101 protein-coding genes and 1 tRNA gene (1 of these 102 running past the window's edge) are annotated in these 115,343 nt (G+C 66.7%); 55 read left to right on the top strand and 47 right to left on the bottom strand.

The genetic code is table 11. From position 1 onward, the window contains the following. Window positions 1-366 carry the 5' end (the start) of a 5'-methylthioadenosine/adenosylhomocysteine nucleosidase gene (locus RT697_RS00510; protein ID WP_313696500.1) on the bottom strand. The gene continues 381 nt to the left of window position 1, outside the view, so the window shows 366 of its 747 coding nt (coding positions 1-366); it begins with the start codon at window positions 364-366; its stop codon lies off the left edge, out of view. Between the two features lie 239 nt (window positions 367-605). Here RT697_RS00510 and RT697_RS00505 point away from each other — a divergent pair, with 239 nt between their 5' ends. Both RT697_RS00505 and RT697_RS00500 read left to right on the top strand, forming a co-directional pair. After that, a complete protein-coding gene (locus RT697_RS00505; protein ID WP_313696499.1) occupies window positions 606-1,031 on the top strand; it encodes an organic hydroperoxide resistance protein in 426 nt (141 codons plus the stop codon). Between the two features lie 316 nt (window positions 1,032-1,347). Then, window positions 1,348-2,385, top strand: coding sequence for a DUF2235 domain-containing protein (locus RT697_RS00500; protein WP_313696498.1), 1,038 nt, complete (start codon window positions 1,348-1,350; stop codon window positions 2,383-2,385). A 37-nt stretch (window positions 2,386-2,422) separates the two neighbouring features. On the opposite strand, the gene RT697_RS00495 is transcribed toward RT697_RS00500, so the two are convergent. Beyond that, on the bottom strand, window positions 2,423-3,265 hold the full coding sequence (locus RT697_RS00495; RefSeq protein WP_313696497.1) for an IclR family transcriptional regulator: 843 nt from the start codon (window positions 3,263-3,265) through the stop codon (window positions 2,423-2,425). Between the two features lie 161 nt (window positions 3,266-3,426). Between RT697_RS00495 and RT697_RS00490 the strand changes: the two genes are divergently transcribed. After that, window positions 3,427-4,416 carry a tripartite tricarboxylate transporter substrate binding protein gene (locus RT697_RS00490; RefSeq protein ID WP_313696496.1) on the top strand — a complete coding sequence of 330 codons (990 nt, stop codon included), beginning with the start codon at window positions 3,427-3,429 and terminating at the stop codon, window positions 4,414-4,416. A gap of 130 nt (window positions 4,417-4,546) precedes the next feature. Beyond that, window positions 4,547-6,898, top strand: coding sequence for a cytochrome P450/oxidoreductase (locus tag RT697_RS00485; protein WP_313696495.1), 2,352 nt, complete (start codon window positions 4,547-4,549; stop codon window positions 6,896-6,898). A gap of 395 nt (window positions 6,899-7,293) precedes the next feature. Here RT697_RS00485 and RT697_RS00480 read toward each other — a convergent pair whose 3' ends face one another. The 13 genes from RT697_RS00480 to RT697_RS00420 all read right to left on the bottom strand — a co-directional run bounded on the left by RT697_RS00480 (window position 7,294) and on the right by RT697_RS00420 (window position 20,169). Then, window positions 7,294-8,598 (bottom strand): ABC transporter substrate-binding protein, encoded by a 1,305-nt coding sequence (locus RT697_RS00480; RefSeq protein ID WP_313696494.1) that lies wholly within the window; start codon window positions 8,596-8,598, stop codon window positions 7,294-7,296. Between the two features lie 37 nt (window positions 8,599-8,635). Continuing rightward, on the bottom strand, window positions 8,636-9,760 hold the full coding sequence (locus RT697_RS00475) for a zinc-dependent alcohol dehydrogenase family protein (protein ID WP_313696493.1): 1,125 nt from the start codon (window positions 9,758-9,760) through the stop codon (window positions 8,636-8,638). Window positions 9,761-9,846: 86 nt separating this feature from the next. Beyond that, window positions 9,847-10,599 carry a glucose 1-dehydrogenase gene (locus RT697_RS00470; protein ID WP_175137849.1) on the bottom strand — a complete coding sequence of 251 codons (753 nt, stop codon included), beginning with the start codon at window positions 10,597-10,599 and terminating at the stop codon, window positions 9,847-9,849. A gap of 27 nt (window positions 10,600-10,626) precedes the next feature. Continuing rightward, complete coding sequence (locus RT697_RS00465; protein ID WP_313696492.1) at window positions 10,627-12,063, bottom strand: aldehyde dehydrogenase family protein; 1,437 nt, start codon at window positions 12,061-12,063, stop codon at window positions 10,627-10,629. A gap of 20 nt (window positions 12,064-12,083) precedes the next feature. Beyond that, on the bottom strand, window positions 12,084-12,740 hold the full coding sequence (locus RT697_RS00460) for an ATP-binding cassette domain-containing protein (protein WP_313696491.1): 657 nt from the start codon (window positions 12,738-12,740) through the stop codon (window positions 12,084-12,086). 3 nt (window positions 12,741-12,743) lie between these two features. Next, the gene (locus tag RT697_RS00455) at window positions 12,744-13,484 is read right to left on the bottom strand and encodes an ABC transporter ATP-binding protein (RefSeq protein WP_175122438.1); all 741 of its coding nucleotides are present in this window, start codon (window positions 13,482-13,484) and stop codon (window positions 12,744-12,746) included. A 2-nt stretch (window positions 13,485-13,486) separates the two neighbouring features. Beyond that, a complete protein-coding gene (locus tag RT697_RS00450) occupies window positions 13,487-14,467 on the bottom strand; it encodes a branched-chain amino acid ABC transporter permease (protein ID WP_313696490.1) in 981 nt (326 codons plus the stop codon). Continuing rightward, window positions 14,467-15,372 carry a branched-chain amino acid ABC transporter permease gene (locus RT697_RS00445; RefSeq protein WP_313696489.1) on the bottom strand — a complete coding sequence of 302 codons (906 nt, stop codon included), beginning with the start codon at window positions 15,370-15,372 and terminating at the stop codon, window positions 14,467-14,469. The genes RT697_RS00450 and RT697_RS00445 overlap by 1 nt, the downstream gene beginning before the upstream one ends. Window positions 15,373-15,618: 246 nt before the next feature. Beyond that, window positions 15,619-16,197: a DUF4340 domain-containing protein gene (locus tag RT697_RS00440; RefSeq protein WP_313696488.1), complete on the bottom strand. Its 579-nt coding sequence runs from the start codon at window positions 16,195-16,197 to the stop codon at window positions 15,619-15,621. Continuing rightward, the gene (locus RT697_RS00435) at window positions 16,194-17,573 is read right to left on the bottom strand and encodes a GldG family protein (RefSeq protein ID WP_313696487.1); all 1,380 of its coding nucleotides are present in this window, start codon (window positions 17,571-17,573) and stop codon (window positions 16,194-16,196) included. The genes RT697_RS00440 and RT697_RS00435 overlap by 4 nt, the downstream gene beginning before the upstream one ends. Continuing rightward, a complete protein-coding gene (locus tag RT697_RS00430) occupies window positions 17,570-18,283 on the bottom strand; it encodes an ABC transporter permease subunit (protein WP_313696486.1) in 714 nt (237 codons plus the stop codon). Before RT697_RS00430 ends, RT697_RS00435 begins: the two co-directional genes overlap by 4 nt. After that, complete coding sequence (locus tag RT697_RS00425) at window positions 18,280-19,299, bottom strand: ABC transporter ATP-binding protein (protein ID WP_313696485.1); 1,020 nt, start codon at window positions 19,297-19,299, stop codon at window positions 18,280-18,282. Before RT697_RS00425 ends, RT697_RS00430 begins: the two co-directional genes overlap by 4 nt. A gap of 9 nt (window positions 19,300-19,308) precedes the next feature. Continuing rightward, window positions 19,309-20,169, bottom strand: a complete 861-nt coding sequence (locus tag RT697_RS00420; protein ID WP_056559238.1) for an N-acyl homoserine lactonase family protein — start codon at window positions 20,167-20,169, stop codon at window positions 19,309-19,311. A gap of 302 nt (window positions 20,170-20,471) precedes the next feature. Here RT697_RS00420 and rraA point away from each other — a divergent pair, with 302 nt between their 5' ends. After that, the gene (rraA, locus tag RT697_RS00415) at window positions 20,472-21,026 is read left to right on the top strand and encodes a ribonuclease E activity regulator RraA (RefSeq protein WP_313696484.1); all 555 of its coding nucleotides are present in this window, start codon (window positions 20,472-20,474) and stop codon (window positions 21,024-21,026) included. 18 nt (window positions 21,027-21,044) lie between these two features. Here the strand turns inward: rraA and RT697_RS00410 are convergent, their stop codons facing one another. The 4 genes from RT697_RS00410 to RT697_RS00395 form a co-directional block, all read right to left on the bottom strand. Further along, a complete protein-coding gene (locus RT697_RS00410; RefSeq protein WP_313696483.1) occupies window positions 21,045-23,084 on the bottom strand; it encodes an aconitase family protein in 2,040 nt (679 codons plus the stop codon). Between the two features lie 10 nt (window positions 23,085-23,094). After that, window positions 23,095-24,069 carry a tripartite tricarboxylate transporter substrate binding protein gene (locus tag RT697_RS00405; RefSeq protein WP_313696482.1) on the bottom strand — a complete coding sequence of 325 codons (975 nt, stop codon included), beginning with the start codon at window positions 24,067-24,069 and terminating at the stop codon, window positions 23,095-23,097. A gap of 226 nt (window positions 24,070-24,295) precedes the next feature. Beyond that, window positions 24,296-25,198: a LysR substrate-binding domain-containing protein gene (locus tag RT697_RS00400; RefSeq protein WP_313696481.1), complete on the bottom strand. Its 903-nt coding sequence runs from the start codon at window positions 25,196-25,198 to the stop codon at window positions 24,296-24,298. A 69-nt stretch (window positions 25,199-25,267) separates the two neighbouring features. Then, entirely contained in the window at window positions 25,268-28,807 is a 3,540-nt protein-coding gene (locus tag RT697_RS00395; protein WP_313696480.1) for an indolepyruvate ferredoxin oxidoreductase family protein, read from the bottom strand. Between the two features lie 113 nt (window positions 28,808-28,920). Here RT697_RS00395 and RT697_RS00390 point away from each other — a divergent pair, with 113 nt between their 5' ends. Then, window positions 28,921-29,826 (top strand): LysR family transcriptional regulator, encoded by a 906-nt coding sequence (locus tag RT697_RS00390; protein WP_313696479.1) that lies wholly within the window; start codon window positions 28,921-28,923, stop codon window positions 29,824-29,826. Between the two features lie 33 nt (window positions 29,827-29,859). Here the strand turns inward: RT697_RS00390 and RT697_RS00385 are convergent, their stop codons facing one another. After that, complete coding sequence (locus RT697_RS00385; protein ID WP_313696478.1) at window positions 29,860-30,768, bottom strand: LysR substrate-binding domain-containing protein; 909 nt, start codon at window positions 30,766-30,768, stop codon at window positions 29,860-29,862. 122 nt (window positions 30,769-30,890) lie between these two features. Between RT697_RS00385 and RT697_RS00380 the strand changes: the two genes are divergently transcribed. The 8 genes from RT697_RS00380 to RT697_RS00345 all read left to right on the top strand — a co-directional run bounded on the left by RT697_RS00380 (window position 30,891) and on the right by RT697_RS00345 (window position 41,199). After that, window positions 30,891-31,493 carry an amino acid synthesis family protein gene (locus RT697_RS00380; protein WP_313696477.1) on the top strand — a complete coding sequence of 201 codons (603 nt, stop codon included), beginning with the start codon at window positions 30,891-30,893 and terminating at the stop codon, window positions 31,491-31,493. Further along, the gene (locus RT697_RS00375; RefSeq protein WP_313696476.1) at window positions 31,490-32,344 is read left to right on the top strand and encodes an alpha/beta fold hydrolase; all 855 of its coding nucleotides are present in this window, start codon (window positions 31,490-31,492) and stop codon (window positions 32,342-32,344) included. Before RT697_RS00380 ends, RT697_RS00375 begins: the two co-directional genes overlap by 4 nt. A gap of 104 nt (window positions 32,345-32,448) precedes the next feature. Then, window positions 32,449-33,420 carry a tripartite tricarboxylate transporter substrate-binding protein gene (locus RT697_RS00370; RefSeq protein WP_313696475.1) on the top strand — a complete coding sequence of 324 codons (972 nt, stop codon included), beginning with the start codon at window positions 32,449-32,451 and terminating at the stop codon, window positions 33,418-33,420. 99 nt (window positions 33,421-33,519) lie between these two features. Next, complete coding sequence (locus RT697_RS00365; RefSeq protein ID WP_313696474.1) at window positions 33,520-34,356, top strand: hypothetical protein; 837 nt, start codon at window positions 33,520-33,522, stop codon at window positions 34,354-34,356. Window positions 34,357-34,532: 176 nt separating this feature from the next. Beyond that, the gene (locus tag RT697_RS00360) at window positions 34,533-35,243 is read left to right on the top strand and encodes a GntR family transcriptional regulator (RefSeq protein WP_313369908.1); all 711 of its coding nucleotides are present in this window, start codon (window positions 34,533-34,535) and stop codon (window positions 35,241-35,243) included. Next, window positions 35,243-37,858: a Fe/S-dependent 2-methylisocitrate dehydratase AcnD gene (gene acnD, locus RT697_RS00355; RefSeq protein WP_313696568.1), complete on the top strand. Its 2,616-nt coding sequence runs from the start codon at window positions 35,243-35,245 to the stop codon at window positions 37,856-37,858. Before RT697_RS00360 ends, acnD begins: the two co-directional genes overlap by 1 nt. 84 nt (window positions 37,859-37,942) lie before the next feature. Further along, entirely contained in the window at window positions 37,943-39,127 is a 1,185-nt protein-coding gene (prpF, locus tag RT697_RS00350) for a 2-methylaconitate cis-trans isomerase PrpF (protein WP_313696473.1), read from the top strand. 224 nt (window positions 39,128-39,351) lie between these two features. Continuing rightward, window positions 39,352-41,199: a methyl-accepting chemotaxis protein gene (locus RT697_RS00345; RefSeq protein WP_313696472.1), complete on the top strand. Its 1,848-nt coding sequence runs from the start codon at window positions 39,352-39,354 to the stop codon at window positions 41,197-41,199. A gap of 21 nt (window positions 41,200-41,220) precedes the next feature. Here the strand turns inward: RT697_RS00345 and RT697_RS00340 are convergent, their stop codons facing one another. Together RT697_RS00340 and RT697_RS00335 are read right to left on the bottom strand one after the other, a co-directional pair. Beyond that, the gene (locus RT697_RS00340; protein WP_313696471.1) at window positions 41,221-41,715 is read right to left on the bottom strand and encodes a PaaI family thioesterase; all 495 of its coding nucleotides are present in this window, start codon (window positions 41,713-41,715) and stop codon (window positions 41,221-41,223) included. 4 nt (window positions 41,716-41,719) lie between these two features. Next, on the bottom strand, window positions 41,720-42,517 hold the full coding sequence (locus RT697_RS00335) for an IclR family transcriptional regulator (RefSeq protein ID WP_313696470.1): 798 nt from the start codon (window positions 42,515-42,517) through the stop codon (window positions 41,720-41,722). A 168-nt stretch (window positions 42,518-42,685) separates the two neighbouring features. Here RT697_RS00335 and RT697_RS00330 point away from each other — a divergent pair, with 168 nt between their 5' ends. The 4 genes from RT697_RS00330 to RT697_RS00315 are packed head-to-tail and all read left to right on the top strand — an operon-like array spanning window position 42,686 to window position 47,733. Continuing rightward, entirely contained in the window at window positions 42,686-44,263 is a 1,578-nt protein-coding gene (locus RT697_RS00330) for an acyl-CoA synthetase (RefSeq protein WP_313696469.1), read from the top strand. Window positions 44,264-44,304: 41 nt separating this feature from the next. Further along, window positions 44,305-45,450, top strand: coding sequence for a MaoC family dehydratase N-terminal domain-containing protein (locus RT697_RS00325; protein WP_175122412.1), 1,146 nt, complete (start codon window positions 44,305-44,307; stop codon window positions 45,448-45,450). Between the two features lie 30 nt (window positions 45,451-45,480). Next, complete coding sequence (locus tag RT697_RS00320; RefSeq protein WP_313696468.1) at window positions 45,481-46,725, top strand: CoA transferase; 1,245 nt, start codon at window positions 45,481-45,483, stop codon at window positions 46,723-46,725. A 42-nt stretch (window positions 46,726-46,767) separates the two neighbouring features. After that, window positions 46,768-47,733 (top strand): tripartite tricarboxylate transporter substrate binding protein, encoded by a 966-nt coding sequence (locus RT697_RS00315; protein WP_313696467.1) that lies wholly within the window; start codon window positions 46,768-46,770, stop codon window positions 47,731-47,733. Window positions 47,734-47,827: 94 nt separating this feature from the next. On the opposite strand, the gene RT697_RS00310 is transcribed toward RT697_RS00315, so the two are convergent. Further along, window positions 47,828-49,246, bottom strand: coding sequence for an MFS transporter (locus tag RT697_RS00310; protein WP_313696466.1), 1,419 nt, complete (start codon window positions 49,244-49,246; stop codon window positions 47,828-47,830). 145 nt (window positions 49,247-49,391) lie between these two features. On the opposite strand from RT697_RS00310, the gene RT697_RS00305 reads away from it, so the two are divergent. Beyond that, window positions 49,392-50,294, top strand: a complete 903-nt coding sequence (locus RT697_RS00305; protein WP_313696465.1) for a LysR family transcriptional regulator — start codon at window positions 49,392-49,394, stop codon at window positions 50,292-50,294. Between the two features lie 54 nt (window positions 50,295-50,348). Here the strand turns inward: RT697_RS00305 and RT697_RS00300 are convergent, their stop codons facing one another. The 4 genes from RT697_RS00300 to RT697_RS00285 form a co-directional block, all read right to left on the bottom strand. Then, window positions 50,349-51,863 (bottom strand): argininosuccinate lyase, encoded by a 1,515-nt coding sequence (locus RT697_RS00300; RefSeq protein WP_313696464.1) that lies wholly within the window; start codon window positions 51,861-51,863, stop codon window positions 50,349-50,351. A 483-nt stretch (window positions 51,864-52,346) separates the two neighbouring features. Beyond that, window positions 52,347-54,992 (bottom strand): autotransporter domain-containing protein, encoded by a 2,646-nt coding sequence (locus RT697_RS00295; protein ID WP_313696463.1) that lies wholly within the window; start codon window positions 54,990-54,992, stop codon window positions 52,347-52,349. 81 nt (window positions 54,993-55,073) lie between these two features. Then, window positions 55,074-57,551 carry an autotransporter domain-containing protein gene (locus RT697_RS00290; protein ID WP_313696462.1) on the bottom strand — a complete coding sequence of 826 codons (2,478 nt, stop codon included), beginning with the start codon at window positions 57,549-57,551 and terminating at the stop codon, window positions 55,074-55,076. A 243-nt stretch (window positions 57,552-57,794) separates the two neighbouring features. Next, the gene (locus RT697_RS00285; protein ID WP_313696461.1) at window positions 57,795-59,834 is read right to left on the bottom strand and encodes a sensor histidine kinase; all 2,040 of its coding nucleotides are present in this window, start codon (window positions 59,832-59,834) and stop codon (window positions 57,795-57,797) included. Window positions 59,835-59,912: 78 nt separating this feature from the next. On the opposite strand from RT697_RS00285, the gene RT697_RS00280 reads away from it, so the two are divergent. Beyond that, the gene (locus RT697_RS00280; protein WP_313696460.1) at window positions 59,913-60,611 is read left to right on the top strand and encodes a response regulator transcription factor; all 699 of its coding nucleotides are present in this window, start codon (window positions 59,913-59,915) and stop codon (window positions 60,609-60,611) included. 18 nt (window positions 60,612-60,629) lie between these two features. Here the strand turns inward: RT697_RS00280 and RT697_RS00275 are convergent, their stop codons facing one another. Then, window positions 60,630-61,364 (bottom strand): DUF1971 domain-containing protein, encoded by a 735-nt coding sequence (locus RT697_RS00275; protein WP_313696459.1) that lies wholly within the window; start codon window positions 61,362-61,364, stop codon window positions 60,630-60,632. A 96-nt stretch (window positions 61,365-61,460) separates the two neighbouring features. Continuing rightward, complete coding sequence (locus RT697_RS00270) at window positions 61,461-62,174, bottom strand: Crp/Fnr family transcriptional regulator (protein ID WP_313696458.1); 714 nt, start codon at window positions 62,172-62,174, stop codon at window positions 61,461-61,463. Window positions 62,175-62,231: 57 nt separating this feature from the next. On the opposite strand from RT697_RS00270, the gene RT697_RS00265 reads away from it, so the two are divergent. From RT697_RS00265 to RT697_RS00245, 5 genes are read left to right on the top strand one after another with little or no spacing between them, the layout of a single operon-like run. Further along, window positions 62,232-63,236, top strand: a complete 1,005-nt coding sequence (locus RT697_RS00265; RefSeq protein WP_313696457.1) for an ABC transporter substrate-binding protein — start codon at window positions 62,232-62,234, stop codon at window positions 63,234-63,236. Continuing rightward, window positions 63,233-64,012 carry an ABC transporter permease subunit gene (locus RT697_RS00260; RefSeq protein ID WP_313696456.1) on the top strand — a complete coding sequence of 260 codons (780 nt, stop codon included), beginning with the start codon at window positions 63,233-63,235 and terminating at the stop codon, window positions 64,010-64,012. Before RT697_RS00265 ends, RT697_RS00260 begins: the two co-directional genes overlap by 4 nt. Next, window positions 64,005-64,703, top strand: a complete 699-nt coding sequence (locus RT697_RS00255; protein ID WP_313696455.1) for an ATP-binding cassette domain-containing protein — start codon at window positions 64,005-64,007, stop codon at window positions 64,701-64,703. The genes RT697_RS00260 and RT697_RS00255 overlap by 8 nt, the downstream gene beginning before the upstream one ends. Beyond that, entirely contained in the window at window positions 64,700-65,140 is a 441-nt protein-coding gene (locus RT697_RS00250) for a hypothetical protein (RefSeq protein WP_313696454.1), read from the top strand. Before RT697_RS00255 ends, RT697_RS00250 begins: the two co-directional genes overlap by 4 nt. A gap of 32 nt (window positions 65,141-65,172) precedes the next feature. Next, on the top strand, window positions 65,173-67,275 hold the full coding sequence (locus tag RT697_RS00245) for a TonB-dependent receptor domain-containing protein (RefSeq protein ID WP_313696453.1): 2,103 nt from the start codon (window positions 65,173-65,175) through the stop codon (window positions 67,273-67,275). Between the two features lie 16 nt (window positions 67,276-67,291). On the opposite strand, the gene RT697_RS00240 is transcribed toward RT697_RS00245, so the two are convergent. The 3 genes from RT697_RS00240 to RT697_RS00230 form a co-directional block, all read right to left on the bottom strand. After that, a complete protein-coding gene (locus tag RT697_RS00240; protein WP_313696452.1) occupies window positions 67,292-69,760 on the bottom strand; it encodes a TonB-dependent receptor in 2,469 nt (822 codons plus the stop codon). A gap of 140 nt (window positions 69,761-69,900) precedes the next feature. After that, on the bottom strand, window positions 69,901-70,893 hold the full coding sequence (locus RT697_RS00235; protein WP_313696451.1) for a FecR family protein: 993 nt from the start codon (window positions 70,891-70,893) through the stop codon (window positions 69,901-69,903). Continuing rightward, a complete protein-coding gene (locus RT697_RS00230; RefSeq protein WP_409517381.1) occupies window positions 70,890-71,453 on the bottom strand; it encodes a sigma-70 family RNA polymerase sigma factor in 564 nt (187 codons plus the stop codon). The genes RT697_RS00235 and RT697_RS00230 overlap by 4 nt, the downstream gene beginning before the upstream one ends. A gap of 171 nt (window positions 71,454-71,624) precedes the next feature. On the opposite strand from RT697_RS00230, the gene RT697_RS00225 reads away from it, so the two are divergent. After that, window positions 71,625-72,500, top strand: coding sequence for a LysR family transcriptional regulator (locus RT697_RS00225; RefSeq protein WP_313696449.1), 876 nt, complete (start codon window positions 71,625-71,627; stop codon window positions 72,498-72,500). 173 nt (window positions 72,501-72,673) lie between these two features. Continuing rightward, complete coding sequence (locus RT697_RS00220; RefSeq protein ID WP_409517380.1) at window positions 72,674-73,978, top strand: YbfB/YjiJ family MFS transporter; 1,305 nt, start codon at window positions 72,674-72,676, stop codon at window positions 73,976-73,978. On the opposite strand, the gene RT697_RS00215 is transcribed toward RT697_RS00220, so the two are convergent. The 3 genes from RT697_RS00215 to RT697_RS00205 all read right to left on the bottom strand — a co-directional run bounded on the left by RT697_RS00215 (window position 73,929) and on the right by RT697_RS00205 (window position 76,911). Next, window positions 73,929-74,705 carry an SDR family oxidoreductase gene (locus RT697_RS00215; protein ID WP_313696447.1) on the bottom strand — a complete coding sequence of 259 codons (777 nt, stop codon included), beginning with the start codon at window positions 74,703-74,705 and terminating at the stop codon, window positions 73,929-73,931. The genes RT697_RS00220 and RT697_RS00215 overlap by 50 nt on opposite strands. 63 nt (window positions 74,706-74,768) lie before the next feature. Further along, the gene (locus RT697_RS00210) at window positions 74,769-75,683 is read right to left on the bottom strand and encodes a 3-keto-5-aminohexanoate cleavage protein (RefSeq protein ID WP_313696446.1); all 915 of its coding nucleotides are present in this window, start codon (window positions 75,681-75,683) and stop codon (window positions 74,769-74,771) included. Between the two features lie 10 nt (window positions 75,684-75,693). Next, complete coding sequence (locus RT697_RS00205) at window positions 75,694-76,911, bottom strand: ABC transporter substrate-binding protein (RefSeq protein WP_313696567.1); 1,218 nt, start codon at window positions 76,909-76,911, stop codon at window positions 75,694-75,696. A gap of 147 nt (window positions 76,912-77,058) precedes the next feature. Here RT697_RS00205 and RT697_RS00200 point away from each other — a divergent pair, with 147 nt between their 5' ends. Beyond that, a complete protein-coding gene (locus RT697_RS00200) occupies window positions 77,059-77,847 on the top strand; it encodes a Crp/Fnr family transcriptional regulator (protein WP_313696445.1) in 789 nt (262 codons plus the stop codon). A 13-nt stretch (window positions 77,848-77,860) separates the two neighbouring features. Here the strand turns inward: RT697_RS00200 and RT697_RS00195 are convergent, their stop codons facing one another. Next, window positions 77,861-79,270, bottom strand: a complete 1,410-nt coding sequence (locus RT697_RS00195) for an amidase family protein (protein WP_313696444.1) — start codon at window positions 79,268-79,270, stop codon at window positions 77,861-77,863. A gap of 83 nt (window positions 79,271-79,353) precedes the next feature. After that, window positions 79,354-80,331, bottom strand: coding sequence for a tripartite tricarboxylate transporter substrate binding protein (locus RT697_RS00190; RefSeq protein ID WP_313696443.1), 978 nt, complete (start codon window positions 80,329-80,331; stop codon window positions 79,354-79,356). 145 nt (window positions 80,332-80,476) lie between these two features. Here RT697_RS00190 and RT697_RS00185 point away from each other — a divergent pair, with 145 nt between their 5' ends. The 10 genes from RT697_RS00185 (at window position 80,477) to RT697_RS00140 (ending at window position 90,418) form a co-directional block, all read left to right on the top strand. Then, window positions 80,477-81,376 carry a LysR substrate-binding domain-containing protein gene (locus RT697_RS00185; RefSeq protein ID WP_313696442.1) on the top strand — a complete coding sequence of 300 codons (900 nt, stop codon included), beginning with the start codon at window positions 80,477-80,479 and terminating at the stop codon, window positions 81,374-81,376. A gap of 88 nt (window positions 81,377-81,464) precedes the next feature. Further along, entirely contained in the window at window positions 81,465-82,097 is a 633-nt protein-coding gene (locus RT697_RS00180) for a GntR family transcriptional regulator (RefSeq protein WP_175122377.1), read from the top strand. Between the two features lie 27 nt (window positions 82,098-82,124). Next, window positions 82,125-83,114 (top strand): tripartite tricarboxylate transporter substrate binding protein, encoded by a 990-nt coding sequence (locus tag RT697_RS00175; RefSeq protein ID WP_313696441.1) that lies wholly within the window; start codon window positions 82,125-82,127, stop codon window positions 83,112-83,114. Window positions 83,115-83,155: 41 nt separating this feature from the next. Beyond that, window positions 83,156-84,157: a tripartite tricarboxylate transporter substrate binding protein gene (locus RT697_RS00170; RefSeq protein WP_313696440.1), complete on the top strand. Its 1,002-nt coding sequence runs from the start codon at window positions 83,156-83,158 to the stop codon at window positions 84,155-84,157. 33 nt (window positions 84,158-84,190) lie between these two features. Further along, window positions 84,191-85,252, top strand: a complete 1,062-nt coding sequence (locus tag RT697_RS00165) for an isocitrate/isopropylmalate family dehydrogenase (RefSeq protein WP_313696439.1) — start codon at window positions 84,191-84,193, stop codon at window positions 85,250-85,252. Between the two features lie 2 nt (window positions 85,253-85,254). Next, a complete protein-coding gene (locus RT697_RS00160) occupies window positions 85,255-86,127 on the top strand; it encodes an amidohydrolase family protein (RefSeq protein ID WP_313696438.1) in 873 nt (290 codons plus the stop codon). A gap of 25 nt (window positions 86,128-86,152) precedes the next feature. Further along, complete coding sequence (locus tag RT697_RS00155; protein WP_313696437.1) at window positions 86,153-87,067, top strand: LysR family transcriptional regulator; 915 nt, start codon at window positions 86,153-86,155, stop codon at window positions 87,065-87,067. 192 nt (window positions 87,068-87,259) lie between these two features. Beyond that, window positions 87,260-88,234, top strand: coding sequence for a tripartite tricarboxylate transporter substrate binding protein (locus RT697_RS00150; RefSeq protein WP_313696436.1), 975 nt, complete (start codon window positions 87,260-87,262; stop codon window positions 88,232-88,234). A 28-nt stretch (window positions 88,235-88,262) separates the two neighbouring features. Then, a complete protein-coding gene (locus tag RT697_RS00145) occupies window positions 88,263-89,411 on the top strand; it encodes a mandelate racemase/muconate lactonizing enzyme family protein (RefSeq protein WP_313696435.1) in 1,149 nt (382 codons plus the stop codon). After that, on the top strand, window positions 89,408-90,418 hold the full coding sequence (locus RT697_RS00140) for an NAD(P)-dependent oxidoreductase (protein WP_313696434.1): 1,011 nt from the start codon (window positions 89,408-89,410) through the stop codon (window positions 90,416-90,418). Before RT697_RS00145 ends, RT697_RS00140 begins: the two co-directional genes overlap by 4 nt. On the opposite strand, the gene RT697_RS00135 is transcribed toward RT697_RS00140, so the two are convergent. After that, window positions 90,382-91,626 (bottom strand): MFS transporter, encoded by a 1,245-nt coding sequence (locus RT697_RS00135; protein ID WP_313696566.1) that lies wholly within the window; start codon window positions 91,624-91,626, stop codon window positions 90,382-90,384. The two genes, RT697_RS00140 and RT697_RS00135, sit on opposite strands and share 37 nt — an antisense overlap. 25 nt (window positions 91,627-91,651) lie before the next feature. Next, window positions 91,652-92,809 carry an alpha/beta hydrolase gene (locus RT697_RS00130; protein WP_313696433.1) on the bottom strand — a complete coding sequence of 386 codons (1,158 nt, stop codon included), beginning with the start codon at window positions 92,807-92,809 and terminating at the stop codon, window positions 91,652-91,654. 101 nt (window positions 92,810-92,910) lie between these two features. Here RT697_RS00130 and RT697_RS00125 point away from each other — a divergent pair, with 101 nt between their 5' ends. The 4 genes from RT697_RS00125 (at window position 92,911) to RT697_RS00110 (ending at window position 96,650) form a co-directional block, all read left to right on the top strand. Then, window positions 92,911-93,801: a LysR family transcriptional regulator gene (locus RT697_RS00125; RefSeq protein WP_313696432.1), complete on the top strand. Its 891-nt coding sequence runs from the start codon at window positions 92,911-92,913 to the stop codon at window positions 93,799-93,801. Window positions 93,802-93,866: 65 nt separating this feature from the next. Further along, on the top strand, window positions 93,867-95,711 hold the full coding sequence (locus tag RT697_RS00120; RefSeq protein WP_313696431.1) for an ABC transporter ATP-binding protein: 1,845 nt from the start codon (window positions 93,867-93,869) through the stop codon (window positions 95,709-95,711). A gap of 53 nt (window positions 95,712-95,764) precedes the next feature. Continuing rightward, window positions 95,765-95,950: a hypothetical protein gene (locus RT697_RS00115; protein WP_313696430.1), complete on the top strand. Its 186-nt coding sequence runs from the start codon at window positions 95,765-95,767 to the stop codon at window positions 95,948-95,950. A 103-nt stretch (window positions 95,951-96,053) separates the two neighbouring features. Further along, window positions 96,054-96,650, top strand: a complete 597-nt coding sequence (locus tag RT697_RS00110) for a hypothetical protein (protein ID WP_313696429.1) — start codon at window positions 96,054-96,056, stop codon at window positions 96,648-96,650. A gap of 6 nt (window positions 96,651-96,656) precedes the next feature. On the opposite strand, the gene RT697_RS00105 is transcribed toward RT697_RS00110, so the two are convergent. Together RT697_RS00105 and RT697_RS00100 are read right to left on the bottom strand one after the other, a co-directional pair. Continuing rightward, window positions 96,657-97,895, bottom strand: a complete 1,239-nt coding sequence (locus tag RT697_RS00105) for a hypothetical protein (RefSeq protein ID WP_313696428.1) — start codon at window positions 97,893-97,895, stop codon at window positions 96,657-96,659. Between the two features lie 302 nt (window positions 97,896-98,197). After that, window positions 98,198-99,103 carry a LysR family transcriptional regulator gene (locus RT697_RS00100; RefSeq protein WP_313696427.1) on the bottom strand — a complete coding sequence of 302 codons (906 nt, stop codon included), beginning with the start codon at window positions 99,101-99,103 and terminating at the stop codon, window positions 98,198-98,200. A 319-nt stretch (window positions 99,104-99,422) separates the two neighbouring features. Here RT697_RS00100 and RT697_RS00095 point away from each other — a divergent pair, with 319 nt between their 5' ends. Then, window positions 99,423-99,971 (top strand): helix-turn-helix domain-containing protein, encoded by a 549-nt coding sequence (locus RT697_RS00095; RefSeq protein ID WP_313696426.1) that lies wholly within the window; start codon window positions 99,423-99,425, stop codon window positions 99,969-99,971. Next, window positions 99,968-101,239: a HipA domain-containing protein gene (locus tag RT697_RS00090; RefSeq protein ID WP_313696425.1), complete on the top strand. Its 1,272-nt coding sequence runs from the start codon at window positions 99,968-99,970 to the stop codon at window positions 101,237-101,239. Before RT697_RS00095 ends, RT697_RS00090 begins: the two co-directional genes overlap by 4 nt. A 115-nt stretch (window positions 101,240-101,354) precedes the next feature. Here the strand turns inward: RT697_RS00090 and RT697_RS00085 are convergent. The 5 genes from RT697_RS00085 to RT697_RS00065 all read right to left on the bottom strand — a co-directional run bounded on the left by RT697_RS00085 (window position 101,355) and on the right by RT697_RS00065 (window position 105,763). Beyond that, window positions 101,355-101,428, bottom strand: a tRNA-Gly gene (locus tag RT697_RS00085). A gap of 111 nt (window positions 101,429-101,539) precedes the next feature. After that, complete coding sequence (locus RT697_RS00080) at window positions 101,540-102,526, bottom strand: Bug family tripartite tricarboxylate transporter substrate binding protein (RefSeq protein WP_175184770.1); 987 nt, start codon at window positions 102,524-102,526, stop codon at window positions 101,540-101,542. A 75-nt stretch (window positions 102,527-102,601) separates the two neighbouring features. Continuing rightward, window positions 102,602-103,555, bottom strand: a complete 954-nt coding sequence (locus RT697_RS00075; RefSeq protein ID WP_313696424.1) for a hydroxymethylglutaryl-CoA lyase — start codon at window positions 103,553-103,555, stop codon at window positions 102,602-102,604. After that, window positions 103,552-104,745 (bottom strand): CoA transferase, encoded by a 1,194-nt coding sequence (locus RT697_RS00070; protein WP_313696423.1) that lies wholly within the window; start codon window positions 104,743-104,745, stop codon window positions 103,552-103,554. The genes RT697_RS00075 and RT697_RS00070 overlap by 4 nt, the downstream gene beginning before the upstream one ends. A gap of 121 nt (window positions 104,746-104,866) precedes the next feature. Beyond that, the gene (locus RT697_RS00065; protein WP_312436417.1) at window positions 104,867-105,763 is read right to left on the bottom strand and encodes a LysR substrate-binding domain-containing protein; all 897 of its coding nucleotides are present in this window, start codon (window positions 105,761-105,763) and stop codon (window positions 104,867-104,869) included. A 127-nt stretch (window positions 105,764-105,890) separates the two neighbouring features. Between RT697_RS00065 and trmB the strand changes: the two genes are divergently transcribed. The 4 genes from trmB to lysM all read left to right on the top strand — a co-directional run bounded on the left by trmB (window position 105,891) and on the right by lysM (window position 108,644). Next, window positions 105,891-106,742 (top strand): tRNA (guanosine(46)-N7)-methyltransferase TrmB, encoded by an 852-nt coding sequence (trmB, locus tag RT697_RS00060; protein WP_313696422.1) that lies wholly within the window; start codon window positions 105,891-105,893, stop codon window positions 106,740-106,742. Next, window positions 106,742-107,683 carry a prolyl aminopeptidase gene (gene pip, locus RT697_RS00055; protein ID WP_313696421.1) on the top strand — a complete coding sequence of 314 codons (942 nt, stop codon included), beginning with the start codon at window positions 106,742-106,744 and terminating at the stop codon, window positions 107,681-107,683. The genes trmB and pip overlap by 1 nt, the downstream gene beginning before the upstream one ends. A gap of 11 nt (window positions 107,684-107,694) precedes the next feature. Further along, the gene (gene thiS / locus RT697_RS00050; protein ID WP_056559414.1) at window positions 107,695-107,895 is read left to right on the top strand and encodes a sulfur carrier protein ThiS; all 201 of its coding nucleotides are present in this window, start codon (window positions 107,695-107,697) and stop codon (window positions 107,893-107,895) included. A 302-nt stretch (window positions 107,896-108,197) separates the two neighbouring features. After that, window positions 108,198-108,644, top strand: a complete 447-nt coding sequence (gene lysM / locus RT697_RS00045) for a peptidoglycan-binding protein LysM (protein WP_056559419.1) — start codon at window positions 108,198-108,200, stop codon at window positions 108,642-108,644. A 235-nt stretch (window positions 108,645-108,879) separates the two neighbouring features. Here the strand turns inward: lysM and ffh are convergent, their stop codons facing one another. Beyond that, complete coding sequence (ffh, locus tag RT697_RS00040; protein ID WP_056559422.1) at window positions 108,880-110,286, bottom strand: signal recognition particle protein; 1,407 nt, start codon at window positions 110,284-110,286, stop codon at window positions 108,880-108,882. 106 nt (window positions 110,287-110,392) lie between these two features. Here ffh and RT697_RS00035 point away from each other — a divergent pair, with 106 nt between their 5' ends. The 7 genes from RT697_RS00035 to tssI form a co-directional block, all read left to right on the top strand. Beyond that, on the top strand, window positions 110,393-111,235 hold the full coding sequence (locus RT697_RS00035; protein WP_313696420.1) for a cytochrome c biogenesis protein CcsA: 843 nt from the start codon (window positions 110,393-110,395) through the stop codon (window positions 111,233-111,235). Window position 111,236: 1 nt separating this feature from the next. Beyond that, a complete protein-coding gene (locus RT697_RS00030; RefSeq protein ID WP_313696419.1) occupies window positions 111,237-111,503 on the top strand; it encodes a PP0621 family protein in 267 nt (88 codons plus the stop codon). Between the two features lie 102 nt (window positions 111,504-111,605). Continuing rightward, a complete protein-coding gene (gene ampD, locus RT697_RS00025; RefSeq protein ID WP_313696418.1) occupies window positions 111,606-112,184 on the top strand; it encodes a 1,6-anhydro-N-acetylmuramyl-L-alanine amidase AmpD in 579 nt (192 codons plus the stop codon). Window positions 112,185-112,202: 18 nt separating this feature from the next. Then, window positions 112,203-112,826: a glutathione S-transferase gene (locus RT697_RS00020; protein WP_313696417.1), complete on the top strand. Its 624-nt coding sequence runs from the start codon at window positions 112,203-112,205 to the stop codon at window positions 112,824-112,826. A gap of 211 nt (window positions 112,827-113,037) precedes the next feature. Continuing rightward, a complete protein-coding gene (locus RT697_RS00015; RefSeq protein ID WP_313696416.1) occupies window positions 113,038-113,715 on the top strand; it encodes a hypothetical protein in 678 nt (225 codons plus the stop codon). Next, window positions 113,694-113,927: a hypothetical protein gene (locus RT697_RS00010; protein ID WP_313696415.1), complete on the top strand. Its 234-nt coding sequence runs from the start codon at window positions 113,694-113,696 to the stop codon at window positions 113,925-113,927. The genes RT697_RS00015 and RT697_RS00010 overlap by 22 nt, the downstream gene beginning before the upstream one ends. 266 nt (window positions 113,928-114,193) lie before the next feature. Further along, window positions 114,194-115,343 (top strand): type VI secretion system tip protein TssI/VgrG (gene tssI / locus RT697_RS00005; protein ID WP_313696414.1); only part of this gene is annotated, 1,150 nt, incomplete at its 3' end.

Genomic DNA, 115,343 nt, shown 5'->3' with positions numbered 1-115,343 from the left:
GTCGAAGCGCTCGCGACCCAGCAGGGGGATTTCGTGGCGGCCAAACAGCGGCCGCGCGTCCATGTCGTGCTGCATCAGGGCATCGGCCACGACCACGTCGCCCACGCGCACCTGCGGATGCAGCCCGCCCGCCAGGCCCGTGAACAGCACGCGGGACACGCCGAACTCCTGGATGACGATGGACGCCGTCGCGGCCGCGGCCACCTTGCCGATACGGCTGAGCGCAATCACGCAGGGCGTGCCCCACAGCGTGCCCACCTGAAAATCGCGCATGGCGATGCGGCGCGTTTCCGCGCCGGGATCCATGGCCGCCAACAGGTCGGCGATTTCTTCGTGCAGCGCGCCCAGAATGGCGAGACGTCCCATGTGTGTGCTTTCCGTGATCGTTGCTTGATGCGGCCTGTGCCGCCAGCGCGCAACATACTCCAATGGCTCCGTGTGCGCCAACGGCCGGGTTTTGTATCGCAGCGTATCCGGGCCGGTCCTGGATACGCGGGGATGCCAACCCGCCCTGACGCCGACACATGACCGATACAGCCGCTTGATGCAATGCAGGCTCTCAACCCCTGGCACGGCCCCGCCGCGCCGACCATCCTGGAGTCATCATGGCCAAGCAACTCGAGCAGGTTCTCTACACCGCCCACACCCACACCACCGCCGGCCGCGAAGGCGCGGGACGCAGCAGCGACGGCGCGCTGGACGTCACGCTGAGCACGCCCGGGTCCGGCAAGCCCGGCACCAATCCCGAACAGCTTTTTGGCGTGGGCTACTCGGCCTGCTTCATGGGCGCGATCAAGCGCGCCGGCGCCACCCACGGCATCACCGTGCCGCGCGACATCGCCATCGACGCCAGCGTGTCGCTGGGCAAGGTCGACAACGGCGCCAACTTCGCGCTTGGCGTCACGCTGGCCGTCGCGCTGCCGGGATTGACCGGCGAGCAGAAGCAATTGCTGGTCGAATCGGCGCACCAGCTCTGCCCGTATTCGCGCGCGATTCGCGACAACATCGATGTGCAATTCCAGATCGTGTGAACGGGGGATTGTCCCTGTTTGCAACGGCGGCCTTCGGGCCGCTTTTTTTCGCGTTCTGGATACCATCCACGCACGCTTTGGACGGCTCCTGATGCTGTAGTAAAGGCGTACTCTTGAAAGCGGTACGCCGCGCAAATGCCGCCAGCACGCAACGTCGCGCACGCGGGGCTAGGCACAAAGGTGGTGTACGAACATGCAGCAGGGAAACCCCGCGCCCTGCCTTCGACGCGCCGCGTGCTAGCTTGCCTCACGCAGGCGTTGTCCCAGCCGGCAGCATAGGTATCGCAAGCCTTTATCTGTGTGTGGGGAGACGATCATGGTGAAGAACCTCGCCGTATTCTTCGACGGCACGTGGAACGAACCCAACGACCGCACCAACGTCTACGAGCTCTACAAAGCCGCGCCCGAGACCAGCACGCAGGAAACGTTCTATATCGAGGGCGTGGGGACACAAGGCCAGGGTCTGTGGTCCGCCATCGACAAATTCATGGGCGGCGCGTTCGGCGCAGGCCTGTCGGCCAACATCCGCGAAGGCTACCGCTGGCTCTGTCAGCGCCACGAGCCCGGCGACCGCATCTTCCTCTTCGGTTTCAGCCGCGGCGCCTATTCCGCGCGCAGTCTGGCGGGCATGGTGCGCAAATGCGGTCTGCTCAAGGAACCCACCGACAACAACGTCTCCGAGGCCTACTCGCTGTACCGCGACGACTGTACCCCGTCATCCCTGGAAGCGGCCGCCTTCCGCGAGCGGTTTTCGCGCGACACCGACCTGCACTTCGTCGGCGTGTGGGACACCGTCGGCAGCCTCGGCATCCCCGTCGGCGGCGTCTCGTTTCCCGGCTTTTCCAGCTTCTACAACTTCCACGACACCGAACTGAGCAACCATGTCCTGAACGCCTTCCACGCCATCGCCACTAACGAATACCGCGAGCCGTACTTCCCCACGCTATGGACCCGCCGCGCAGGTTCCCCGCCACGGCCGGCGCATTTGCCCGTGGAACAGCGCTGGTTCATCGGCGCGCATTCGGACGTGGGCGGCGGGTATCAGGATGGGAGCTTGCAGACGCTGCCGGCGGCGTGGCTGCAGGAGAAGGCTCGGCAGGCGGGGCTGGAGACGGGGACGGTGCAGCGGATCTCGACCGATTATGAACAGTGCGAACCGCATGATTCGTACAAGGAGTTCACGGAGAAGGTGCCGATTCCGGTGAAGCGGCGGCCCAGGGTGTGGGATCGGGAGACGGTGTTGAATTTGACGATCGATGATCGGCTGCTCGGGAGGTTCGAGCGGAATCAGGCGTTCTTGAAGGAGTATCCGGATTTCAGGGATGCGTTGGAGAGGTTGGAGGTGGGGAGGTAGGTTTACTCGTCTGAATCAGCGACGGTCCTGCGGAGAATCACTCCGCCACGTACCCCAACGCCACACTGGCCGCCAGCGCCTCGCGCTTTACCGCGGCCACCACCGCCCCGCCCTCGGACACATCAAACCCGCCCGTCGCGCCCAGCGCGGTCAATACCGCGCAGACCCGGCCGGTATGGTCATACAGCGGCGCCGACACGGCGCTGATGCCGCGCAGATTGGTGTCTTTCACCGTGGCGCACCCCGCTGCCCGTACATCGCGCCGCAAGACGCCGATGGGATCGTCGCGATCCAGCAGCGCGCGCTGCTCGGCCGGGGCGCCGGCCAGTTCGGCTTCCGCCAGCGCCCGCACCGGCGCCTCGTCCAGCAAACCCAGAAAAGCCCGCCCCGTCGCCGACCACAGCATCGACAGCACCGACCCGACGCGCACGTTCACGGTGACCGGCAGGCCGGGTTCCTCGAAGCGGACGATGGTCGGGCCTTTGTTGCCCATGACTGCGATGAAGCAGGTGACGGCCAGGCTTTCGCGCAGGCGCACGAGTGCGGGTTCGCCGATGCGCAGGGGATCGGCCTGGCGCATGGCGGCCACGCCGACGTAGAGGGCTTCGAGGCCCAGGTGGTACTGCTGCGTCGCCACTTCCTGGTCGACCAGGCCTTCGGCGATCAGGCTCATCAGGTAGCGGTGGACCTTGGCGGGGCTTTCGCCGACGTGGGCGGCCAGCGCCGTGAGGCTGGCGCGGCCGCCCAGGCGAGCAAGGCCTTTCAGCACCGACATGCCGGTTTCCGCAGCCTGGACCCGCTGCCGGCGTTCGCGCGGCCGGGCGGCCGGATCCTGGGCGGATTCGAGGTCGGATTCAGGCGGCAAGGCGGCTTTGCTCATAGGGGAATACAGCTCCGGGGGCAGACGCTCGCCGGCAAACGAGGGACCGAAAGCCTGGAGCGGCACTAAGGTTAACCCTTCTTCAAAAATTACGCATTGCGTATATGCTTTACGCAAATAAGGAATGCACTTTTGACATTCCACAACGAGGAGACTTGTCCATGCGCAGTGTTAAACACCACTTCCTGGCCGGCCTGATGGCCCTGCCCCTCCTGGCTTGTGCCAGCGCGTCCGCACAGCAGGCGGCTGCCGATTACCCGTCCAAGCCCGTGCGCTGGATCGTGCCGTACGCCGCAGGCGGTGGGTCGGACTTCCTGGCGCGCAGCATCGGGCAGGGATTGACCGGGCGCCTGCACCAGCCTGTGGTGATCGAGAACAAGCCGGGCGGCAACACGGCGATTGCGGCGTCGGAAACGGCGCGCGCCCCGGCGGACGGCTACACGATGCTGTCCGCCGACAACGGCACGCTGGTGTTCAACCCGGCGCTCTACAAGAAGCTGTCGTACGACCCGGCGAAGGATCTGGCGCCAGTCACGCTGATGGGACGGTTTCCGATGATCCTGGTGGTCGGTCCGGCCATGAAGGTCAACTCGGCCAAGGAATTTCTGGCCGAAGCCAAGGCGCGCAAGGAAGGCCTGGACTACGCGTCGGCGGGCGCGGGCAGTCCGCACCACCTGGCGATGGAGTTGCTGAAGGTCGAGGCGGGGCTGACCCTGACGCACGTGCCCTACCGCGGCGCGTCGCCCGCGCTGGCGGACGTGGCCGGCGGGCAGGTGCCGGCGATGATGGTGGACCTGGCCGCTGGCGCCGGCTTCATCAACGGCGGCAAGGTGAAGGCGCTGGCGGTGGCCAATCCGACCCGCCTGCCGCAGTTGCCCGACGTGCCGACCTTTGCCGAAATCGGTCTGAAGAACGTGGAAGCCGCGGCGCAGGTCGGCGTGGTGGTGCCGGCCGCGACGCCCAAGCCGGTGATCGACGCGCTGAACAAGCAGGTCGTCGCGACCATCAATGATCCGGCCACGCGCCAGCGTCTGGTGGAGTTCGGCATCGAGCCGATCGGCAACACGCCCGCGCAGTACGCCGAAATGCTGACCGCCGAGCGCGCCCGCTGGCAGAAGCTGATCAAGGATCTGGGCATCACGCTGGACTGAGCATCACGCTGGAAGGCATCACGCTGAACCCGCATCACCGGCCCGCCGCACGCTGTATGCCGCACGCCATACGCCGCACGCCATACGCGCACCCCGGCGGGCCCGCAAGACGAACACACGGAACGACCTCATGAACCAAGCATCCGCCACCCCGCGCCCCTCGGGCTGTCCCATCGACCACGCCGCGTGGGCTGCGGCGCAGAGCCCGACGGGCTGTCCGGTCAGCGCGCGCGCCGCCCAGTTCGACCCCTTTGGCGACGGCTACCAGCAGGACCCGCCGGAATACGTGCGCTGGGCGCGCGACCAGGAGCCGGTGTTCTACAGCCCGCAACTGGGCTACTGGGTCGTGACGCGCTACGACGACATCAAGGCGATCTTCCGCGACAACATCACGTTCAGCCCGTCGATTGCGCTGGAGAAGATCACGCCGACGGGGCCGGAGGCCAACGCGGTGCTGGCGTCGTACGGCTATGCCATGAACCGTACGCTGGTGAACGAGGACGAGCCCGCGCACATGCCGCGCCGCCGCGTGCTGATGGATCCGTTCACGCCTGAAGAATTGAAACATCACGAACCGATGGTGCGCCGCCTGACGCGCGAATACGTTGACCGCTTCATCGACGACGGCCGCGCCGATCTCGTGGACCAGATGCTGTGGGAGGTGCCGCTGACCGTGGCGCTGCACTTTCTGGGGGTGCCCGAAGAAGACATGGACCTGCTGCGGCAATATTCCATCGCGCACACCGTCAACACCTGGGGCCGTCCCAAGCCCGAGGAACAGGTTGCCGTCGCGCACGCGGTGGGTAATTTCTGGCAGTTGGCCGGGAAGATCCTGGACAAGATGCGGCAGGATCCGTCCGGCCCGGGCTGGATGCAATACGGCCTGCGCAAGCAGCAGACGCATCCGGAGGTGGTCACCGATTCGTACCTGCATTCGATGATGATGGCCGGCATTGTCGCGGCGCACGAGACCACCGCGAATGCGTCGGCCAACGCGATCAAGCTGTTGCTGCAGCATCCGCAGGCCTGGCAAGAGATCTGCGAGGATCCGAACCTGATTCCCAACGCAGTTGAAGAATGCTTGCGCCACAACGGCTCGGTGGCGGCCTGGCGGCGGCTGGCCACGCGCGACGTGGAGATCGCGGGCGTCGCCATTCCCGCCGGATCCAAGCTGCTGATCGTGACCTCGTCGGCCAACCATGACGAGGGCCAGTTTGAAGACGCCGACCTCTTTGACATCCGCCGCGAGAATGCGAGTGACCAGCTCACCTTTGGCTACGGCGCGCACCAGTGCATGGGCAAGAACCTGGCGCGCATGGAGATGCAGATCTTCCTGGAAGAGCTGACGCGCCGCTTGCCGCATCTGAAGCTGGCGGAACAGTCTTTTACGTATGTGCCCAACACGTCGTTCCGCGGTCCCGAGCATCTTTGGGTGGAATGGGATCCGGCGCGGAATCCCGAACGCGTGAATCCATCATTGCTGGACGGCAAGCATCCCGTGCGCATCGGCGAGCCGTCGTCGCACGCCATCACCCGCCCCGTCGTCGTGCAAAGCGCCGTACAGGCCGCGGACGGCATCCTGCGGCTGCGCCTGGTGTCGCCGGACGGCAAGCCCCTGCCCCGCTGGTCGCCCGGATCGCACATCGATGTGGAATGTGGCGACACCGGCCTGTCACGCCAGTATTCGCTGTGCGGCGATCCTGCCGAGACCGGCGTGTTTGAGATTGCCGTGCTACGCGAGGCGGATGGCCGCGGCGGGTCGGCGTGGATGCACGCGAACGCGACGCCTGGTGCACGGCTGCGCATTCGTGGTCCGCGCAATCACTTCCGGATGGACGAGTCGGCCTCGAAGCTCGTTCTGATCGCGGGCGGCATCGGGATCACGCCGATCAGCGCGATGGCGCGGCGCGCGCGGGAGTTGGGGCTGGATTATGAATTGCATTACAGCGGGCGTTCGCGCGGCTGCATGGCAATGGCCGAGGAGCTGGCGTCGCTGCACGGCGACCGCCTGCATCTGCACGTGAAGGACGAAGGCGGCCGCGCCGATTACGCCGCCCTGCTCGCCGAGCCGCGCGCCGGCACGCAAGTGTATGCCTGCGGCCCGCAGGGTCTGCTGGATGCGCTGGCTGGATGCTGCGCGGAGTGGCCGGAGGATGCGCTGCGGGTGGAGCATTTCCATTCCACGCTGGGGACATTGGATCCGTCGAAGGAACAGTCCTTTGAGGCCGTGCTGAAGGATTCCGGCATCGTCATCACCGTGCCTGCGGACCAGACGCTGCTGACTGCGCTGCGCGGCGCCAACATCGACGTGCAGAGCGATTGCGAGGAAGGGTTGTGCGGATCTTGCGAGGTGCGCGTCCTGGAAGGCGACATCGACCACCGCGACGTGGTGCTGACTCGGGGGGAACGCGAGGCGAATAACAAGATGATGGCTTGTTGCTCGCGGTCTTGCGGGGGGAAGAAGGTGGTGTTGGAGCTGTAGGCGGCTGGGGTGGGCTGTTGCCGGTGTCAGACACCCGGGTGAGACCCTGCCGGGCTTGCCGCAGTGGCGCCAGGGTGTCAGACACCTGGTTCAGTGCGGTATCTGACACCTGGGCCAGCGTGCGCATGAGGTGTCTGACACCCTGGTGAAATATCGGAGCAAATGAGGTGTCTGACACCCTGGTGAAATGTCGGACCAAATGAGGTGTCTGACACCCTGGTGAAATGTCGGACCAAATGAGGTGTCTGACACCCTGGTGAGACGCTGCCGGGCTTGCTGCGGTGGAGCAAGGGTGTCAGACACCTGGCAATGCACGCGTCGCAAAAAAAACGCCCCGGCGTTCACGCCGGGGCTATCCCTGCACCACACACTGCTGCTTGCTCAGTCCTTCCCGATCAGTTCGGGAACACCTTGATCTGATCGCTCTTCAACACCTCGGGCGTGAGGCTCTTCTCGATCCACGCCATCGACGTGTCCGTCACCCCCGGCGTGACCAGTTCAGCCGGCACGATGGTGATGTCCGCCAGCACCTTGAACGGGTACTTGTCGCTCTTCTTGGTCACGCCGAACAGCTGCGCTTCCAAGGCCTGCCCGTCGGCGCGGTGCATCTTCACCTCACGCCCGTAGCCCTTGAAGCTCACGTCGTGCATCGCAGCCGCCACCTGTTCAGGCGTCGGCCAGTTGCCGCCGTTGTCCTTGATGGCCTTTTCGTAGCCGGCCTTCAGGCCGTTGATGCCTTGCACCATGTGATAGACCGAGTAGATCGGATAGGCGCCGGTCTTGTCGTGGAATTTCTTCACGAAGGCCTGGTGCTTGGGATCGTCCTTGGTTTCCGGGTGCAGGAAGTAATGGTCGCCACGCGCGCCGACCAGGACGCCTTCCGGCAACGCATTGCCCAGGCGTTCCAGCGAGCTTTCGGCCAGCGACAGCACGAAGGTGGAGTTCTTGAACAGGTTGCGCTGCGAAGCCTGACGCACGAAGTTGTCCAGGTCGCCGCCCCACGAAGTCGAGACGATCACGTCCGGGCGCAGCGCCTGCAGGCGGCTGATTTCGGTGGAGAAGTCGGCGGCGCCGAACTTGGGGAACATCTCGGCGACGACCTTGACGTCGGGCTTGAACTTCTTGAGCGCGGCCAGGAAGATGTCGCGCGAGTCGCGGCCCCAGGCGTAGTCCTGGTTGACGATGGCGATTGTCTTGAAGTCGGGCTTCACCTTCATCAGATACAGCACCTGCGCGACCATCTCGGTGGTGGCGTTGGCCTGCGTGCGCACGACGTACTTGTATTTCTTGCCTTCCAGCGCCTTTTCCGTGCCGCAGTCCCACAGCACGTTCAGCACCTTCAGGTCCTCGGCCACGGGCGCGACGATGTTGCAGTGGCCGCTGGAAATGGCCGACAGCATCACGCGCGTGCCGCCTTCGGCCAGGCGCCGGTACTCGGACAGCAGCTTCTCGCCGCCGCCGCCTTCGTCGATGTAGCTGGGCACGATCTTGACGCCGTCGATGCCGCCGTTGGCGTTGATCTCTTCGATCAGAATGTCGGCCGCGTCGCGGGCCGGCACACCGAACACGGACGCCGAGCCCGACAGGAAGGTCGAGATGCCGACGTTCAATTCCTTGGGCTTATCGGCGGCGATGGCCAGCGTGGTCAGGCCCGACAGCAGGGTGGCGCCCAGGAGGGCCGCCAGTCTTGAGGTCTTCATGGTGTTGTCTCCAGTGTTGTTGGTCGGGTCTGTGCCCTTAGAAAACGATGGCGTCGCGCAGGCTGCCGCCGGTGGCGAGGTGATCGAACCCCTCGTTGATCTGGTCCAGCGAAAACGATTGGCCCATCATCCTGTCCACCGGCAGGCGGCCGGCCTTGTACAGGTCGATGTAGCGGCTGATGTCGATGGCGGGCACGCCCGAGCCCAGGTAGCTGCCCCGGATCTCGCGCTCTTCGCCCACCATCTGCGACAGCGACAGCGGGAAGCTGAACTTGGGGTTGGGCAGGCCTGACGTCACGGTGGCGCCGCCGCGGCGTGTGAGCTTGTAGGCGGTCTCGAAGGCCGGCACGGCGCCCGCCATGTCGAAGCCGAAGTCCACACGCCCGCCCGCCAGATCCATGAGGTCGTCGTCGGTCTTGACCTGCTTCGGGTTGACGAGGTGCGTGGCGCCCAGTTCTTTCGCCAGCGCCAGCTTCTCGTCGCTGAGGTCGATGGCCACCACGCGGCGCGCGCCCGCGGCAACTGCCGCCAGCAGTGCGCTCAGGCCCACGCCGCCCAGCCCCACGATCGCGGCGGTGTCGCCCACCTTGATGCGCGCGCGGTTGATGACCGCGCCGGCGCCGGTCAGCACGGCGCAGCCGAACAACGCGGCCTCGCGGTGGCTGAGCTCGACGTTCACCTTGACGCACGAGCGCCGCGACACCACGGCGTACTCCGCAAAGCAGGACACGCCGGTGTGATGGTTGATGTATTCGTCGCCGATGTGCAGGCGGCGTTCGCCGCCCAACAACGTTCCCTTGGTGTTGGCCACCGCGCCCGGTTCGCACAGCGCGGGCCGGCCTTCCATGCACGGATTGCAGCAGCCGCAACTGGGCACGAACACCATGGCGACGTGATCACCCGCCTTCAGGTCCGTGACACCCGGTCCGGTTTCCACGACTTCGCCGGACGATTCATGCCCCAGCACGATCGGCACGCCGCGCGGCCGGTCGCCGTTGATGACGGACAGGTCCGAATGGCACAGCCCGGCCGCACGGATCCTGACCAGCACCTCGCCGAACCCGGGCGGGTCCAGCTCGATATCCGTGATGGTCAGGGGCCGGGTCTGCGCATACGGTCCTTCGACCCCCACTTGCCGCAATAACGCCGCTTTGATTTTCATGCGTCTTCATCCACAGAAGTGATCCGGACCGCGGGCGGTCGCGGCATCCGGCATGCCGCGACCCCGCGGCAAGCCGGCGTCCAAACCTATACCGTGCGTCCGCCGTCGACGGGGAACTCCACGCCGGTGATGAACTCGGCCGCATCGCTGGCCAGGAACAGCGCGGCCGCGGCCACATCGGACGGCTGGCAGAAACGGCCCAGCGGAATGGTCGACACGAACTTCGCGCGGTTCTCGGGCGTGTCGGGCAGGCCCATGAAAAGCTCGAACATGCCGGTCACGCCCATGACCGGGCAGATGGCGTTCACGCGGATGCCTTCGCCGCCCAGCTCCACGGCCATCGACTTGGACAGCACATTGACCGCGCCCTTGGACGCGTTGTACCAACTGAGGCCCGGGCGCGGACGGATACCGGCCGTCGACCCGATGTTCAGGATCACGCCGCGCTTCTGCTTGCGCATGACGGGCACGACGGCCTGCGCCATGTGATAGATCGACTTCACGTTGATGTCGAACATACGGTCGAAGGTGGCCTCGTCCACGTCCAGCATCGGCTGGTTCTTATGCGTGATGGCGGCGTTGTTGACCACGATGTCCACAGCGCCGAATTTGTCGAGCGCGGCGCGCACCACGTTGTCGATGTCGGCGCGGCTGGACACGTCGGCCTTGACGGCCAGCGCGGCGTCGCCGATCTCGGCAGCCACGCGGTCGGCGGCCTCTTTATTGATGTCCGCGATCACGACCTTGGCGCCTTCCTTGGCGTACAGCTTGACGATGCCCTCGCCGAAACCGTTACCGCCGCCCGTGACGATCGCAACCTTGCCTTGCAACTGGCTCATTTTCTGTCTCCGTATGATGCGCGGCGATCACTCGCCATAGAACTGAATCAGGGTCTTGGTCGTGCTCATCTCTTCCAGCGCGATGAAGCCCTTTTCCCGGCCGTGGCCGCTTTTCTTGACGCCGCCGAAGGGCAGCTCGACACCGCCGCCCGCGCCGAAGCCGTTGATGTAGACCTGGCCGCACTTGATGCCGCGCGCCACGCGCTGCTGGCGTCCGCCGTTTTCGGTCCAGACCGCGCCCAACAGACCGTAATCGGTGGCGTTGGCCAGGCGGATGGCCTCGGCCTCGTCGGCGAAGGGCAGCGCGACCAGCACGGGGCCGAAGATCTCCTGCGTCAGCAGGTCGCTGTCATGGCTGGTGGCGGCAAAGAGCGTGGGTTTGACGAAGTAGCCGCCCTGCGGCACGCCATCGGCAATGCCGCCTTCGGCCGCGACCTGCAAGCCCTCGGACAGGCCCTTGGCGATGTAGCGGTTGACGCGGTCGTACTGCGCCTTGTTGACGACGGGGCCGCAGGTCAGGTCCATGTCCGGCGTGCCGGCGCGCACCTTGGAAAATTCCTCGCCCAGCGCCTTCATGAAGTCGGCGTAGATGCCTTTTTGCACCAGCAGCCGGCTGCCCGCGGTGCAGGTCTGGCCGGTGTTGTGGACGATGCCCTTGACGATGGCCGGGATGGCGAGCTTGTAGTTAGCGTCGTCAAAGACGATGTGCGCCGACTTGCCGCCCAGTTCCAGCACGCACTTGACCGCGTTGAGCGCGGCGGCCTGCTGGACCAGCACGCCGACTTCGTTCGAGCCGGTGAAGGTGATGAAGTTGATTCCGGGATGGCGCGACAGCGCGGCGCCGGCCTCTTCGCCCAGGCCCGAGACGATGTTCAGCGCGCCCGGCGGAAAGCCCACTTCCAGCGCCAGTTCGGCCACGCGGATGATCGACAGGCACGCGTCCTCGGCGGGCTTGACCACCGCTGCGTTGCCCATGGCAAGCGCCGGCGCCACGCTGCGGCCGAACATCTGCGCGGGGTAGTTCCACGGAATGATGTGCGCGGTGACGCCCAGCGGCTCGCGGATGAGCTGCACCGAATAGTCTTTCTGGAAGGGAATGGTCTGGCCGTGCACCTTGTCGGCCGCACCGCCGTAGAACTCGAAGTAGCGGGCCAGCACGGTGATGTCGCCGCGCGCGGTGGACATGGGCTTGCCGGTGTCGCGCGATTCCAGCTGCGCCAGTTCCTCGTGGTGCGCCAGCACGCTTTCGCCCAGGCGCATCAGCAGGCGGCCGCGTTCCAGCGCGGTCATGTCGCCCCAGGCGCCTTCCAGCGCGTCGCGCGCGGCCTGCACCGCCGCGTTGACGTCGGCCTGCTGGCCGCGCGGGATGGTGGTGAACACCTCGCCGTCTACGGGGGAAACGACCTCGATCGTGCGCCCGTCCTGGGCATCGACCTGGCGGCCGCCGATAATCATCTGCGTCATGGGAATGTCTCCGTGGGGTATCAGTTCAGCGTGATCGAGCCGCGCTCGATCGTCCATATCTGGTCGGGGATGTCGCCCAGCAGCTTCACGTTGGATTCGGTGATGACCACACACAGGTCGGGCTGCATTTCCTTGAGCCGGCCCAGCGCCTCGGTGTAGTCGCGCGCCAGTTTGGGCGCGAGCCCCTGGAAGGGTTCATCCAGCATCAAAAGCCGGGTGCCGACCATGACGGCCCGCGCCAGCGCCACCATCTTGCCCTGCCCGCCCGACAACGCGGAGCCGGACCGCTTGAGCATGGGTTCCAGCTGCGGCACCACCTTCAGCACGGTGTCCATGCGCGCCTGGATCTCGGCCTTGGACTGGCCCTGCACTTCGCACGGCAGGTGCAGGTTTTCCTCGACGGTCATGGTCGGGAAGATGACGCGGTCTTCGGGCGCGTAACCCACCTTCATTGCGGCGCGCTTGTGGCCGGGCAGCGACGTGAGGTCGGTGCCGTCGAACGCGATCTTGCCGGAACGGATGCGCGTCAGGCCCATGATGGTGCGCAGCAGCGTGGTCTTGCCCGCGCCGTTGCGCCCGACGATGCCGATGGTGCGCGACGCTTCAAAGCTGGCGCTGACGTCGCGCAGGATTCGATTGCCCGCCAGGTCGACGTTGATGGCCGATAGATTCAACATGGTTCAGGCCCCCAGCACTTCGCTTCTGATCTGCGGATTGTTCAAGACTTCCTCGGGCGATCCATCCGCCGCCACCTTGCCGGCGATCCACGCCGCCACACGCGTGGCGTAGCGCGACACGATGTCCACGTCGTGCTCGACGAACCAGCTCGTCACGCGGCGTTCGTCCAGCGCGTGCATCACGGTTTCCATCAGCGCGAACTTGTCTTCCGACGCGACGCCGCTGGTGGGCTCGTCCATGATCAGCAGCTTGGGCTGCAACGCCAGCGCCATCGCCACGTCCAGCAGCTTGCGCTTGCCTTCGGGCAGCTCGATGCAGGCTTCGTCGGCGTCGGGCAAGAGGCCCACCAGGTCCAGCGTGGCGTCCACCTCTCGCGCGTCGATGGTGCTTTCCAGCGACCGGAACCAGCTCAGTTCCTTGTTGCGGCGCGCGGCCGCAATCTGCACGCACTGGCGCACGGTGTGCTCGGTGAACAGTTGCGGCAGCTGGAACGAGCGCCCCATGCCCAGCCGCACGATCTTGCGCGGCGCCATGGCGGTAACGTCCTTGCCGTCGAAATAGACCTTGCCCTTGGCGGGCGTCAGGTACCCCGTGCAGATGTTGATGAAGGTGGTCTTGCCCGCGCCGTTCTGGCCGATCACCGCCAGGCGTTCGCCTTCGTGCAGTTCGAAGTTGATGTTGTCGGCGGCCACTACGCCGCCAAATGCCAGGTACAGGTCGGTGGTTTGAATGAGGGGTTTCATCGTCAGTTCCTTGCCGCGGCCTGCACGGGCGCCTGCGCGCGGCGTTGCGCACGTTCACGCGACTTGATGCGCTTGGTGATCTGGCCCACGAAGCCGGTGGGGAACATGAAGATGACCAGGATCAGCGTGAGGCCCAATAGGAACTGCCAGAGACCGGGGAAGTAGGCGGCGGACACGAGCTTGACGGATTCAAAGCCCACTGCCCCCAGGAATGCGCCGGCCGCATGGCCCGCGCCGCCCAGGATGGTGATGAAGACGAACTCGCCGGAGCGCAGCCACGAGCCGATTTCCGGCGTGACCAGGCCCTGCATCAGCGCGAGGATGCCCCCCGAAAACCCGCACACCACGGCGGACAGCAGGTAGCCCTTCCACATGATGTAGTAGGCGGAAAACCCCAGGTATTCGATGCGCGTTTCGTTCGTCTTGATGGCCGACAGCGCCTGGCCGCTGCCCGAGCGGAAGTAGCGCTGCACCCACCACGCCAGCACCAGCGACAGCACCAGCGTCAGCACCAGCAGCGCGCGTTCGAAGGATTCGCGCTCCATCACGATGCCGGCCATGGTCGGGCGCACGATGCGCATGCCATCGGAACCGCCGGTCAGCGTGTAGAGCTTGCCCAGGAGCGCGAACAGCACCATGCTGAGCGCCAGGTTCAACATGCCGAAGAAGATGCCGCGGTAACGCACCACGAAAAGGCCGATGACGACGGCGGCGACGAAGCTGGCGACGACGCCGGCCAGGATCAGCACCAGCGCGTCCAGGCCGGGCATGGCCTTGGCCAGGAACGCCACCGTGTACGCCGAGATGCAGGCAAACATGGCGTGGCCGAACGAGATCTGGCCCGCGCGCGCCATCACCGACACGCCCAGCGCGGCAATCGCGTAGGTCAGGCCGATGACGATGGGCGTGATGGTCCAGGGATAGGTGTAGCCAAGGAACAGCGTGAACAGCGCGGCCAGCACGCTCAGGACAGGGACTTTCATCAGATCGTCCTCGCTTGAGCAACGGTGAACAGGCCATGCGGGCGGATGATGAGCACCAGCACCATGATGATGTACGGCACGGCGACTTCCAGTTCCGGCGCGGCGTACACGGCGATGGCGCGGATGATGCCGATGAGCAGCGCGGCGATCAGCGCGCCGGTGATCTGGCCCAGACCGGCCGTGGCGACCACCGCGAACGACAGGACCGTCATGTCGGTGCCGGCGCCCGGCACCAGCGACGTCGTGGGCGACGCCAGCGCGCCGCCCAGCGCGCCCAGGATGGTCGCGATCACGAAAGTGACGTATCCGATCTTCTTGGCATTGATGCCGAGCGACGTGGCGACTTCGCGGTGGTGCGTGGTGGCCACCGTCTGTTTGCCGAGCTTGGTGTGGCGCAGGAAGAATTCCAGGCACACGTAGGCCAGCAGCGCCGTGGCGGGCACCACGACCAGCTGATAGGTGGTGTAGGTGATGTCGCCGATCTCGATGTTGCCCAGCCGGTTGACGACTTCGCTGGCGCTATAGGGCTGCGCGCCCCACAGCAGGCGCTGGATGTCTTCCAGCATCAGGAAGGCGCCGAAGGTGAGCAGCAGCTTGAGGATGGGGTCGTAGTTCTGGGCGCGGCGGATCAGGACGAATTCCATGATGCTGCCAAGCAGCAGCCCGACCGCAATGGCCGCCACGAAAAGGGTTGCGAACAGCAGGATGGGAGAGTCGGTCTTGGGCGCCACGAACATGACGAGGCTGGCCGCGGCATAGCCGCCAAAGGCGTAGAACGCGCCGTGGGCGACGTTCAGGATGCCCATCACACCGAACACCAGGGTTAACCCCATCGATACCAGGAACAGCAGACTGGCGTATGCCACGCCGTCCACCAAGGCGAGAGGCAATAGATCCAAGGTCAAGCGTCTTCTCCCAATACGCTGAGCACGGACGCGACGAGCCCCTTGGACCGCGCGGCGTGCGGGCTTGCGCCCCGGGCGCGCCCGGCGCGCCCTTGTCTCGTTATCAACCTTTCCATGCCGTCTTGCGCAGGCTGCGCGAGGTGCCGGAAGGCCCTTTTATTGCAGGCTGTAGACCCGTCCCGCCACCGCTTTGGGCCTGTCCGCCTGTCTATGTTTGCGAAGTATAGGTAGGGGTTTATTGGCGACCTATTTATCTTTGTGCAAGGCGGGTTTAACAAGCGGTGGAGTGGCGGCGGACGCCCCCAGCGCCGCCAGCGGAGCCCGTGTCTGATAGTCCGGGATAATCCGGATCTGCGCCTCATCCGGCAGGCGTACATAACGGCCTAATCCATCCGGCGCCAGCGCGCCGACATCCAGTTTTGCCAAGGTCGTGCCCGCGGCATCGCGCACGTCGATGCGCAGTTGCGGCGGCGCGAGGCCATAGGTTTCGCCGTCCTGCGGGGTCAGCGTGCGATCGCTGCGGGTCTGCGAAAACAGCGCGATGAAATCGGCCGCGTCAAAGCCTGCCGCGGCGTCCGATGGCGTGGCCGTCCAGCCTTGCGGCCCGCGCGCCAGCTGCACCGTTCCCGCGGGACCAGCCAGCGTCACCTGCACCGCCGTGCCGGGTTCCCAGGCATAGAGCCGGGCGGGCTTGCCGCGATCGTCGTGCAGATGCGTGTGGCCATCGTGGTGCGCCGGCGATTCGGCGGCCTCGTGCCATTGCCACGCCGACAGCACGATGCCCGCCGCCAGCAGCGCCGGCCACAGCGCGCCGCGCGCGTTCACCGGCGCCTCCACCACAGCAGCAACCCCGTCAGCAGCGCGAGCAGCGGCAAGGCTACCGTGCTGGTCCAGAACACCGCGCGCATCTGCCGGTTGGTCAGTTCCACGCGGCGGTTCTCGTAATGGCGGGGCCGAATGGTAAGCAGCGCGTCTTCGCCCGCCAGCAGGGTGACGGCGTTGGTGAACAGCGCGCCGTTGCCCAGCGTGGCGAAATGCCGGTTGATCGCGAAATCGCTGTCGCCCGCGACCAGCAGCGTGGGATGCGCGGCCCCGTCCGCATTGGCCGCCTGCGCGTTGCGCGTGGCCAGCGCCATCAGCGTGTAGCGCGAGGGCGGCTGGCCGGGCACCTGCGCGTCGGCGGAGGTCTGCGCCAGCGGCGTCACCACCACGCCGGGCGGCAAGGCGTCGCCCGCCGGTTCCAGGCCGGCCGCGCCCGGAAAGAAGCTGAGCGGCAAGCCGCGCGTCATCTTGTGACGCGTGTAGTCGCTGACGGCCGGACTGCCGGGATCGTTGCGATAGTGGCTGCCCGCATCGGCCAGCGCGCCCGGCGCCAGCGCGATGCCGAAGTCGGACAGCAGGCCGTCCAGGCCGTGGCGGGTATCGGGTTCCAGCAGCAACAGCGTCTTGCCGCCCGCGCCGGTCCAGCGGCGCAGCGCGTCGGCGTCATCCTTGCCAAATGGCGTGCGCGGGCCGGCCGCGACCACGACAGCGCAGCGCGGCAACGCCTGCGCCAGGCTGCCCGCGCCCACCGCGCGCGTCGAAAACCCCAGCGTCTGCAACGCGTTGCGCGCCATCGCCATGCCGTGCTGCTCATGCACCTCGACACGCGCCACCAGGTTCTCGTCGTGATCGTGGTCTTCCAGATCGTCCAGCGACGTCAGACTGTCGAGCGGGGCTTCGCGATGGCCCTGCGTGAAGCAGACTGTCTGCGCGCCGTTCTGGCTGATGCGGATGATTGCGTTGGTGAAGTCGGTTTCGGTGCCGCCGTTGATGGTGGTCCGCCGCTCGCCCGAAGCCAGCACCGCGCTGCCCGCGAACTGGATGCCGGCGGCGCGCGCCTCGGCCGGGCGCAGCGCGGGGTCCACGCCGCGCACGCGGATCAGCGGGTTCTCGCGTTCGTATTGGCGCAGCAATTCCAGCGCGTCAACCATGCTCTTGTTGCGCAGGTCGTAGAACCACGTCACCTCGACCGGCTGACGCACCTGCCGCGCGACCTCCAGGCTCTCGGGCGCCAGGCTGTACACGCGCTGCGCGGTCAGATCGATGCGGCCCAGATGCCGCGACGCCCACAGATTCAGCGCCAGCAGCAGCGCGGCAACGGCCAGCACCGGCAGCCACAGCGACAGCCGCCGTCCGGCGCGGCGCACGGCGGGGCTCATCGCAGCCTCCAGCGCTTCAGGTTGACCGAGGCCACCATCAACGCCAGCACGGCCACGCTGGCGAGTGTGACGGTGGCAGGTCCGGGCAGCACGCCGCGGATGAAGTCCACGTGCTGCGCCGACAGCGACAAGGCCTGGAAGAACGGCGACAACGCCGGAAACGCATCCAGCGCCGCCGGATAGTCGATGAACCACAGCAACACGAGGATGCCCCACGTCGCGCTGGCGGCGACGATCTGGTTCGAGCAGGCGCTGGACACGGCGATGCCGATCGCCAGGAACAGCGCGCCGTACAGGAACACGCCGATATAGCCGCCCACGATGGGACCGTAGTCCGGCTCGCCGTACCAGGCCAGCGGCAGCACCGCCGACATGGTGCCGGCCAGCATCAGCGCCAGCATGGTCAGTCCCGCCGCGAACTTGGCCGCGACCAGCGTGAAGTCCGACAGCGGCAGCGTCAGCAGCAGTTCCAGCGTGCCCTGCCGCGCCTCTTCGGCAAAGGCGCGCATGCTGACCAGCGGCATCACGAGCATCAGCAGGATGGTCATGTTGTGAAACGCCGTCACCATCTGCCCCGTGCTGACGAAGAACAGGTTGAAGCTGAACAGATAGCCCGACAACGCCCAGAACACCGCCACGACGGCCAGCGCCACGGGCGAGCCGAAGTCGGTGCGCAGTTCCTTGCGGTACAACGCCGCGAAGCCCTTCATGCGCGTCTCCGTAATGGGGGATCGTTGGGCGCCAGCGCCGCCAGCAGGCGGGCTTCGACCGCTTCCTGCGCGGGCAGCACGGCGCGCAGTTCCGCGTGCGCCAGCGCGGTGCGCATGACCGCGTCGCAGGCGGCGGCGTTGGGGGACGCGTTGGTGGTGGCGTTGGTGGTGGCGTTGGTGGTGGCGTGGGTCGCCACGCTTGCCCCCGGGGCGTCCCACGTGACGCGCCACTTGCTGGTGCCGGCATCCAGCAGCGTGATGTCCACGGCTTTCACGCCCGGACACGCGGACAACGCCGCGTGCAATGCGGCATGTCCTGCCGCGGGCAGAGCCAGCTGCAATTGCAGCGCCGCCCGCGATTCGCCCAGCGGCTGATCCTCGACCAGGCGGCCCTGCCGCAGGATCGCGATGCGCGAACACAGCGCCTCGACTTCCTGCATCAGGTGACTGCTGAACACCACGGCACGCCCTTCCGCGCAGCGCCGGATCATCGCGCGCGCCTCCACGATCTGTACCGGATCCAGGCCGTTGGTGGCCTCGTCCAGCAGCAGCACCGGCGGGTCATTCAGCACGGCCTGCGCCAGTCCCACGCGCTGGCGTTGTCCCTTGGACAGGCGTCCGATCACCGAGCGCGCCACGCCCTGCAGATCGAAGCCGTCGATGGCGCGTTCGATGGCCAGGCGCCGCGCGCTGGCGCCGCCCTGCACTTTCACGCCCACGCCGAACTCCAGATATTGCGTGACCGTCAGCGCGTCATAGAGCGGCGCGCGTTCGGGCAGATAGCCGATGTCGGCGTTGCCGCGGCCCGGCGCAGGCTCGCGCCCCCGGATCGTGATGTGCCCGCTGTCGGGTGTGTAGAAGCCCGCCATCAGGCGCAGCGTGGTGGTCTTGCCGCTACCGTTCGGACCCAGCAGGCCCAGGATCTCCCCCGGCCTGACGGACAGGCTGAGGGATTCCAGGACCTGACGGGATCCGAACGACTTGCAGACCTGGTGCAAGGCGACGGCGGGCTCCATGGCGCGCCTTCAGTCGAAGACTTTGGTCTTGGCGTTCTGCGCGTGCTGCTCCGCGTCGTGGCTGTACCAGAGCTGGCCCTGGCGCGCGTCGCGGATCTGCTTGAGACGGTCGATGGCCTGCATGGACGCCGCCGTGTTCCAGGTGATGCCCGGAATGACGCCGGCCTCGTTTTCACCGGTGTAGATGGCGTCGGCCGCCAGCAGCACGACGCCGGTCTTGGGCAGTTTCACCTGCAGCGACTGGTGGCCCTGCGTGTGGCCCTTGGTGTCCAGCAGCACGATGGTGCCGTCGCCGAACAGGTCGAAGTCGCCCTCGACCTGGATGAAGTCATAGTCACGCGTGGTGTCGAAGTCCTTCATCACGTAGGCCGCGCGCTGGAATTTCTCGGGCCACCAGGCGGCGCGCAGCTCGGCCTTCTGCACCACGTGCTTGGCTTTGGGGAACATCTTGATGTTGCCGGCGTGATCCAGATGGAAGTGCGAGTACACAACGTATTTCACGTCGCTGACATCAAAGCCGGCGGCCTTGAGCTGGCGGTCGATGACCTCGTCGCGGCCCTGGATGGAATTGAACGCGCCGCACAGGCCCTGGCCCCAATAATTGGCGCAATTGCCGTCGGCCGTGGCCTGGTTCATGCCGGTGTCGAACAGCACCAGGCCGCGCGGGTGCTGGATCACGTAGGCCGGCACCGGAATCTTGATCTTGGTGCCCACGTCGACCATGGCGGTCATGAAACCCTTGTCCAGCTCGATCTTGCCCACCGACAGCTGCATCAGCTTCACGTCCACCGGCGGCGCATCGGCGGCGTGCGCCCATCCGCCCGCCATGACCGCCACCGCCCCAACCATTGCCTTCCAGCTCTTGCTCATTGTTGTCTCCTCGGACCAACAGGGGGAAGCCGCAGCCCGGACGGCGCGGCCGATCAGCAAGCTCCCGGTGTGTCCCGGGTTCACATCGTCGACAGGGTGTTTTCCGTGCGAAGGCGCCTTGCGGCGGACCACGATCTCAATGCGCGCGGCCGGAAACGGCATCTGGCGGCCGTTTTCTCTGTTGCGCACTCTGACGCAGCCCGGTTTGGCTGCCAATTAAGGATTTGTGAAGCAGGGCTTCGCGGCGCGCGAAGTGGGGGGAACCCTAGTGATCCGGGCGGTCCGGCATGGCAAGATGCGCCATGACCGCTTCCTTCACCCCACCCAGCTACAGCAGCGCCCCCGACGTCAACTGGACCACCGCCGACCTGTGCGACACCTGCATGGGTCAGGCCGATTGGGACCTGCGCGTGCTACCGCCCGTCTTTCGCGCCTTCGGCGGACGGTCCTGGTATTTCGGCCAGGTGGTGGCGGTGCCTTCGCCCACCGCGGACGGCGCGCTGTCGCTGGCGGGGTTGCTGGCGGAACCGGGTCAGGGCCGCGTGCTGGTGGTGGATGGGCTGGATAGCGCCACGCACGCGATCCTGGGCGACCGCATGGCGGGCATGGGCGTGCAGAACGGCTGGAGCGGCGTGCTGGTGAACGGCCACGTGCGCGACACGCCCGTGCTGGCGCGCATGCCGCTGGGCGTGCATGCGCTGGGCGCGATGCCCAACCGGCCCGCGGCCATGGCGCCGGCGCAGGCGGGTGAGCAGGTGCGGATTCAAGGGGTGACCGTGCGGACGGGCGACTGGCTTTATGCGGATACGGACGGCGTCATCGTGCTGGCGCGCCGTCACGCGCCGGTTGGCGGCTGAGGCGGCCAGCGACGCGGTCTACGCCCCGTATCGCGCCTGCAATTCGGCGAACGACGCCAGTTCCCCCGCCAACGCGCTCGCCATGACCGTCGGCGGACTGGCCAGCCACACGCTGCCGGGGCCGGAACGGCCCGGGAAATTCCGGTTGATCGCGCTGATCGTCACCTGCGAGGCCTCGGTGGACGACCCCGGCCCGCAGTTCGCACACGCGCCGCACGACGGTTGCAGGATGCGCGCGCCCACGGCGGCAAAGGTCTTGTCGTACCCCTGCGCCACGCAGTAATCGCGCACGGCCGTGGTGCCGTACTGCAGATATAGCGTCACGCCGTCCGGCAGCCGCAGTCCGCGCGCCACCGCCCACGCCAGCACCTGATGGTAGTAGTCGAAATCCTCGCGCTTGCCGGCGGTACAGGAGCCGCCATACGCAATGTCGATGCGCGGCCGCGCGGTCAGGCTGGACAGCGGCACGCCATTGCCCGGATCGCCGGGCGCCGCCACCAGCGGCGACAGCGCGGCGCAATCCACGCGCAGAACGGCGGCGTAGCAGGCGCCCGGATCGCTGCGCATCCACGGTTCAATGCCGGCGTCCACACCGCGGCGTTCGCGCAGGAAGCGCGCCGTTTCCGCATCCGGCGCGACGATGCCCGTCAGTCCGCCCAGCTCGGCGGTCATGTTGGTCAGCGTGGCGCGTTCGTCGATGGACAGCCCCGCGATGGCCTCGCCCGCAAACTCGAACACCTTGCCCACGCCCGCGCCCGCGCGGATCTCGGGCAGCGCCAGCAGATGCAGCACGATGTCCTTGGCGGTGACACCGGGCGCGGGTGTGCCATCCAGTTCGATGCGCAGCGAGGCCGGCAGCGTCAACCGCACCGCGCCCGTGACGAACGCGTTCGCCATGTCGGTGGTGCCCACGCCAAAGGCCACGCATCCCAACGCGCCGCTGTGCGGCGTGTGCGAGTCGGTGCCCACTACGACCTGCCCCGGCAGCGCGTAGTGTTCGGCCATCATGGCGTGCGAGATGCCGGCCACGTTGGCGCCGGTGTCGCGCGCCGCCTCGGCTTCCGTCAGCGTGCGGTGCTGGCGCAGGCCGTAGGCGTCGGCGAAGTCGCGCTGCGCCTGGCACATGGCGCGCACGTTGGGCACGATCCCCGCGCGGACGTGGTTGGGGCTTTCCTCGACGTAGGACGTGTGGTCCTCGAACACCACGATGCGTTCGGGGTCCACCAAACGCAGGGGCCGGCCGAACCGCGCGTGCAGCATATGGGCGGCCATACCGGAGTAGTACTCATGGATGAAGCGCCAGTCCGCGCGCAGGAATACGCCGTCGCCTTGCTGCGGATTGGCCGTTGTGGCGGACGTCTGCAAGAGATGGCGCAGGACGATCTTTTCGAACAAGGTGCGCGGCGGCTCGGCGGAGGGTGCGGCGAAAGCGTGAGAGCTGGCATCCGAAGCGTCAGCCCCCGGACGGCCGGCCCCCGGACGGCCGGAGCCCGCCGACACATCCCGCAGTTGCGCCTGCCCGAATGCCAGCAATCCGCCCGCCCGGACAATCGCCGCGGCCAGTGCGTCGCGCCCCGCCACGATTTCATCGACCGTGATGCGCTCGCCCCCTTGCAGGCGCGCCACCAGCCCCATGTCGGTGCTGGTGTACAGCCCGATGTTGTCGGCGTTCTGGCGATAGATGCGCTCGAAGCTCTCGGCGATCACCAGCCGCACGCCGGCGGACTTCTCCGCCATCGGACTGTGCTCGCGCGACGAGCCCTTGCCGTACCGCTTGCCCGCGACGACGACGTTGATGCCGGACTGCCGGATCGCGTCGATGCCGATGGGCTGGGTGTCGCCCGCCCGAAAACCCGTGTACGGATAGCGGCCCAGCTTCTCGTCGAAGTGGGTCAGGATCGGCACCGGCGTGATCTCGTCGGTGGAGATGTCGTCGCGCAGCGGCGCGGCCTCGGGCAGCGTCAGCGCCGCGCCGCCCAGTTGCGCGGCCACGCGGGCCGGGTCCAGCGTCAGAAACAGCAGACGGGCCGGGGTGTCGAGTACAGATACGGCAGTCATGGCAATCCGGTCATTCGATGGTGACGCCCGCCGCCTTGACGAGCGTCTGGCTCTTGGTGATTTCGGCGGCCAGCGTCTGCGCCGCCTGTTCCGCCGTGGTGCCTTGCGACACAAATCCCTGCGGCGACAGCGCCTTCAGCACCGCCGGCTCTTGCATGGTCTTGTGCGTGGCGGTTTGCAGCTTTTGCACGATATCGGCGGGCAGCCCGGCCGGCCCGATCAGCGAGATCCAGGCGTCGTACGAATAGCCCTTCACCCCGGCCTCGTCCAGCGTGGGCACGTTGGGCAGGATGGGCAGGCGCTCGGGCGTGCTGACGGCGAGTGCGCGCAGCTTGCCCGCCTGCACCTGCGCCAGTACGGACGGGGTGGCCAGGAAGGCCACCTGGATCTGTCCCGACATCACATCGGTGATCAGCGCGTTGCCGCCCTTGTACGGGATGTGCATCATGTCCACGCCCGCCTTCGACTTGAGCAGCTCGCCGGCCAGGTGCAACACGCTGCCGGTGCCGGACGAGCCGTAGTTGATCTTGCCCGGCTGCGCACGGGCGGCCTTCAGCAGGTCGTCCATCGTCTTGTACGGCGAGTTCTCCGCCACCACGACCACCAGCGGCGTCGTCCCGATGACGGAAATCGGCGTGATGTCCTTGACCGTGTCGTAGGGCAAGCTCTTGTACAGGCTGGGATTGATGGCGTGGTTGGACGACACGATGCCCAGCGTGTAGCCGTCGGGCTTGGCCGACACCAGTTGGCGCGTGCCGGGGATGCCCGCCGCGCCGGCCAGGTTTTCCACGATCATGGGCTGGGCCAGCGTCTTGCCAAGGTTCTCGGCCACGACGCGCGCCACCACGTCGGCGGTCGAGCCGGGCGAGGTGGGGACGATCAGGCGGATGGGGTGGTCCGGGTAGCCGGCGGCGGATGCGGCCGCAGCCGCGCAAACGGCGCCAAGCACGAGCGCACAGCTCGCAAGCAATCTGGTGGGGGGCATGATGTCTCCGTATAGGACGCAGCGGGGTCTGGATGCCCCGTACCGGCGGTGAACGCGCTTTGACTATACGAAGACGGCCGTCAATGGCGAAGTGTCATATCGGCAACCCCGCCATCGCGAATGGCGACGACGCAGCGGCGGCGATGGTGGCCGCGATGGCGATGGCCGGCCGCTCCGGTCGCTGCGCCGCTGCACAGCTTGCAGCGTCCCCGGCCAGCGCGGCCTGTCAGCCCTGCTGCGCCAAAAACCGGACCAGCTTGCTGGCGGTCGCCGACAACTGCGCCTGGTTCGGAAACACGATGCAAAGCTGGCGCCGGGCCCACTCATCGGAAAGGGGACGCACCCCCACGTCCAGCGCCTGCAGATACAGCTCGGCGACCTGCTGCGGCATCACGGCGATGCCGAGGCCCGCATGCGTCATGCGGCACAGCGCGTCCAGGCTGGCCACGCGGATCTTCACGGATAGCGTCTCTCCTAGTGCCGCGGACCGAGCCGCCAGCAATTGCGTCAACGCGCTGTTCTCGCGCAGGCCGACGAAGGTCTCGTCGGCGATGTCCTGCAAGCTGAGCTGACGCGCCGACGCCTTGGGATGGTTGGAAGGCAACATGACCGCAAGCCGGTCGCGGCGGTAAGGCAGCTGTTCCAGCCCGTCCGCGCCCGCGATCTGGTTGCAGATGCCGAAGTCGGCCGCGCGCTCGCGCACCAGGCGCAGGACGTCGGGACTGTGCTGCTCTTCCAGGTCGATATCCACGTCGGGAAACAGGCGCTGAAACGCCGCCACGTCCTCGGGCAGGAACTGCACGATGGCCGACAGGTTGGCCACCACCCGCACATGCCCTTTCACGCCTTCATAGAAGCGCGACAGCTCCGCCCCCATCGCCTCGACGTCGCCGATGATCTGACGCGCGTGACGCAGGACGGTCTGCCCGGCGGGCGTCACCGAGACGCCGCGGGTGTGCCGGGCGATCAGCGGCAGCCCGATCAGCGCTTCCATGTCGGCGATGCGCCGGCTGACGGCGGAAGGCGCGATGAACTCGCGCTCGGCCGCCCGCGCGATGCTGTTCTCCTGGCAGACCGCCACAAAGAGGCGCAGCGAAGTCAGGTCGAGTTTGCGAAGGATGCTTTCCATGGCGGATCCAGCGGGCGGCGGGGACCGGCCCCCGCATTGACGGGGGATCGTACACCACGCCTCCCGCGATCAGGCCGCCAGCCGCGCCGCGTTGCCGCCGCGATACCGCTCCAACAGCGCCGCCTGTTTGCCGCGCGCCTGTTCCACGCTCTTTTCCTTCACATGCCCATACCCGCGGATCGCATCCGGCACGTTGGCCAGTTCCAGCGCCGCGTCGCGGTTGCCGGCGTCCAGCGAGCGGGCGAACTCCTCGGCCAGCGCCAGATAATCCGCCGCAAGCTGGCGTTCCATGCGGCGCTCGGCCGTCCTGCCGAATACGTCCAGCCAGGTGCCGCGCACGCGCTTCATCGGCGCGAGCAATCGGAAGGCCGTTTCCATCCACGCTCCATACGCGCGCTTCTGCGGACGGCCCCGCGCATCGCGGCGCGCCAACGCCGGCGGCGCCAGGTAGTAGCGCAGCGCGTAGTCGCGGCCCGGCTCGCCTTCGAACTGCGCGCGCAGCCGATCCTTGAACGCGGGGTCGGCGTGCAGCCGCGCCACCTCGTACTCGTCCTTGTAGGTCATGAGTTTGGCCAGATTGCGGGCCACGACGCGCGTGACGTCGTGCCGCTTGTCGCCCAGCGCGGCCTCACGCGTGCGCACCGCCGCCACGGCCGCCACATAGCGCTGCGCGTAGGCGTCGTCCTGGTAATCGCGCACGTGCGACGCCAGGCGGTTGACCAGCGCGTCCAGGGTTTCGGGCAGGGCCACCACCCGTTCGGCTGCCGCCGGGCGCAGCGCGTCGGCGCCGCGATGCGCGGCCTGACGGCCCAGTTCGAACGCAGCCAGGTTCTTGTCCACCGACACGCCGTTGATCTCGATCGCGCGGCGCAGGCTGTCCAGCGACAGCGGCAGTCCGCCCTTCTGCCACGCGTAGCCCAACAGCAGCGGATTGGCGTAGATGCTGTCGCCCAGCAGGGCCTCGGCGAGCGGCCCGGCCTCCAGGAAGTCGACATGGCCGCCGGTGCTCTGCGTCAGCGCGGCCTGCGCCTGCGCCCCCGGAAAGCGCCAGGCCGGCTGCGACAGGAACGCGGCCGTCGGCGCGGCGCTGCTGTTGACCACCGCGCGGCCATGATCGGGCCGCAGGCGCGACAGCACCTCGGGCGACGCCGACACCAGCGCGTCGCAGCCGATGACCAGATCCGCTTCGCCCAGCGCGACGCGCGTGGCGTGCAGGTCCTCGGGCCGGTTGGCCAGTTGCACGTGGCTGAGCACCGCGCCGCCCTTTTGCGCCAGTCCGGCCATGTCCAGCACGGTTACGCCCTTGCCCTCGATGTGCGCGGCGGCGCCGATCAGCGCGCCGACCGTCACCACACCCGTGCCGCCCACGCCGGCGACCACCACGCGATACGCGGCGCCCGGCGCGATGTCGGCGCGCTCGGGCAGCGGGGCTTCGGGCAGCGTGGGCTTGCCGCCCTGCTTGCCGGGCTTGCGCGGCACCGCGCCTTCGGCCGTCACGAAGCTGGGGCAAAAGCCCTCCACGCAGGAAAAGTCCTTGTTGCACGATGACTGGTTGATGCGCCGCTTCGTGCCCAGCGGCGTGTCCAGCGGTTCCACCGACAGGCAGTTCGATTGCACCGAGCAATCGCCGCAGCCTTCGCAGACCGCTTCATTGATGAAGGCGCGCTTGGGCGGATCGGGATACTCGCCGCGCTTGCGGCGGCGGCGCTTCTCGGTGGCGCAGGTCTGGTCGTAGATCAGCACCGTGGCGCCGTCGATGTCGCGCAACGCGCGCTGCACGTCGTCCAGCGCCTTGCGGTGGTGGACCTCGATGCCGGCCGGCAAGGTCTGCGCGCCCGTGTACTTGTCGGGCTCGTCGGTCACCACCACCGTCTTGACGATGCCTTCGGCCAGCATCTGCGCCGCGATCTGCGGCACGGTCAGCACGCCGTCCACGGGCTGCCCGCCGGTCATGGCGACGGCGTCGTTGTAGAGGATCTTGTAGGTGATGCGCGCACGCGCCGCGATGGCGGCGCGGATGGCGAGCAGGCCCGAATGAAAATACGTGCCGTCCCCCAGGTTGGCGAAGATGTGGCGCTCGGACGTGAAGTCCTTCTGGCCCAGCCACGCCACGCCCTCCCCGCCCATCTGGCTGAAGGTGTCGGTATTGCGGTCCATCCACATCGCCATGTAATGGCAGCCGATGCCCGCGACCGCGCGCGATCCTTCCGGCACGCGGGTGGACGTATTGTGCGGACAGCCGGAACAGAACCAGGGCTTGCGCTCTTCGACCAGCGTGGGGCGGCTGGCCTCGCGCTCTTTGGCGTCGATCACGGCCAGGCGCGCGGCGATGCGGGCCCGCAGTGCGTCGGACAGATCGGCTTTTTCAAGGCGCGCGGCGATGGCGCGGGCGATCAGCGCGGGCGACAGCTCGTAGCGCGCCGGCAGCAGCCATCCGCCGCGCGGCGTGGACCATTCGCCGCCGCCGTTCTCGCGCTCGTCGAACTTGCCGAACACGCGCGGCCGCACGTCGTCGCGCCAGTTGTAGAGTTCTTCCTTCAGCGCGTATTCCAGGATCTGGCGCTTCTCCTCGACGACCAGAATCTCTTTCAGACCCGTGGCGAACTCGCGCGCGTCCTGCGCGTCCAGCGGCCAGATGCAACCCACCTTCAGCACACGAATACCGGCCTGCGCACAGGCTGCCTCGTCCAGCCCCAGGTCGTTCAGCGCCTGCCGCACGTCCAGATAGGCCTTGCCGGCCGTCATGATGCCGAAGTGCGCGTTCGGCGAATCCAGCACGACACGGTTCAGCTTGTTGGCGCGCACGTAGGCCAGCGCCGCGTACCACTTGTGATCCAGCAGCCGCGCCTCCTGCGCCAGCGGCGAATCGGGCCAGCGGATGTTCAGGCCGCCCGGCGGCATGCCGTCGTCGGGCAACACGATCTGCACGCGCGACGGGTCCACGTCGACCGAGGCGCTGGATTCCACCACATCCGTCACGCATTTCATCGCCACCCACAGGCCCGTGTGACGGCTCATGGCCCAGCCGTGCAGGCCGTAGTCCAGGTATTCCTGCACGTTGGACGGGTACAGCACCGGAATGCCGCTGGCGATCAGCACGTGTTCCGACTGGTGCGCCACCGACGAAGACTTGGCGGCGTGGTCGTCGCCCGCCAGCATCAGCACCCCGCCGTGGGCGGACGTGCCGGCCGAGTTGGCGTGCTTGAGCACGTCGACCGACCTGTCCACACCCGGCCCCTTGCCGTACCACATGCCGAAGACGCCATCGCGCTGCGCGCCGGGAAACAGATTGAGCTGCTGCGATCCCCAGACCGCGGTTGCCGCCAGGTCCTCGTTCAGACCGGGCTGGAACACCACGTCGTTCGCCTTCAGATGGCGCTTGGCCTTCCACAGCGCCTGATCCAGACCGCCCAGCGGCGAACCCCGGTAGCCGGACACATAGCCCGCGGTGTTCAGGCCGGCCTGCTGGTCGCGCTGCTTCTGCATCAGCGGCAGGCGCACCAGCGCCTGCGTGCCGCTCAGGTAGACGCGGCCGGTGGGCTGCGCGTATTTGTCGTCCAGCGACAGGCCATGGGTATCGGCCACGCCGGGGGGTAGAGGGGCGTTCATGGGGGTTGTCTCCTGCAATCTGCGGTGCGGGCATTTACGTGTTTTCCGCAGTGTAGGAAGGCGCGCAGCCATCGTATATTCATATATTCGAGTAGCTGGTATGTGAAAAACACATGGCTAATGAAGTCACGCTCCGCCAACTCCGGTACTTCGCCGCCGCCGCCCGCACCGGGCGGTTTTCCATGGCGGCGGCCGATGAACACGTATCGCAATCGGCAGTCACCAACGCCGTGCTGGCGCTGGAGGCGCAGTTGGGCGTGCGCCTGTTCGACCGCCACGCCCACGGGGTGACGCTGACACCCGAGGGCCACAATTTTCATCAGCGCGCGCGCGATGTGCTCGATTCGCTGGATGACGCGCTGCGCGAGCCGGGGTTTCAGCGCTATGCGCTGCGCGGCTCGGTGCGTATCGCGGCGTCGTATACGGTGCTGGGCTACTTTCTGCCCGATCTGCTGGCGCGCTTTCGGCGGCGCTATCCGGACGTCGTGCTGGACCTCGTCGACCTGGACCGCCCCGAGATCGAACAGGCCGTGGCCAGCGGCGACGTGGAGCTGGGCGTGGCGCTGCTATCCAATATCGACAAGCGCGAGCGCTTCGGCCATCACGTGCTGGTGCGTTCGCGCCGTCAGCTATGGACGGCGGCCGGGCATCCGCTGACGCAGGCGGCCGCGCCGTCGCTGGCCGACATTGCGCGCTATCCGTACATCCTGCTGGAAATGGATGAGGGCGAACGGTCCACGCTGGGTTATTGGCGCAGCCACGGGCTGCAACCGGACATTGCCTTTCGGACGCGGTCGATGGAAGCGCTGCGGGGCCTGGTCGCGCATGGTTTTGGCGTCACCATGCTGTCCGACATGGTCTACCGGCCGTGGTCGCTCGAGGGCCGCAAGATCGAGGCGGTGCCCATCACCGATGCCGTCCCGCCCATGGAGGCGGGCCTGCTGTGGCATCCGCGCGCGGCCATGGCCAAGCCGGCCGAGGCCTTCCGGCAATTCATGATTTACGCGTGCGGAGGGTGACGATGGCCAGCCGTTTGACTGACGCCTTTCGACCTACACCAGCACCGCGCCCTTGCGCCGCGTGAACTGCGCCAGCGACCGCAGCGCCAGCGCGTGCATCGCGGCCACCGACGGCAGCAGGGTCTCTTCCTTGCGCGTCAGCACGCCGACGATGCGCTCGACAACCGGCTCCACCAATGGCACGAACGCCAAGCCACTGCCCGCCGCGGGCCGCGCCAGCACCGGCAACACCGTCACGCCCAGGCCGCCGACCACGCTGGCCAATAGCGATGCGCGGTTGGACACCACGATTGCCGGGTCGTCGATGCCGCTGCCCAGTTGGCGGTTCTTCAGCGTCTCGAAGGTGGCGTTGCCGATCAGGCGTTCGTCCGCCAGCGCCGCCCATGACACAGGTCCCCGCCGCCGCGCGAGCGGGTGGGTCTTTTTGCAGACCAGCCCAAAGGCGTCGCGAGCCACCGGGGTGAAGGCCACCTCGGCCGTGCGCGGGGATTGTCCGGCCACGCCCACCTGCACCTCTCCTGCCAGCACCAGCCGATGCACCTCGGGCGACGTTTCGTCCAACGCGCGGATGCGGATGTCGGGATGGCTGCGCGCATAGCGTTCCAGCAGACGGGGCAGCCATTCGTCGGCCAGCGACGGCATGACGGCCAGCGCCACGGGCCCCTGGCTGCCCATGCCGAACTGCCGCGCCGCATCCAGCACGCGGTCATGGGTGGCCAGCAGCTCGCGGAACAGCGGCGCCACCGCCTGGCCCAGCGCGGTCAGTTGCGCACGCTTGCCGGGTTCGAAGAGCGGCGCGCCCAATTGCTGCTCCAGATCCTGCATGGCGGCGGACACGGCCGCCTGCGACCGGAACGTACCCTGCGCCGCGACGCGGAAACTGCCGTGGTCAGCGGCCATCAGGAACTGGCGCAGGTGCTGGATTTTCAGGGGTGTGGACATGACGGGCGCTGGACTAAATTCGGATTTTCTGAAGTTAGCTTACGTTAATTTGGATTGTCAAAAACGCGCGGGGCGTCGAACAATGGACTCGTCATTCATCCCCAGCTTTCGGAGCAGCGCGTATGTCACTGCAAGTGCGCAAGGTAGTCAGTTACGTCGAGAAAACCCTCATCGAAGGCGGCCGCGCAGCCGAACGCCCGCTGGTGATGATCGTGGCCGCCGCCGTGATCCGCAATCCGTGGGCCGGCCTGCCGTTCCAGGAAGACCTGCGCCCCGGCATCCTGGAAGCCGCGCCGCCGCTGGGCGAACTCTTGGTCAGCGAGATCCTGCGTCAGGCCGGATCGGCGGACACCATCGAGGCCTACGGCAAGGCCGCGGTGGTGGGCACCGCCGGCGAGGTCGAACACGCGTCCGCGCTGATCCACACGCTGCGCTTCGGCAACTTCTACCGCAACGCGGTCGGCGGCACCAGCTATCTCAGCTTCACCAACATGCGCGGCGGCCCCGGCTGCGTGATCTCGGTGCCGCTGATGCACAAGCTGGACGAAGGCCTGCGCTCGCATTACCTGACGGTGCAGACCACCATCAACGACGCGCCGGCGCCGGACGAGATCGTGATCGCGCTGGGCGCGGCCACCTCGGGCCGTCCGCATCACCGCATCGGCAACCGCTATTCGGACCTGAAGGAACTGGAACAGGAAGCGCTGGAGGCGCGCGCAAAATGACCACGCAACGGCGGCGCGCCGGCCGCGGCGAACCTCTGGTCCTCTTGCACGGCGTCGGCCTGGACCACACGCTGTGGGACGATCTGGCCCCTTTGCTGGAGCCGGACTTCGACGTGCTGCGCTATGACCTGCTGGGCCACGGCGCCGCCCCCGCGTTGCGCGGCCAGGCGGACATTCAGGACTTCATTGCGCAACTGGACGCGGAGCTGGACGCCGCGGGCTGGCAAGACGCGACCGTGCTGGGTTATTCCATGGGCGGCCTGATCGCGGGCGCCTATGCGGCGGCCCGGCCCGAACGCGTCGGCCGGCTGGTGCTGCTGAGCACCGTGTTTCGCCGCACGGAAGAAGAAGCCGCGGCGGTGCGCGCCCGGCTGGCGTCGGCCGCCACGCAGGATCCACAGGAAGCCGCCAAGGTGTCATTGACGCGCTGGTTCACGCCGGCGTTTCAAGCCGCGCGGCCCGCGCGCGTGGCGCAGATCGAACAGCGCCTGCTCGACAACAACCGCGAAAGTTTTCTGTCCGCCTATACGCTGTTCGCGCTGGGCGACTCGTTGCTGGCGCAAGCCGCGCCGGACATCGCCTGCCCCGTGCTGGTCATGACGGGCGAACACGATGTCGGCTCGAACCCGCGCATGACGCGCGAGCTGGCGCGGGCGCTGCCGCGGGCCTGCGCTCGCGTGGCGCCCGAACAGCGTCATATGCTGCCGGTGGAGGAACCCGGCACGGTGGCGGCCGCGCTGCGCAGCTTTGTGTCGGCGCATCCGGCGCAGGCGCAATCAATGCAGGCGCAATCAATGCAGACGCAATCCACGCAGGCGAATTCAACGCCGACGCAGTCCGCAAAGGCCTAGCCGACAGCACCGCATCAACCGCATTCCCCCGAACCCGAAATCGTCCGCCCCGACAGAGACGATGCGAGACACCCCGCCACGATGCGGGGACGGAGACAAGACACATGGACCGCAGAACCCTCATCAAGACGCTGGCAGCAATGTCGCTGGCCCCGCTGGGCGCGACCGCCACCCGCCTGGCCGTCGCACGCGAAACGCCCCTGCGCGTGATCGTGCCCTTCCCGCCGGGCGGCGGCACCGACGTGCTGGGCCGCGTCATCGCCGCGTCGCTGGAAGGCGCTCTGGAGCGCTCGGTCATCGTCGAGAACAAGCCCGGCGCCAGCGGCATGCTGGGCGCGGACTACACGGCCAATGGCGCGAAGGACGGCAGCATGCTGCTGTTCGCCGGCCTGGTGCCGTCGGTGCGCTACTACGCCCGGCCGCCCGAAGACGTGCTCAAGCAGCTAGCGCCGGTCTGCCCGATTGCACGTTCGCCTTACATGGTGGCGGTCAACAGTGACCTGCCGGCCAAGACGATCGCCGAACTGGTGGCACAGGCGCGGCGCGAGCCCAAGGGGCTGACCTTCGGCACCCCGGGCAACGCCACGCCGCAACACCTGGCGACCGAGCTGCTGCAGGCCGCATGCGGGATGGAGATGCTGCACGTGCCGTATCGCGGCACCGGCCCGATGATGACCGACCTGCTGGGCGGACAGATCCAGGTCGTGGTGGCAACCGTCGCCGCGGTCGAGCCCTACCTGAAGAGCGGCCGCCTGCGCGTGCTGGCCGTGACCAGCCCGCAGCGTCTGCCCAAGTATCCGGACATTCCGACCGTCGCCGAAAGCGGCTTCGCGGGGTTCTCGGCGCAGATCCAGTTCGGCACGTACTGCGCGGCGGGCACGCCCGAGGCGACAATCGCCGCGCTGAACCAGGGCATCAACCGCGCACTGAAGACCGAGTCCGTGCACGCGAAGCTGGCGGAACAGGGTTTCGAGCCCACTGGCGGCACGCCTGCACAACTACAAGACGCGCTGCTGGCGGAGATCCGGGATGTCGCGGGGCTGGTGCAGGCCGGCAAGGTGCGGGTGGATCTGTAAGCAAGCGTACGGCCAGATTGCGGACGAAGGCGGGGCCTCAATAAAATCGCCGTTCGTCACAACTGGAACCTGCTCTTGTCGATGTCTGGATTCCCATCAGTGCTGACAGCAGCCCTGTCTCTGGCCGTGTTGCTCGCCTGCGGAACGACCCATGCCGCCGATGACGCCTGCCCGCAAGCTGCGGACATCGTTCGCGCGGCATATCCAGAGGCCTCCGCTCCCGACGCGGATGGCCTGATGCGCGTCGCGCAGGCTGACGCCGACATCGAGATCTCCGACTTCCCATTCCGCGGACCGTTCGCGGTGATCTGCAAAACCTGGCCCGCCAATCCTGACCTGCTGCTGGCAGCGATTCCGCTGATGCGGGATGGTCCCAGCCGGGACTACGGCCACGAAGGCGACCTTCGGATACTGGTGCTGGATCGCGCCACGCTGAAGGTGCTTGAGCACTTGCAGCTTGACGGCCTGATGTCGGACGACGCCTTCCGAATCAGCGACGTGTCCTTCGACACAGCCCGGTATGACGTCGCACCTGGCCGCCGCGCATTCGGATTGCGGATTTCCCGCACGGGCTCTTCGCGTGCCAATCCGTCATCCGAGACCAGCCTGCGACTGTTCGACATCGGCCCCAAGGGGCTGAACATGGTTCTGGACGGCCTCATCGCCTACAGTTACGGCGGCGAATGGGACACCAACTGCGCGGGAGAGTTCACGAAGAGCAGCGTCAGCCTCGCCGTCGGCGGCCGTGCCGCCAATGGATTCAGAGACCTTCACGCGACCGAATCCTACGTGACCAGCCGTTCGGCGCTGCAGAAGGGCGACTGCGTGGAGACGCTGCAGGACAGGGGCAGGACGACGCACACGTTAACGTTCGACGGCCTGCGCTACCGGATCCCGGAAACCCTGCGTGCGATGGACCGTGGGTCTGCTGGATAACCCGCATTTGCCGCCGCGTCCGAGCCTCTGCGCACGCCAGGACGCCCACGGCGCGCAACGCGACCAGCGGTTGCTTGCGCCCGCCCCCGCCCGGGGAGTAAATTGTTGACACTTCGACGCGTTGAACGCGCGTTTTTCCGGTTATCACTCCAAAAACGGAACGAATTGTCGACACCATGAGCAAAGTGCTCACCCTGCCGGGCACGCCGCCCCCCGACGGCGAAACCCTGTCGGACCACATCTTCCGCAAGATCCAGTCCGCCATCGTCAAGGGCGAGATCGCCCCGGGCAGCAAGATCTCCGAACCCGAGCTGGCGCGCATCCATGGCGTCAGCCGCGGTCCGCTGCGCGAGGCCCTGCATCGGCTGGAAGGCCAGAAGCTGCTGGTCCGCGTGCCGCACGCCGGCGCGCGCGTCGTGTCCCTGTCGATCCAGGAACTGGTCGAACTCTACGAAATCCGCGAATCGCTGGAAGGCATGGCCTGCCGCCTGGCCGCCGAGCGCATGCCGCCGTCGGAAATCGACGAACTGCGCGGCGTGCTGGACGCGCATGAACGCGACGAGGCCTTCCAGGCGGGGCTGGGCTATTACCAGCAGGAAGGGGATTACGATTTCCACTACCGCATCGTCAAGGGCAGCGGCAACCAGATGCTGTTCCGCATGCTGTGCGACGAGCTCTATCAGTTGGCGCGCATGTACCGCATCCAGTATTCGACGACGCCCAACCGCCCGCGGCAGGCCTACGCCGAGCACCACCGCATTCTGGACGCCATCGCCGATGGCGACGGCGAGCTGGCTGAACTTCTGATGCGCCGGCACATCCGCGCATCCCGCATCAACATCGAACAACAGATCGCGCAAAGCACCCAACAGCGCACGGAGGCATGATGAACAAGTCGTACCGCAAGAACCTGCCCGGCACCCGCCTGGACTACTTCGACGCCCGCGCGGCCGTGGAGGCCATCGCGCCCGGCGCGTATGACGGCCTGCCCTACACGTCCCGCGTCCTGGCCGAAAACCTGGTGCGCCGCTGCGAGCCCGCACTGTTGACCGACGCGCTCAAGCAACTGATCGAACGCCGCCGCGACCTGGACTTTCCGTGGTTCCCGGCGCGCGTAGTCTGTCATGACATCCTGGGCCAGACCGCGCTGGTGGACCTGGCGGGTCTGCGCGATGCCATCGCCGACAAGGGCGGCGATCCGGCCAAGGTCAATCCCGTGGTGCCGGTGCAGTTGATCGTGGACCACTCGCTGGCGGTGGAATACGACGGCAACGACCCGGACGCCTTCGCCAAGAACCGCGCCGTGGAAGACCGCCGCAACGAAGACCGCTTCCATTTCATCGACTGGACCAAGCAGGCCTTCGAGAACATCGAAGTCGTGCCGCCGGGCAACGGCATCATGCACCAGATCAATCTGGAGCGGATGTCGCCGGTGATCTACACGCAGGACGGCGTGGCCTTCCCGGACACGCTGGTCGGCACCGACAGCCACACGCCGCACGTGGACGCGCTGGGCGTCATCGCCATCGGCGTGGGCGGCCTGGAAGCCGAAAACGTCATGCTGGGCCGCGCGTCGTGGATGCGCCTGCCCGACATCGTCGGCGTCGAGCTGTCCGGCCGCGCGCAGCCCGGCATCACCGCCACCGACATCGTGCTGACCCTGACCGAATTCCTGCGCAAGGAAAAGGTGGTGGGCGCGTACCTGGAGTTCTACGGCGAAGGCGCGTCCAGCCTGACGCTGGGCGACCGCGCCACCATCTCGAACATGGCGCCGGAATACGGCGCCACCGCGGCGATGTTCTCCATCGACCAGCAGACCATCGACTATCTGCGCCTGACTGGCCGCGAGGACGAGCAGATCGCGCTGGTGGAAAACTACGCCAAGACCGCGGGCCTGTGGTCCGACAGCCTGACGACCGCGCAGTACGAACGCGTGCTGCGCTTTGACCTGTCGACCGTCGTGCGCACGCTGGCCGGCCCGTCCAACCCGCATCGCCGCCTGCCGGTGTCGGACCTGGCCGAGCGCGGCATCGCCGGCGTGGTCGAGAACCAGCCGGGCCTGATGCCCGACGGCGCCGTCATCATCGCCGCCATCACCAGCTGCACCAACACCAGCAATCCGCGCAACGTGATCGCCGCGGGCCTGTTGGCGCGCAACGCCAACCGCGCGGGCCTCGTGCGCAAGCCGTGGGTCAAGAGCTCGCTGGCGCCGGGATCCAAGGCCGTGCAGCTCTATCTGGAAGAAGCCGGTCTCACGCAGGACCTGGAACAGCTGGGCTTCGGCGTCGTGGCGTTTGCCTGTACCACGTGCAACGGCATGTCCGGCGCGCTGGACCCGAAGATCCAGCAGGAAATCATCGACCGCGACCTGTACGCGACCGCCGTGCTGTCCGGCAACCGCAACTTCGACGGCCGCATCCACCCGTACGCCAAGCAGGCCTTCCTGGCCTCGCCGCCGCTGGTCGTGGCCTACGCCATTGCCGGCACGATCCGCTTTGACATCGAACGCGACGTGCTGGGCGTGGGCGCCGATGGCCGCGAGATCCGCCTGAAGGACATCTGGCCCAGCGACGAAGAGATCGACGCCATGGTCAAGTCGGCCGTCAAGCCCGAGCAGTTCCGCAAGGTCTACGCCCCCATGTTCGGCATCAAGGACGACCGCCAGACGGCCGTCAGCCCGCTGTACGACTGGCGTCCGCAAAGCACGTACATCCGCCGTCCGCCGTACTGGGAAGGCGCGCTGGCCGGCGAGCGCACGCTGCGCGGCATGCTGCCGCTGGCCGTGCTGGGCGACAACATCACCACCGACCACCTGTCGCCGTCCAACGCCATCCTCATGGACAGCGCCGCAGGCGAATACCTGGACAAGATGGGCCTGCCGGAAGAGGACTTCAACTCGTACGCCACGCACCGCGGCGACCACCTGACCGCGCAGCGCGCCACGTTTGCCAACCCCAAGCTCTTCAACGAAATGGTGAAGGACGCCGACGGCTCGGTGAAGCAAGGCTCGCTGGCGCGCGTGGAACCGGAAGGCCAGGTCATGCGCATGTGGGAAGCCATCGAGACCTACATGGACCGCAAGCAGCCGCTGATCATCGTGGCCGGCGCCGATTACGGCCAGGGCTCGTCGCGCGACTGGGCCGCCAAGGGTGTGCGCCTGGCCGGCGTGGAAGCCATCGTGGCCGAAGGCTTCGAGCGCATCCACCGCACCAACCTGATCGGCATGGGCGTGCTGCCGCTGGAATTCAAGCCGGGCGTTGACCGCAAGACGCTGAATCTTGACGGCACCGAAAGCTACGACGTCATCGGCGAGCGCAAGCCGCGCGCGGACCTGACGCTGGTCATCCACCGCCGCAACGGCAGCACCGAACAGGTGCCGGTGACCTGCCGCTTGGACACCGCAGAAGAAGTGTCGATCTACGAAGCCGGCGGCGTGCTGCAGCGCTTTGCCCAGGATTTCCTGGAAGCCGCCTCGGCGACGGACGCCGGCAAGCTGGCCTGACCGGCCGTTGTACAGACCGGCGGGCGTGTGCAGCGCCCGCCGCGCTACTTCGATATCCCAGGACCAATATTTCAGGACCGATACATGGCACATGCTCCTCAAACCAAAATCGCCGCCACCTACATGCGCGGCGGCACCAGCAAAGGCGTGTTCTTCAAGCTGGACGACCTGCCGGAATCGGCCCGCGTGCCGGGCGCCGCGCGCGACGCGCTGCTGTTGCGCGTGATCGGCAGCCCCGATCCCTACGGCAAGCAGATCGACGGCATGGGCGCCGCCACGTCCAGCACCAGCAAGACCGTCATCGTCGCCAAGAGCACGCGTCCGGATCACGACGTGGACTACCTGTTCGGCCAGGTCTCCATCGACCAGCCGTTCGTGGACTGGAGCGGCAATTGCGGCAACCTGTCCGCCGCGGTCGGCCCCTTTGCCATCACCAATGGCTTGGTCGACCCCGCCCGCGTTCCGCAGGACGGCATCGCGGTCGTGCGGATCTGGCAGGCCAACATCCAGAAGACCATCGTCGCGCACGTGCCGATCACCGGCGGCGCGGTGCAGGAAACCGGCGACTTTGAACTGGACGGCGTGACCTTCCCGGCCGCCGAACTGCGTCTGGAATTCATGGACCCGGCCGAAGAAGGCGACGGCGGCTCCATGTTCCCCACCGGCAACCTGGTCGACAACCTGGAAGTGCCGGGCGTCGGCACGTTCAAGGCCACGATGATCAACTCGGGCATTCCGACGATCTTCCTGGAAGCCGATGCGCTGGGCTACAGCGGCACGGAACTGCAGGACGCCATCAACGGCGACACCGCCGCGCTGTCGCGCTTTGAGACCATCCGCGCCCACGGCGCGCTGCGCATGGGCCTCATCAAGGACCTCGCCGAAGCCGCCAGCCGCCAGCACACGCCCAAGATTGCGTTTGTCGCCCCGCCCAAGGAATACGTTTCGTCCAGCGGCAAGAAGATCGGCACGAGCGACATCGACGTGCTGGCGCGCGCGCTGTCCATGGGCAAGCTGCATCACGCCATGATGGGGACCGCGTCGGTCGCCATCGCCACGGCGGCGGCGGTGCCGGGCACGCTGGTGAACCTGGCGGCCGGCGGCGGCGAGCGCGACAACGTGTGCTTTGGTCACCCGTCCGGCACGTTGCGTGTCGGCGCGCAGGCGCAGTTGGTGGATGGCGATTGGAAAGTGACCAAGGCCATCATGAGCCGCAGCGCGCGGGTGCTGATGGAAGGCCGCGTGCACGTGCCGCGCGAGGGGTTCTGACCCCGCTTTCCGCACGTTCCATAACCGCAAACGGGGCAGATTCTGCCCCGTTCACATTTCTGCAATGAAAGCGCCCCGAAAGCGCCGCGATTGATATTGCTCGATGTTCTGATTCGGCCCCCTAAAGTCGCCGCTTCCGCCTGCCGTTAGCGGATTGCGGCCGGGGATTTCCAGGCCGACTAGCAACCCGCCAACCTTCGCGTTGGCGTATCCAGTACACGAGCATGAAGATAACGTCGCTGCGCAACCGCATTTTGCTTATTACCTGCTTTACGGTGGTGGGAGCGCTTACGCTCTCGGGCCTCATCACCTACCAGATCGTGCGCGACAACATGATGTCCACCATCGCCGCGACCCTGGACGCCGTGGCGTCCGGCAACGCCAGCGCCATCGAGCGCTGGTCGGCGGACAAGGCGCAGGCCGTCGACGCCACGGCGAAGGTGGTCGAGAAAGGCGATCCCCGGGGCCTGACCAAGCTCATGGGCGAGACCAACGGCTTTCCCATCACCACCATCGGCTGGTCCGACAAGACCTTCTTTTCAACCACCAAGACCGCGGCGGATTACGATCCGACCGCGCGGCCCTGGTACAAGAGCGCCGTATCCGCCGGCAAGCTGACGATCACCAAGCCATATGGGGATTCCAGCACGGGCGTGCTCTACGTGGCGTTCACCGCGCCGATGATCCGCGGCGGCCAGACGACCGGCGTGCTGAGCGGCGCCGTGCCGCTGGATGGCGTGAAGGACATCATCAAGGCCATCCACCCCACCCCGTCCAGCAGCGCGTTCGTGCTGGGCACGGACGGTCAGGTGATTTCCCACCTGAACGACAAGCTGGCGCTCAAGCCGTCGACCGACATCTCGCCGGCCCTGACCGCCGATGCGATTGCGGTCATGGCCCGCGACGGCGCCGCCCCCGTCGACATCGCGCTGGACGGCGCGCAGAAACTGCTGAAGGCGCGCCGCATTCCCGGCACCGACTGGTATCTGGTCGTGGCGCTGGACAAGACCGAGGCCACCGTCGGCCTGACGCAGGTGTTGAATGCCACCCTGATCTCGCTGGTGGTCCTGACGCTGCTGGCCGTGGGCATCGCCAGCGTCATCACGTCGCGCGCCTTCAAGCGCCTGTCCGCCGTGCGTGACGCGATGGACACCATCGGCTCTGGCGACGGCGACATGACGCACCGTCTGGCCGTGGTCGGCCACGACGAAGTGGCGCAGATTTCGGCGTCGTTCAACGCGTTCGTGGAAAAGATCACCCACGTCATGCGCGAAGTGCGCAGCGGCGTGCATTCGATGAGCGCCGCCACGCGCGAGATCGACATGGGCAACCGCGATCTGTCGCAGCGTACGGAAACGTCGGCCGCCTCGCTCGAGGAAACGTCCTCGGCGCTGACCGAGCTGGCCTCCAGCGTGCGCCAGACCGAGGAAACCGCCGAGCACGCGACGCGCCTGGCCGACGAAGCCAGCGCGGTCGCCGCGCGCGGTGGGCAGGTGGTCAAGGATGCTGTCACCACCATGGACGAGATTTCGCAATCGTCGCGGCGCATTACCGAGATCATCCGCGTGATCGACGGCATCGCGTTCCAGACCAACATCCTGGCGCTGAACGCGGCGGTCGAGGCCGCGCGTGCCGGCGAGCAAGGCCGCGGCTTTGCGGTGGTGGCGGGCGAGGTGCGCACGCTGGCGCAACGCAGCGCGTCGTCCGCGCAAGAGATCAAGACGCTGATCGAGGCGTCGGTGCAGAACGTGAAGAGCGGCACGGAACGCGTGCAGGCCGCCGGTTCGACCATGACCGAGATCGTCGACGGCATCAACCGCGTGCAGCGGATGGTGAGCGAGATCCACGGCGCCATGGCCGAGCAGAGCACGGGACTGGGCCAGATCGACCGCTCGGTCGCCGACATGGACCAGGCCACGCAACAGAACGCGGCGCTGGTCGAGCAGTCGACGGCGGCGTCGGGGATGTTGAGCGATCAGGCGCGTGTGTTGGCCGATGCGGTTGCGCGCTTCAAGCTGCGCGAGGAAGAAGCGGCCGGCGCAGGCCGGCTGATCGCGCTGCCGCAGGGCTGATCCGGAACAGCCGGCGGCCTGTTACGCCGCCGGCGTATCTGCCGCAGGTCCGCCTGCCGCAGGATCGCCTGCCGCAGATTCACCTGCCCTCGGCGCCGGTCCGATCTGCTTGAGCACGGCAACGGCCGTCGCCACGACCTCCCCGTCCGTGCTCAATTCCCCCTGCATGAACACCAGCGACGACGTGGCCCGCACCACGCGCCCGCGCACTTCCAGAAACTGTCCTTCGCGCGCCGCCGCCAGAAAGTGCGTGTCCAGTTGCACGGTCACGCAGGCGCGCCGTCCCAGCGCTTCCCACGCGATCGCGCTGATGCCGTGGTCCAGCAGCGCGGTCAGCAATCCGCCGTGCACCACGCCTGCCGGATTCAGGTGATCCGAGGTGGTCAACAGGCCATAGGCCCAGCCATCGTCCTCCTTGCGCACCCACAACGGGCCGATCAGGCCCGCAAAGCCCGGCAGCGTGCGCTTGCGCCACCCGGGCGGGACGGCGGCGTCGTCAGCGGATTGCGTGGTCATTCGGTCAGCTCCGGGCAGCCATCAGTTGCGACAACGCGCGCGCTTCCCCCTGCAGTTCCGCCGCCAGCGATTCCACGCGCGCGGCATCGAGCTGTTCGGCCAAACCCGCAGCCACCAATGCATGCGTCAGGCGCTGATGGCTGTCGAACACCGGCACCGCGATCACGACGACGCCGTTGATGTAGTTGTTGCGGTCCACGCTGTAGCCCTGCCGCCGCACCGCGTCCACGTCGGCCTTCCACGCCGCGAACTCGGGCGCCTGATCCCAGCGCAGGGCCTTGAAGCGCCGCTCCAGTTCCTTCTCGGACAGATCCGCAAACGCGGCAACCAACCGGCCCGTTGCGCTGATCAGCGCCGGGAAGCGGCTTCCCACATCCACATGCAGGCGGAACGGCGCGTTGGAACGTGACAGCGCCAGCACCACCATGTGATCGCTGCCCGAGACCTCCACGCCGATCGCGGTAACGCTGGCCGCGTTGGCAATGCGGTCCAGCACCGGCTGCGCCAGCGCGGGAAACGGGTTGCTTTCGATCACGCTGCGCGCCAGCGTCAGCATGCCCACGCCCAGGCTGTAGCGCTTGGCGCCGGGATCGACCTTCACCAGGCCTTCTTCCACCAGGACGCGAAGAATGTGCAGGCAGGTGCTGGTCACCATGCCCAGTTCCTGCGAAATGGCCTTCAGCGTCATGGGCTCGCCGCCCCGGCCCAACAGGCGCAGGATCGCGATCGATCGCGTCACGGCCGGCACCGGCCGCACACGCGGGCCGACGGCGGCAAGTTCCGGGGTACTGGTTTCACTCATCGGTTTCTCCGTTTTTATTGCGGCAAGCATACCTTGCACCGCCCGCCTCGCGGGTCGATCCTAATGCCGCGTAATTGTCTATATACAATCAATAAACGTCATTGACAATTTATTTGGCGACGCGCATAGTGGGTTCCACAGGTTGCCGACCCACACAGGTACGACGAAATGACGAAGCTGACCGATACCCTTTCCTACGCGGACGCCCAGGCGCTCTGCTCCTCGGACAAGCTCTGGGAGCTGTTCGACGGCAACCGCGACACCATGAACATCGCGCACGAATGCATCGACCGGCATGCGGACAAGGCAGAGCCGGCGATCATCCTGGTGCGCGCCGCGGGCGGGGACGAGACCTACTCGTTCCGCCAGATCGCCGAGGAATCCTCGCGCTTCGCCCACTACCTGGTCGAGCAGGGCATCCGCGCCGGCGACCGCGTCGCCGTCATGCTGGAACCGTCGCTGCCGTTCTACGTAGCCATGTTCGGCGCCATGAAGATGGGCGCCATCGCCGTGCCGCTCTTCACGCTGTTCGGCCCCGACGGCATCCGGCTGCGCGTGCAGGACTGCCAGCCGCGCATGCTGGTGACCAACGCCGAAAAGGCCCCGCTTGCCGCCGGCGGCGAAGACATGCGTGTGGTCATCGCAGACGACGCCTTTCTCGGCACGCTGGCCGCCTATCCGCCCCACTACGAATGCCGCACGCGCGCCGACGATCTGGCCATCTTCCAGTACACGTCGGGCACGACGCGCGAGCTGCCCGACGCCGTCAAGCACACGCACCGCGCCCTGGTCACGCTGATGCTGGCCGCGCTGTACGGCACCGGCATCCGTCCCGGCGACCGCTACATGTGCCCGTCGTCGCCCGCGTGGGGTCACGGACTGTGGCACGGCACGCTGGCGCCGCTGGCGCTGGGCGTCACCATCGGCGCGTATGCCGGCAAGTTCAACGCCGAACGCCTGCTGCAGGCCTTGCAGGATCATCGTTTCACCAACATCTCGGCCGCCGCCACCCACTACCGGATGATGCGCAACAGCGGCGCGGCGGGACGCTACCGCTATCACCTGGACAAGGTGTCCTTCACGGGCGAACCCATCGACAGTGAAACGTCCGCCTTCGTCGAAGCCACCTTCGGCCGGCCCGTCTGCAGCATGTACGGCACGACGGAAATCGGCGTCTGCCTCGTCAACTATCCCGGGGCGCCGGACTTCACGGTCAAGGCCGGCTCGCTCGGCAAGCCCGTGCCAGGATTGCGCGTTGAAGTGCAGGACGCCAACGGCAAGCCCTGCGCGCCCGGCGAGACCGGCGAACTCAAGCTGTGGCGCCGCGACGCGTGGGTCGCCACCAAGGACCTTGGCCGCGTGGACGAAGACGGCTACTTCTGGCACGGCGGCCGCGCCGACGACGTCATCATCTCGGCCGGCTGGACCATGAGCGCCGTCGAGATCGAGGACGCCATCCTCAAGCATCGCGACGTAACGGAGGCCGCCGCCATCGGCGTGCCCGACCCGCTGCGCGGCCAGGTCGTCAAGGCCTTCGTGGTGTCGGCGCGCGCCGGCGACGACACCTTCGTGCAGGAAATCCAGGACGCCGTGCGCAGCCGCCTGGCGCAGCACGAGTATCCGCGGCAGGTCGTGTTCGTGGCGGAACTGCCCAAGACGCCCGCCGGAAAGATCCATCGCAGGAAATTGCGGGAGCAAGAGCTTGCGACCGCCGACACCACGCCCGCCGGCGCCGCCCACGCCTAGGGCTACCCGGCACAGGCCATCTCTCAAACCCAGGAGACATCATGCTGACCCAGACCAAGACCGAACGCAGCTTTCCCAAGATCACCGAACGCGGGCTGGACGAGCTGCGCGAACGCATCGGCGTGAAGATCGGCGCCACCGCCGAACCGTGGTGCTATGAGGCCACGCGCGACAACATCCGCCACTACGCCCACGGCATCGGCGACGACAACCCGCTGTGGTCGGACCCGGAATACGCGGCCAAAACCCAGCACGGCGGCATCATCGCCCTGCCCAGCTTCCTGTTTGCCACCAGCCGCATCGTGTCCGGTTACGTGGGCGGGCTGCCGGGCGTACACGCCATGTGGTCGGGTGCGGACTGGACCTGGCACAAGACTGTGAAGCGCAACGACATCATCTCCACCGAAGCGCACCTGAAAAACCTGATCGAACACCAGACCCGCTTTGCGGGCCGCGCCGTGCAGCAGATCTATCACGTGGACTTCTTCAACCAGGACGGCGACAAGGTCGCCGAGGCCGACAGCTGGTGCTTCCGCACCGAACGCGACCACGCGCGCGAACAGGGCAGCAAGTACGCCGAAGTCCGCGCCCGCGAGCCGCGCCGCTACAGCCCCGAGGAAATCAAGGAAGCCTACAAGCTCTACGCGCAGGAAGAAGTGCGCGGCGCCACGCCGCGCTACTGGGAAGACGTGAAGGAAGGCGAAGAACTGCCCGTGATGTTCAAGGGCCCGATGACGGTCACCGGCTTCATCGCCTTCGCGCAGGGCTGGGGCGGCCTGTACATCCGCGCCAACAAGCTGGCGTGGCAGCTCATCGACGCGCATCCGGGCGTGGGCATCACCAACCGCTTCGGCATTCCGGATGTGCCTGAACGCGTCCACTGGGAAGAAGACTTCGCGCTGGAAGTCGGCGCGCCCGGCGCCTACGACTACGGTCCCGAGCGCAACTCGTGGCTGACTCATCACCTGACCAACTGGATGGGCGACGCCGGATTCCTGCGCAAGTCCACGTGCAAGATCCGCCGCCACAACCCCGAGGGCGACATGCTGTTCTTCAAGGGCAAGGTGGTGCGCAAGTACGTGGAAGACGGCCGTCACCTGGTCGAGATCGAACAGGAAGCGCGCAACCAGGACGACGAGCTTTCCGTACTGGGTACCGGTGTGGTCGAATTGCCTACCCGCGCCTGACCGGCGGCAACCCCCAAGACGAGGTGGGCGATGTCTGATTCATCGGAACATGCTGCACCAAGCCCCGAGGCCCGTCCGCGGGGCGCGCTGGACGGCCTGCGCGTCATCGACCTGTCGCGCGTCCTGGCCGGCCCGCTGTGCACGCAGATGCTGGCGGACCAGGGCGCGGACGTCATCAAGGTCGAGCCGCCCGGCGGCGACGAGACGCGCACGCTGGGCCCGCCGGTCAACGAGGACGGCGACGCCGCCTACTTCACCGCCGTCAACCGCGGCAAGCGCGCCATCGGGCTGGACCTGTCCAAGCCCGCCGGCCGCGACGTGCTGCTGGCGTTGCTGGCCGACGCCGACGTCCTGATCGAGAACTTCATCCCCGGCACGATGGCCAAGTGGGGCCTGGATTACGAGGCGGACCTGAAACCCCGCTTTCCCCAGCTCATCCACTGCGCCATCACGGGCTTCGGCGATGACGGACCGCTGGGCGGGCTGCCCGGCTACGACGCCGTGCTGCAGGCCATGTGCGGCCTGATGAGCATCAACGGCGATCCGGCCGGCGGCCCCACCCGCGTCGGCGTGCCCATCGTCGATCACCTCACCGGCTACACCGCGCAGTCCGGCATCCTGCTGGCGCTTTACCACCGGGCGCGCACGGGTCTTGGCCAGCGGGTCGAAGTCACCCTCTTCGACACGGCGCTCAGCCTGCTGGTGCCGCATGCCGCCAACTGGATGCACACTGACCAGACGCCGGGCCTCCTGGGCAGCGCGCATCCCAACATCGCGCCGTATGACCGTTACGCCTGCCGCGATGGCGAGATCTTCCTGGGCGTCGTCAACGACCGCCAGTTCCGCCGCTTCTGCGACTACGCGGGCCTGCTGTCGTTGCCGGACGATCCGCGATTTGCCACCAACCGCGCGCGGCTGTCGCACCGCGACGCGTTGCGGGACGCCATCGAACACGCCCTGGCGTCGCGTTCCCGCGACGCGCTGTGCGCGGAACTGATGAAGCTTGGCGTACCCGCCGGCCCCATCAACAGCGTGCCCGAAGCCTTTGCGCAGGCGCACACCGCGCATCGCGGCATGCGCGTCGATCGCGATGGCTATCACGGCATCGGTTCCGCAGTGCGGCTGTCGCAAGCGCCCGCGCGCGTGGACCGTCTGCCGCCAGCCTATGCGCAGCACACCGTCGAAGTCCTCCGGGAGGCCGGCTTCGGCGACTCACAGATCGCGGCGTTGCAGGAACAGGGCATCCTGCCGCGATGGCCGCCTCCCAAGCCCTAGCCGCAGTCCGATGCAGCCACATATAAAAACGAGGAGACCACCATGAAGACCTTACGCCTGATCGCCGCGCTAGCGGCGCCGCTGCTGTTTGCGCAGCCCGCCGCGGCCGCCGACAGCTACCCCTCCAAACCCGTCAAGATCATCGTCCCTTACCAGGCCGGCCAAGGCACCGACGTCGCCGCCCGCTATCTGGCCGAGTACCTGGCCCGCGATCTGGGCCAACCCTTCATCGTCGAGAACCGGCCCGGCGCGGGCGGCAACATCGGCGCATCCGAAGCCGCGCGCGCCGCGCCCGACGGCTACACGCTGCTGATGGGCACCAACGGCACGCACGTGCTGAACCAGTACATGTACGCGTCCACCAACTTCGATCCGGAGAAGGACTTCGCGCCCGTCATGCTGGTCAGCTCGTTTCCGATGGTGCTGCTGACCACGCCGTCCTCGCCCTACGCCAGCCTGGCCGACCTGCGCAATGCATCGAAGGCCAAGCCCGACAGCGTCAACGTCGGCATGCCCAGCACCACCGCGCGTCTGGTGTACGAACTGCTCAAGCAACAGGGCGTCAACAGCGTCCGCGGCATTCCCTACAAGGGTTCGGCCACCGCCACGACGGATCTTCTGGGTGGCCAGGTGCAGGTCGGCATCGACACGGTCAGCGCCGCGCGCTCGTTCATCACCAGCGGCAAGCTGCGCCCGTTGGCGGTGACCTCGTTGAAGGAGTCGGCCCTACTGCCCGGCGTGCCGTCGGTGGCGGGACAAGGGCTGGATGGGTTTCAGGTGATCGCGTGGAACGGCCTGTATGCGCCGAAGGGCACGCCGCCGGCGGCGATCAAGCGATTGAATGAGGACCTGGCCAAGATCCTGGCGCGTCCGGAGGTCCGGCAAAAGCTGCTGGATCTGGGGCATGAACCGGGCGGCGGCACGCCCGAGGAACTGGCCGCGTTTGCACGCAGCGAACGGCAGAAGTGGCAACCGCTGATCGTGCAGGCGGGATTGAAGGCGGAGTGACTTCGGCGCAATTGTCAGGGTTGAGCGGCAACGCGGCGCAGGCCATTCCACTGCGCCGCGGTTGCGACCGGCAAACGCATGAACCAAAATCGCCTTACGACCGGAGTGCAGCAAGCCTCAACCCGCCAACCGCCACCGCTGCCATCGCCAGCGCGCACAACACGGCGGCCGTCACAAACGTCGCGTGCAACCCGGCCGACAGCTCAGCGGGCGCTGCATCGACCAGCACCTTCGCCCCGGCGCCCATGGCAAAGACCGCGCCCATCGCCGACGCACCTGTAATCAACCCCAAGTTGCGAGACAGGTTCAACATGCCAGACACGGCGCCGCGTTCGTTGCCGCCCGCCCCGGCCATGACCGCGGTGTTGTTGGCTGCCTGAAACAGCGCAAACCCGGCCGTCAGCACGCCCAACGCGACAACATATCCCGTCGCTCCGAACGCTTCCGACGCAATGGGCAGCATCGCCGATGCGCCCGTCATGGCCATCAGCGCGGCAAGCGTCATTGGCCGAGCGCCAAAGCGGTCCACGCAGCGTCCCGCCGGTACACCTGCCAGAGCCGCAACGAGCGGACCGCAAGACATTGCCATCCCGACGCGCATTGCGTCCAACCCCAACGCCCCGGCCAGATAGAACGGCCCAACCACCAGGGTCGCCATCATCACCGTCGCGACCAGCGCGTTGGCTGCGAAGCCGCCCGCCAACACGGGATCGGCCATCATCGCCGGCCGCACCAGCGGATGTGCCGTCCGCGACTGCACCCACGCAAACAGGCCCGCGCCGCCCGCCGCCGCCGCAAGCAGGACAACGTTGATCGTGTTGAAGCCGCCGCGTCCGAGCGTCATGGACAGCGCGTAGACCGCCAGCGTCAGCGCCAGCAGCGCACTGCCCAGCCAATCAAAACGTATCGTCTGCGGTGCGCCGCGTTGCGGATCGCGGGGCAGATACCGCCACGCCAGCCAGAGCGCCAGCAGACCCAGCGGCAGATTGACGAGAAAGATCGCCCGCCATCCCGGACCGGCGATCAGCGCGCCACCCAGCGTCGGCCCGAGCGCGGTGCCGGCGGCGGACATCGTGCCCAGCATGCCCATCGCGCTGCCCGCTCTTCCCTTCTGCGTTGCCTCACCGGCAAAAGCCATGGCCAGCGTCATCAGCACCGCCGCGCCCAACCCCTGCGCGGCGCGCGCGGCCACCAGCATCCACAGTCCGGGCGCGGCTGCGCACAGCGCGGAAGCGACGGTGAACCAAGCCATCCCGGCCAGCATCAGGCGCCGCCGGCCGATCAGGTCGCCCAGCCGACCTGCGCTGACCACGGCGGTCGTGATGGCCAGCAGATAGGCCAGCACCACCCACTGCACCGATTGAAACGAGGCGCCGAATGCCTGGGCGAACGCGGGCAGGCCTACGTTGGCGATGCTGGTGCCCAGGGACGCCAGCAGCATCGACAGGGACAGGCAGGCCAATAGCGGGAGACGGGACGGGGATGGCATTACGGGCGAAGTGGATAGCGACATGATGGCGACCGGCAAGAGGGGGAACAGAACCCCAGCGTATGCCTCTCCCATTCCTGGCGGAAGACGCAGCATTTGCAGTAAATACCTGCATGTAACGCCATGCCAAATCCCGGCGCGTTTTTAGCCGGCATGCTACGTTTGCCGCATGTCCGCGCCCGACCTCAACCTGCTCATCACCCTGGACGCGCTGCTCTCCGAAGGCAGCGTGGCCGGCGCCGCACGGCGGCTGCGCCTGAGTCCTTCCGCCATGAGCCGCGCGTTGGCGCGGCTGCGCGACACCACGGGCGATCCGCTGCTGGTGCGCGCCGGGCGCGGGCTGGTTCCCACGCCCCGAGCGCTGGCGCTGCGCGAGCAGGTCGGCGGGCTGGTCAGGGATGCGCAAGCCGTGCTGCGTCCCTCGCAAGACCTGCATCCCGCAACGCTCGTGCGCACGTTCACGCTGCGTGTCACCGATGGCTTCGTCGAGAACTTCGGCGCGCGGCTGCTCGCGCGGATCGACGACGAAGCGCCGGGCGTGCGGTTGCGCTTCATGCAGAAGCTGGACAAGGACAGCGCGCCGCTGCGCGAAGGCGCCGTGGACCTGGAAACCGGGGTGGTGGGCGAATCGGCCAGCCCCGAGCTGCGCACCCGCGCGCTGTTTCAGGACCGGTACATCGGCGTCATGCGGGCCGCCCATCCGCTGGCGCGCGGCAACGTCACGCTGACGCGGTACCTCTCGGCACGCCACATCCTGGTGTCGCGTCGCGGACGGGAATCAGGCCCCATGGATGATGCGCTGGCGCAAGCCGGCCGCGCGCGCCACATTGCCACGATTGCCGGCGGCTATTCAACGGCGCTGGCGCTCGCGCGCGAAACCGACTTGATCGCGACGGTGCCGGAAAGGCACACCACCACGCTGCGCGAGGGGATGCGCAGTTTCTCGCTGCCGTTCACGATGGCGCCCTTTACGGTGTCGATGCTGTGGCATCCCAGAATGGACGGCGATGCCGCCCATCGCTGGCTGCGTGGCATCGTGCTTCAGGCTTGCGGGACGGGCGTTCCCCGATAGGTCCGCCCAGCGAGGAACGCGCCGGCGGTGCGCGCAAATTCCGCCAGCGCGGCGTTATTGCTTGGGCGCGCTCGCCACCAGCGCGTCGAACTGCTTGTCCAGTTCCGCCAAGGAATCGCGGATGTGCGCGCGGCGCGCCTTGATCCACTTGTCCTGCGCGGCCAGCTGCTCGCGCGCCTCCCGGATCATGCGATCCATTTCCTTCGGCTGCGGACCGCCGCTGGTGGCGCGGTTCTTCACGATGGCCACGGGGTCCAGCGTCGAACGGAACTCGGCCTCGCTCATCGGCAGGTCGGCGCCGTACTTCGAGTCCTTCATCGCATCGGCATAGATGCGGCGCGCCTGTTCATACGGAAAATCCAGCGGCTTGATGTTGTTCGCCTTGGCGTACGACACGACCTCGGACGCAAAGTGATGGCCCGCGCGAAATGGCAGCTTGTACTTGTGCATCAGCACGTCCGCCAGTTCCTGCGAGGCCGTCCAGTCGCTGTTCAGCTCTTCCAGCGCGCGATCCGGACTGATGACCATGGCCTTGAGCACGCGGTCCCAGCGCTTGAGCGCCGAAATGCCGCTATCGACCATCGCGGAATTCTGCTTCACGTCCTTGGGGTCGCTCATGCCCGGCGTGATGTTGTGCGTCTGCAGGACAGGTCCCATCGCCAGCGTCACGGCCGTGGACGCGTCGCTGCGCGTGTCGTTCAGCAGGCCCGGATTGCGCTTTTGCGGCATGGCGCTGGACACATAGGTGTTGCCGCCGCCCTCCTCCAGCAGGATCCACGGACGCGACTGCGCGTATTGGGTCATCACGTCTTCGACGAAGTTGCCCGTGCGCAGCGCGATGTTGGTGACGATGGAGGCGACCTCGACGGGCTGGTCCATGGACGAGATCTGCGAGGCATCGTACGCGTTGTCGACCAGCGCCTCGAAGCCAAGATATTGCGCCATGCGCTTGCGGTCAAGCGGCCAGCTCGTGCCGTTCAGCACGGTCGTGCCCATGGGCGAACGGTCAATGCGGACGTAGGCTTCGCGGATGCGCTGCGCATCCCGCGCCAGACCGGCAGCCTGACCCAGCAGATAGTGTCCATAACTGTTGGGCTGCGCGGCCACGCCGTTGGTGTAGTTGGGCACGATGGTGCCGGCGTGCTTGGCCGCCAGTTCCACCAGCGTGGTGGAGGTGGCGCTCAACTGGTCTGCCAGATCCAGGAGCTTGTCGCGCAGGATGGCGCTGCGGTAGGTGGCGTGCATGTCCTGGCTGGAACGGCCGGCGTGCAGCAAGGTGATGTCCTCGCCGGCGGCCTTGATCAGCAGGGGTTCGAAGGTGATGACAGTGGCCGGCCGCTTGGCGCCGGGCTGGTTGCCGTCGTGGATGACTTTCGCGACGCCAGCCGCCAGGCGCGGCGCCATGGACTTGTCGAGCAGGCCTTCATCGGCGTTGATCACCGTGGTGGCCTTGTTGATTTCTCCCAGCCAGAAGAAGGGGTCGCGCGGCGGGGATTGCTGCGCAGAAGCCGCATTGCCGGCCAACGTTAACACCAGGGCGGCGCCCAGGGTCGGAAGAAACTGTCTCATGGCGTTCTCGTTATAGGGGTGACCGGACAGTGTATCGAAGCTGCTTATCCCCGGACATCCTGTATTGCACGGAGACGCCGGTTCGGATATTTCCGCATGAGACAGTGGCTTCCCTGGGTCGGTGTCAGACACCCGGGGGAGATGGCCGTCAGCTTGTGACGGCAATTCCGCGGGTGTCAGACACCTGGCAGATATTTCGTGCGGGCCAGCGGCTCGCACGGAGCGGTGTCGGACACCCGGGGAGATAGTCGTCCACTTGTGACGGCAATTCAGCGGGTGTCAGACACCTGGCGCTCCAGCGGGTGTCGGACACCTTGGCCGGCATGCCATTTCAAGGTGTCAGACACCCGTCAGCGGAGACCGCCGTATTGATACGGTGCCGCGAGGGTGTCTGACACCTTGCCAAACGAAGACAGGTCCACACGAAAAAAAAGCCGGCCTCCAAAGAGGCCGGCTTTCGCATCCGATCGAAACCGGATCGCCTTAGAAGCGCCAGCTCACGTTCACCGTGCCGGTGTTCTGACGGTTGCCGTCGCCGAACTGGCCCGAGTAAGCCAGGCCCAGCGTGGCGTTCTTGCTCATCGCCAGGTCCACGCCCACTTCCATCACGGCCGCGTCACGCGCCAGCGGGTTGCCCGCCACAGTGAACGGCTGGCTGCCGTCGAACGACATCGTGGCTTCCGGGTTGACGTCGCCGTAAGCGTGGCGCCATCCGAGCATGCCGCGCAGGCGGCCTGCGGTGTCCTTCACGTCGAACGTCGTCTGCGCGCGCAGGCCCAGCGTGGTGGTGCCCACGTTGTTGGTGCTGCTCTTGCCACTCAGCGCAGCGTCGCCGCCCGACTCCGAGAAGCCGCGAGTACGCAGGTCGCTGAAGTCGGCGCCGAAGAACGGTTCCAGCGTGACGCGGTCGTTCAACGGAATCGCGTAGCCCACGTCGGTGAAGACCTGGCCCGTGCTGGCGCTGTAGTCCGCCTTCAGCTCCTGGTACTGGCCCGCCGCGTTGATGTTGCGCTTGCTGTTGATGTCATGCCACGTGTAAGCCAGGCCAGCGGTGAAGTTGATCTTGCCCGAACCGGCTTCGAACGACTTGCCGCCGTACAGGATCGCGCTGTAGCTGTTCACGTCCGACTTGGCCGAGCGGTCGTCGACCGTGATGCGGCTGTCGGTGTAGCCGAACGCGCCACCCAGACGCCAACCGTTGCCCACGCCGTGGTCGCCGCCGACGAAGATGCCGACGTCGCGTTCACGGGACTTGGCCACGTTGCCGTTGCCGTCCATCGTGCGCCAGTTGCCGAAGGCCTGCGCCCACAGCGGCTGCGCGTTCGAACGCGGCAGCATCGAGGCGTCGCCGCGGCCGACCTGCGCCGTGGGCGGGCCGGGAATGAAACCGGCGTTCATATTGGCGCGCAGCTGTGCCGTGGGCAGGCTGGCGACGTTGTTGCTGACGTTCTGCATCGCCGACACGCTGCTGCCGAACGATTCACCGGACAGGTCGGCAAACACGCCGGCCGGGGCGCCGTTGGGCAGATTCATGACGCGCGTGTACAGCGAGCTGTTCTTGGGCAGGGTTTGCACCGCGTTCGCCGCCGAACGCTGATTGCTGGTCACGGCCAGGTCGGCGAATTCGATCGGACGGGTGCCGCCGCCGGTATTGCCGCCGTTGTCGATCGGCTTGCTGTCCGGTTCAGTCGGCACCTGCTTCAGATCGACCGTCAGCACCACGTCGTTGCCCTGATGGCTCAGCGTCGGTTGCAGATAGGCCAGGTTGCTGGACAGGCTGTCGAAGTGGCCGTTCAGATTGCCGGCGGACAGGATGGTGTAGCTCGTCGAGGGCGCATACGTGCCGCCCTCGCCGACGTGCACCACGGATCCCGCCAGATTCGCCGTGCCGGTGACGTTCACGCGGTCGCTCTTGCCGTCAATGGTGGCGTCGACACGATAGGTCGAGCCCGGATTGAACGTCAGGTCGCCATTGACCGTCAGCGTGCCGATCTGCGCGCCGGTGGGATTGACCGACATGTTCGCGCCGGGCGCGCCCATCATCATCACGTGGTTCGACGACACGGCGGTGCCCGGCGACAGGGTCGCGCCGGATTCCAGCGTGGTCATGCCGACGCTGCCGGTGCCGGCCAGCGTGCCCTTCACGGTCAGCAGGCCATTCACCTTCTTGCCGGCAAGCGTCAGCGTCTTGCCCTCTGCCACGTTCACGGCGCCGACCGTGATGGAGCCTTCGGGCGTGTAATCGGTGTTGATGTTGACCGTGCTGATGCCGCCGCCGCTGCTGGCCATCAGGCTGTGCTGATTGTCGTCGCCGATGATGGCGCCGATGACGGTGCCGCCATCGATGTTCAGCGTGGAGGCGCCGAGGCGCACGTCGCCAATGATGGAGCCCGTGTTCGTGATGACCATCGGCGAATGGGCGCCCTCGACATCGACCGCGACGCCGTTGGACAGGGTGGAAGAGCCAACAAGGGCGTTGATGTAGCCCGCGTTGACGATGCCGCCCACCACTTCAGCATTGCCGCTCACCACGACACCGCCCCAGATGTTGCCGTTGTTTTCGATGCGGCCGGTGACCACGCTTCCGAGGGAGACTTCAATCCCGTTGCCGCTCGACTGGAAAACGTTGTTGATGCTGTTGGTGGAGATGTTGCCGTTGTTGACGATGTTGCCAATGACCGTGCTGTTGTCGGTAATCGTCACACTGGAACCGATGTTTATGGTGCCGCCTGCCCGGCCGAAGATGATCTCCGGACGGTCGATTTCGCCGTTGTTGACGATGTTGCCGACAGTGCTGCCCGACACCATCACCGCGTAGACCATGCCGTTGCCTTCGTTGCGGATCGCGCCGTTCAGGGTCGAACCCGACTCAATCGTGATGGCGGCGGCGTGATATCCGCCTTTCAACAACGTGCGGTTGATGAAGTCGCCATTGCGCGTCGCGGCGTTCACCATGCGCATATAGGGATAGTTCGTCGACGACGTGTTCTCGAGATCGCCGATGATGGTGGGAAAGTCGACGCCGTCCTGCAAGTAGAACGTCTGCGCCGATGCGTGCGGCACGGCGAAGGGAGCAATACTGAGGCTCAGCAAAACGGCAATGCGGGTAAGCGGAAAGCGGCGAGACATTTTGTGTTGACCAGGTAGATTTCGTGTTTTGAACCGGCCTCCGAAGAGGCCGGCTTTTCCCAAGCGTCGAGGCGGATCGCCTTAGAAGCGCCAGCTCACGTTGACGGTGCCGGTGTTCTGACGGTTGCCGTCGCCGAACTGGCCCGAGTAAGCCAGGCCCAGCGTGGCGTTCTTGCTCATCGCCAGGTCCACGCCCACTTCCATCACGGCCGCGTCACGCGCCAGCGGGTTGCCCGCCACAGTGAACGGCTGGCTGCCGTCGAACGACATCGTGGCTTCCGGGTTGACGTCGCCGTAAGCGTGGCGCCATCCGAGCATGCCGCGCAGGCGGCCTGCGGTGTCCTTCACGTCGAACGTCGTCTGCGCGCGCAGGCCCAGCGTGGTGGTGCCCACGTTGTTGGTGCTGCTCTTGCCACTCAGCGCAGCGTCGCCGCCCGACTCCGAGAAGCCGCGAGTACGCAGGTCGCTGAAGTCGGCGCCGAAGAACGGTTCCAGCGTGACGCGGTCGTTCAACGGAATCGCGTAGCCCACGTCGGTGAAGACCTGGCCCGTGCTGGCGCTGTAGTCCGCCTTCAGCTCCTGGTACTGGCCCGCCGCGTTGATGTTGCGCTTGCTGTTGATGTCATGCCACGTGTAAGCCAGGCCAGCGGTGAAGTTGATCTTGCCCGAACCGGCTTCGAACGACTTGCCGCCGTACAGGATCGCGCTGTAGCTGTTCACGTCCGACTTGGCCGAGCGGTCGTCGACCGTGATGCGGCTGTCGGTGTAGCCGAACGCGCCACCCAGACGCCAACCGTTGCCCACGCCGTGGTCGCCGCCGACGAAGATGCCGACGTCGCGTTCACGGGACTTGGCCACGTTGCCGTTGCCGTCCATCGTGCGCCAGTTGCCGAAGGCCTGCGCCCACAGCGGCTGCGCGTTCGAACGCGGCAGCATCGAGGCGTCGCCGCGGCCGACCTGCGCCGTCGGCGGGCCGGCCACGAAGCCGGCGTTCATGTTGGCGCGCAGTTGTGCGGTGGGCAGGCTGGCCACGTTGTTGCTGACGTTCTGCATCGCCGACACGCTGCTGCCGAACGATTCGCCGGACAGGTCGGCAAACACGCCGGCCGGGGCGCCATTGGGCAGGTTCAAGACACGCGTGTACAGCGAGCTGTTCTTGGGCAGGCTTTGCACCGCGTTTGCCGCCGAACGCTGGTTGCCGGTGACGGCCAGATCGGCGAATTCGATCGGACGGGTGCCGCTGTCGGTGTTGCCACCGCCGGTGCCGCCGTTGTCGACAGGCTTGCCCGGGCTGGGCTTGCTGTCCGGCTCGGTCGGCACCGTCTTCATGTCGAGCTTGAGCACGATCTGGTTGCCCTGCTGGTCCAGCGACGGTTGCAGGTAGGCCAGGTCGCTCGACAGACTGTCGAAATGACCATTGATCGTGGTGGCCGACAGGATGGTGTAGGACGTCGAAGCGGCGTACGTGCCGCCCGAACCGACGTGCACGACGGAACCGGCCAGGTTGGCCGTGCCGTTGACCTTTACGGAGTCTTTCTTGCCCTCAGCGGTCGCGTCGACGCGATAGGTGGAGCCCGGCTTGAAGGTCAAGTCGCCGTTCACGGTGATGGTGCCGATGGGCGACGGGGGAGTGACGACCACCGAGTTCGCAAACGGCACCATCATCATGTTGTTGACCGGCGCCGCGGCGCTGGGCGACAGCGTGGCGCCCGACTCCAAGGTCGTCGTGCCCACGCTGCCAGTACCCGCGAGGGTGCCCTTGACCGTCATCTGGCCGTTCATGTAGCTGTTGTTCAGCGTGAGCGTCGCGGCCGGCGCAACGTTGATCTGTCCGACGTCGAACTTGGACGTCGCGCCGAAGTCGCCATTGATGTTCATGATGGCGTTGGGACCCACGACGGTGCCTGTGATGCTGCCACCGCCGATGTCCAAGGTGGACGTGCCAAGCATCACATTGCCTTGGATGGTGCCGTTGTTCACGATCGTCATCGGCGCGGTGGCGTTCTCAACATCGATCGCGATGCCGCTGGTGTTGGACGAGAGCGTACCGTTGTTGACGATACCGCCGATCAAGCCGCCATTGACGACAATGCTGTCCTTGAGGTTTGCGTCATTGATGATCTTCCCGACGACCGCGCTCCCGGAGAGCACTTCGATGCCGACGCCAAGGCCATACGAGCCGCCAAATTCACCCTTGTTGTGAATGTCGCCTTGGACAATGGCTCCGTTCGTAAGGCTGAGGCCGGCGCGATTGCTGGTCAGTACCTTTCCGGCCTCATTGATGATCGAACCGCTGATGTTCGACGCATCCACCTTGATGCCGCTGAACTGGCTGTTTGGCGCGGGCCACAGCGTACCGTTGTTGATGACACTGCCGCCGACCACCGAGATGTTTTCGATGGTGATGGAGGTGTAGTTTCCGGTGTTTTCGAGATCGGCGGGCTCACTGCCCGCATTCAGGATGTAATCGATCTTCTGCGCAAAGGCCGACGGGGCAGAAAACGGCAGGCTCAGGCTAAGCAAAACGGCAATGCGGGTAAGCGGAAAGCGGCGAGACATTTTGTAGTGACCATGTAAATTTCGTGTCTGAAATGTACCGATCATTGCAAAACGGAATCTGAGCGAATCTGAGCGGTTTGTAAGATCCGAGAACCCCGCACCTCATATCGCCACAATTAGCCAGAAAATTGGGCGTTTTTCCGGTTTTTGAAGCTATCTATTCATCCCGAAAACGGAAACAAATAGATGCTTTTACGCAACAATTGCCCTTTAGCCGGGGGCAAATCTTGCGCCGCCTTCGCCTCAGGCCGCCCCCAATTGAGGCAAATTGAGGCAGAAGCACACCGGCTCGTCACCGCCCGCCGACTCCAGAACCACGGATCCGCCCAGCCGTTCCGCAATCGAACTCACCAAGTACAACCCCAGCCCGGCGCCGGGATGACGCATGGCGTTGTGTCCCCGGTAGTACTTCTGGAACAACCGCTCCTGCTCCGCAAGCGGAATGCCGCTGCCCGGATTCGCCACGGCGATGCGCAACATGGCGCCGTCCTCGCGCACCGATACGCTTACCTTCCCCCCGTCGTCGCAATGCCGGTCCGCATTGGCCAGCAGGTTGCGCAGTGCGATCCGCAGCATGCCCGCGTCGCAATCCAGGGCCTGGATATCGGTCTCATACATGATTTGGATCCGCCCCGCCGGATACTCGCTCGCCAGGTCTTGCAGCAGCGCCGGCAGATCGCATCGCGTCGTGCGCAGCTCGGCGCTGGGTTCGCGCATGCGGTCATCGGTCAGGTATTCGTCCACCAGCGCCAGGAGGCGCGTGGCCGCGTTGCGGATGTTGGCGCAGCGCGCCAGGCTCTTTTCCAGCGGCGCGGCAAGGTTGCGGCCAAGCTGCTGGGCCGACGTCGTGATGATCGCCAGCGGCGTGCGGAATTCGTGCGACACCATGGCGACGAATTCGCGCTGCTCCGTGAACATCTGCCGTTCCTTCTCCAGCGACGTGCGCAGCTCGCCTTCCAGTGCCACCCGGCGTTCGATCTCGCCTTGCATTTCGGCCGTGCGCAGGGCGACCTCGCGTTCCAGCCAGTGGCTGTGCTGGCGCGCCAGATCGGCCGCCAGGTTGGCCTGCTGCAGCTCTCGGACGCGGCGGCGCCGTTCGTAGCGGCCAACGATGAACAGACTGAGCAGCAGCATGTGCAGCATCGTGCCCAGCGTGGAAACGTACTCGGTGAAGGCGTTGACCGGGAACACCCCGAGGTTGCGCAGGAAGGCAATCAGCACGCCCAGGTAGAACACCCCGAACGCCAATGCGAAAAAGCGCGCCGGCCGCCAGCCGCGCTTGAGCAGATACGCCGCCAGCGTCGTGAAGCCGACGATCACCAGCAGCGCCAGCGCCTGGATCGGCTGCATGCCGGCGCCGTAGTGCCCCGTCACGATCAGCGCGGAGCAGATCGCGGCAATGCCCCAGAACAGCCAGTCCAGCCAGCGCACGGCGCGCGGATACAAAGCTTCCAGGTTCAACTGGCGGAACGCGACACGCAGGGCCACCGGTAGGCTGACGGCGATGCCGACGCCCAACAGCCGGTCGCTCCAGGCCACGGGCAGGCCAGTCAACTGCTGGACCAGCCCCAGCGAGAGCACCTCGTTGAAGACGCAATTGCCGATGTAGGCCAGGAACAGGCCGCTCATCGGCGCGCGCGTGACCAGCCAGAACGCCGCGTGCGCGCAGATCAGCAGCAGATAAAAACCGAAGTACAGCCCGAACAGCAGGCCCTCGCGGCGCGACTGGTTGTCGAACGCCAGCCGCTGCCAGACTTCCAGCCGCGTGGCCATGGCGTTCTTGCTCTTCAACCGCACCAGGATCACGTATTCGCCCGGCTGCGACGGATTGAACTGGATCACGGGGCTGCGATAGTCCACCGGCCATTTGCGCCGCGCCAGGTCTTCGCCGCTGCGTCCCAGCATCGTCCAGCCACTGCCGTGGCCCACGTAGATGCGCGCGTCGTCCAGCAGCGCGTTGGTCAGACGCAGCATCCAGCCGCCGTGCATGACCTTGTCGACCTGCACGGGCAGGCGCAGCCAGACCGTCGCGGTCGTGAACCCCGCGCTCAGGCTGCCCGGCAGCGGCGTCCAGCCGTCCGAGCTGGCGGCGTCGCCCACGTCCAGGCCGCCATCCAGATCGATCAGCCGTTCAAGATGGCCGGCCGCGTCCTTGACGGGCTCGGCGCCGTCCAGACGCAGCGGCTCGGCGCGCGCCGGTGCCGCCGCGGCCATCAAGCCCGCGAACAGGCAGGCCAGCAGCGCCAGCCACAGCATCGCCCTGGAGTAACATTCCCGTTTCATCAATCGCAATCTACGCAGCATTTCCGTGCAACCCGGCAGATTACACCAGCCCTCCACGCTGCATTTCGCGGGCGCCTCATGCCTGAAGTGATCCTGCTCGAAGACGAACCCGTGCTGCGTCAGGAGCTCGGCGAATTCCTCGAAGAGCTTGGATACGCCCCCTCGTGCGTGTCCAGCCTGCAGGAATTCGACCAGCGCTTCGACCCCGCCCGCCACCATCTGGCCGTCATCGACATCGGCCTGCCCGACGGCTGCGGCCTGGACCTGATCCAGCGCTTGCGCCAGGAAGGCCAGCAATTGGGCATCGTGGTGTTCAGTGCGCGCCAGACCGGTCCCGACCGGATTTCGGGCCTGGGCATGGGCGCCGACCACTATCTGGGCAAGGGTTGTGATCTGGACGAGCTGGCCGCCACTCTCGCCGCGCTGGTGCGCCGGCTGGGGCTGCCGCAGCCGGGCCAGGATCAGCTGCCGCCGAGCTGGCTGCTGGATATCGGCCCCCGCCGCCTGCACATCCCCGGCGCGGCGGCCATGCCGCTGTCGCAACAGGACCTGACCGTGCTGCAGTGCCTGATGAGCCAACCCGGCGAGAACATCAGCCGCCGGCAGATCGTCGAAGCCCTGGGCGCCGATTACCTGGAATACGACCAGCGCCGGCTCGACACGCAGATGCGTCGGCTGCGCCGCCGCGTCGAAGCGCTGAGCGGCCAGACGCTGCCCGTCAAGACGCTGCGCAGCAGCGGCTACTGCTTCTATCAGCCGGCGCAGGTCAAAGGCTGACTCCGGCCGCGCCGCGCATCAGGCTTCGGCCGCGCGGCAGAACGTGATCTGGAAACTGCCCGGCAATTCGAACGCCACGTGATGCCGCACGCCCGGCTCGATCACCACCTGCTGGCCAGCGGTCAGCACGGCTTCGGTATGCGGGGCATCGTCCAGCACAAAACGCAGCACGCCCGCGTGCACCCTCAACAGGCCCCACGTCCCCGCCTTGGTGGAATGCGCCGCCTTCAGCGCGTCCGGCAGATTGTCGGGCGTGAACACGGGGCTCTCCTTGTAGGCCTGCACGCCGGGCGGCAGGCGATCGGGCAGGCTGGCGAGATCTGCCCGCGCCTGCCACACGGCCCACAGCTTGGCCGCGATCCGATCGGCCATTGCGTCCGCCGTCGTCTGCAATTGCGCATGGCCGAGCGCCGCCGTCGTGGCGTGAAAGAGCGCCAGCCAGCGTTCGAAAAGCGGCCACGACAGATCCGGAATGCGCGCATGCGCCGGGATCGGCGCGCCCTTGAAGCGGCGCGTGCCCAGCACCAGCGACGACCAGAAATCGCATAGCAACGCCAGATGATGGTCCCAGTCCTTCACGCGCGCATTGAAGATCGGACCCAGCACCTCGTCTTCGCGCACCTTGGCATAGAACGTGTGAACCAGCCGGCGGATGTCGTCTTCGGTAGGGGCTGGCGTCAGGGTGGCGGGGTCGGATTGCGGCGTGAGAGGCATGAAAGGCTGGAAGGGCTTGGACGTGAGAACGCCTTCCATTCTCCGCACAGCGCGCGCCGGAACACATGACGCAAGTCATTGGCGCCGGCGCGTTTCAGCCTTTCACGTGGCGCCGCATCCAGGCGCCATGACGCTTCAAAACGGCCGTTTCGCCGTCATCGACAGGCTGGCCAGATGGGCCGGGTCGGTCACCACCCACTGGCTACGCTTGCCGCTGATATAGCCCTGCGCCTGCCAGTCGTTCAATAGCCGGCTCAACGTTTCCGCGCGGATGCCCAGATGCGCCGCAAGCTGCCGCTGGTTCAGCGGCAGCGTCAGCGTGGCGCCCTGCCGCTCCTGCAACCCCATCAGGTAATTCGCCAGCCGTTCCGCAGCGGAACTGGACGTCATCCAGTCCACCTTGTTCACCTGGTCATAAACCGCCTGGCTCATTCCCGCCAGCAGCTTGAGCGCCAGATCGGGCCACCGCCGGCACGCGTCATGCAGCTTCGTGCGGGCAAGCCGCCAGCACTGCACGTCAGTCCGTGCGCGCGCCTGCATGGGATAGCGGCCGTGCGGCATGAACATCGCGGCCTCGGCCATCAACTGCCCGGGTTCGAAAACCCGGAACACGCGCTCGTCGCCGTTGTAGCTGTAGCGCATGACCTCGGCCTGCCCGGTTTCGACCAGCAGGTAATGCCGCGCCTCGTCGCCTTCGCCGAACAGGATGTGCCCGGCCGGCGCCCGCAACACGCTTGCGTCCAGCAGAAGATCGTCGGCCACGCCCGCCGGCAGTCCGGCCAACAGCGGATGCTGTGCAAGCAGGCGGACGGCCGCCGCGCGCGGCTCGACCACATTGATATTTGTCATTCTGGGTCTTTCGGCTTGAGTGTGAGAATAAAACGATAATAATTCGTATTTAGAATAATGACCGCACATCAGCACACCCGCCGCCGCTTTTGCGCCGCGGCGTTGGGCGCCGCCCTCCTGCCGCGCCTTGAATCCGTCCGGGCCGCCGCGCCCGAACGTCGAGCCCAACTGACCCTTGCGGGACCGGGCGCCGTGGTCAGCTATCCGCTGATGCACATGGCGGCCACCGGCGCGCTGGCCGATCACACCGACAAGCTGCGTTTCCGGCTGTGGCAGACGCCCGACCAGCTGCGCACGCTGCTGGTGAACCGCGACGTCGAGTTCAGCGCGGCGCCCAGCACGCTGCCCGCGCTGCTGCACAACCGCGGCATGCCGGTGCGTCTGTTGAACATCTCGGTCTGGGGCATTCTGTGGCTCGTCAGCCGCAATCCCGACGTCAAGACCTTCGCCGATCTGGCGGGGCGCGAACTGGTTGCGCCCTTCCAGCGCGATCTGCCCGCCGTGCTGCTGGACACCCTGCTGCAGGCCCAGGCCGAAAAAGGCCTGGCGCCTGTCTCGCTGCGCCGCACCCGCGACGGCCAGGACGCCATCGCCCTCATGCTCAGCGGTCAGGCTGAAAGCGTGCTGCTCGTCGAACCCATGGCATCGCTGCTGCTGTGGCGCGCGCAGCAGGCCGGCGGCGTGGCGCTGCATCGCGGCCAGAGCCTGGAAGCCGCGTGGCGTGGCAGCTTTCCCGAGCAGCCTTCGCTGCCGCAAGCCGGCGTCATGGCCGGCGCCGGCGTGGCGGACGACACCGCGCTGTGCCGCGCGGTGGACGAGGCGTACGCGGCGTCGGCGCGCTGGTGCGCGGCCAATCCGGAAGCCTGCGCCGACCTCGTGCGCGAACATCTTCCGCATCTGCCCGCGCCGGCCGTCGTGACGGCGATTCGCGGCACGCGGCTCGACAGCCGCAGCGCCCGCGAGGCCCGCCCCGAACTGGAAGCGCTGTACCGCCTGCTGACCAGCCGGCTTCCGCAGGCCATCGGCGGCGAGTTGCCGCCCATCGGCTTCTACGGACCATGAGCGCCCCCGCCGCAAGTCCCGCGCGCACGTCGCGCGGCTGGAGCGTGGCCGGCGTCCTGCTGTTGCTGCTGGCATGGCACCTGACCGCCCGCCATCTTGGCCCCCTGCTCATGGCCACGCCCTGGGACGCGCTGCGCGCCATCGGACCCCTGGTGCGCAGCGAACAGTTCTTCGCCAACGCGGGTGTCAGCCTGATGCGCATCGGCGTGGGCGTGCTGGCCGGCGCGTCCATCGGTTTCACGCTCGGCGTGCTGGCCGGACTGAGCGCCCGCCTGCGCGGCCTCATCGAACCCATACGCTGGCTGCTGATGGCCGTGCCGCCCGTGGTGATGGTGGTGCTGGCCATGCTGTGGTTCGGCATGGGGTCGCCCATGGTCATCTTCATCACGACGCTGATGATGGCGCCCGGCATGTACGTCAACACGGTCAAGGGCATGCTGCACGTGGACCGGCGGCTGGTGGAGATGACGCACGTCTACCGCTATGGCCCGTGGCTGCGGCTGCGCCACCTGTATCTGCCGGCGCTCAGCGCGCCGTTGCTGGCCGCGTTGCTCATCGCCCTGTGCGGCGGCGTGCGCCTGGTGGTCATGGCCGAAGTGCTGGGCGCGGAAAACGGCATCGGCTACGCGCTTGCCAATGCCCGCAGCACGTTCGACACCTCGGAACTCTTCGCGTGGGTGCTGCTGATCTTCGGGCTGGTGGCGCTGCTGGAATTTGCGCTGCTGCAGCCCTTGCAACGGCGCCTGGGCCGCTGGATGGAGCCTAGCCATGCTTGAGATGCAAAACCTTGGGCTGCGCTTCGGCGCGCAGCGGGTGCTGGCCGGGGTCGACTTGCAACTGGCGGCCGGAGAACGGCTGGGCCTTGCCGGCCCCAGCGGCGCGGGCAAGAGCTCGCTGCTGCGTCTGGCGGCCGGCCTGCTCGCGCCCACCACAGGCACGCTGCGCAACACGTTCCGGCATCCGGTGCTGATGTTCCAGGAGTCGCGCCTCTTGCCCTGGCGCAATGCGCGCGACAACGTGGCGCTGCCGCTGCGCGCGGCCGGCCTGCGCCTCGCCGACGCCCGCGCGAAAGCGGATGAATGGCTGGCCCGGGTCGGGCTGGACGGCGCGGGCAATGCGTGGCCGGGTGAGCTTTCCGGCGGCATGGCGCAGCGCGTCTCGCTGGCCCGCGCGCTGGCGCTGGAGCCCGACCTGCTGCTGCTCGACGAACCCTTCAGCGCGCTTGATCCCGCGCTACGCCGGCAACTCTCGGCCTGCTGCCACCAGGAAGTCGCGCGCCTGGGCGCGGCCCTCATCTGCATCAGCCACGACCCGCAGGAACTGTTGGGACTGGTGGACCGCTGCGTCGTCGTGGGCCACGGCCGCATCGAGCCCGTCGCACTCAGCAGCGCCATCGGAACCCCGCAGCGCGCCGCCGACGCCGAACGCCTGCACGCCCTGCTGCTCGATTCAAGGAAGCAACCATGACCTACCTCGCCCTGCACATCGTGCATCTGTTCGCCGCGCTCATCTTCATCGGCACCGTGATCTTCGAAGTGCTGTTCCTGGAACCCGTTGCCAGACGCCTGCCCGCCGACGTGCGCCGGGCGTTGTCGCAACAACTGGCGCCGCGCGTGCGCGGCGTGATGCCCTGGGTCCTCGTTGTGCTCTACGCCTGCGGGCTGGGCATGGCCTGGCACTACCGCGCCGTGCTCGCCAGCCCCGGCAGTTCGGCCTTCGCCGCCTTGCTGCTCTTGAAGATGGCGCTCGCCGGCAGCGTGCTGCTGCATGTCATCACGGCCATGACGCTGGCGCGCCGCCAACGGCTGAATGCCGTGATCCGCTCACGCGTGCATCTGAGCGTGTTCTGTCACATGGCCGGCATCGTGCTGCTGGCCAAGACCATGTTTCACATTTCCTGGTAACGCCCAGGCCCGTCCTTCGTGGAATCCAACTGATGTCTACCCCTGTCCTGCGCCAGCTCGCATCCACCCTCACCCTGAGCGCCCTCGGGCTGTCCGTCGCCGTGGCGCAGGAGGCGCCGTCGCTGGCCCCCGTGGTCGTCTCGGGCGCCGCCATCCCCAACGCGCTCGAACCCAGCGTGCAACGCACGCAGGCCGAACTGCAGGCCGTACCCGGCGGCACCAACCTGATCCAGCCGCAGCAGGCCGTGCGCCTGATCACCCTGCGTGATGCGCTGGATTACCAGCCCGGCGTGATCGTGCAGGAATTCTTCGGCGGGCTGGACCAGCCCCGCCTGAACATCCGCGGCTCCGGCATCCAGAGCAACCCGCTGTCGCGCGGCATCCTGCTGATGCAGGACGGTTTGCCGCTCAATGACGCGGACGGTTCCTTCATCATCAGCCTGCTGGAGCCGCGCAACGCCGGCATCATCACCGTGCGGCGCGGCGCGAACGCGCTGGCCCCCGGCGCCAGCACACTGGGCGGCGAGGTCGACTTCCAGTCGCTCACCGGCACGCAGGGCGACTTCATCCGGCTGGGCGGCGGCAGCTTCGGCATGCGAAGCGTCACGCTGGCCAAGGGTTTCGAGGACGACCGCTTCGACGGCCGCTTCGCCTTCGGCTACGACAAGTCGGACGGCTACCGCCATCACTCCTCGTCCGAGCGCACCAGTTTCCAGGGCAACCTGGGGTTCCGCCGTGGCCTGTTCGAAAACCGCACCTATCTTTCGTACACCGATCTGAAGTTCGACATTCCCCAGCCGATCCCGAAGGCGCGCATGTACGAGGACCCGCGCAGCGTGCTGGGCGACGGCAACTCGCCGCAGGACATTGCCAACAACGTCTACAACCGCGACCCGCACCGCGACACCAACCAGTTCCGCCTGGCCAACCGCAGCTTCTGGGGCACCGAGGCCTTCAACCAGACGGCCGGCGTCTACTGGCAGCACACCAACGACGACTTCACCAACCCGCAGGTCGCCAACGTGACCGACAGCGACACCTATGGCCTGGCCTGGCAGTTGAACGGCAAGATCGGCACGGTGGACTACCGCGCCGGGCTGGACTGGCAGCGCAGCAACATGGACCGCGACCTGTACGCGATCCGCCCGTCCGACGGCCGCCGCCTGCAGCGCTTCGGCGACTATGACCTGCGCGCCGAAAACCGCAGCGCGATGGTTGGCGTGGACTGGCACCTGACGCCGCATTTCAGCATGGTGGGCGACGTCAAATACACCGTCGCCGTGCGCGACGCGCACGAACGCAACAGCGGCAAGACGCTGGACCAGGACTGGCGCTATGCCACGCCGAAGCTGGGCGTGATCTGGCAGCCGGCCGCCTCCCAACGCTGGTACGCCAACGTCAGCCGCAGCAATGAGGTCCCGACCTTCTGGGAAATCGTCAACGGCGAAGTCGCCGCGCCGATGAATCCGGCCACCGCCAGCACGTCCATGAGCAAGCTGGACCTGCAACGCGCGCTCACGTATGAAATCGGCGGAGACGGCGCCTTCGCCGTCGCCGGCCGTGACCAGCACTGGAGCGTGTCGCTGTACCGCAGCAACGTCGACGACGAACTGATGTCGGTCACCAACGAAAACGGCACGCCCGCCGGCACCTACAACTACAACGGCCGCACGCGGCACCAGGGCATCGAAGCCGGTCTGTCCGGCACGCTGCCCTCGCCCGGCGAAGGCATGTTCGACTACCGCATCGCCTACACGCTCAGCGACTTCCGCTTCCGCAACGGCCAGTACCAGGGAAACCGCATCGCCGGCGTGCCGCGCCATCTGCTGAGCGCCGAAGTCATGTACCGCATCGGCGGCTGGCGCTTCGGACCCAACGTGCGCTGGTTCATGAGCGACACGGAGACCAACCACGCCAACGCGCCCGGCACGCAGCAGGAAGCCTACGCGCTGCTCGGTTTCAAGATCGCCTACGAGCACGACGCGCACTGGAGTGGCTACGTCACCGCGGACAACCTCACCGACAAGACCTACGCCAGCAGCTACGCCATCCGCAACACCGCCACGCCCGCCATGCCCATCTTCCTGCCGGGCAATGGCCGCGCGTTCAGCGCGGGCGTGGCGTACAAGTTCTGACCGCGTCCCGTCTTTCTTAGAACTCCGTGCTCACGGACAACAGCACCGTCAGCGGCGCGCCGACCGTCAGGCCTTCGCGCGCCGCGGACTGCCAGTAGTTCTTGTTCAGCACGTTCTCGACCATCGCGCGGATGACGACGGGCTTTCCGTTCGCATTGAACGCATAGCGCGCGCCCACGTCAAAGCGCGTCCAGCCCGAGATCTCCTGCGTGTTGGCAACGTCGACGATCTGCGAGCTGGTGCGCAGCATCCGCGCGGTCAGCGTCAGGCCCGGCACGAACGGCGTGTCCCATTCGGCAGCCGCGTTGAACTGCAGGCGCGGCACGGCGGGCGCGCGATTGCCGTCGTTGACGCCGCCTTCGGTGCGCGTCAGGCGCGCATCGGTATAGGCCACGCCGCCCAAGAGGCGCACGCCATGGGTCGGCTCGCCCTGCACCAGGAATTCCAGCCCGCGGTTGCGCTGCTTGCCATTGGACACGTAGCGCAGGCTGGCAGGATCCAGATAGCTGCTGGGACGCTCGATCTGGAAGGCGCTGAGCGTCGTTTCGAACTGGCCGAAGTCGTACTTGGCGCCCACTTCGAACTGCTTGGAGATTTCCGGGGCGAACACTTCGCCCGCGTTGATGGCGCTTTCGGGCGCCGTCCCGCCCTGGCTCAGGCCCTCGATGTAGTTGCCGTACAGGGCCAGCCGCTCCGTGGGTTTGACGGTCAATGCAAACGCCGGCGTGACGGCAGACTCGTCGTAGTTCGACGTCTGGCGGCCGGTCATCGCGTCGAAGTTTGTGGATTCCACACGCTGGTGGCGCACGCCCGCGATGAATTGCACGCGGTCGTCGGCCATCGAGATCGTGTCCGCCAGTGCGATGCTGACCAGCCGGGAATCGCTGGCCCGCGGCAGATCCGACGGACGCGGGATGTTCGGCTTGGGCAGGTCCGCGGGGTTGTAGATGTTGGAAAACACCGTGCTGGACCGGATCCGCGCCGCCGAATAGTCGATGTCCAGCACGCTGACGCTCAGCGCCGGCTCATGCTTGAGCGGGCCGGTCTGCAAGCGCCCCCGCACGCCGATCTCGCCCGTCTTGCTCAGCAGCGACTCGTTCAGGCGCGCCGGAACCGCGCCGATGTCGCCGGCCTCGTTCAGCATCAGCCAGCTCGTCTGCATGCTCTCAAAGTCGTGCTTGCGCGCGCCGACCGCGCCGTACACGGTCCAGTCCGGCGACACGTCGTACTCGGCGCGCAGCGCGCCCGACCATTCCTTGGTCTTCCAGTAGGTCCACGACGGAAAGAAATTGCGGCGCGCGTCCGGCGCCCGGCCGATGTCCACGCCCGACGGCGGCGGAAACAGCAGGCCGCTGCGCGCATCGGTGGTGCGGTTCTGGTAATTGATGTCGCCTTCCACGCGCAGGCGCTCGCCCTGGTAGTCCAGGCCCAGGGCCACGGCGCCCAGGTTCTCCTTCGCGCCGTCCATCGGCAGGTCTCCGCCGCTGCCTGCCACGTTCAGGCGCACGCCCCATTCCTGGCTGTCGCCATAGCGGCGCGACAGGTCGGCGTGCGCGCCGAACTGGCTGTCGCCGATGTACGAAACGGTAAAGCGGTTCAGGGGATCGGCGCCCGCGCGCTTGGGCACCAGGTTGATCGAGCCGCCCACGGAGCCGTAGGGCGCCATGCCGTTCAGCAAGGCATTGGGCCCGCGCAGCACTTCCACGCGCTCCACGCCAATCAGCGAACTCGAATTGCGCGGCGACACGCCGTACAGGCCGTTGAACGACACGTCGTAATTGAACAGCGTGAACCCGCGGATGTTGAACTCGTCCCGGCCCGCGCCGCGCGAATAGGTATTGCGCACGGTGGGGTCATTGACCAGCACGTCGCCGATGTTCTGCGCCTGCTGGTCCTCGATCAGCTTGGCGGTGTACTGCGTGGCGCTGAACGGCGTGCTCATGTCCTCGCGATCGCCCAACAGGCCCAGACGCCCGCCGCGCGCCACCTGGCCGCCGGGGTACACAGGCGGCAGGCCGCTCGCGAGCCCCGAGGCCGTCACCCTCACGGGTTCCAGCGTGGTGGTCTGGCCGGCGGGCAGGACGCTCAGCCGGTACTGGTTCGGCGCCTCGCGCGTGGCGCGCAGTCCCGTGCCGGCCAGCGCCTGCTCCAACGCCTGATGGGGGGTGTAGCGGCCCCGCACACCGTTGCTCTGGCGGTCGGCCACCAGCGACGGCTGCGCGGCCAGCAGGATGCCGGACTCGTTCGCCAGCCGCGTCAGCACCTGGTTCAGCGGCGCGGGGGCAATGTCGAAGGTCATCAGGTCAGCCACCCCCGTGGTCGCGGGCGCGGCCTGCGCGTGGGCGGGCGGTCCCCAGACGGCGGAAACGGCCATCGCCAGGGCCAACGGCAGGCCCCAGGACGGGATACGCCCGCGGCGGGCGGCCAAGGCGCGTGCGCGGGTCACGGGAAAGGCCGCGGCGGCGGAAGAAGGACGGTGGGACATGACGGGACCTGTGCTCTCGTGCGTAAGGTTCTGGAAGGGAGAGCGGCGCGCCAGCCATGCGGATTGCAAGGCGCGAGCGGCTCTTACTGTCCTTATTCGAACGAGCGGGCAAAACCCGGAACCGTTTCGCTGATTTATTTTCAGGCGCGCGCTTCGAGGCTGATCCACCAGGGCATCGTCCGGCGCACCCGCACCGGCAATACCGAGGCCAGCATGTCCAGCGCGCGGTCGGTCTCGCGGATGGGGTAGCTGCCGAAGACGTGCAGGCGCGCGATCTCCGGCGCCACGGCCAGGTGGCCGAAGTGATAGCGGCTCAATTCGGCCACCACGTCCGCCAACGGCGTGTTGTCGGCCACCAGCACGCCGCGCGTCCAGGCCTCGCGCGCCGGGTCCACCGGCAGGAAGCCGTCCAGCGTGTCCGCCGTGAACCGTGCCTGGCGCCCCGCCGGCACGATGCCGCTGGCGCGGCTGGCGGCCGTGTCGACACGCACGGCCCCTTCGTGCACGGCCACCACCACGCCGTCGTCCTCGCCGCGCACGGTAAAGCGCGTGCCCAGCGCCTGCAGCCGGCCCTGCGCGGTGTCGACAACAAAGGGACGGATCGGCTCCGGGGCGGTCTGAATCAGCAGTTCACCGGCGACAAGCTGCAGACGGCGCAACGCGGCGCCGTAGTCGACATCGAATGCGCTCAAAGCCTTCAGCCAGACCTGCGTGCCGTCCGCCAGCGCGACGTGGCGCGTTTCGCCCAGCCCGGCGCGATGGTCCGCGCCCCAGGTCGAGGCCGCCAGGGGCAATGGCGTCTGCCGCCACGCCGTCCAGCCCAGGCTGGCGATGCTCAGCGCCCCCGCCATCCCCAGCAGCAATTGCCGGCGCGCGCGTGGCCGGGCGGACGCGGTCTGTCCGAACGCCGTCACGGCGGCGTTCCGGTCGGGACTGGATTGCAGGGGAGAAAAGCGGCGGCCGATGCGTTCGACGTAGCTCCAGGCCTCGCGGTGTTCAGCGGCGCGGTCGATCCATTGCTGCCATTGCTGGCGTTCGGCGGCCGAGGCATCGCCGGAACGCAGCAGCGCATACCATTCGGCGGCCTGCTCCATCGCGCGGTGCGATGGCTCGCGCGCCTGCGCGGCGCTCATGGGGTTGCCGCCTGCGGCAGGCCCGACGGCTCGCCCGTATGTCCCGCCGCCAGGCGCGCCTCGAGCTGCATGCAGCACAGCATGGCCTGGGCGACATACTTGCGGACCATGCGCGACGACACGCCCAGCACGTCCGCCACTTCCTGATCGGTCATCTCGCACGCCACCGCCATCACGAAGGCGTGGGCGGTCTTGGGCGGCAGTCCGCGCAGCATCTCGTCGATCTCGCCCAGGGCCTGCAGCACCATGGCCTGATCTTCAGCCGAAGACACCGTGGGTTCGGGCTGCGCCGCCAGGGCGTCCAGCCAGGCCTGCTCCAGGTCGCGGCGGCGCCACAGGTCGATGCACATGCCATTGGCCATCCGGCGCAGGTAGGTCCTGGCATGGCGGGCGTTGTCGAACTTGCACGGGCGCGTCAAGAGGCGCACGAACGCGTCGTGCGCCAGATCCGCAGCGTCCGCCGCGTTACCCAGGCGCCAATTCACCCAGGCCAGCAGCCAGCCGTGGTGATTGCCGTATAGGCTCTCGAAGTCCTGGGATGCCCCTTCCGATCCGCTCACGATCCCGCCCGCACGCGATACCGCCCGCATTGTGTATTAATGCGAACGGTTATCAATTAACAAAGCGCAGATTATGGACCGGGGCGGCGGGATTTGGCAACGGGGGTTTAGGCGATAATCCCGCTGCCCCGACGGGCCTGGCGAAGCCGGCACACAGCCGCGAAGGAAGCGATGAACTGGGACGATGCAAGGATCTTTCTGGCGCTGCAACGGGAAGGCACGCTGCGGCGCGCCGCGCGCGTGGCCGGCGTCGATCAGGCCACGATCGGGCGGCGCATCGCCACGCTGGAACACACCCTGGGCGCGACGCTGTTCCTGCGCAGTTCCACCGGTTACACGCTGACGCCCACCGGCGAGAGCGTGCTGCGCGCGGCCGAGCGCATGGAGCAATTCGCCCATGACCTCGTGCGGCAGGCCCAAGGCACCGACGGGCGGCTCGAAGGCGAGGTCAAGGTCGCGACGACTGACTCGCTGGCCATGGAATTCGTCATTCCGGCCATCGCGGCGCTGCACGCGCAACACCCCGCCGTGCGCGTCCGCCTGAGCGTGTCCACCCAGATGGCCAATCTTGCGCGGCGCGAAGCGGATATCGCCATCCGCAACGTCAAGCCCGAAAACCCGGATCTCGTCACGCGCCAGCTGGCTCGCTGGCCGGTGGGCCTGTACGCCAGCGAGCAGTACCTGGACCTGCACGGTGCGCCGTCGGAAGGCGAGGACCTGCAAGGACATGACCTGGTGTATTACCAACCCTATCTGGAAGGCGGCCGCGCGCCCACCATCGTCGGCGAACCGGCCCAGGCCGGCTGCATCGTGGCCACGGCCAATTCCAGCCTGATGCTGCGCGCCATGATCGCCGACGGCATCGGCATCGGCGAGCTGCCCGTGCCCATGGCCGAGCGCGGGGGACTCGTCCGCCTGTGGCCGGCGCGCGAACGCGCGGGCGGCTTTCCGGTGTGGCTGGTGACGCACCAGGACCTGCGCCACACGGCGCGCGTGCGGGCATTCATCGACGCCGTCGCCAAGCAGTTCGACCCTCCGTCGCAATAGGTGGCGCGAGTCAGCGTCGAATCCCGGCGGAACACCTCGCAACCCCCCAGCATCGACTGCTGCATTTTTGCATTACTTACCATGCAAATTGCTGCGTGATTGCGGCACCAGGGCTTCCTATACTTTTTCGCAGCCGGTCGGTTTCGCCCGGAATTCGAAGCGTGAGGCTCCCCATGTCGCATTCATCCGCCGTCGCCCCCGCCGCGGCGCCAACTCCCGTAGCAACGCCCCCCGTGGCAGGCAACTCTGCCTGGCGTTATGTCCTTGCCGGGTTCGCTGCCAGCCTGGCCAGCATCGGCCTGGCCCGATTCGCCTATGCGCCGCTCGTCCCCGCGCTGATCCAGGCGCACTGGTTCTCTTCATCCAGCGTGGTGTTCCTGAGCGCCGCCAACCTGACCGGCTACCTCATCGGCGCCCTCATCGGCCAGCCCCTCGCGCGGCGCTTTTCCAGCACAGAGGTGCTGCGCGTCATGATGGCGCTCGTCACCCTGGCCTTTGCGGCGTGCAGCCTGCCGCTGTCCATCGGCTGGTTCTTCGGCTGGCGCCTTGCTTCCGGCATCGCGGGCGGCGCCATCATGGTGCTGGCCGCCGCGACGATCCTGCCGCATGTGCCACGCGCGCGGCGCGGTCTGGCGGGCGGCGCAATCTTCCTGGGCATCGGCGTCGGCATTGCAGGCTCAGGCACGGTCGTGCCATGGCTGCTGGACTTGGGGCTGCAGGCGGCATGGCTGGGTCTTGCCGCCATCTCTGCCGCGCTGACGTTGCTGACCTGGCGCGCGTGGCCGGCGCACGGCGCCGCCTCACGCCGCGTGGCGGACGCGGTGCCGGGCACGCCTCCCACGAACCGCCTGCCTTCCGATCACCGTGCCGGCGTGATCCTGCTGTTCGGCCAGTATGGGCTGATGGCGGTGGCGCTGGTTCCCGCGATGGTCTTCCTGGTGGACTTCGTCGAGCGCGGCCTGGGCGCGGGCGCCGCGGCCGGCGCGCGCTTCTGGATTCTCTACGGCGTCGGCGCAATGATGGGCCCCCCGCTCTACGGCTGGTTGGGCGACCGGCTCGGCCCGCGCCAGGCGCTGCGCATCGTGCTCGCCGTGCAGGCAATCGCGATGGGCGCCCTGAGCTTCAGCGGCCACGCCGCATGGCTGGGCGCCGCCGCGCTGGTGGCGGGCACCTTCCCGCCCGGCATCGTGCCGCTGGCGTTGGCGCGCATCCACGACCTGATTCCTCACGATGCCTTTGCGCAGAACCAGGCCTGGAGCCGCGCAACGGTCAGCTTTGCCACCTTCCAGGCGCTGGCCGGCTACGGCTATTCGGCCGTGTTCAGCGCAAGCGGCGGCCAGCACCGGACGATGTTCGTCATCGGCACGGCGGCGCTGATCATCGCGGTCCTGGCCGAGGCCGGCGTGGTGGAAAGGACGATCGGCCGGCTCATCCCAGGTGCTCCACGTTCCCGCACACCGATATGCTCTGCCCGCTGATCATCGCCCCTTGTTCAGAGCACAGGAACACCACCTGATTCGCCACATCTTCCGGACGCGTCATGCGGCGCAGCGACACCTTTTCCACAAGCTGCTCGCGCATCGCATCGTTGCTGACCCCGCCGGCCTCGGCGCGGGCGGCGATGATGCGCTCGACCCGGTCACCCGACACCACGCCCGGCAGCACGGAATTGACGCGGATGTTCGACGGCCCCAGCTCCATCGCCCAGGTCTGCGTCAGCCCGGCCAGCCCGAACTTGCTGGCGCTGTAGGGCGAGCGCAGCGAAAACCCCAGGCGCCCCGCCACGGACGAGATATTGACGATGGCGCCGCCGCCCGCGGCCCGCAGCAGCGGCACCGCGCTGCGCGCGCACAGGAACGTGCCCGTCAGGTTGACGTCCAGCGTGTTGCGCCAGGCGTCCAGCGTGGTGTCCTCGAGTCGGCTGGTCGGCCCGGACACGCCCGCATTGTTGACCAGCACATCCAATGCGCCCCACCGCGCGCCCAGCGCCTCGAACATCGCCAGCACCTGCGCCTCATCAGACACGTCCGTCCGGCTGACGCTCAACGCGGGCAGGCTTTCTTGCGCCGCCTTGAGCGCCTGCTCGTCCACGTCGCAGATATGCACATCGGCGCCCGCATTCACAAACCTGCGCGCGATCGCCAGCCCGATGCCCTGCGCGCCCGCCGTGACCAGCACGCGGGCGCCTTTCAATGATTCGATCATGTCCTTTCCCGATGTATGGGTGGCGGCGGCGCGGCGCCTGAGCCGCGCCGCCAGACGGTTACGTCACAGCGCAAACTCCGGGCGGATGCCGCTTTTCAGCGGCAGGCCCATGATTTCGCGTGCCTCGGCGGGCGTCGCGGGCTCCATGTCCATTTCGCGGATGATGCGCACGATGCGCTCGGTCAGCTGCACATTCGTGGCCAGTTCGCCATGGCGGTAATAGAGGTTGTCCTCCAGCCCGACCCGCGCGTGGCCGCCCAGCAGGAGTGCGCTGATGTTGGCCTCGAGCTGCGATGGCCCGATCCCGCTGACGCAGAACACGCTGTTCTTTGGCAGCAGGTCCACCATCATCTGCAGATGCCGCGGCGAAAACGGCATGGCGTTCTGGAAGTTGCGGTGCACGTTCATGACCAGGTTGATGAAGTGCGGGCCCTCGTCCAGGTCCTCGTTGATGAGCGTCGTCACGTCCTGCAGGATGTGCGTCGGGCTGAACACCTCCCACTCGGGCTTGATGCCGCGCGCCTTCATGCCGGCGGCCAGCTCGCGCCCTTTGCTGAGCGGCGTGTTCATCAGATATTCGCGGTCGCCGAACGCCAGGTTCAGCGTGGTGGCGTCCAGCGTGCACATCTCGGCGCCCGCGCCCATGCCCTTCAGACGCTCCTCCCACAGGATCTCCCACGTGCCGGGCGAGGTCTCGGCGACCATGTCGCCATGCACGCCACCGCCCGTGGAGTTGTTCAGCACGATGTCGCAACGCTCGCGGATAAGCTGGTTCATCTTCCGGTAGACGGCGGCGTCGCACGTCGCCAGATCGTCGGAGCGCCGCGCATGCAGCGCCACCACGCTGGCGCCCGCGTTGTAGCAGCGATAGACATCCTCCGCGATCTCCGCGGGCTGCGTGGGCAGGTGCGGATTCTGGCTTTTCAAGGCCATGCCCCCAGTCGGGGCAATGGTCACGATGACTTTGCGTTTTGCCATGCGAGTTCTCCTAGGATTTCCACAGCGCGCAGCGGCTTTCGGACTGCTTCGTGAAAGCTTCGTTACCGTCGATCGCCTGCACCACCGTGAAGTAATCCCACGGCTCCTTCGACTGGTCCGGGCTCTTGACCTGCAGCAGGTACATGTCATGCACGACGCGGCCATCGGGACGCACCACGCCGTCCTTGATGTACATGTCGTTCAGCTTGTTTTCGCGCAAGTAGGCCAGCACCTTGTCGGCGTCGTCCGTGCCGGTTGCCTTGACCGCGCGCAGGTACTGCAATGCCGCCGAGTAATCGGCCGCCTGCAGCGACGACGGCATGGACTGGCGGCGGTCGAAGAACTTGCGGCTCCAGGCGCGCGTCTCGTCCGACGCATTCCAGTACCAGCTGTCGGTCAGGTACATGCCCTGCGCGGCCGGCAGGCCCATGGCGTGGATGTCGTTGATGAACATGATCATGCCCGCCAGCTTCATCGACTTGGTGATGCCGAACTCGTTGGCGGCCTTGATCGAATTGGTCGCGTCCGCGCCGGCATTGGCCAGCGCCAGGATCTCGGCCTTGCTGCTTTGCGCCTGCAACAGGAACGACGAGAAATCGCTGGCGGCCAGCGGATGCTTCACGCTGCCCACGACCTTGCCGCCGCCCGACTCGACGACCTTGGTGGTGTCGGCCTGCAGCGCGTGTCCGAAGGCGTAGTCGGCCGTCAGGAAGTACCAGCTCTTGCCGCCCGCCTTGACGACCGCCGCGCCCGTGCCGCGCGCCTGCGCCACGGTGTCGTAGGCGTAGTTCAGCGTGTAGGGCGTGCATTGCTCGTTGGTCAGCGCAGGCGCACCGGCGCCCACCACGATGATCGGCTTCTTCTTATCTGCCGCCACCTTGGACATGGCGAGCGCCGTGCTGGAATTGGTGCCGCCGATCAGCATGTCCAGGCCGCGCTGGTCGAACCATTCGCGCGCCTTGGCCGAGGCCACGTCGGCCTTATTCTGGTGGTCCGCGGTCAAGAGCTCGATCTTCTTGCCGTTGATCTGGCCGCCCATTTCCTCGATGGCCATCTTGATGGCTTCCGCGCCGCCAGGACCATCCGGCCCCGAGTAGACCCCGGACATGTCGGTGATGAATCCGATTCGGATCACGTCGTCGGACACTTGCGCGTGTGCGGCCGTGGCGGGCAGCAGCGTGGCGGAAATGGCGCCGGCGATGGCGGTGGCGGACAGCAGGCGTGGCATTGACAACATACCGGTCTCCTCTTATGGTTTTTGGCCCGTGGGCGTCAAACATTCTGCGGTCCGGTTGCCCCTGCGGACAGTCATCACGTTGACAAAGAACCCTAGGGTTTACCTGGGCCGCATTCCACCTCCAGACAGGGAACGAACATGCGCGAATCGCCTGCCCTGGCGGGCAACGACGCATCCGGCGCGAATCGCAGGCCGGCGCGTAGCGCCGTGGACAAGATGCTCGACGTGGTGCCCTGGTACAAGGGGTTGCCCGAACTCGAGCGCGACGTGGTGCGCGCCGAACTGCGCACGGTGTCGCTGTCGACAGGCGAATACCTGTTTCGTGCCGGGTCCCGCTCGCCCGGCTGGTATGGCGTAGTCGAAGGCTTGGTGAAGTGGTCATCGCCCGGCACGGATGGCCGCACGCTGTCGCTGGCCGGATTCAGCACCGGAAGCTGGTTCGGCGAAGCCACCATGATCCGACGCGAGCGCTTCGAATACGAAGTCGTCGCCCTGCGGCCCAGCCGCATCGTGATCCTGCCGCGCGACACCTGCGAGCGCCTCTGGAACAACAACATCGAATTCACCAAGGCGCTGATGACGCACCTGGCGCAGCGGGTGAACTGGCTGATGGGCTGCTACACGGGCAACGTGCTGCTCGACGTCGACACCACCGTGGCGCGCGCCGTCGCGGCGCAACTTGATGCCGAGGTTCATTCGGGCACGAAGGGGCGGCTGCGGATCTCGCAGGAAGAGATCGCCGGCCTATGCGGCGTCTCGCGCCAGCGCTGCAACACCGCGCTGACCCGGCTGGCGCGCGAAGGCATACTGCAGACGCACTACGGCGGATTGACGGTGCTGGACAAGGAGGCGCTGTACCGGTGCGCGAAGATAGATCGGGTCACGAATGACCGCGGCGACGAAGACCTGCCCGACACCGCCCGTTAACCGCCGCGCGCGTTCAAACCCCCAACCGGTCCAGCACCGACCAGCCGGCCCGCGCCTCGATGGCTTCGCCGGCCGCCAGGCACCGGTCTTCGCGGAACCGCCCCGCCACCAGTTGCACACCGACCGGCACGCCGCCAGACATGCCGACGGGCACCGACAGCCCCGGCAGCCCCAGAATCGCCGTCGAGATCAACGGACTCTGCGCCCGCAGGATGTCCGCCATCACGTCCGCGCCCTGCTGATCCCGGTCCACCGGGAAAGGCAGCGCGAACGACACGGGCATCAACAGAACTGGATAGCGCTCGAAGAAGCGGCCCCATTCGCGCAGGATCGTCGTGCGCATCGCCATCGCCTGAATGAAGCCGTCCTTGTCCCGGCGGGGCGTGTGCGCCAGCATGCTTTGGTACGCGTTCTGGATGGCGCGGTCGCCGGCGCGTTCGATCTCGCGCTGCATGGAACCGGCGGCCTCGTTCATCAGCACGTCCAGCCACAGCGCGGCCGCGGCGTCGAACTGCGGCGGCTCGGCAACCTCGACGATGTAGCCCGCGTCCTGCAGCCAACCGGCCGCGCGCTGCAGCGCGTCGGCCACCGCGGCGTCGGCCTTGTGCTGCGCCGTGCCCGCAAACAGCGCGACGCGACGGTTGTCGTTCGCATCGGGAAACGCCAGCGGCGCCGGGACCCACCAGGGATCGCGCGCGTCACCGCCCGACATCGCCGCCAGCCCCAAGCGCAGATCGGCGACGGTACGCGCCAGCGGCCCTTGCGTCGCCGCCATCTGCGAGGCCACCGGACGCTCCGAGCGCTGCGTGGCGTTGTAGCCCGGCACCCGCCCCTGCGACGGCCGCAGCCCCGCAACGCCGCACGCATACGCGGGATAGCGGATCGAGCCGCCCTGGTCGCTGCCATGCGCAAGCGGCCCGACGCCCAGCGCAGCCGCCACCGCCGCCCCGCCGCTGGAACCACCCGGCGTGCGCGCCACGTCGAACGGATTGACGGTGCGTCCATGCAGATCGTTGTCGCTGAACCAGCGCCAGGAAAACGCCGGGACGTTCGTGCGTCCGATGACGATCGCCCCCGCGCGGAGCCAGTTGTCGACCGCCGGATTGTTCTCCTGCGCGACGAGGTCGCGATAGGCGGTCACGCCGTTGGTCGTGGCGGTGCCCGCCAGATCCGCGTTGGCCTTGATCGTGACCGGCACGCCATGCAGCGCACCCAGTTCCTGCTTGCCGCGCACCGCCGCGTCGGCCGCATCCGCGGCGCGCAGCGCCTGATCGGCATAGGTCTCCGTCAGCGGATTGAAGGCGGCGTTGACCGCGTTCGCGCGGTCCAGGCAGCTTTGCACCGCTTCCCGGCTGGATACTTCACCGCTGCGGATGGCGCGGGCGAGGTCGAGCGCGTTCCAGCGCCAGAGTGCGTTCGTCATGTTGTCTCCCTATTCTCAAGTACCCGTTCTGCGCGGACCGTCCCGCAGCGCGCGATCTGCAAGACCTGTTCCGCAACGCGCGTTCAGTCCGCCGACGCGCCGGATTGCTTCACCATCGCGGCCCAGCGCGGAATCTCGGCTGCGATCAGTTCCGCGAATTGCGCCGGCGAGGAAGGCGTGGCGTCGACGGACAGGGTCTCGTTCTGCTTCTGCACCGCAGGGTCCAGCAACGCCTTGGCAACGGCGGCATTCAGCTTGTCGATCACCGGTTTGGGTACGCCGGCCGGCGTCACGATGCCGCCCCACGACACCACCTCGAAACCCTTCAAACCCGACTCGTCCAGCGTCGGCACCTCCGGCAATACCGGCACGCGCTTCAAGCTGGTGGCGCCCAGCACCTTGACCTGCCCCGAACGGATGAAGGGCAGAACGCCCGCGACGTTGTCGATCATCACATCAAGTTGCCCACCCGCCAGATCCACCACGGCCTGCTGACCGCTCTTGTACGGCACGTGCAGCATGGTGGTGCCGGTCTCGCTCTTGAGCATCTCGCCCGCCAGGTGCGCGCTGGATCCCACCCCCAGCGATCCCACGCTGACCTTGCCGGGATTCTTCTTCGCGTACGCGGCCAGCTCCTGCACGTTGTTGGCCGGCAGGCCGTTGCGCGCGATCAGCACCAGCGCGTTGCTGATGGCCAGGCTGACGGGCGCCAGACTGCGCTGCGGGTCGTAGGGCAGCTTGGCGTACATGCTTTTGTTGATCGCCAGCGTGACGATGTTGCCGAAGCCGATGGTGTAGCCATCGGGCGGCGCCGACGCCAGCGCCTGCGTGCCGACGATGCCGCCCGCCCCGCCCCGGTTTTCCACGATGACCGGCTGCCCCAGTTCGCGGCCCAGCGCGTCGGCAATCGGGCGCAGCACCACGTCGGGACCGGAGCCCGCGGCGTACGGGACGATGAGCTTGATCGGCCGTTCCGGCCAATCGGCGCGAGCGGCGCCGGCGGCCGTGGCGGCCAGCAGGACAAGAAACATGGAAACGGCACGGCGGGCGAAGTTCGGCATGGCATGCTCCTGAAGCGCTTTTTCGGGCCAGGCCTCTCGGTCTTGCCGGGCCTGATCGACGATCAGCTTAGGGATGGTCCGCGCTGCATGTAAGGCTACATTTTTGTTAAGGTGACCACCCCAGGTTGTCAGCTGATTAGCCGTCATGAAAGACCATCAACTGCGGGCGTGGCTGAAAGTGGCCGAACTGCGCAGCATCCGCGCCGCCGCGCGCAGCCTGCACCTGAGCCAGGCAGCCGTGACCAAGGCCATCAAGGAACTCGAAACCGAATTGGACGCGCCGCTCTTGACGCGCAGCCCCAAGGGCATCGCCGTCACCGAATGCGGCGAGCATCTGACGGTGCGGGCCCGCCTGGCGCAGGCGCAACTCGCACTGGCGCGCCAGGACATCCGCCAATTGCTCAGCGGCGCGCAGGCCCGGGTGGCGGTCGGCGTGACGCCCATGGTCATGCTCAGCGTCCTGCCCGGCGTGCTGGCCGAATTCCGCGCCAGCATGCCGGCCGCGAAGGTCAAGGTCTCGGAAGGCCTGCTGGCCTCGGTGCAGCCCGCCCTGCGCAACGGCGCGCTGGATTTTGCGCTGGCCTCGCGCATGAACGACGGCGTCGGCGGTCAGGAATTCGAATTCGAGGAACTGCGCCCGCTGGAATTCATGATCGCCTGCCGCAAGGGCCATCCGCTGGCGCGCGCGCGGCGCTGGGACGACATCCGCGGCTGCGAATGGCTGCTCAACGTCTCGGGCGGCAGCCATACCGAAGCCTTTTTGCGCGGCCTGCGCGCGCACGGCCTGCCCGAACCCGGCCGCGTCATCGAATGCGACACCTTCGGCGTCATGTGGAGCCTCATGACCCGCAGCGACGCGCTCATCATCTGTCCGTCCGGCATGCTCGACATCAAGCCCTATGGCGACGAGGCCCGGCGCATCCGCGCGGACGTGCCGATGCCGGTCGCCAGCATCGGCATCATGACGCTGCAGGGCACGCCGCTATCGCTGGCGGCCGCCACCATGGCGGACCTGTTCCGGCGGCGCGTGGCGGCGATGCCGTAAAGCGCGCCGACACAACCTGAATTCAAGGGCCGCATTGCCTGCTATTTTTTTGTATGCAAAAATATACAAAAAACGCGCCGAGACAATCTTGCCCATTCCGAAAAGCAATTCGCAGGCCTTTGCGGCCTACAACGAAATCAAGCGCCGCATCCTGGTGGGCATGTTCACGCCCAGCCACCGCCTGCGCGAAGTGGAAGTCGCCGACCAGCTCGAAATGGGCCGCACCCCGGTGCGCGAGGCGCTCAAGCGCATCCAGGACGAAGGCCTCATCACGCACGAGCCCGGCCGCGGACTGGTGGTCACCACGATGGACCAGCAGGAGGTCGGCGAGCTCTATTCCATGCGCGAAGTGCTGGAGGGCGCCGCCGCCGCCTTCGCCGCGCGCCATGCCACCGACGCCGAGATCGCCAACATGCAGGCCATCCTGGACGAAGGCGACAACGGCGACCCCGTCGCGCAGAACCTGCGCTTTCACCAGGCCATCTACAGCGCCGCGCACAACCGCTACCTGATCCGCTCGCTGCATTCGCTGACCGAGACCACCTATCTGCTGGGACGCAGCACGCTCAGCTCTTCCGAGCGGGCCGGCCGCTCCAACCAGGAACACCAGGCCATCGTCGACGCCATCCGCGCCCGCGACGTCCAAGGCGCGCAAGACGCCGCCCAACACCACATTCACCAGGCCCTGCTGGAACGCCTAAAGATGCTGCGCCAGGGCTGAGCGCGGCCGTCGATCGGAGACAAGTCGATGAAGCAGTTCAACGTATCCCCGCAGCGTCTGCTGGCGGGGCTGGCCCTTCTTTTGCCCGCGATCTGCGCGCCGGCGGCCGCGTCCGCCGACACCTATCCCAGCCGGCCCATCACGCTGGTGGTGCCGTTTGCGGCGGGCGGCGGCACCGACAGCATTGCGCGCGACATGGCGCGCACGCTGGCCGACAAGCTGGGCCAGTCCGTGGTCGTGGAGAACCGCGGCGGCGGTGGCGGCTCCATCGGCGCCGCGCTGGTCGCGAACGCGCGCCCCGACGGCTACACGCTGCTCTTTGCCACGTCGACTTTCGTGACCAACGCCGCCGCCGGCATCAGCACCACCTATGACGTGCGCAAGTCCTTCGCCCCCATCGCCATGCTGGGCCGCGGCCCGCTCTTCGTCGTGACGGCCAAGGACCTGAAGCTGACCTCCATCGCCGGACTGCGCGAGCTCGCCGCCAAGCCGGACGCCGACCTGAACTTCTGCTCGGCCGGCAACGGCAGCATCAATCATCTGGCCGGCGAACTGTTCAAGCAGAAGACCAACGCCGCGATGACGCACGTGCCGTACAAGGGCAGCGGCCCGGCCACCGTCGATCTGCTGGCCGGTCGCGTCCAGGTGTTCTTCGCCACGGTGCCCACCATCCTGTCGCAGGTGCGCGACCAGCGCGTGGACCTGCTGGCCGTCACCGGCAAGACGCGCTCGCCGCTCTTTCCCGACACGCCCACCGTGGCCGAGGCGGGCGTGCCCGACTTCGACATCACGACGTGGTGGGGCGTCCTGGCGCCGGCCGGCACGCCGCCCGACGTCGTCGCCAAACTGAACCAGTCCATCAACGCGGCCGCCGCCGACACGCTGGTTGCCGACCGCCTCAAGCACGAGGGCGCGCAGGCCATCAGCGGCTCGCCGGAAGACTTCGGCAAGGCCCTGGCCGCCGAACTGGAGATGTGGCAAGGCGTGGTCAAGAAGTCCGGCATGGCGCTGGACTGAACCGCCGCGCACTGACTGCGAAGAGACAACAAGGAGACACCATGCAGCATGCTTCCCCCCTGAACCCCGCGCGCCGGCGCCTTTTGCAAGGCGCGGCGGCCGGCACGGCGCTGATGCTGGCCGGCGCGGCACGCGCGGCCGACGCGTATCCGTCCAAACCCGTGACGATGATCGTGCCCTACGCGCCCGGCGGCCAGGGCGACGTCTTCGCCCGCATCCTGGCCGAACGCCTGGGCACGGAATTCAAGCAGACCTTCATCGTTGAGAACCGCCCCGGCGCGTCGGGCGCGGTGGGTTCGCGCATCGTGCTGCGCGCGCCGGCCGATGGCTACACGCTGCTGCTCGGCCAGACCGGCGAAATCGCCGTCAACCCTTACGCCATGAAATCGCTGGGCTACGACCCGCTGCGCGAATTCGCCCCGGTCATTCTGGTGGGCGATTCGCCGCTGGTGCTGGCCGTGCCGGAAAAGTCGCCCTATGCGGACCTGGCCGCGCTGATCGCCGCGGCCCGCGCCAAGCCGGACGCCCTGGCCTACGCGTCCTCCGGCACCGCCACGCCCGGCCACCTGGCCGCCGCCGCGCTGGCGCTCGGCACGCAGACGCGCATGATCCACGCGCCCTACAAGGGCGCGGGCCAGGCCATGTCCGATCTGCTGGGCGGCCACGTCGACTTCTTCTTTTCCAGCGCATCGGCCGTCATGCCCCACATCAACAGCGGCCGTTTGAAGGCGCTGGCGGTATCCTCGCGGGAGCGCCTGGGCATCCTGCCCAACGTCCCCACCATCAGCGAGGCCGCCGTGCCGGACTTCCAATTCAGCCTGTGGGGCGGCGTCTTCGCGCCCGCGCAGACGCCGCCGGCGGTGGTCGAACAGCTCAACGCCAAGCTGAACGCCATCCTGGCCGAGCCCGCGATCAAATCGCGGCTCGAAGGCGACGGCGCCGCCGTGCGCCCGAACACCTCGCAGGAATTCACGGCCTTCGTGCGCAGCGAAGCCGCCAAGTATCGGAACCTGGTGCAAGCCACCGGGGTCCAGGTCGAATAAGCCCGGCCGATCAACCCACAGGAAAACGCTCCCATGAAAATCGTTGTACTCCCCGGCGACGGCATCGGCCCCGAAACCATGGCGGTCGCCGTCGACGTGCTTGAAGCCGCGTCGCGCCGTTTCGGCCTGAACCTGCAGTTCGACCACGACATCGCGGGCCATGACAGCCTGAAAAAGCACGGCGCCACCGTCACGCCCGCCCTCCTGGAGAAGGTCAAGGCGTCCGACGGCCTGATGCTCGGCCCTATGGCCACCTACGACTTCAAGGACGAGGCCCGCGGCGAGATCAATCCGTCGATGTACTTTCGCAAGAAGCTCGACCTGCACGCCAACATCCGCCCCGCGCGGACCTATCCCGGCATGCAGGCGCGCCTGGGCGAATTCGATCTGGTCGTGGTGCGCGAAAACACCGAAGGCTTCTACGCTGACCGCAACGTCGAATCCGGCGGCAGCGAAATGCTGATCACGCCCGACGTCGTCGTGTCGCTGCGCCGCATCACCCGCCAGTGCTGCGAGCGCATCGCCCGCACCGCGTTCGAGCTGGCCATGACGCGCAACAAGCACGTCACGATGGTGCACAAGGCAAACGTGCTGAAGCTGGGCGACGGCATGTTCCTGGAAATGTGCCGCCAGGTCGCGCAGGAGTTTCCGGACGTGCGCGTGGACGACGTAATCGTCGACGCCATGATGGCGCACGTGGTGCGCGCGCCGCAGCGCTACGACGTCGTCGTCACCACCAACATGTTCGGCGACATCCTGTCCGATCTGACCGCCGAACTGTCGGGCAGCCTGGGCCTGGGCGGCTCGCTGAACGCCGGCCGCGACTACGCCATGGGCCAGGCCGCGCACGGCTCGGCGCCCGACATCGCTGGCCAGAACATCGCCAACCCGATCTCGCTGATCCTGTCGGGCGCGATGCTGCTGAACTGGCACGGCCAGAAGACCGGGAACGCCGCGTTCACGCAGGCCGCCGCCGCCATCGAGGCCACCATCGCCGACACCATCCTCGCGCAGGAATGCACGCGCGACGTCGGCGGCAAGCTGGGCACGCGCGAAGCCGGCGCAGCCTTCGTCGCGCGCCTGCAGGCGGGCTGACCATGACGGCGCCGCAGCTACCCGCCGGCGCCTGCGACTGCCACGTGCATGTGGTGGCGCCGCAGGCCGACTACCCCATGCTGGCGGACCGGCATTACACCCCCGGTCCCGCGTCAGCGAATGCGCTGCGCGGGCACATGCAACGGCTGGGCCTCGCCCACGCCGTCATCGTGCAGCCCAGCATCTATGGCAGCGACAACCGCCTGCTCGTCGATAGCCTGTTGGCGCTGGACGGCGCGGCGCGCGGCGTTGCCGTGGCCGATGAAGACATCTGCGACGCGGATCTCACCCGCCTGCACGACGCCGGTGTACGCGGCGTGCGCGTCAACCTGGAAAGCACGGGCGCCAGCGACGCCGCCGCCGTCAGCCGCGCACTGTCGGCGTGGGCCGGCCGTCTGGCGGGGCAAGGCTGGCACATCCAGGTCTACGCCTCGCTCGACGCCATCGCCAGCGCCATCCCTGCGCTGGTCCGGCTGCCGGTGCCGGTGGTGCTGGATCACTTCGCGATGATTCCGGCGCAGCTTGCGCTGGACGATCCGCGCGTTCGGCAGGTGCTGGACCTGGTCGGCAGCGGGGCCGCCTACGTCAAGCTGTCGGCGTCCTACCGGATCAGCGCGGACCCCGATGCCGGCGGCGAGGCCGAGCGCGTGACCGAACTGGCCCGCGCCTTCATTGGCCGCAATCCGGAACGTGCGCTGTGGGCCAGCGATTGGCCGCACACCAATCGCGAGCCAGGCAAGCTTCCCACTGAAGTCAGCGCGTATCGCGACGTCGCACCCGATCGCCTCGCGCGCGAGCTCGAATCCTGGCTGCCGGACGCGGCCCTACGGCGCCAGGTGCTGGCGGCCAATCCGGCGGCGCTGTATGGTTTCTAGTCCTTAGCGCAGCGGAGACCACCGCATGAATCTTTCGCTACGCCACATGAAGGCCTTTACGGCCCTGGCGGCATTGCGCAGTTTCACGCGCGCGGCCGAGCACTGCTGCCTGACCCAGAGCGCGTTCAGCGCATTGATCTCCAATCTGGAAAGCGACCTGGGCGTAAAGCTGTTCTCGCGCAGCACGCGCAATGTCGAACTGACCGCCGAAGGCGAAGCCTTCCAGAACATCGTCGCCCACCTGCTGCCCGAGACCGAACGCGCCCTGGCCGAAATGCGTGACCACGTCGAGCGGCGCAAGGGCCGCGTCGCACTTGCCGCGCTGCCATCGATATCCTCGGGCATCCTGCCGGGGCTCATCGCCCGCTTCAGCGCGGATTACCCGGGCATCAGCGTGCAAGTGCAGGACGTGGCCAGCACTGTGTGCATCGATATGGTCCGAAACCGCCAGGTGGACTTCGCACTGTGCGCGGCCGCCTATCCCAGCACCGACCTCGACATCGAGGTTCTGGCCCGCGACACCTTCCATTTCATCTGCCCCGCCAGCCATCCGCTGGCCACGCGGCGCCGCCTGTCGGTGCAGGACGTGCTGGACTATCCGATCATCGGATTCGAAAGCAACAGCAGCATCCGCCAGCATCTGGACGCCGCCATCTATCCCCGGCAGTGGCTGCGATCGCATCAGGTCAACAGCCTGTCCACGGCCGCCGGCTTCATCGCGGCCGGTCTGGGCGTCACCATTGCGCCCACCCTGGCGCTCTTTCAGTTCCGGCTGGCCGGCTTGAAAGCCGTGCCGCTGACGCTGCCGATCAACGAACGCGACATCTGCCTGGCGCGGCGCCGCGACGCCACCGATTCACTGGCCGCACAGGCATTCTTGGCGCTGCTGCGCGAACACCTGCAGCCTTCCGTGCAGGCGCTGGCCCGCACCCTCGACTGAAACGCTCCTGACGAATGCACGCCTGCGGGCGCGATGGCAGCAATGCCCCGCGCACGCAGGCGCATGCCCATTTCAAGCCCGCGCACATTTATCGATTTTCTCGATTTTCTTATCCAAATTATCCATTCATCGACTAAGACGGCCTGTCTATCATGGGTTCACAACAGCAGAACAAACCAAGGAGACAACCTCATGAAGCGCCTTGCCCGTGTCCTCGTTGGCGGCTGCCTGTCCGCCGCCCTTGCCGCTGCCGCCCCCCTCGCCTTCGCCGAGAACTACCCCGCCAAACCCGTGCGCCTGATGGTCGGCATGGCGCCCGGCGGCTCCAACGACACCGTCGCCCGCCTGGTCGCCGCGGAACTATCGAAGACCTGGCCGCAGCCGATGATCGTCGAGAACAAGCCGGGCGCGAACAGCACCATCGCGACCGGTGAGCTAAAGCGCTCGCCGGCCGACGGCTACACGCTGATGTTGGTGATCTCCTCGCACGTCACCAACACGTTGCTGTACCCCAACCTCACCTACACGCTCAAGGACTTCGCGCCGGTCTCGCTGATCGCCGACACGCCGTTCGTGCTGGTGGCCAATCCCAAATTCGAGCCCAACACCACCAAGGACCTGATCACGCTGGCCAAGAAGAAAGAGCGCGGCATCGACTTCGGCACGCCGGGCCAGGGTTCCACGCAACACATCTCGCTGGAGCTGCTGGACCAGATGGCCGGCATCCGCATGAACCACATCCCCTACAAGGGCGGCGCGCCTGCACAGACCGATGTGATCGGCGGGATGATTCCGCTGATCTTCGCCACGCCCACGCAGAGCCTGCCCTTCATCAAGCAGAACAAGCTCAAGGCGCTGGCGGTGACCTCCAAGGAGCGCCTGCCGCAACTGCCCGACGTGCCGACGCTGGCCGAGTCCGGCGTGCCCGGCTACGAGGCCAACGTGTGGTTCGGCATCATCGCGCCCGCCGGCACGCCGCCGCAGGTCGTCGACTTCCTGCACAAGGAGATTTCTCGCGTGGTCCGCGAACCCGGAATGCAGGCGCGCCTGGACGAAATGGGCCTCAAACCACTGGATGAATCGCCCGCGCAGTTCCAGCAATTGATCGACAGCGAAAAAGTGAAGTGGGCTGGCGTCATCAAGCAAAGCAACATCAAGTTCGACTGATCCCATCCAAACCGGAGCATCCCTGCATATGCCTACCATCGAATCCGTCTCTGTCTGCATTGCCCGCGTGCCGCTTGCGAATCCCGTCACGTTCTCCACACGCCAGGTCAAGGCGCGCGAATACTGCCTGGTGCGAGTGCGCTCCACTGACGGCCAGGAGGGCCTGGGCTATTGCTACGCCGTGAACAGCGCAGGACGCCTGTTGTCCGTGGCCGTGACCGACCTGCTGGCGCCCCGCCTGGTTGGTCAGGAATCCCTACGCGTTGAAGGCCTGTGGAATGAGCTGTACCAAGAGGCGCTGCTGCTGGGCCGGGCCGGCGGCGTGATGCGCGCACTGTCCGCCATCGACACGGCGCTGTGGGACTTGAACGCACGCAGCGCCGGCGTGCCGCTCTACCAATACCTGGGCGCCACGGTGAAGGACCGCGTGCCTGCCTACGCCAGCGGCGGGTACTACCAGCCGGGCAAGACGCCGGACAAGCTGGCCGCCGAAATGGCGCAGCACGTCAAAGAAGGCTTTCGCGCCGTCAAGATGAAGGTCGGCCTGGAAAGCGTGGCTGGCGAGCGCAAGCGCATTGCCGCGGTGCGCGAGGCCATCGGCGACGACGTGCGCCTGATGCTGGACGCCAACAACGCGTGGCGCGACCTGCCCACGGCGCTGGAATACATGCGCGCGTTCGAGCCCTATCACCCCTTCTGGATCGAAGAGCCCTTCTCGCCCGACGACATCGACAATCACGTGCGGCTGGCGCGCGCCACGCCGGTCACCGTCGCCACCGGCGAAGTCGAAGCCGGCCGCTGGCGCTTCAAGGACCTGATCGCCAGCGGCGCCACCACCATCCTGCAGACCGATGCAACGGTGTGCGGCGGCATCACCGAGTGGCGCCGCATCGCGGCCACTGCGGACAGTCATGGCATCACCGTCGCGCCGCACGCGTGGCACGACGTGCACATCCACCTGGCCGCCAGCGCGCCCAATGCGACCTACGTGGAGTGGATGCCGGACGATCACATCGTCAACTTCCGCCGCCTTATCGACCGCCAGCTGCAGGCCGAGGATGGCAACCTGCTGGTGCCTTCCGAGCCCGGCCTTGCCTTCCGGTTCGACGACGATGCCATCGCCGAGTACGGCGTCGTCTATCCCGGTGAACGCGACCGCTGGCAGGTCGTGCGTTGAACACGGCCGCCCCCGCGCTGGGCCTGCTGCTGTCGGCCAAGGTCGACCGCGCGCACGGCCCGCGCCTCGATGCCCTCGCGCAGGATGCCGGCGTGCGCCTGCAACGCCATCCGGTCGAAGACGCCGACCCCGCACGTATCGACGTGGCGTTCTTTTCACGCGACCTGTACGAAGGCAGTTCGCTGCGCAAGCCCGGCCCGCTGTCCGATGCCTTCTTTCGGGTGGCGGATGCAGCACCCGGGCTGCGCTGGCTTCATGTCTGTTCGTCGGGTCAGGACCTGCCGCAGTATGCGCACACGTTGGCGCGGGGCGTCCCGGTCACGGCGTCCACCGGCGTCACCGCCGCCCCCATCGCGCAGACCGCCGCAGCCGCCATCCTGGCGCAGTCGCGCGGCTTCGACCGCTGGCTCGCGTCGCAGGCGCGGCGCGCATGGCAGCCGCTCACCGGCGACGCCCGGCCGCGGGATCTGTCGTCGATGCACGTGCTGGTGCTGGGCGCGGGCGCCATCGGCCAGGAGATCGGGCGCTTGTGCTCCGCGTTGGGCCTGCGCACGACGGCCGTTCGCCGCCGTGCCGGGGCGCTGATCGGCTTTGACGATGTCATCGACATGGCGCAGCTGGACGACGCCCTGCCCCATTGCGACTGGCTGGTGCTGGCCCTGCCATTGAATGCCGAGACCGCCGGCATCATCGATGCGCGCCGGCTGGCGCTGTTGCCGAGCAGCGCGCGCATCGTCAATGTCGCGCGCGGCGAGCTGGTCGACGAGGCCGCGCTGACGGACGCGCTGGCTGCGGGACGCCTGGCGGGCGCTTACCTCGACGCGTTTGCGGAAGAACCGTTGCCGCAGACGTCGCCGCTATGGTCGCTGCCGTCGGTGTGGATCAGCCCGCACAACAGCGCCGCGTCGCTCGGGCACGAGGACCGGGTGGTCGACTGCTTCGCGGATGAATTCCGGCGCTGGCTCGCACGTCATGCAGGGAAGTTGGACGTCGCTGGGGCGCGCTGATTGCGCGGCCGCGTGCGCGCCGTCATTCCCGCCAGCGCGGCCGCTCCAACCAGCAGCACGGCGCTTGCCGCGAACGTGCTCTGGTAACCGCTGTGATCGAACAGCACGCCGCCCACGGTCGATCCCAACGCGATGGCCATCTGCACCACCGCCACCAGCAGCCCGCCGCCGGCTTCCGCGTCGTGCGGAAACGTCTTCGCCACCCATGCCCACCAGCCCACGGGCGCCGCCGTCGCCGTCAGGCCCCACAACGCCAGCAGCCCCACGACAGCCGGCATCCAGTGACCAAACGCGATGAGGCCCATCGCGATCGCCGCCATGAACAGAGGAATGGCGATCAGCGTCTGATAGAACCCCCGCTGCAGCACCCGGCCGATCAGCACCGTGCCGGCCAATCCGGCCACGCCGATGGCAAGCAGCACGAGCGACAACGCCGGCACCTGAATGCGCGTCACGGTCTCCAGGAACGGCCGCACATACGTAAACAGCGCGAACTGCCCCATGAAGAACAGGCTGCTGGCGGCCATGCCGATGGCGACATGACGGCGCTTGAACAGCGTGAAGACCTTGAACACGCCACCCGCGCCGGCGGCACGCGGCGCGGCGGGCATGGACGGCAGCGTCAGCCATTGCCAGGCCAGCGCCATCAGCGCCACCGGCACCAGGCACAGGAATGCGCCGCGCCAGCCGATGACCGCGCCCAGATAGGCGCCCAATGGCGCGGCCACCACGGTTGCCAGCGCGTTGCCGCCATTCAGAATCGCCAACGCGCGCGGAACTCGGGCGGGCGGCACCAGCCGGATTGCGGTCGCCGCCGACATCGACCAGAAGCCGCCGATCACCACGCCGATCAGCGCGCGGCCCGCCATGTAGACCACGTAATTGCCCGCCAGCGCCACAATGGCGCCCGACGCCCCCATGGCCGCCGTCAGGCCAAGCAGCAGCGTCTTGCGGTTCAGACTGCCCGCCAGCGCCGAGATGAACAGGCTTGTCACCACGGCGAATGCGCCGGAGATGGCGATGCCTTGTCCGGCCATGCCCTCCGTCACCTGCAGGTCCGACGCCATGGGCGTCAGCAGGCTGACGGGCAGGAACTCAGAGGCCACCAGCGCGAACGCGCACACAGATAAGGCCAGGACGGCGCTCCAGGATGCAGGCCGGGCCGGCGCGCCGCCCGCGACGTCGAGTGTCCCGGTGGCGGTTTCCATTGCAGTGCTTGTCATTGTTATGGTCCTACGCCGCCAGATGCTGGCGGAAAAACCCGTCCAGCCTGTCCCACGGAATCAGGCCCACTCGGTCATACAGATCCACGTGGCCCGCGCCAGCCACCCACACCAGTTCCTTCGGCTCGGCCGCCTTGGCGTAGGCGTCTTCGCTGAACTCCCGGGAGTGCGCCACATCGCCCGCGATGAACAGCAGCGGGCGCGGCGAGATCGACGCGATGTCGTTGAACGGATAGAAATTCACGAACCGCACTTCGCTGGTCAGCATCCGGTTCTGCGTCTGCGCCAGCGTTCGGCCGTTCGGAATAGCGATGCCGCGCGGCGTGCGATAAAACTCCCAGAACTCGCGCGTCACCGGGTCCGTGTCTGCGCTTAGCCGTGCCGGCAGGTAGTTCAGGAACTGCCCTTCACCGCTGGCGTATTCCTCATACCGCTGCGCCGCCGCCTTCGCCAGCAGCGCCTTGCGCTGGTCCAGCGTCTGGCTATGCTTGAGCCCGTTGCGCGTCACAGCCCCCATGTCGTACATGCTGACCGTCGCAATCGCCTTCAAGCGCGGATCCATCTTTGCCGCACTGATCGCAAAGCCGCCGCTGCCGCAAATGCCCAGCACGCCGATGCGCTCGCGATGCACCAGCCCGCTGGTGCCCAGGTAATCCACCGCCGCGCTGAAGGCTTCGGCGTACAGTTCCGGCGCGACCAGGTTGCGCGGCTCGCCTTCGCTCTCGCCCCAGTACGGCAGGTCGATGGCCAGCGTGACAAAGCCACGTTCGGCCAGTTTCTGCGCGTACGACATCGCGCTCTGCTCTTTCACCGCCCCCATCGGATGGCCGACGATGATTGCGCGCGCCTGGCCGTCGCGCGCCAATTCCTTCGGCGTCACCAGATTGCCGGCCACCGCCACGCGGTACTGCGTCTTGAAGGTGACGCGCTGCACGGTCACCTTGCCGCTCTTGTAGAAGTTGTCCGCGTCAGCCGGCGCGCCGGGCGCCGCCCGCGACGCGCTGCTGCCGCCTGCGCCGCCTTGCGCGCCAAAGGCAGGCGACGCCCCGGCGGAAAGCAGCCCCAGCGCGGCAATGCCGCCGGCGGCCTTGATGAAGGCGCGGCGTCCACCGTCCTCCGTCGCAGGCGTTTGATGGGCGGATGGGCTGAAATCAGTGATCTGGGTCATGGCGGGAAATCCCTTGAAAAATCAATGCCCAGATGTTGACGCAAGCCCTGCCGCCTGATTAGGGGGTGTAATCTTTATGCACCTGTGAGAAAAATTCAGCAATGGCACATCCCAAGATCAATGACCTGCAGGCCTTCCTGGCTGTCGCCCGCGACCAGAGCTTCACCAAGGCCGCGGCCAAACTGGGTCTTACCCCGTCCGCCCTCAGCCACACCATGCGCTCGCTCGAGGAACGCCTGGGCGTGCGCCTCTTGTCGCGCACCACCCGCAACGTCGCGCCCACGGACGCCGGCGAGCGACTGATGCGCGCCATCGCGCCCCTCTTCGATCAGATCGCCATCGAGGTCGACGCGCTGGGTGAACTGCGCGACAAGCCTCGCGGCACGCTTCGCGTCACTTGCACCGACGACTCCATCGAACTGTGCCTGCGGCCGATGCTGACCGATTTTCTGAAGGACTATCCGGACATCACCCTTGAGCTGTACGTGGATTACGGCTTCACCAACGTGGTCGAAGAGCGGTTCGACGCTGGCATCCGGCTGGGCGAAGCCATCAGCAAGGACATGATCGCCGTGCGCATCGGACCGGACTGGCGGCTGATGGTGGTAGGATCGCCTGCGTACTTCGCGCGGCATCCGGCGCCCGCCACGCCGCACGACCTAACCGGACTACCCTGCGTCAACATCCGGCACCGGCCATCCGGTTCGGTCTACGCGTGGGAATTCGAGAAGAACGGCCAGGCCTTCACCGTCAAGGTCGAGGGCCAGCTGGTCTTCAACAGCATCATGCACGTGCTCAACGCGGCCGTGGACGGCATTGGTCTGGCCTACGTGCCCGAACAGCTTGTCGCGCCGTATCTGGCGGACGGACGGCTCAAGGAAGTCCTGGGCGACTGGTGCCCCACGTTCCAGGGCTTCCACCTGTATTACCCCAACAGGCGGCAGGCCTCGCCCGCCTTTTCCGCCTTTGTCGACGCGCTGAAATATCGCTGAGGTATCACCTATCGGGTCCGCCGCACGACCGCCTCGCATTAATTCGTGAATTTGGAGTCTCTGCCTTGTTCCGCAGATTTGAAAGCCAGCTCAACCCGTTCCCTTCCGAGAACGTCCCCCCGCCCCCCAAGGGATTCTTCGCGTTCCTGTGGTTCTGCACGCATGGTTCGCGCCGCTACATCGCCGCGCTGGCGATCCTGAGCGCGGCGGTTTCCATTTACGAAGCGTGGCTTTTCGCCTTCCTGGGCCAGGTCGTCGACATGCTCACCGCCTGGAAAGCCGGCGAGGCCGCGTCGGCGCACGAACGCCAGGTCCTGTGGGGCATCGCCATCGTGCTGTGCGTCAGCGTCGGCGTTGTCGCGCTACGCACGCTGATCCAGCATCAGGTCCTGGCCATCAACCTGCCGCTGCGGCTGCGCTGGGACTTTCACCGCATGATGCTGCGGCAAAGCCTGTCGTTCTTCTCGGATGAATTCGCGGGCCGCGTCACCACCAAGGTCATGCAGACCGCGCTTGCCGTGCGCGAAGTGCTGCTGACCTTCTGCGAAATCGTGCTGGGCATTGCCGTGTACTTCGTCACCATCGTCGCGCTGGCCGGCGGCTTCGACTGGCGCCTGATGCTGCCCTTCATCGGCTGGATGGCGCTCTACGGCCTGGCCATGATGTACTTCGTGCCGCGCCTGGGCAAGGTCGGCAAGGAACAGGCGCATGCCCGCTCGTCCATGACCGGACGCGTGACCGACGCCTACACCAACATCACCACCGTGAAGCTCTTCTCGCACACCAACCGCGAGGCTCGCTTTGCGCGCGCCGCCATGGAGGACTTCAAGGAAACCGGCTACGCCCAAATGCGTCTGGTCAGCCAGTTCGAGATCGTCAACCAGGCGCTGGTGTCGGCGCTGATCCTGGCGGCCGGCGGCTACGCGCTGTGGCTGTGGCACGGCAACGAAGTCGGCACCGGCGCAGTCGCGGCCGTGACCGCCATGGCGCTGCGCGTGAACGGCATGTCGCACTGGATCATGTGGCAGATGACCTCGCTGTTCGAGAACATCGGCACCGTGCAGGACGGCATCGCCACCCTGACCCACGTCCCGAAGGTGCAGGACGCGCCCAACGCCGCCACGCTGCACGTCACGCGGGGCGAAGTCCAGTTCGACGACGTCGACTTCAACTACAACAACGAGCGCCAGGTCCTCGACGGCCTGACCCTCACCGTGCGTCCCGGCGAAAAGATCGGTCTGGTCGGCCGATCCGGCGCCGGCAAATCGACGCTCATCAACCTGCTGCTGCGCTTCTACGACGTGGAGCGCGGACACATCCGCATCGACGGCCAGGACATCTCGCAGGTTACGCAGGACAGCCTGCGCAGCGCCATCGGCATGGTCACGCAGGACACGTCGCTCCTGCACCGCTCCATCTGCGACAACATCGCCTATGGCCGCCCCGACGCCAGCCGCGAAGAGATCCGCGCCGCCGCGGCCCGCGCGCAGGCCGACGACTTCATCGAGCAGCTCAGCGACTCGCACGGCAACACGGGCTACGACACCCTCGTCGGCGAACGCGGCGTCAAGCTGTCGGGCGGCCAGCGCCAGCGGATCGCGATCGCCCGCGTCATGCTCAAGAACGCGCCCATCCTGCTGCTGGACGAAGCCACCAGCGCGCTGGATTCCGAAGTGGAAGCCGCCATTCAGGAGAGCCTGGACGAAGTCATGCAGGGCAAGACCGTCATCGCGATCGCGCACCGCCTGTCGACCATCGCCGCCATGGACCGGCTCATCGTTATGGACCAGGGCCGCATCATCGAACAGGGCAGCCACGCGGAACTGCTGGCGATGAACGGCGTGTACGCGCGCCTGTGGCGGCATCAGAGCGGCGGTTTCCTGGCCGAAGATCCGAGCCAGCCGGTTTGATCTCGTGGCCGGGCGCGCGCCCGGCCATTTCATTGCATGTTTCTGGTGTCCAGATGCTTGCCTACGCATCCGGCGCAGTCGCGGTGGCCGCCCTGGCGGCAAGCGTGTACATCTGCGTCAAGCGGCCCTTCCGGTTCAAGGACAACGGCGCCGGCCCGGATTACCGCCCTTCCGCGGCCGTCGCGGGCGGGCTGATGACCGTTGCCCTGTTGGCCTTCATCCTCGCGTTCACCGTCTGAATAGACAGGTTCGATGACAGGTTTGGTTGCACTTTATTAGGGACATAATAAAGACCCGATCGGATAATCCCCGCGCTATTCGAAAAGGATCTTTATTTTGAAGTTGAAAGCTGCACTCCTCGTTTCCGCACTGGCCGCTGTCGCCGTTGCTCCCGCGCATGCCGCCTCCCCGCGTTCGGTAGACGCCCGCACGTTCGACGTCGCCGGCGTCAAGACGGGCATGGACTTCGACGAAGCCCTCGCCGCCACCGCCAAGAACTTCAATGTTGGCAAGAAAGACATCCGTATTGGCTACGCGACGAACAACCCCGTCACGAACACCAAGATGCCGATGAACTTCAGCTACGACAAAGATGGCGTCAGCTTCATCGTTCACTTCGAACCCCGTGTGCCGGTCGACAAGCAACGTCCGCTGGCGGTTTCCCAGATTCGCTACGAACTGCCGTGGACGCCGGCCAACAAGGACGCGATGGGCAAAGCCGTGGTGGAAAAGTACGGCCGCCAGTCGAACTATCCCAACGACCTGAGTTTGGAGTGGTGCCAGAAGCCCAGCACGAACCCCGGCATGGGCTGCTCGACGGACATGACGCAGGCGGTATTGAAATACAGCGGCGTCAGCATCCAGATGCACGACCCGGCATGGATGAATGCGCGGATCGAGTACATGGAGCGCAGCCAGACCAGGAAGCCGAGCTTCTGACGGGTATCAGTAATTCTGAACGGGGCGCGCTTCGTTTTGACGGGGCGCCCCTTTCCCGGCGCTGGCATCCGGCCGCTGTTGCTGGATCGCTTCCAGCCTGGCCGCGGCCTCGTCTCCCTTCAGATCCGCCACACGGGCTCGCACCCTGGCATCCATGTACTGACGCGAGAAATCCTCGCCCACCTCCCAGGTGGTTCCTTTCTGCACGAAACTGAAATCGCCTTCCATCACCTGCCAGTCGGATCGCCCGATGGCCGACATCAGACGGTCTCGGAATTCCGCTTGCACGCGGCAGGACCATTTCTCCCCACCGAGCGCCTTGCAGTCCCCCACGGGATAGATACTGCGCACGCTGCGCGTATCGGTCTCGGCGGGCTGCCCCATGCGCTGGCGCTGGCGATTCATGGCCGCCAGGCGCTCCGCGCTGCGCGTGGGCGTCTCGAAGGCGGCAGCACCCCGCTCGAATGCGGCGGCCAACTGCGTCGCGCCCACAGGCTGACCAACGTCCAGCATCTTGCCGTTTTTGTCAGTCTGGCCATAGCGGACACGCACCACACGCGGATCCGCCCCGATGATCATCATCTCGCCGTCATCATTCGGCTTGAGGATGTAGGCGATTGCAGAGGACTTGCCAGCGACCGTCAGCGTCGCGCTGCAAGCGCGTGAACGATCGGCGGGAAGATAGCCAACCTCCTTGACGTCCGAGTAGGTCGCCTGGAGCAGGTCCGAAGGAGCCGGCCCGCCGGTCCAGGGATTTCTGGCTATCTGTTGGACCCAGTTGGAGAACATGCTCGTCCGCAGCGTCTTTCGCACGTCGTCATCGCCGCACTGCGGCGGCGTCACGGGCGCGAACAGATACCACGCGGCCGCGATCACGGCCGCCGCCGCCCCGCCAAGCCAGACCCAGCCCGGGCCGGGAAAGGCCGCCTTGAGGCCTTCGTACCCCGCGCGCTTCACATACTCGTCCAGCTTGCGCTGCATCAGCGCATCCATTTCCGCCAGAGCCTGACAGCGCGTCGCATTGCTGGCGAAGGCGGCCTCGGTCACGGACAGTTCGCCGATCGCGTCCAGTTCTTCATCGGACACGATGCCTTCATCCACCAGCCATAACAGGGCCTCGCCCAGCGTGGTGAAGGGCTCGCCGTTCACAGTATCCAGCCGCACCAACGCAGCGGCATGGTGATCGGGCCGAATGACGCCGTCGTCACGCAGGCGATCGAGAAGCGCGATGCAAGTCTCGGTCATGCCGGCAAGACCGATGGAAGGAACGTAGGTTGGCGCAACATGGATTGATCACTCCCCGGTGGCGAAGTCGACGCACAGCGCGTCGGGCCGACATTTTTACCCGACGGCAATGGCCATCCTTATGCTTCGCTGGCTTTCAGTTGATGGAGATCACGCAGGGTATCAATCAAGGCAAGGCGCCGGGTGAACCTGTACCGCGCTATCTCCCGGATAGGCGGCACAGCTTCCGACGCTGCGGGCCAGCTCAAATTGCAAAAGAGGCGATCACTTCGATCGCCCTTTTCTTATTCCGCGTCGTCCCTTCAAAATCTGAGCCGCGCGGGCAGATTCACCACAAGCCACTCGATGAACACGCGCAGCCGATGCGTGACATGGCGGTTATGCGGGTACACCACATGAAAGGGATAAGGCTGGGGCCGCCACGGCTTCAGAATCTCGACAAGCGCGCCGCTTTGCAACGCGGGGCCCGCCGCATAGGTAAACGTCTGGACAATCCCGAGGCCCGCCAGCGCCGCCGCCAGATGCGCGTTGCTTTCGTTGACGCCGACGCGATGCTCGACCTTGATCTCCATCTTTTCCCCATCCCGCTCGAAGCGGAACGGAAAGGCGCGGCCGTTCAGCGGCGACAGGTAGCTGACCAGCTTGTGGCCGTTCTTCAACTCATCCGGATAGGCAGGCGTGCCGAACTGCTTGAGGTATCCCGGCGTGGCGCAGGTGATCAGATCCGCGGCGCCGATCTGCCGCGCCACCAGCGAAGAATCGTCGAGCGGACCGCCGCGGATCACGCAGTCGACGTTGTCGCTGATCAGGTTCACGGGGCGGTCCGACACCCCGAAATCGATCCGGATGTCGGGATAGCGCGCCAGGAAATCCGAGATCGCGGGGATCAGCACGTCACGCGCGGTAGAGCCGCCCACGTCGATGCGCAGGCGCCCTTTCGGCCAGCCTTGCACGGCATTGAACGACCCGTCGATGTCTTCCAGGTCGCGCACGATGCGCAACGTCTTCTCGTAGTATTCGCGGCCTTCCGGCGTGACCGTGACGCGCCGCGTCGTTCGCTGAAGCAGGCGCACGCCAAGGTGCGCCTCCAGATCCTGCACGATCTTGCTCAGCGTGGCATTGGGCATATCCAGCGAATCCGCCGCCCGCGTGAAACTCCCCGCCTCCACCACGCGGGCAAAGCCGCGAATTGCTGTCAATTGATCCATGCCGAAGGCTCCTTGGGATAACGGGATTATCCATGAGCATGCATAGTCATTTCAATTTTGCCGGGTTTATCCATGAACCCGAGGCCCCTAAGTACCTCCATGGCAATGAGAGCCGTGGACTGAACCGGCTCCTCAGGCGCGCCAATTATCCAGGGCATATGAAAGACAATATTTTTTCGTTTTCTTTTCAAAACGGCCAAAATATTAGCATCTTCGCTCAATCTAAACTGCTTAGAGCTAAGCCGGGGAGTGGACTCCAACAGGCTATAGCGCTAATATTCCTCCTCTTTACTGCAAAAAACACCGGAATATTAGCATCGTGGCAAAGAAGACTGCCCCTCTCATGCCCTCGACAGAGAAGCTCCTCGCGGGTTTCGGGGAGCGGCTCAAACTCGCGCGCCTGCGCCGCCGGCTCACAGCCAAGCAAGTGGCAGAGCGCGCCGGCATGTCGCCAATGACACTGAGATCCCTGGAAGCTGGCGGAGCGGGCGTGACCATAGGCGCGTATCTTTCAGTGATGCAGGTGCTCGGCATTGAACGAGACCTGGCCCTGCTCGCCGCCGAGGATGAGCTGGGTCGCAGGCTTCAGGACTCACGCCTCGTAAAGGCCGGCCGACTTGAGCAGGTTCCCCCCATCACCAAGAGGGGTATGGGTATTCGGAAATCTCGGCCAAGCCTGGAAACCAGCAAGCCGCAAGCGCGCAACGCCAGCGGCCAAGTGATGGCCAATCAAGATACTGCATCAAGCTACAGCACCAGTACGGATCCAACACCAGCATCCGCCAAATCCCCTGCGATCACTTCGACAAGCCTAGCCTCACTTCTGAAGGCCTCTTCGAAAAAGACCAAGAAGGGCGCAAAGACATGACGATGATTGCGGTCTATGCAGATTGGAACGGCCTTCAAAAACCGCAACGGCTTGGGTTTCTGAACTCCCGCAGGACGCGCGCGCACGAGACGTTTGAGTTTCAGTATGACCCCGCGGCGCTGGCCGACCCCGTGATTGGCCAATTGGTGCTCGACCCGAAGCTCTTTCTTTTCGAAGGCCCCCAGTACCCAACTGCCCCACAAGACAGGTTCGGCGTGTTTGCCGATTCCAGCCCGGATCGCTGGGGTCGCTTGCTCATGGATCGCCGCCTCGAACGTGACATCCGCGCAGGTATCCAGCCTGCCGGTACACGGCTGTACGAGACGGATTACCTCCTAGGCGTCCACGACCTCTATCGCGTGGGCGCTTTGCGCTACAAGCGAGAAGATCAAGGAGAGTACCTCGACAACTCCAACGGACTTGCTGCCCCGCCCTTCACCGAGATTCGGGCCCTGGAGCAAGCGGCTAGAGCGCTGGAACAGGATCAAGGCAACGTGTCCCAGCAGGGCCAGCAATGGCTCAGGATGCTTATTGCGCCCGGTGGCTCGCTGGGCGGCGCCCGACCCAAAGCGAGCGTGGCCGACGAGCAGGGACATCTATACATCGCCAAATTCCCGAGCACGCGTGATGACTACGATGTCGGAGGCTGGGAAATGGTCATCAACGCCCTCGCTGTTGGCTGCGGACTGAATGTTGCTGCTGCCGAAGCGCGGAAATTTGCGAGTGACCATCACTGCTTCATGGTGCGACGGTTTGACCGGACCGATGATGGGAAACGCCTGCACTTTGCCTCCGCCATGACCATGACCGGTCATGTGGACGGGGAAGACGCCTCGACCGGTGTCAGCTATCTGGAACTGGCGGAGGTGCTGATCAGGCATGGCGCGCAGACCAATGCCGATCTGCGCGAACTCTGGTCCAGAATCGTCTTCAACCTTCTCGTCTCCAACACAGACGATCACCTGCGAAATCACGGGTTCATCCTGATCCCAGGATCAGGATGGCGCCTCTCAGCGGCATACGACATGAACCCAGTGCCCATTGCAGATGGCCTGAAGCTCAACATCACTGAAGCGGACAATGCCTTGGATCTGGAACTCGCTCGCGACGTCGCCGCGTATTTCCGATTGAGCTTGGTTGATGCCGATGAAATCATTGGCGAGTTTCAAGGAATTGTCCGCCAATGGCGAACGCTTGCCAGAAGTCTGGGGTTACCAGCGCGTGAACAAGATCGGATGGCTGAGGCTTTTCGTCTAGCGGAGCACTGACCCACGGGCGCATTCAACACGGACCGGAGATCGACGACGCCTGGCGGCGTACTGAATGCCCGAAACTTCATCGTTGGATTCAAGTTCCAGGCCGGAACTTTATGGACATAAGCAGTGGAGCGGGTGAAGGGAATCGAACCCTCGTATGAAGCTTGGGAAGCTGCCGTTCTACCATTGAACTACACCCGCTCGGGTGTCGTGCCGCAGCCGTGGGCCGGGCAGAGCCGCGATTATAGCGCGGCTTTTTTCGGTCGGGGCGGGTCAAAAAAGCCCGCCCCTTCGACCAAAGAATCGCCGATATCAATTCGCCGTGATGTTGGCGGCCTTGACCACCTTGCCCCAGCGGTCCAGCTCGGTCTGCGTGTAAGCGCCCAATTCCTTCGGGCCCATGAAGATCGCCTCGGCGCCCTGCTCGGCCGCCTTCTTGCGAAACTCGTCGGTCTTCATGATCTTCTGGATTTCGCCCGCGATCTTGTCGACGACCGGCGCGGGCGTGTCCTTCGGCGCGTACATGGCGAACCACGACGAGACAATCAGATCGGGGTAGCCGGCTTCGGCGGCCGTGGGCACGTCGGGCAGCGACGGCAGGCGGGCGTTGCCCGTGACCGCCAGCGCGCGCAGCTTGCCTGCGGCGATCTGGCCCAGGAGCGGCGGCGGCGTGGTGATCGTCATGTCGACGGCGCCGCCCAGCAGGTCATTCAGCGCGGGGCCGGTGCCCTTGTACGGAATGTGCGTGATCTGCGTGCCGGCCATCTGGTTGAGCAGTTCGGTGGCGACCTGCTGCAGCGAGCCGTTGCCCGACGACGCGTAATTCAGCTTGCCCGGGTTGGCCTTGGCGTACGCGACCAGTTCCTTCAAGGACTTGATGGGCAGGTCGGGACGCACGACCACGACTTGCGGCGCGGACAGCACGTTGGCGACCGGGGCGAAGTCCTTGATGGGATCCCAGCCGGCGGCGGGCGTCACGTGCGGGGTGATGACCTGAAAGCCCGAATATTGCAGCAGCAGCGTGTAGCCGTCCGGCTTGGCGCGGGCCACGGCCTGCGCGGCGATGCCGCCCGAGGCGCCCGGCTTGTTCTCGACGACGACACTCTGACCCAGCGCTGCGCCCAGAGGCTGCGCGATCAGGCGGGCGGCGATGTCGGTGGTGCCGCCGGGCGCGGCGGACACGATCAGCGTAACGGGACGGTTGGGGAAATCGGCCTGTGCGCTGGCGGCGCCGGCGGCGGTGATCAGGGCGAAGGCGGCGCTGACGCGCAGTGCGGTGGGCAGGCGGAAAGAGGCCATGCGTTGTCTCCTGGGTATTGTTTTATCTGTGGGTGGTTCGGGTACAGCAGGTACTGCTGGGAAAAGACCAATCAATCAGGCATCGGCCGGAAACCGTTCGGCCAGCCACGCGGGCGGCGCATGCAGTGCCAACCTCGGGCCCGCCTGCAACAGCGCGTTGGAAAGATCGCGCTGGACCAGTCCGGGCAGGCCGCGCACGATGGCCAGCAGCGGCTCCAGCGACACGCCCGTCTCCACGCCCATGCAGGCAAACATGTGGACCAGCTCTTCGGTGTTGACGTTGCCGCTGGCGCCCGGCGCGTAAGGGCATCCGCCCAGGCCGCCGGCAGCGGCATCAAAGCGCGTGATGCCGGTCTGCCAGGCCGCGATGGCATTGGCCAGCGCCATGCCGCGCGTGTTGTGCAAATGAACCGTCAGCGCCGAGGCCGGCAGGCGCGCAGCCGCCTGTTCGCACAACGTGGCCACTTGCGTTGGAAACGCCATGCCCGTCGTGTCGCACAGCGTGATGCCGGCAGCGCCCGCATCGACCAGGCGCGCGACCAGATCCAGCACCGTGTCCGCAGGCACATCTCCATCGAACGGACAGCCGAACGCGGTCGACAAGGACACGTTGCACGGCGCGCCGGCCTTTGCCGCAGCAGCCAGCACCTGAGTCAGCTCGGCAAACGACTGGTCGCGCGTCATGCGCAGGTTGGCGCGGTTGTGCGTCTCGCTGCACGACATGACGAGGTTCATTTCGTCGGTGCCAGCCTCCAGCGCGCGTTCCAGCCCGCGCACGTTCGGGACCAGCGCGGTATAGATCACGCCGGGACGGCGGCGGATGCGGCGCATGACGTCGACGGCGTCGGCCAGCGCGGGAATGGCTTTGGGAGACGTGAAGCTGGTGACCTCGATGCGGGCGAAACCGCAGTCGGACAACGCATCCACGAAGACGACCTTGTCGTCCGTGGGCACCATGGTCTTCTCGATCTGCAGGCCGTCGCGCGGCCCGACCTCGTTGATCTCGATGCGGGCGGGTCCGTGGTTCATGCGATCACTCCCTTGGCGCGCAACGCGGCGCGCTGTTCTTCGGTCAGGCCTGCGGACGCCAGCACAGTGTCGGTGTGTTCGCCCAGGGTCGGCGCGCGTTCGCGCACCGCGCCGGGGTTGGACGACAGGTACGGGAACACAGCAGGCATTTCCACCTGCACGCCCGCGGCGGATTCCATCGACGTGATGGCGTTGCGGGCGCGGTAATGCGGATCCTTGGCGATGTCGGCGATGGAATAGATGCGGCCGGCGGGCACGCCCGCTTCCAGCATCGCGGCCAGCACGTCGTCGATGCGGCGTTCCTGCGTCCAGGCGCCGATGGCGGCGTCGATCTCTTGAACGCGGCGCGCGCGGCCGTCGTTGTGCGCCAGCGCCGGGTCCTGACCCAGGTCGTCGCGGCCGATGCGGGCCATCAGGCGGGTGTAGATGGCGTCGCCGTTGCCCGCGATGAGCACATAGCCGTCCTGGCACGGGTAGGCGTTGGACGGCGCGATGCCGGGCAGCGACGCGCCGGCGGGCTCACGCACCGCGCCGAACACCGAATACTCGGGCAGCAGGCTCTCGCTGAGGTTGAAAAGGCTTTCGTACAGCGCGGTGTCGATCACCTGCCCCACGCCGCCGCGCGCATCGCGCTGATACAGCGCCAGCATCACGCCCAGCGCGCCATGCAGGCCGGCGATGGTGTCGCCCAGCGACAGCCCGGCGCGCACCGGCGCGCGGCCCGGCTCGCCATTCAGGTAGCGCAGGCCCGCCATGGCTTCGCCGATCGCGGCAAAGCCCGGTTCGCGCGCTTTGGGGCCGGTCTGGCCGTAGCCCGAGATGCGCAACATGATCAGGCGAGGATTCAGCTCGTGCAGGGCTTCCCACGACAAGCCCCATTTTTCCAGCGTGCCGGGACGGAAATTCTCGATCAGCACGTCGGCCTCGCGCGCCAGCATGCGCACGATGTCCTGGCCTTCCTGCTGGCGCAGGTCCACGCAGACCGACTGCTTGTTGCGCGACTGCGCCTCCCACCACACCGAGGTGCCCTCGTGCAGCAGACGCCATTTGCGCAGCGGATCGCCCTGACCCGGCGGCTCGATCTTGATGACCTGCGCGCCAAAATCCGCCAGAGTCTTGGCCGCGAAAGGCCCCGCGATGAGTTGTCCCAGTTCCAGCACACGAATGCCGGCAAGAATCTGCCCTGCCATATCGCCTCCCAGGCGCGTCTTACGGTAGTGATGGAAGGCAGTGTGCGCGCAAAGCGCCGGGGAGCGGAATGGACAATCGGGGAAAGGGGCATTCCCGGAACGAGAAACCCCGGGCTAACCCTCAGCCCTCGCCGCGCAGATGGGCCAGCAGCAGACGCGCGGCCACGGTCAGGGTGTCGGCGTCGCGTACGCCCAGCAGCAGCCAGCGGCGCGCCCACTCGTCGGTCAGCGGGATCAGACGGATGGGCATCGACCGCGCGTGCGGCTCGGCAGCGATGCGCGGCAGGATGCCCACGCCGCGCGTGGCCGCCACCATGCGGCAGATGGCATCAAAGCTGCGCACCTGGATGCGCAACCGCATCGCCCGGCCCATGCGGCCGCTCTCTTCCGACAACCGGGTCGCCAGCGACGTCGCGGGCGGCAGGCCGACGTAGTCGTAGGCGAGCGTGTCCGCGAAGGCGACCTGCGGCTCGGCGGCAAGCGGATGGCGCTGCGGCACGATCAGCACCAGTTCGTCCAGGCGATAGGGAAAGGTAGTGAGGCCGTCCGCCGGCGTGCGGTCGGCAAAGACGCCGATGTCCGCGCGGTTCTCCAGCACGGCGGTGACGATGTCGCTGCTGTTCTGCTCTTCCAGGTCGATGCGCACGGCGGGGTGCTCGTCCATGAAGGCGGCCAGGTCCTCGGGCAGGAACTGGGTCAGCGAAGACGTATTGGCGGCGATGCGCACCTGCCCTCGCACGCCCTGCGCGAAGTCGGATAGCGCACCGGCCATCTGCTCGACCTCCTGCAGCACCCGCAGCGCATGTACCAGGCACGCCTGCCCCGCGTCAGTCAGCTCCACGCCGGCGGCATTGCGAAACAGCAGCGGCGAACCCAGCGCGGCTTCCAGGTCCGAGATCCGCTTGCTGGCCGCGCCCACCGCCAGATGTGACTGGCGCGCGCCGGCCGAGATGCTTCCCTGGCGCGCCACGGAGACAAACAGGGCAAGCGTGACGAGGTCGATCCGGGCAAAGTTCATGAAAAGAGTCTACGGCGCAGGGAAACCGGGCTGAAACTATAGCCGCAGGCGACCGGGATAAATGTGTCCCTGTTTTAGTCCCTATGACCGGCTCCGCGCGGGCAGACCTGCCACTACAATCCCGCCTATGAATACGAACAACCCCACGAACAACGCCACGAACACCCCTGCGGACACCCACGCAGACGCGCCCGCCAAGCCGGCCGTGAGTCCTTCCGCCACGCCCGCCGCCGACGCCGCGCCCGCCTCCGTTTCCCCGGAAACCCAGGCGGCGCTGGCCAGCGCCGCGTATGCGCCCAACAGCCCGGGCGCCGCCCACATCCGCAGCTTCGTCCATCGCCGCGGCCACATCACCCAGGGTCAGCTTGCTGCGCTGGAGCGCCTGATGGGCCAATGGTCCATCCCCTACGCCCCCCGCCGCCTGGATCCGGCCGCCGCCTTCGGACGGCAGGCCCCGACGGTGCTGGAGATCGGCTTCGGCATGGGCGAAACCACCGAGAAGATCGCGCTGGCCCGGCCTGGCGACAATTTCCTGGGCGTGGAAGTGTTCAACGCTGGTGTCGGATCGCTGCTGCGCCGCATCGAAGACTCCAGCATCCAGAACCTGCGCATCATCCAGCATGACGCCGTGGAAGTGGTGCGCGACATGATCGCCCCCGACTCCCTGGCCGGCGTGCACATCTACTTTCCGGATCCGTGGCCCAAGAAGCGCCATCACAAGCGCCGCCTGATCCAGCCTACGTTCATTTCGCTGCTGGCCAGCCGCATCGCGCCCGGCGGCTACATCCACTGCGCCACCGATTGGGAAGACTACGCGGTGCAGATGCTGGAAGTGCTGAGCGGCGAGCCGCTACTGAAGAACACCGTCGACGGCGGCTACGCGCCGCGCCCCGATTACCGCCCCCTCACCAAATTCGAGACACGCGGCCTGCGCCTGGGCCACGGCGTCTGGGACCTGATCTTCAAGCGAGCCGCCTGATGCTGTATCCGCCGATCGAACCCTACCGCCAAGGCATGCTGGACACCGGTGACGGACACCAGATCTATTGGGAAATGTGCGGCAACCCCAATGGCAAGCCCGCCGTCTTCCTGCATGGGGGACCCGGCAGCGGCTGCTCGCCCGTGCACCGGCAGTTGTTCGATCCGCAACGCTACAACGTGCTGCTTTTTGATCAGCGCGGCTGCGGCCGCTCGCATCCCCACGCCAGTCTGGACAACAACACCACGTGGCATCTGGTCGCCGACATCGAGCGCCTGCGCACCGAAGTCATGGGCGCCGAGAAGTGGCTGGTGTTTGGCGGATCCTGGGGGTCGACGCTGGCGCTGGCCTATTCCGAGACGCACCCGGCGCACACCAGCGAACTCGTGCTGCGCGGCATCTTCGGCCTGCGCCGCGCCGAGATCCAATGGTTCTACCAGGAAGGCGCGTCGTGGCTGTTTCCCGACCGCTGGGAAGAGTATCTGGCGCCGATCCCCGAGGCCGAGCGCGGCGATCTGGTCACCGCGTACCACAAGCGCCTGACGGGCGACGATCCCGCCGAGCAACTGCGCGCCGCCAAGGCCTGGAGCAAATGGGAAGACAGCACCATCACGCTCTTGCCCAGCCCGCGTCATCAGCAAAGCCATGCCGCGGACCGCGCGGCGCTGGCCTTTGCGCGCATCGAGAACCACTATTTCTTCAACGCCGGCTTCATGGAAGAAGGCCAGTTGATCCGCGACGCGCAGAAGCTGCGCGGCATCCCCGGCACCATCGTGCAGGGCCGCTACGACGTCTGCACGCCCGCGCGCACCGCGTGGGACCTGCACCGCGCGTGGCCGGAAGCGCAGTTTCACCTGGTGCCCGATGCCGGCCACGCCTTCGACGAACCCGGCACGCTGGCGCGCCTGATCGCCGCCACCGACGCCTACGCCAAACAGTGAGGAGTCCTGACATGCACATCACCCTGAACGGAGACGCCCGCGAGTTCCCGCTGGACACCACGGTCAACGAATTGCTCGAAACGTTGGGCTATGCGGGCAAGCGCGTGGCCGTCGAACGCAACGGCGAAATCGTGCCCAAAAGCCAGCACGCGCAGACGGCGCTGTCTGACGGCGACCAGATCGAGATCGTGGTCGCAGTGGGCGGCGGCTGAATTACGGTCCCGCAGCGCTCCGGCGCCGCATCGCGACACCCCCTTGAAGGCCGCTGACACCCAGCGGCCTTTTTGCATGGCGCCCCACGCACGAGGGGGCTTACGCCCCCAGATACCAACGTGCTGCGAAGGTGCCAGCATTGTTGCGTAGTCTGGCAAAAGGCTAGCAACCTGTTACACCACAACCCCTCGTCGTAGGGCAAATGAGCGAGTCATAATCGTTTCTATCGCGCCGCCTTCAACCTGGCAGGCGCCTTCGAGAGCACAGGTTTTCTCACCGCAATATCGATAAAGGAAACGCTATGGGTCTGCTCAATTTCATCAAGGACGTTGGAGAAAAGCTCTTCGGCGCCAGCGAGGCCAAGGCCGCGACGGCAGAGGAATTGAAGAAAGAGCTGGATAAGCACGGCCTGAACGCGGATGGCCTGCAAATCACGGTGGACGGCGACAAGGTCACGGTCGCGGGCCAGGCGTTGAGCACGGAAGACGCCGAGAAGATTTCGCTGGCGCTTGGCAACACGGTTGGTGTGGCCGCGGTGGACAACCAGTTGCAGGTCAAGCAGGCCACGCCGGAAGCCAAGATGTACACCGTGCAGAAGGGCGACAACCTTTGGAAGATCGCCGAAGCGCAATACGGCAAGGGCCAGGGCGCCAAGAACACCCTGATCTTCGAAGCCAACAAGCCCATGCTCACCAGCCCCGACAAGATCTACCCGGGCCAGGTGCTGCGCATTCCGCCGCTGTCGTAAGCGGCACCGAATTCAAACAATCCGGGGGACACCCATGCGTTCTCCGGCTTGTGTCGCGGCGCGGCGCCCCCTGCCTGCCGCGATTGCTTGGCCAGACGCAATGTCTGGCCATTTTTTTGGCTACGGACTTACAGTCCTACGTTAGAACAGCCGCCCCGCCGCCCGGCCGCCCGAAGGCGGGGCAGCCCCCTCGGGGGGCAGCAAGCGAACAAAGCGAGTGCGGCGTGGGGGCCGCTTACTTCATTCCAAACCGGCCCAGTCCCTTCATGCCGCCCATGGCGCGCATCATCTTGGCCATGCCGCCCTTTTTCATCTGCTTCATCATGCCCTGCATCTGCTCGAACTGAGCCAGCAGGCGGTTGACCTCCTGGACCGGCACGCCGGAACCGGCGGCGATGCGGCGCTTGCGCGAGGCCTTGATCAGTTCGGGCTTGGCGCGTTCGGCGGCCGTCATCGAATTCAGGATGCCTTCCGTGCGGCGCAACTGCTTTTCCGCCTGGCCGCCCTGCAACTGCCCGGCCGCCTGCTGGAACTGAGCCGGCAGCTTTTCCAGCAGCGAGCCCATGTCGCCCAGCTTCTTCACCTGGCCAAGCTGGTCGCGGAAGTCGTTCAGGTCGAACTTGTTGCCCGACTTGATCTTGGACGCAAGCTTCTGCGCTTCGGCGATGTCGATGTTCTTCTGCGCCTGCTCCACGAGCGAGACGATGTCGCCCATGCCCAGCACGCGCTGCGCCATGCGGTCGGGGTAGAACGGCTCGAGGCCATCCAGCTTTTCCGACACGCCGACAAACTTGAGCGGCTTGCCGGTGACGTGGCGCACCGACAGGGCCGCACCGCCGCGGGCGTCGCCGTCCAGCTTGGTCAGGACGACGCCGGTCAGGGGCAGCGCGTCGGCAAAGGCGCGCGCGGTGTTGACCGCGTCCTGGCCCTGCATCGCGTCCACCACGAACAGCGTTTCCACCGGCTTGACCAGGTCATGCAGCGCGCGGATCTCGCGCATCATGGCCTCGTCGATGCCCAAGCGGCCCGCCGTGTCCAGGATCAGCACGTCGTAATGATGGCGGCGGGCGTGATCGACCGCGCCGCGCGCGATGTCTTCGGGTTTCTGGCTGGGGTCGGACGGCAGGAAATCCACGCCGACCTGCGCGGCCACGCTCTTCAACTGGTCGATAGCGGCCGGACGGTACACGTCGGCGGACACCACCAGCACCTTTTTCTTGCCGGTCTTGCGGCCGTGCTGCGTGTGCTGTCCTTCGCTGAGCCAGCGCGCCAGCTTGCCGGTGGTGGTGGTCTTGCCGGCGCCCTGCAGGCCCGCCATAAGAATGACGGCGGGGGGCTGGACGGCCAGCGACAGTTCATTGGCGTCGGCGCCCAGGTCGCCGCCCATGAGGGCAGTCAGTTCCTTGTTGACGACGCCGACCAGCGCCTGGCCCGGGCTGAGGCTGCCGGCGACTTCTTCGCCCAGCGCCTTTTCCTTCACCCGCGCGACAAAGTCGCGAACGACCGGCAGCGCGACGTCGGCTTCCAGCAGCGCCATGCGCACTTCGCGCAGCATCTCCTGCGTATTGGCCTCGGTCAGGCGGGCTTCCCCGCGCAGCGTCTTGACGACACGCGACAGGCGTTGAGTTAGGTTATCGAGCATGAGAGGCGTTTCCGCTTAAACTAGTTGATTGAACGGTGGCCGCAGGCGCGGATTCTGCGCTTTCGGGTGACGCGCACCCCAAGGCCCCATCCAGACAACGGTTTCTATGTCACTCGGCATTGTATTTCACACAGCGGCTGCCTTGGCGTACGCGGTGCTCGGGGGGTCGCTTTGGATCCGCCTGGCCGGCGCCGGGGAAGTGGAACAGACCGGCAAAATCGCCCGTCTGTGCCTGCTGGGCGCGCTGGTTCTCCATGGAATCGGGCTGCAACAAGCGATGCTGGGATCCCAGCATCTGTTCATTGGATGGGCGCTGGCCCTGTCCGCCGCCATCTGGCTGGGCATGGTGGTCTTCTGGCTGGAAAGCCTGCTGGTGCGCATCGACGGCCTGCAATTGCTGCTGTTGCCCGCCGCAGCCATCGCCAGCGGCCTTGCCGCCATCTTCCCGCAGGGGCAGTTCGTGCCCCATGCCGACGACCCCTGGCTGCGTGTTCACCTCCTGATCGCCCTGGCGGCCTACGGCCTGATCACCATCGCCGCCCTGCACGCCATGATGATGGCCCTGCTTGACCGCCACCTGCATCGTCCCCTGGATGCCCCCGCCGAACGCAGCATCATCGGACGCGTGCTCGATTCGCAGCCGCCGCTGCTGGTGCAGGAACAGCTGCTTTTCCGCATCATCTGGATCGGCTTTGTCGTGCTGACGCTGGCGGTGGGCTCGGGCTCGGTCGCCTCCATGAAGCTGACCGGCAAAATTCTGCCGTTCGACCACAAGACCGTCTTCACTCTGCTTTCCTGGCTGACGTTCGGCGTGCTGCTGGTCGGCCGGCACATCTGGGGCTGGCGCGGCCGCGTCGCGCTGCGTTGGACCCTGACGGGTTTTGGTTTTTTGATTCTGGCCTACACCGGCAGCCGGTTCGTGCTGGAAATGATTCTGCATCGAGGCTGACGTGGGCAAGTTGCTGTTCTGGATCGTTCTGATCATCCTGGTTCTGTTTGTCGCCCGCATTGCCGGCCGCATGGCCGCGCAGCGCCAGGCCGACGCGCAAAGCGGCCAGAAGAAAAAGGCGCAGGGCGCACAGCCCCCGCCCTCCCTGGAATCCATGGTGCGCTGCGCTCATTGCGGCATCCATCTGCCCCGCTCCGAGGCCCTGCTGCAGAACGGCCAGACCTGGTGCAGCGCCGACCACGCCCGCCTGGGCCCGGCAAAGCGCTGACCCGTCCATCCGGGGCGCCGCCCCTCCCGGCGGATTGCCGGATAGGGCATCCAGCGGCGGCGCGGCATAATGGGTGCCGGAATTCTCACACGCTCCCTCCCTATGCCCTTGCTCCTGGATCGACATGGCTGGCTGGCGCCGGCGCCGGGCGTATCACTTCTGCGCTCACCCAACTGCGACGCGCGCCCCGCGGACGCGCAGGTCTCGCTTCTGGTCGTCCACAACATCAGTCTGCCGCCGGGCCAGTTCGGTGGACCGGAAGTCGCGGGCCTCTTCCTGAACACGCTCGACTACAGCTCACACCCCTGGCTGGAACGCCTGCGCGGCCTGCGCGTGTCGGCGCACTTTTTCATCCGCCGCGACGGCCGCATCGTGCAATTCGTCTCCACCGACCGGCGCGCCTGGCACGCCGGCGTGTCGCGCTTCGCTGGCCGCGAGCGTTGCAACGACTTTTCCATCGGCATCGAACTGGAAGGCACGGACACGCTGCCCTACACTGGCGAGCAGTACGCGTCGTTGCGCCGGTTGGCCCACACCTTGCGCGCGCGTTATCCCCTGGTGGCCGCTCAGGGACACGAACACATCGCCCCGGGACGCAAGACCGACCCCGGGCCGGCATTCGACTGGACGCGCTTCGCGCGCGATAGCGGCTTTGCGCGGCGGCACCTGCCGCCGGCCTGACCCTTAGAAGGATTGGCTATGTTGAAGATCTGGGGACGCCTGACTTCCGTCAACGTTCAGAAAGTGATGCTGGCCGTACGCGAGCTGGCCCTGCCGCACACCTTTGTTCAAGCTGGCGGCCCGTTCGGCGTGGTCGACACCGCCGATTACGCGGCCAAGCTCAATCCCAACCGCCTCGTCCCCGTCATCGACGACGGCGGCTTCATCCTTTGGGAATCCAATGCCATCGTGCGTTACCTGGCGGCGCGCTACGGCGTGGGCTCGCTGTGGCCCGAAGACGTCTGCCTGCGCGCCGATGCCGACCGCTGGATGGACTGGCAGGCGACCGAATGGCAGCCCGCGATGGGACCGGCATTCCTGGGCCTGATCCGCACGCCTGAAGACCGCCGCGACAAGGCTGCCATCGACAGTTCGATCAAGCGGTCCAACGATCGTGCGCTGATCCTGGACCAGGCCTTGCAGGGCCGCGAATTCATCGCCGGGCGCCACCTGACGATGGGCGACATCGCGCTCGTCGCCGCCGCGCACCGCTGGCTTGCCCTGCCCGTCGAACGCCCAGCCACGCCCGCACTGTCGGCTTGGTACCGGCGCGTCATGATGCGCCCCGCCCCCCAAGGCGTACTGACCCTGCCGCTGGAGTAGTCGCGCGGCGGGTCACGCAACGCCACAGTCGGGACAGTTTGCAACATTCCTTCTGCGCGATTCGTGCAATTATCTGAAGCCTCTAAGGCGCTCTGGCCCTCGCGCTGAGCGCCTCGTTTCAATCCCCCGCGCTTGCCGGGGGACGGCCGCCGCCGCGGCGTCGCACGAAGAAGAGATGCACCTTGCGCCCGGCACTCACGCATGCGTCCTGTTGACCAGCCCCGCTCGCGTCACCGTCGGCGACGCCTATTACACCCATCTTCCCGCCTTGATCGCCTGCCCCCTGCGCGGCCTGCCGATGCACGAGGCGCTCTTTGCGTCTGACGACCCGGCAATCCGACGAGACAACCCAGTCGAATGCCACGACATCGAGCAAGCGACGACGTGGGCCGAGTCCTGGCGCGCCATCTGCCGGGCCAACAGCATTCACGCCTGCCACGCGCGCGCGGCGCTGGCGCCCGACGGCGCGCCGGTCGGCTGGTTTCTTCTCTGCCTGCCGCAGGTGCGCCATTGCACGCCGTGGGAACAACGCGTCGCCGAGTTCGGCGCGCTGGCCCCCAGCATCGTCGTGGAACGCGACCGCGTCGCGGCGGCTCTGCGCAACGAGGTAAACGCGCTATCCCGGCCGCAGGCACTGAGCGCCGAACTTGTCGGCCCCGGCGAATTCGAACCGCTGCTCAAGAAGATCCTGGCCGCCGCCGACATTTCCGGAACGGAGAAAGGCAACATCCAGATCTACGACCCCGCCAAGAACACGCTGCGCATCGCCGTCCACCAGGGGCTGAGCGCACGCCTGGTCGAGCATTTCGCTGAAGACGGCTGGGTTGCAAGCTGCGCCGAAACCGCCCAGCACCTGGAACGCCGGTCGTGCCCGATGTCGAGCAACTGACGGATCTGCAAGGCACGCTGGGGCTTGAGATCGTCATGGCAGACAACATCCGATCGATCCAATGCATTTTGGCGCTCAGCGGTTGGGGGCAGGAAGAAGACCGCCGGGCATCGATGGAAGCCGGTTTCAATGCGCATCTGGTCAAACCGGTGGATATGGACGTGCTGCTCGAGATGCTGTCGACCATCGAGCACCGCGGCATCTCAAGGTAGCGGTGCGCGAGGGCCCGTAAATCCGCGCCGAACACGCATAGTGCAATGCCATGTTGCAGACCCGGGCCGACATCATCGCGCCCGGCTGTTTCCGCGCGTTCTGAGCGCCGTTTCCGACAAATATAAGAACGGTTCGATACCCAGAAATTGGCCGCTATGACGAAATGGCAGCGCATGCCATGCGAGTCCACTGCATTCCTCTGATTGCAGCGGACGCTTGCCTATAGGCGGACCTGACGCTCACCGTTGAAAGGAAAGGTCTGTCGTTGCGGGAGCACGTCATACCTATCCAATCCGATCTTCAGTTCACCTTTGCCGTCGGCGACACATCCTTCGAGGTCGTCGAATTCACGCTGCAAGAAGGCCTGTCAGAGACCTTTCTGCTTGAAGTGGAACTGGCCAGCAACGACCCTGCCATCGACTTCGGCAAGGTGCTGGACCGCGCCGCGCTGCTCACCCTCTGGCACGGTGACACCCCGGTGCGCTATGTCCACGGCGCAGTGTCGTCATTCGTTCAAAACGACACGGGCTTTCGACGCACCCGCTACCGCGCAGTGGTCGAGCCGCGGCTGGCGCGCTTGAAACTCAGTTCCGACTGGCGCATCTTTCAGGCCCTCACGGTTCCGCAAATCGCCGAAACGGTGCTCAAGGCGCATGGTCTCACCCACGACTACGAGCAGCGCAACACCACCGAGCATCAGGCCCGCGAATACTGCGTGCAAGCCGGCGACACCGATTACCACTTCGTGGAACGCATCATGCGCGAAGAGGGCTTTTTCTACTCGTTCCGCCATAGCGCCGAAGGCCATCAACTTGTCCACAGCGACCGCCTGTTCATCCACGGCCGCGTGGGCGACGAGCCTGTTCAATACAACCCCACGCCCGGCGGCGATCGGCCTCAGCCCGCATTGCACCGATTTTCCTACGCCGAAAACGTGCGCACCGCACGCCAGACGCAGCGCGATTACACCTTCCACCATCCCCGCTACACCCACCAGCACAGCCGCGACGGACGCGACCTGGATCATCAGGGCCGGCGCTACGAACGCTACGACTACCCGGCACGCGCCAAGTTCGACGAGGCCGGCAAATCCTTCACCGAGACCCGCCTGCGCGGCCACCGCCGCGATGCTCGCATCGCCCTGGTCGAAGGCGACGATCCACGCCTGCAGCCCGGCATCTCGTTCACACTGGCCGGCCATCCGCGCGAGGACTTGAATCACGGCTGGCGGCCGATTCGCATCGTCCACCGCGGCACGCAACACACCAGCCAGGCCGAGGAAAGCGCCGACGCTCCGCGAGGCACTCATTACCACTACGAAGCGGAGCTAGTGCCGGACGATGCCGAATGGCGCGCCGAGACGCTGCCCAAACCCCGCATCGACGGGCCACAGAATGCCGTGGTCGTCGGGCCGC

The sequence above is a fragment of the Achromobacter sp. genome, assembly GCF_032113835.1.
Taxonomy (GTDB): Bacteria; Pseudomonadota; Gammaproteobacteria; order Burkholderiales; family Burkholderiaceae_B; genus Achromobacter.
This window is presented reverse-complemented; position numbering and strand designations above follow the sequence as displayed.

Coding starts and splice junctions, on each gene's coding strand:
- RT697_RS00245 (WP_313696453.1), top strand. CDS start 65,173: ATGTCTACCCCTGTCCTGCGCCAGCTCGCATCCACCCTCACCCTGAGC.
- RT697_RS00405 (WP_313696482.1), bottom strand. CDS start 24,069: ATGCCCCCCACCAGATTGCTTGCGAGCTGTGCGCTCGTGCTTGGCGCC.
- RT697_RS00335 (WP_313696470.1), bottom strand. CDS start 42,517: ATGAGTGAAACCAGTACCCCGGAACTTGCCGCCGTCGGCCCGCGTGTG.
- RT697_RS00375 (WP_313696476.1), top strand. CDS start 31,490: ATGACCACGCAACGGCGGCGCGCCGGCCGCGGCGAACCTCTGGTCCTC.
- RT697_RS00385 (WP_313696478.1), bottom strand. CDS start 30,768: ATGTCCACACCCCTGAAAATCCAGCACCTGCGCCAGTTCCTGATGGCC.
- RT697_RS00470 (WP_175137849.1), bottom strand. CDS start 10,599: ATGAGCCAGTTGCAAGGCAAGGTTGCGATCGTCACGGGCGGCGGTAAC.
- acnD (WP_313696568.1), top strand. CDS start 35,243: ATGAACAAGTCGTACCGCAAGAACCTGCCCGGCACCCGCCTGGACTAC.
- RT697_RS00175 (WP_313696441.1), top strand. CDS start 82,125: ATGAAGCAGTTCAACGTATCCCCGCAGCGTCTGCTGGCGGGGCTGGCC.
- RT697_RS00505 (WP_313696499.1), top strand. CDS start 606: ATGGCCAAGCAACTCGAGCAGGTTCTCTACACCGCCCACACCCACACC.
- RT697_RS00420 (WP_056559238.1), bottom strand. CDS start 20,169: ATGAGCAAGAGCTGGAAGGCAATGGTTGGGGCGGTGGCGGTCATGGCG.
- RT697_RS00380 (WP_313696477.1), top strand. CDS start 30,891: ATGTCACTGCAAGTGCGCAAGGTAGTCAGTTACGTCGAGAAAACCCTC.
- RT697_RS00115 (WP_313696430.1), top strand. CDS start 95,765: ATGCTTGCCTACGCATCCGGCGCAGTCGCGGTGGCCGCCCTGGCGGCA.
- RT697_RS00290 (WP_313696462.1), bottom strand. CDS start 57,551: ATGTCTCGCCGCTTTCCGCTTACCCGCATTGCCGTTTTGCTTAGCCTG.
- RT697_RS00295 (WP_313696463.1), bottom strand. CDS start 54,992: ATGTCTCGCCGCTTTCCGCTTACCCGCATTGCCGTTTTGCTGAGCCTC.
- RT697_RS00070 (WP_313696423.1), bottom strand. CDS start 104,745: ATGGCAGGGCAGATTCTTGCCGGCATTCGTGTGCTGGAACTGGGACAA.
- RT697_RS00135 (WP_313696566.1), bottom strand. CDS start 91,626: ATGGAAACCGCCACCGGGACACTCGACGTCGCGGGCGGCGCGCCGGCC.
- RT697_RS00125 (WP_313696432.1), top strand. CDS start 92,911: ATGGCACATCCCAAGATCAATGACCTGCAGGCCTTCCTGGCTGTCGCC.
- RT697_RS00210 (WP_313696446.1), bottom strand. CDS start 75,683: ATGGCAAAACGCAAAGTCATCGTGACCATTGCCCCGACTGGGGGCATG.
- RT697_RS00430 (WP_313696486.1), bottom strand. CDS start 18,283: ATGAAGGGCTTCGCGGCGTTGTACCGCAAGGAACTGCGCACCGACTTC.
- pip (WP_313696421.1), top strand. CDS start 106,742: ATGCTGTATCCGCCGATCGAACCCTACCGCCAAGGCATGCTGGACACC.
- RT697_RS00345 (WP_313696472.1), top strand. CDS start 39,352: ATGAAGATAACGTCGCTGCGCAACCGCATTTTGCTTATTACCTGCTTT.
- RT697_RS00395 (WP_313696480.1), bottom strand. CDS start 28,807: ATGAACGCCCCTCTACCCCCCGGCGTGGCCGATACCCATGGCCTGTCG.
- RT697_RS00300 (WP_313696464.1), bottom strand. CDS start 51,863: ATGAGACAGTTTCTTCCGACCCTGGGCGCCGCCCTGGTGTTAACGTTG.
- RT697_RS00500 (WP_313696498.1), top strand. CDS start 1,348: ATGGTGAAGAACCTCGCCGTATTCTTCGACGGCACGTGGAACGAACCC.
- RT697_RS00370 (WP_313696475.1), top strand. CDS start 32,449: ATGGACCGCAGAACCCTCATCAAGACGCTGGCAGCAATGTCGCTGGCC.
- RT697_RS00490 (WP_313696496.1), top strand. CDS start 3,427: ATGCGCAGTGTTAAACACCACTTCCTGGCCGGCCTGATGGCCCTGCCC.
- RT697_RS00435 (WP_313696487.1), bottom strand. CDS start 17,573: ATGAGCCCCGCCGTGCGCCGCGCCGGACGGCGGCTGTCGCTGTGGCTG.
- RT697_RS00320 (WP_313696468.1), top strand. CDS start 45,481: ATGTCTGATTCATCGGAACATGCTGCACCAAGCCCCGAGGCCCGTCCG.
- RT697_RS00020 (WP_313696417.1), top strand. CDS start 112,203: ATGTTGAAGATCTGGGGACGCCTGACTTCCGTCAACGTTCAGAAAGTG.
- RT697_RS00480 (WP_313696494.1), bottom strand. CDS start 8,598: ATGAAGACCTCAAGACTGGCGGCCCTCCTGGGCGCCACCCTGCTGTCG.
- RT697_RS00400 (WP_313696481.1), bottom strand. CDS start 25,198: ATGGAAAGCATCCTTCGCAAACTCGACCTGACTTCGCTGCGCCTCTTT.
- RT697_RS00275 (WP_313696459.1), bottom strand. CDS start 61,364: ATGGAAGGCGTTCTCACGTCCAAGCCCTTCCAGCCTTTCATGCCTCTC.
- RT697_RS00475 (WP_313696493.1), bottom strand. CDS start 9,760: ATGAAAATCAAAGCGGCGTTATTGCGGCAAGTGGGGGTCGAAGGACCG.
- RT697_RS00260 (WP_313696456.1), top strand. CDS start 63,233: ATGAGCGCCCCCGCCGCAAGTCCCGCGCGCACGTCGCGCGGCTGGAGC.
- RT697_RS00190 (WP_313696443.1), bottom strand. CDS start 80,331: ATGCCGAACTTCGCCCGCCGTGCCGTTTCCATGTTTCTTGTCCTGCTG.
- RT697_RS00185 (WP_313696442.1), top strand. CDS start 80,477: ATGAAAGACCATCAACTGCGGGCGTGGCTGAAAGTGGCCGAACTGCGC.
- ffh (WP_056559422.1), bottom strand. CDS start 110,286: ATGCTCGATAACCTAACTCAACGCCTGTCGCGTGTCGTCAAGACGCTG.
- RT697_RS00315 (WP_313696467.1), top strand. CDS start 46,768: ATGAAGACCTTACGCCTGATCGCCGCGCTAGCGGCGCCGCTGCTGTTT.
- RT697_RS00265 (WP_313696457.1), top strand. CDS start 62,232: ATGACCGCACATCAGCACACCCGCCGCCGCTTTTGCGCCGCGGCGTTG.
- RT697_RS00280 (WP_313696460.1), top strand. CDS start 59,913: ATGCCTGAAGTGATCCTGCTCGAAGACGAACCCGTGCTGCGTCAGGAG.
- ampD (WP_313696418.1), top strand. CDS start 111,606: ATGCCCTTGCTCCTGGATCGACATGGCTGGCTGGCGCCGGCGCCGGGC.
- RT697_RS00205 (WP_313696567.1), bottom strand. CDS start 76,911: ATGCCACGCCTGCTGTCCGCCACCGCCATCGCCGGCGCCATTTCCGCC.
- RT697_RS00225 (WP_313696449.1), top strand. CDS start 71,625: ATGAACTGGGACGATGCAAGGATCTTTCTGGCGCTGCAACGGGAAGGC.
- RT697_RS00390 (WP_313696479.1), top strand. CDS start 28,921: ATGGCTAATGAAGTCACGCTCCGCCAACTCCGGTACTTCGCCGCCGCC.
- RT697_RS00065 (WP_312436417.1), bottom strand. CDS start 105,763: ATGAACTTTGCCCGGATCGACCTCGTCACGCTTGCCCTGTTTGTCTCC.
- RT697_RS00285 (WP_313696461.1), bottom strand. CDS start 59,834: ATGAAACGGGAATGTTACTCCAGGGCGATGCTGTGGCTGGCGCTGCTG.
- RT697_RS00325 (WP_175122412.1), top strand. CDS start 44,305: ATGCTGACCCAGACCAAGACCGAACGCAGCTTTCCCAAGATCACCGAA.
- RT697_RS00460 (WP_313696491.1), bottom strand. CDS start 12,740: ATGTTGAATCTATCGGCCATCAACGTCGACCTGGCGGGCAATCGAATC.
- RT697_RS00155 (WP_313696437.1), top strand. CDS start 86,153: ATGAATCTTTCGCTACGCCACATGAAGGCCTTTACGGCCCTGGCGGCA.
- RT697_RS00485 (WP_313696495.1), top strand. CDS start 4,547: ATGAACCAAGCATCCGCCACCCCGCGCCCCTCGGGCTGTCCCATCGAC.
- RT697_RS00360 (WP_313369908.1), top strand. CDS start 34,533: ATGAGCAAAGTGCTCACCCTGCCGGGCACGCCGCCCCCCGACGGCGAA.
- RT697_RS00495 (WP_313696497.1), bottom strand. CDS start 3,265: ATGAGCAAAGCCGCCTTGCCGCCTGAATCCGACCTCGAATCCGCCCAG.
- RT697_RS00220 (WP_409517380.1), top strand. CDS start 72,674: ATGTCGCATTCATCCGCCGTCGCCCCCGCCGCGGCGCCAACTCCCGTA.
- RT697_RS00270 (WP_313696458.1), bottom strand. CDS start 62,174: ATGACAAATATCAATGTGGTCGAGCCGCGCGCGGCGGCCGTCCGCCTG.
- RT697_RS00130 (WP_313696433.1), bottom strand. CDS start 92,809: ATGACCCAGATCACTGATTTCAGCCCATCCGCCCATCAAACGCCTGCG.
- prpF (WP_313696473.1), top strand. CDS start 37,943: ATGGCACATGCTCCTCAAACCAAAATCGCCGCCACCTACATGCGCGGC.
- RT697_RS00075 (WP_313696424.1), bottom strand. CDS start 103,555: ATGAACCACGGACCCGCCCGCATCGAGATCAACGAGGTCGGGCCGCGC.
- thiS (WP_056559414.1), top strand. CDS start 107,695: ATGCACATCACCCTGAACGGAGACGCCCGCGAGTTCCCGCTGGACACC.
- RT697_RS00200 (WP_313696445.1), top strand. CDS start 77,059: ATGCGCGAATCGCCTGCCCTGGCGGGCAACGACGCATCCGGCGCGAAT.
- trmB (WP_313696422.1), top strand. CDS start 105,891: ATGAATACGAACAACCCCACGAACAACGCCACGAACACCCCTGCGGAC.
- RT697_RS00425 (WP_313696485.1), bottom strand. CDS start 19,299: ATGGAGCCCGCCGTCGCCTTGCACCAGGTCTGCAAGTCGTTCGGATCC.
- RT697_RS00240 (WP_313696452.1), bottom strand. CDS start 69,760: ATGTCCCACCGTCCTTCTTCCGCCGCCGCGGCCTTTCCCGTGACCCGC.
- RT697_RS00340 (WP_313696471.1), bottom strand. CDS start 41,715: ATGACCACGCAATCCGCTGACGACGCCGCCGTCCCGCCCGGGTGGCGC.
- RT697_RS00090 (WP_313696425.1), top strand. CDS start 99,968: ATGACGATGATTGCGGTCTATGCAGATTGGAACGGCCTTCAAAAACCG.
- RT697_RS00235 (WP_313696451.1), bottom strand. CDS start 70,893: ATGAGCGCCGCGCAGGCGCGCGAGCCATCGCACCGCGCGATGGAGCAG.
- RT697_RS00195 (WP_313696444.1), bottom strand. CDS start 79,270: ATGACGAACGCACTCTGGCGCTGGAACGCGCTCGACCTCGCCCGCGCC.
- RT697_RS00170 (WP_313696440.1), top strand. CDS start 83,156: ATGCAGCATGCTTCCCCCCTGAACCCCGCGCGCCGGCGCCTTTTGCAA.
- RT697_RS00455 (WP_175122438.1), bottom strand. CDS start 13,484: ATGAAACCCCTCATTCAAACCACCGACCTGTACCTGGCATTTGGCGGC.
- lysM (WP_056559419.1), top strand. CDS start 108,198: ATGGGTCTGCTCAATTTCATCAAGGACGTTGGAGAAAAGCTCTTCGGC.
- rraA (WP_313696484.1), top strand. CDS start 20,472: ATGACCGCTTCCTTCACCCCACCCAGCTACAGCAGCGCCCCCGACGTC.
- RT697_RS00165 (WP_313696439.1), top strand. CDS start 84,191: ATGAAAATCGTTGTACTCCCCGGCGACGGCATCGGCCCCGAAACCATG.
- RT697_RS00450 (WP_313696490.1), bottom strand. CDS start 14,467: ATGAAAGTCCCTGTCCTGAGCGTGCTGGCCGCGCTGTTCACGCTGTTC.
- RT697_RS00330 (WP_313696469.1), top strand. CDS start 42,686: ATGACGAAGCTGACCGATACCCTTTCCTACGCGGACGCCCAGGCGCTC.
- RT697_RS00145 (WP_313696435.1), top strand. CDS start 88,263: ATGCCTACCATCGAATCCGTCTCTGTCTGCATTGCCCGCGTGCCGCTT.
- RT697_RS00250 (WP_313696454.1), top strand. CDS start 64,700: ATGACCTACCTCGCCCTGCACATCGTGCATCTGTTCGCCGCGCTCATC.
- RT697_RS00310 (WP_313696466.1), bottom strand. CDS start 49,246: ATGTCGCTATCCACTTCGCCCGTAATGCCATCCCCGTCCCGTCTCCCG.
- RT697_RS00100 (WP_313696427.1), bottom strand. CDS start 99,103: ATGGATCAATTGACAGCAATTCGCGGCTTTGCCCGCGTGGTGGAGGCG.
- RT697_RS00305 (WP_313696465.1), top strand. CDS start 49,392: ATGTCCGCGCCCGACCTCAACCTGCTCATCACCCTGGACGCGCTGCTC.
- RT697_RS00410 (WP_313696483.1), bottom strand. CDS start 23,084: ATGACTGCCGTATCTGTACTCGACACCCCGGCCCGTCTGCTGTTTCTG.
- RT697_RS00160 (WP_313696438.1), top strand. CDS start 85,255: ATGACGGCGCCGCAGCTACCCGCCGGCGCCTGCGACTGCCACGTGCAT.
- RT697_RS00215 (WP_313696447.1), bottom strand. CDS start 74,705: ATGATCGAATCATTGAAAGGCGCCCGCGTGCTGGTCACGGCGGGCGCG.
- RT697_RS00465 (WP_313696492.1), bottom strand. CDS start 12,063: ATGACGCAGATGATTATCGGCGGCCGCCAGGTCGATGCCCAGGACGGG.
- RT697_RS00035 (WP_313696420.1), top strand. CDS start 110,393: ATGTCACTCGGCATTGTATTTCACACAGCGGCTGCCTTGGCGTACGCG.
- RT697_RS00150 (WP_313696436.1), top strand. CDS start 87,260: ATGAAGCGCCTTGCCCGTGTCCTCGTTGGCGGCTGCCTGTCCGCCGCC.
- RT697_RS00080 (WP_175184770.1), bottom strand. CDS start 102,526: ATGGCCTCTTTCCGCCTGCCCACCGCACTGCGCGTCAGCGCCGCCTTC.
- RT697_RS00255 (WP_313696455.1), top strand. CDS start 64,005: ATGCTTGAGATGCAAAACCTTGGGCTGCGCTTCGGCGCGCAGCGGGTG.
- RT697_RS00105 (WP_313696428.1), bottom strand. CDS start 97,895: ATGACCGAGACTTGCATCGCGCTTCTCGATCGCCTGCGTGACGACGGC.